General features: G+C 69.1%; 89 protein-coding genes and 30 pseudogenes (1 of these 119 running past the window's edge). 65 read left to right on the top strand and 54 right to left on the bottom strand.

What is annotated here, in order from left to right; all coding sequences use genetic code 11:
• A protein-coding gene (locus ACH5A8_RS25110; RefSeq protein ID WP_399005493.1) for a protein kinase crosses the window boundary here: on the bottom strand, window positions 1-897 show its 5' portion. The gene continues 480 nt to the left of window position 1, outside the view; the window shows 897 of its 1,377 coding nt (coding positions 1-897); it begins with the start codon at window positions 895-897; the stop codon falls past the left edge of the window.
• Between the two features lie 892 nt (window positions 898-1,789).
• Here ACH5A8_RS25110 and ACH5A8_RS25105 point away from each other — a divergent pair.
• The 3 genes and pseudogenes from ACH5A8_RS25105 to ACH5A8_RS25095 all read left to right on the top strand — a co-directional run.
• Entirely contained in the window at window positions 1,790-3,049 is a 1,260-nt protein-coding gene (locus ACH5A8_RS25105) for an MFS transporter (RefSeq protein WP_399005491.1), read from the top strand.
• A gap of 71 nt (window positions 3,050-3,120) precedes the next feature.
• Window positions 3,121-3,292: pseudogene (locus ACH5A8_RS25100) on the top strand (DinB family protein); the annotation flags it as partial.
• 111 nt (window positions 3,293-3,403) lie between these two features.
• A pseudogene (locus ACH5A8_RS25095) lies at window positions 3,404-3,698 on the top strand (transposase family protein); the annotation flags it as partial.
• Between the two features lie 35 nt (window positions 3,699-3,733).
• On the opposite strand, the gene ACH5A8_RS25090 reads toward ACH5A8_RS25095, so the two are convergent.
• Complete coding sequence (locus ACH5A8_RS25090) at window positions 3,734-4,057, bottom strand: hypothetical protein (protein ID WP_399005956.1); 324 nt, start codon at window positions 4,055-4,057, stop codon at window positions 3,734-3,736.
• A gap of 276 nt (window positions 4,058-4,333) precedes the next feature.
• Window positions 4,334-4,639, bottom strand: a complete 306-nt coding sequence (locus tag ACH5A8_RS25085) for a hypothetical protein (RefSeq protein WP_399005489.1) — start codon at window positions 4,637-4,639, stop codon at window positions 4,334-4,336.
• A 728-nt stretch (window positions 4,640-5,367) separates the two neighbouring features.
• Between ACH5A8_RS25085 and ACH5A8_RS25080 the strand changes: the two are divergent.
• Window positions 5,368-5,520: pseudogene (locus ACH5A8_RS25080) on the top strand (IS630 family transposase); the annotation flags it as partial.
• 36 nt (window positions 5,521-5,556) lie between these two features.
• On the opposite strand, the gene ACH5A8_RS25075 reads toward ACH5A8_RS25080, so the two are convergent.
• The 5 genes and pseudogenes from ACH5A8_RS25075 to ACH5A8_RS25055 form a co-directional block, all read right to left on the bottom strand.
• Entirely contained in the window at window positions 5,557-6,054 is a 498-nt protein-coding gene (locus ACH5A8_RS25075) for a GNAT family N-acetyltransferase (protein WP_399005487.1), read from the bottom strand.
• 178 nt (window positions 6,055-6,232) lie between these two features.
• Window positions 6,233-6,496, bottom strand: coding sequence for a hypothetical protein (locus ACH5A8_RS25070; RefSeq protein WP_399005485.1), 264 nt, complete (start codon window positions 6,494-6,496; stop codon window positions 6,233-6,235).
• 149 nt (window positions 6,497-6,645) lie between these two features.
• Window positions 6,646-7,610 (bottom strand): annotated as a pseudogene (locus tag ACH5A8_RS25065) (Gfo/Idh/MocA family oxidoreductase).
• Window positions 7,611-7,678: 68 nt separating this feature from the next.
• Window positions 7,679-8,662: an alpha/beta hydrolase gene (locus ACH5A8_RS25060; RefSeq protein ID WP_399005484.1), complete on the bottom strand. Its 984-nt coding sequence runs from the start codon at window positions 8,660-8,662 to the stop codon at window positions 7,679-7,681.
• A 126-nt stretch (window positions 8,663-8,788) separates the two neighbouring features.
• A complete protein-coding gene (locus ACH5A8_RS25055) occupies window positions 8,789-9,712 on the bottom strand; it encodes an SDR family oxidoreductase (protein ID WP_399005482.1) in 924 nt (307 codons plus the stop codon).
• 137 nt (window positions 9,713-9,849) lie between these two features.
• Between ACH5A8_RS25055 and ACH5A8_RS25050 the strand changes: the two genes are divergently transcribed.
• The 3 genes and pseudogenes from ACH5A8_RS25050 to ACH5A8_RS25040 all read left to right on the top strand — a co-directional run.
• Complete coding sequence (locus ACH5A8_RS25050) at window positions 9,850-10,437, top strand: TetR family transcriptional regulator (protein WP_399005480.1); 588 nt, start codon at window positions 9,850-9,852, stop codon at window positions 10,435-10,437.
• Window positions 10,438-10,579: 142 nt separating this feature from the next.
• Window positions 10,580-10,725, top strand: a pseudogene (locus ACH5A8_RS25045) (IS481 family transposase); the annotation flags it as partial.
• A gap of 127 nt (window positions 10,726-10,852) precedes the next feature.
• Window positions 10,853-11,665, top strand: a pseudogene (locus ACH5A8_RS25040) (IS630 family transposase); the annotation flags it as partial.
• Window positions 11,666-11,947: 282 nt separating this feature from the next.
• Here the strand turns inward: ACH5A8_RS25040 and ACH5A8_RS25035 are convergent.
• Window positions 11,948-12,679: an SDR family oxidoreductase gene (locus tag ACH5A8_RS25035; protein WP_399005478.1), complete on the bottom strand. Its 732-nt coding sequence runs from the start codon at window positions 12,677-12,679 to the stop codon at window positions 11,948-11,950.
• Window positions 12,680-12,749: 70 nt separating this feature from the next.
• Here ACH5A8_RS25035 and ACH5A8_RS25030 point away from each other — a divergent pair, with 70 nt between their 5' ends.
• The 3 genes and pseudogenes from ACH5A8_RS25030 to ACH5A8_RS25020 all read left to right on the top strand — a co-directional run bounded on the left by ACH5A8_RS25030 (window position 12,750) and on the right by ACH5A8_RS25020 (window position 14,970).
• A complete protein-coding gene (locus ACH5A8_RS25030) occupies window positions 12,750-13,607 on the top strand; it encodes a LysR family transcriptional regulator (protein ID WP_399005476.1) in 858 nt (285 codons plus the stop codon).
• Window positions 13,608-13,941: 334 nt separating this feature from the next.
• Window positions 13,942-14,358 (top strand): annotated as a pseudogene (locus tag ACH5A8_RS25025) (hypothetical protein); the annotation flags it as partial.
• Between the two features lie 114 nt (window positions 14,359-14,472).
• Window positions 14,473-14,970 (top strand): DUF4232 domain-containing protein, encoded by a 498-nt coding sequence (locus tag ACH5A8_RS25020; protein ID WP_399005926.1) that lies wholly within the window; start codon window positions 14,473-14,475, stop codon window positions 14,968-14,970.
• Window positions 14,971-15,459: 489 nt separating this feature from the next.
• On the opposite strand, the gene ACH5A8_RS25015 is transcribed toward ACH5A8_RS25020, so the two are convergent.
• The 5 genes and pseudogenes from ACH5A8_RS25015 to ACH5A8_RS24995 form a co-directional block, all read right to left on the bottom strand.
• Window positions 15,460-15,951 (bottom strand): STAS domain-containing protein, encoded by a 492-nt coding sequence (locus ACH5A8_RS25015; protein WP_399005474.1) that lies wholly within the window; start codon window positions 15,949-15,951, stop codon window positions 15,460-15,462.
• Window positions 15,951-17,432, bottom strand: coding sequence for a PP2C family protein-serine/threonine phosphatase (locus ACH5A8_RS25010; RefSeq protein ID WP_399005472.1), 1,482 nt, complete (start codon window positions 17,430-17,432; stop codon window positions 15,951-15,953). The genes ACH5A8_RS25015 and ACH5A8_RS25010 overlap by 1 nt, the downstream gene beginning before the upstream one ends.
• 345 nt (window positions 17,433-17,777) lie before the next feature.
• Entirely contained in the window at window positions 17,778-18,521 is a 744-nt protein-coding gene (locus ACH5A8_RS25005) for a CoA transferase subunit A (protein WP_399005470.1), read from the bottom strand.
• Complete coding sequence (locus tag ACH5A8_RS25000; RefSeq protein ID WP_399005468.1) at window positions 18,518-19,342, bottom strand: SDR family NAD(P)-dependent oxidoreductase; 825 nt, start codon at window positions 19,340-19,342, stop codon at window positions 18,518-18,520. Before ACH5A8_RS25000 ends, ACH5A8_RS25005 begins: the two co-directional genes overlap by 4 nt.
• Window positions 19,339-19,650 (bottom strand): annotated as a pseudogene (locus ACH5A8_RS24995) (SDR family NAD(P)-dependent oxidoreductase); the annotation flags it as partial. The pseudogene ACH5A8_RS24995 and the gene ACH5A8_RS25000, both read right to left, overlap by 4 nt.
• A 325-nt stretch (window positions 19,651-19,975) precedes the next feature.
• Here ACH5A8_RS24995 and ACH5A8_RS24990 point away from each other — a divergent pair.
• A complete protein-coding gene (locus ACH5A8_RS24990) occupies window positions 19,976-21,109 on the top strand; it encodes a sensor histidine kinase (RefSeq protein ID WP_399005466.1) in 1,134 nt (377 codons plus the stop codon).
• Window positions 21,106-21,783: a response regulator gene (locus tag ACH5A8_RS24985; protein WP_399005465.1), complete on the top strand. Its 678-nt coding sequence runs from the start codon at window positions 21,106-21,108 to the stop codon at window positions 21,781-21,783. The genes ACH5A8_RS24990 and ACH5A8_RS24985 overlap by 4 nt, the downstream gene beginning before the upstream one ends.
• A gap of 174 nt (window positions 21,784-21,957) precedes the next feature.
• On the opposite strand, the gene ACH5A8_RS24980 is transcribed toward ACH5A8_RS24985, so the two are convergent.
• The 10 genes from ACH5A8_RS24980 to ACH5A8_RS24935 form a co-directional block, all read right to left on the bottom strand.
• Entirely contained in the window at window positions 21,958-23,340 is a 1,383-nt protein-coding gene (locus ACH5A8_RS24980; RefSeq protein ID WP_399005463.1) for an alkaline phosphatase family protein, read from the bottom strand.
• Window positions 23,341-23,679: 339 nt separating this feature from the next.
• Window positions 23,680-24,657 (bottom strand): helix-turn-helix domain-containing protein, encoded by a 978-nt coding sequence (locus ACH5A8_RS24975; RefSeq protein ID WP_399005461.1) that lies wholly within the window; start codon window positions 24,655-24,657, stop codon window positions 23,680-23,682.
• Window positions 24,658-24,716: 59 nt separating this feature from the next.
• Window positions 24,717-25,121: a hypothetical protein gene (locus ACH5A8_RS24970; protein ID WP_399005459.1), complete on the bottom strand. Its 405-nt coding sequence runs from the start codon at window positions 25,119-25,121 to the stop codon at window positions 24,717-24,719.
• Window positions 25,122-26,047: 926 nt separating this feature from the next.
• Entirely contained in the window at window positions 26,048-26,587 is a 540-nt protein-coding gene (locus tag ACH5A8_RS24965) for a hypothetical protein (RefSeq protein WP_399005457.1), read from the bottom strand.
• 815 nt (window positions 26,588-27,402) lie between these two features.
• Window positions 27,403-27,957, bottom strand: coding sequence for an ATP-binding protein (locus tag ACH5A8_RS24960; RefSeq protein WP_399005455.1), 555 nt, complete (start codon window positions 27,955-27,957; stop codon window positions 27,403-27,405).
• Between the two features lie 278 nt (window positions 27,958-28,235).
• A complete protein-coding gene (locus ACH5A8_RS24955) occupies window positions 28,236-29,573 on the bottom strand; it encodes an L-serine ammonia-lyase (protein ID WP_399005453.1) in 1,338 nt (445 codons plus the stop codon).
• Window positions 29,570-30,580 (bottom strand): hypothetical protein, encoded by a 1,011-nt coding sequence (locus ACH5A8_RS24950; RefSeq protein WP_399005451.1) that lies wholly within the window; start codon window positions 30,578-30,580, stop codon window positions 29,570-29,572. Before ACH5A8_RS24950 ends, ACH5A8_RS24955 begins: the two co-directional genes overlap by 4 nt.
• Window positions 30,577-31,773 carry an MFS transporter gene (locus ACH5A8_RS24945; protein WP_399005449.1) on the bottom strand — a complete coding sequence of 399 codons (1,197 nt, stop codon included), beginning with the start codon at window positions 31,771-31,773 and terminating at the stop codon, window positions 30,577-30,579. Before ACH5A8_RS24945 ends, ACH5A8_RS24950 begins: the two co-directional genes overlap by 4 nt.
• Before the next feature lie 170 nt (window positions 31,774-31,943).
• Window positions 31,944-33,653 carry an alkaline phosphatase family protein gene (locus ACH5A8_RS24940; protein WP_399005447.1) on the bottom strand — a complete coding sequence of 570 codons (1,710 nt, stop codon included), beginning with the start codon at window positions 33,651-33,653 and terminating at the stop codon, window positions 31,944-31,946.
• A 98-nt stretch (window positions 33,654-33,751) separates the two neighbouring features.
• The gene (locus tag ACH5A8_RS24935; protein WP_399005445.1) at window positions 33,752-35,383 is read right to left on the bottom strand and encodes a S8 family serine peptidase; all 1,632 of its coding nucleotides are present in this window, start codon (window positions 35,381-35,383) and stop codon (window positions 33,752-33,754) included.
• A gap of 421 nt (window positions 35,384-35,804) precedes the next feature.
• Here ACH5A8_RS24935 and ACH5A8_RS24930 point away from each other — a divergent pair, with 421 nt between their 5' ends.
• Window positions 35,805-36,788: a helix-turn-helix domain-containing protein gene (locus ACH5A8_RS24930; protein WP_399005443.1), complete on the top strand. Its 984-nt coding sequence runs from the start codon at window positions 35,805-35,807 to the stop codon at window positions 36,786-36,788.
• A 14-nt stretch (window positions 36,789-36,802) separates the two neighbouring features.
• Here ACH5A8_RS24930 and ACH5A8_RS24925 read toward each other — a convergent pair.
• The 3 genes and pseudogenes from ACH5A8_RS24925 to ACH5A8_RS24915 all read right to left on the bottom strand — a co-directional run.
• A pseudogene (locus tag ACH5A8_RS24925) lies at window positions 36,803-37,159 on the bottom strand (transposase family protein); the annotation flags it as partial.
• Window positions 37,160-37,616: 457 nt separating this feature from the next.
• A complete protein-coding gene (locus ACH5A8_RS24920) occupies window positions 37,617-37,970 on the bottom strand; it encodes a hypothetical protein (RefSeq protein WP_399005441.1) in 354 nt (117 codons plus the stop codon).
• 287 nt (window positions 37,971-38,257) lie between these two features.
• Window positions 38,258-39,346: a helix-turn-helix domain-containing protein gene (locus ACH5A8_RS24915; protein ID WP_399005440.1), complete on the bottom strand. Its 1,089-nt coding sequence runs from the start codon at window positions 39,344-39,346 to the stop codon at window positions 38,258-38,260.
• 153 nt (window positions 39,347-39,499) lie between these two features.
• On the opposite strand from ACH5A8_RS24915, the gene ACH5A8_RS24910 reads away from it, so the two are divergent.
• Both ACH5A8_RS24910 and ACH5A8_RS24905 read left to right on the top strand, forming a co-directional pair.
• Window positions 39,500-39,763 carry a hypothetical protein gene (locus tag ACH5A8_RS24910; RefSeq protein WP_399005438.1) on the top strand — a complete coding sequence of 88 codons (264 nt, stop codon included), beginning with the start codon at window positions 39,500-39,502 and terminating at the stop codon, window positions 39,761-39,763.
• A 79-nt stretch (window positions 39,764-39,842) separates the two neighbouring features.
• Window positions 39,843-40,961, top strand: a complete 1,119-nt coding sequence (locus tag ACH5A8_RS24905; RefSeq protein WP_399005436.1) for an IS630 family transposase — start codon at window positions 39,843-39,845, stop codon at window positions 40,959-40,961.
• Between the two features lie 21 nt (window positions 40,962-40,982).
• Here the strand turns inward: ACH5A8_RS24905 and ACH5A8_RS24900 are convergent, their stop codons facing one another.
• On the bottom strand, window positions 40,983-41,315 hold the full coding sequence (locus tag ACH5A8_RS24900; RefSeq protein ID WP_399005434.1) for a type II toxin-antitoxin system PemK/MazF family toxin: 333 nt from the start codon (window positions 41,313-41,315) through the stop codon (window positions 40,983-40,985).
• Between the two features lie 144 nt (window positions 41,316-41,459).
• A pseudogene (locus ACH5A8_RS24895) lies at window positions 41,460-42,318 on the bottom strand (IS5 family transposase).
• Window positions 42,319-42,376: 58 nt separating this feature from the next.
• Between ACH5A8_RS24895 and ACH5A8_RS24890 the strand changes: the two are divergent.
• The gene (locus tag ACH5A8_RS24890; RefSeq protein WP_399005432.1) at window positions 42,377-42,547 is read left to right on the top strand and encodes a hypothetical protein; all 171 of its coding nucleotides are present in this window, start codon (window positions 42,377-42,379) and stop codon (window positions 42,545-42,547) included.
• A gap of 131 nt (window positions 42,548-42,678) precedes the next feature.
• On the opposite strand, the gene ACH5A8_RS24885 is transcribed toward ACH5A8_RS24890, so the two are convergent.
• Complete coding sequence (locus ACH5A8_RS24885; protein WP_399005430.1) at window positions 42,679-42,993, bottom strand: hypothetical protein; 315 nt, start codon at window positions 42,991-42,993, stop codon at window positions 42,679-42,681.
• A 210-nt stretch (window positions 42,994-43,203) separates the two neighbouring features.
• On the opposite strand from ACH5A8_RS24885, the gene ACH5A8_RS24880 reads away from it, so the two are divergent.
• The gene (locus ACH5A8_RS24880) at window positions 43,204-43,968 is read left to right on the top strand and encodes a GNAT family N-acetyltransferase (protein WP_399005924.1); all 765 of its coding nucleotides are present in this window, start codon (window positions 43,204-43,206) and stop codon (window positions 43,966-43,968) included.
• Between the two features lie 181 nt (window positions 43,969-44,149).
• Here ACH5A8_RS24880 and ACH5A8_RS24875 read toward each other — a convergent pair whose 3' ends face one another.
• Window positions 44,150-45,319, bottom strand: a complete 1,170-nt coding sequence (locus tag ACH5A8_RS24875) for an MFS transporter (RefSeq protein WP_399005428.1) — start codon at window positions 45,317-45,319, stop codon at window positions 44,150-44,152.
• Window positions 45,320-45,585: 266 nt separating this feature from the next.
• Here ACH5A8_RS24875 and ACH5A8_RS24870 point away from each other — a divergent pair, with 266 nt between their 5' ends.
• From ACH5A8_RS24870 to ACH5A8_RS24855, 4 genes are all read left to right on the top strand, one after another.
• Window positions 45,586-46,476 carry a LysR family transcriptional regulator gene (locus tag ACH5A8_RS24870; RefSeq protein WP_399005426.1) on the top strand — a complete coding sequence of 297 codons (891 nt, stop codon included), beginning with the start codon at window positions 45,586-45,588 and terminating at the stop codon, window positions 46,474-46,476.
• A 263-nt stretch (window positions 46,477-46,739) separates the two neighbouring features.
• Window positions 46,740-47,678, top strand: coding sequence for an SRPBCC family protein (locus tag ACH5A8_RS24865; protein WP_399005424.1), 939 nt, complete (start codon window positions 46,740-46,742; stop codon window positions 47,676-47,678).
• Window positions 47,675-48,850: a zinc-dependent alcohol dehydrogenase gene (locus ACH5A8_RS24860; RefSeq protein ID WP_399005423.1), complete on the top strand. Its 1,176-nt coding sequence runs from the start codon at window positions 47,675-47,677 to the stop codon at window positions 48,848-48,850. Before ACH5A8_RS24865 ends, ACH5A8_RS24860 begins: the two co-directional genes overlap by 4 nt.
• A 116-nt stretch (window positions 48,851-48,966) precedes the next feature.
• On the top strand, window positions 48,967-49,512 hold the full coding sequence (locus ACH5A8_RS24855) for a hypothetical protein (RefSeq protein ID WP_399005421.1): 546 nt from the start codon (window positions 48,967-48,969) through the stop codon (window positions 49,510-49,512).
• Window positions 49,513-49,643: 131 nt separating this feature from the next.
• Here ACH5A8_RS24855 and ACH5A8_RS24850 read toward each other — a convergent pair whose 3' ends face one another.
• The 4 genes and pseudogenes from ACH5A8_RS24850 to ACH5A8_RS24835 form a co-directional block, all read right to left on the bottom strand.
• Window positions 49,644-50,633 carry a cytochrome d ubiquinol oxidase subunit II gene (locus ACH5A8_RS24850; RefSeq protein ID WP_399005419.1) on the bottom strand — a complete coding sequence of 330 codons (990 nt, stop codon included), beginning with the start codon at window positions 50,631-50,633 and terminating at the stop codon, window positions 49,644-49,646.
• Window positions 50,630-52,045 carry a cytochrome ubiquinol oxidase subunit I gene (locus tag ACH5A8_RS24845; RefSeq protein WP_399005417.1) on the bottom strand — a complete coding sequence of 472 codons (1,416 nt, stop codon included), beginning with the start codon at window positions 52,043-52,045 and terminating at the stop codon, window positions 50,630-50,632. The genes ACH5A8_RS24850 and ACH5A8_RS24845 overlap by 4 nt, the downstream gene beginning before the upstream one ends.
• A gap of 244 nt (window positions 52,046-52,289) precedes the next feature.
• Window positions 52,290-53,219, bottom strand: a pseudogene (locus ACH5A8_RS24840) (PucR family transcriptional regulator); the annotation flags it as partial.
• Between the two features lie 403 nt (window positions 53,220-53,622).
• Window positions 53,623-53,887, bottom strand: a pseudogene (locus ACH5A8_RS24835) (ABC transporter); the annotation flags it as partial.
• Window positions 53,888-54,162: 275 nt separating this feature from the next.
• On the opposite strand from ACH5A8_RS24835, the gene ACH5A8_RS24830 reads away from it, so the two are divergent.
• The 4 genes and pseudogenes from ACH5A8_RS24830 (at window position 54,163) to ACH5A8_RS24815 (ending at window position 61,039) form a co-directional block, all read left to right on the top strand.
• Complete coding sequence (locus ACH5A8_RS24830) at window positions 54,163-55,284, top strand: hypothetical protein (RefSeq protein WP_399005416.1); 1,122 nt, start codon at window positions 54,163-54,165, stop codon at window positions 55,282-55,284.
• Between the two features lie 251 nt (window positions 55,285-55,535).
• Window positions 55,536-56,711: a glutathione-independent formaldehyde dehydrogenase gene (locus tag ACH5A8_RS24825; protein ID WP_399005414.1), complete on the top strand. Its 1,176-nt coding sequence runs from the start codon at window positions 55,536-55,538 to the stop codon at window positions 56,709-56,711.
• Between the two features lie 318 nt (window positions 56,712-57,029).
• Window positions 57,030-58,268 (top strand): annotated as a pseudogene (locus tag ACH5A8_RS24820) (FUSC family protein); the annotation flags it as partial.
• A gap of 770 nt (window positions 58,269-59,038) precedes the next feature.
• Window positions 59,039-61,039: a hypothetical protein gene (locus ACH5A8_RS24815; RefSeq protein WP_399005412.1), complete on the top strand. Its 2,001-nt coding sequence runs from the start codon at window positions 59,039-59,041 to the stop codon at window positions 61,037-61,039.
• An 18-nt stretch (window positions 61,040-61,057) separates the two neighbouring features.
• Here ACH5A8_RS24815 and ACH5A8_RS24810 read toward each other — a convergent pair whose 3' ends face one another.
• Window positions 61,058-61,717: an NADPH-dependent F420 reductase gene (locus tag ACH5A8_RS24810; RefSeq protein ID WP_399005410.1), complete on the bottom strand. Its 660-nt coding sequence runs from the start codon at window positions 61,715-61,717 to the stop codon at window positions 61,058-61,060.
• 74 nt (window positions 61,718-61,791) lie between these two features.
• Here ACH5A8_RS24810 and ACH5A8_RS24805 point away from each other — a divergent pair, with 74 nt between their 5' ends.
• Window positions 61,792-62,172: a winged helix-turn-helix transcriptional regulator gene (locus ACH5A8_RS24805; protein ID WP_399005408.1), complete on the top strand. Its 381-nt coding sequence runs from the start codon at window positions 61,792-61,794 to the stop codon at window positions 62,170-62,172.
• Between the two features lie 5 nt (window positions 62,173-62,177).
• Here the strand turns inward: ACH5A8_RS24805 and ACH5A8_RS24800 are convergent.
• A pseudogene (locus ACH5A8_RS24800) lies at window positions 62,178-62,414 on the bottom strand (IS5/IS1182 family transposase); the annotation flags it as partial.
• Between the two features lie 543 nt (window positions 62,415-62,957).
• Between ACH5A8_RS24800 and ACH5A8_RS24795 the strand changes: the two are divergent.
• The 7 genes and pseudogenes from ACH5A8_RS24795 (at window position 62,958) to ACH5A8_RS24765 (ending at window position 69,670) form a co-directional block, all read left to right on the top strand.
• A pseudogene (locus ACH5A8_RS24795) lies at window positions 62,958-63,582 on the top strand (PP2C family protein-serine/threonine phosphatase).
• Between the two features lie 165 nt (window positions 63,583-63,747).
• Window positions 63,748-64,413, top strand: a complete 666-nt coding sequence (locus tag ACH5A8_RS24790; protein ID WP_399005406.1) for an HAD family hydrolase — start codon at window positions 63,748-63,750, stop codon at window positions 64,411-64,413.
• A gap of 97 nt (window positions 64,414-64,510) precedes the next feature.
• Complete coding sequence (gene tkt / locus ACH5A8_RS24785; protein WP_399005404.1) at window positions 64,511-66,748, top strand: transketolase; 2,238 nt, start codon at window positions 64,511-64,513, stop codon at window positions 66,746-66,748.
• 61 nt (window positions 66,749-66,809) lie between these two features.
• Window positions 66,810-67,910: a transaldolase gene (tal, locus tag ACH5A8_RS24780; RefSeq protein WP_399005402.1), complete on the top strand. Its 1,101-nt coding sequence runs from the start codon at window positions 66,810-66,812 to the stop codon at window positions 67,908-67,910.
• 307 nt (window positions 67,911-68,217) lie between these two features.
• Window positions 68,218-68,415: a hypothetical protein gene (locus ACH5A8_RS24775; RefSeq protein WP_399005400.1), complete on the top strand. Its 198-nt coding sequence runs from the start codon at window positions 68,218-68,220 to the stop codon at window positions 68,413-68,415.
• Window positions 68,416-68,507: 92 nt separating this feature from the next.
• On the top strand, window positions 68,508-68,732 hold the full coding sequence (locus ACH5A8_RS24770) for a hypothetical protein (protein ID WP_399005399.1): 225 nt from the start codon (window positions 68,508-68,510) through the stop codon (window positions 68,730-68,732).
• 608 nt (window positions 68,733-69,340) lie between these two features.
• A complete protein-coding gene (locus ACH5A8_RS24765; protein ID WP_399005397.1) occupies window positions 69,341-69,670 on the top strand; it encodes a hypothetical protein in 330 nt (109 codons plus the stop codon).
• Window positions 69,671-69,739: 69 nt separating this feature from the next.
• Here ACH5A8_RS24765 and ACH5A8_RS24760 read toward each other — a convergent pair whose 3' ends face one another.
• On the bottom strand, window positions 69,740-70,390 hold the full coding sequence (locus ACH5A8_RS24760; protein WP_399005395.1) for a hypothetical protein: 651 nt from the start codon (window positions 70,388-70,390) through the stop codon (window positions 69,740-69,742).
• A 156-nt stretch (window positions 70,391-70,546) separates the two neighbouring features.
• On the opposite strand from ACH5A8_RS24760, the pseudogene ACH5A8_RS24755 reads away from it, so the two are divergent.
• Window positions 70,547-70,742: pseudogene (locus tag ACH5A8_RS24755) on the top strand (transposase); the annotation flags it as partial.
• Here the strand turns inward: ACH5A8_RS24755 and ACH5A8_RS24750 are convergent.
• Window positions 70,675-70,977: pseudogene (locus ACH5A8_RS24750) on the bottom strand (hypothetical protein); the annotation flags it as partial. The pseudogenes ACH5A8_RS24755 and ACH5A8_RS24750 sit on opposite strands and share 68 nt — an antisense overlap.
• A 275-nt stretch (window positions 70,978-71,252) precedes the next feature.
• Between ACH5A8_RS24750 and ACH5A8_RS24745 the strand changes: the two are divergent.
• The gene (locus ACH5A8_RS24745) at window positions 71,253-71,834 is read left to right on the top strand and encodes a GNAT family N-acetyltransferase (RefSeq protein ID WP_399005393.1); all 582 of its coding nucleotides are present in this window, start codon (window positions 71,253-71,255) and stop codon (window positions 71,832-71,834) included.
• Between the two features lie 137 nt (window positions 71,835-71,971).
• Here the strand turns inward: ACH5A8_RS24745 and ACH5A8_RS24740 are convergent.
• Window positions 71,972-72,886 (bottom strand): annotated as a pseudogene (locus tag ACH5A8_RS24740) (ISAs1 family transposase); the annotation flags it as partial.
• Between the two features lie 1,002 nt (window positions 72,887-73,888).
• Between ACH5A8_RS24740 and ACH5A8_RS24735 the strand changes: the two are divergent.
• Complete coding sequence (locus tag ACH5A8_RS24735) at window positions 73,889-75,373, top strand: hypothetical protein (RefSeq protein ID WP_399005391.1); 1,485 nt, start codon at window positions 73,889-73,891, stop codon at window positions 75,371-75,373.
• Window positions 75,374-75,547: 174 nt separating this feature from the next.
• Here ACH5A8_RS24735 and ACH5A8_RS24730 read toward each other — a convergent pair whose 3' ends face one another.
• From ACH5A8_RS24730 to ACH5A8_RS24705, 6 genes and pseudogenes are all read right to left on the bottom strand, one after another.
• Window positions 75,548-75,703, bottom strand: coding sequence for a hypothetical protein (locus tag ACH5A8_RS24730; protein ID WP_399005389.1), 156 nt, complete (start codon window positions 75,701-75,703; stop codon window positions 75,548-75,550).
• A gap of 12 nt (window positions 75,704-75,715) precedes the next feature.
• On the bottom strand, window positions 75,716-76,057 hold the full coding sequence (locus tag ACH5A8_RS24725) for a hypothetical protein (protein WP_399005387.1): 342 nt from the start codon (window positions 76,055-76,057) through the stop codon (window positions 75,716-75,718).
• Window positions 76,054-76,152: pseudogene (locus tag ACH5A8_RS24720) on the bottom strand (hypothetical protein); the annotation flags it as partial. The gene ACH5A8_RS24725 and the pseudogene ACH5A8_RS24720, both read right to left, overlap by 4 nt.
• A 74-nt stretch (window positions 76,153-76,226) precedes the next feature.
• Window positions 76,227-76,991, bottom strand: coding sequence for a triose-phosphate isomerase (locus ACH5A8_RS24715; RefSeq protein WP_399005385.1), 765 nt, complete (start codon window positions 76,989-76,991; stop codon window positions 76,227-76,229).
• A gap of 14 nt (window positions 76,992-77,005) precedes the next feature.
• A complete protein-coding gene (gene hxlB / locus ACH5A8_RS24710) occupies window positions 77,006-77,623 on the bottom strand; it encodes a 6-phospho-3-hexuloisomerase (protein WP_399005383.1) in 618 nt (205 codons plus the stop codon).
• Window positions 77,624-77,686: 63 nt separating this feature from the next.
• A complete protein-coding gene (locus ACH5A8_RS24705) occupies window positions 77,687-78,400 on the bottom strand; it encodes a nitroreductase family protein (RefSeq protein WP_399005381.1) in 714 nt (237 codons plus the stop codon).
• Between the two features lie 422 nt (window positions 78,401-78,822).
• Between ACH5A8_RS24705 and ACH5A8_RS24700 the strand changes: the two genes are divergently transcribed.
• The 10 genes and pseudogenes from ACH5A8_RS24700 (at window position 78,823) to ACH5A8_RS24655 (ending at window position 91,367) form a co-directional block, all read left to right on the top strand.
• A complete protein-coding gene (locus tag ACH5A8_RS24700; RefSeq protein WP_399005379.1) occupies window positions 78,823-80,187 on the top strand; it encodes a tol-pal system YbgF family protein in 1,365 nt (454 codons plus the stop codon).
• Window positions 80,188-80,981: 794 nt separating this feature from the next.
• Window positions 80,982-81,146, top strand: a complete 165-nt coding sequence (locus tag ACH5A8_RS24695) for a hypothetical protein (RefSeq protein ID WP_399005377.1) — start codon at window positions 80,982-80,984, stop codon at window positions 81,144-81,146.
• Between the two features lie 302 nt (window positions 81,147-81,448).
• Window positions 81,449-82,015, top strand: a complete 567-nt coding sequence (locus ACH5A8_RS24690) for a hypothetical protein (protein ID WP_399005375.1) — start codon at window positions 81,449-81,451, stop codon at window positions 82,013-82,015.
• Window positions 82,016-82,020: 5 nt separating this feature from the next.
• Window positions 82,021-82,297: pseudogene (locus tag ACH5A8_RS24685) on the top strand (MBL fold metallo-hydrolase); the annotation flags it as partial.
• 116 nt (window positions 82,298-82,413) lie between these two features.
• Window positions 82,414-83,211, top strand: coding sequence for a DUF6042 family protein (locus tag ACH5A8_RS24680; protein ID WP_399005373.1), 798 nt, complete (start codon window positions 82,414-82,416; stop codon window positions 83,209-83,211).
• Window positions 83,208-83,771, top strand: coding sequence for a kinase (locus tag ACH5A8_RS24675; protein ID WP_399005371.1), 564 nt, complete (start codon window positions 83,208-83,210; stop codon window positions 83,769-83,771). The genes ACH5A8_RS24680 and ACH5A8_RS24675 overlap by 4 nt, the downstream gene beginning before the upstream one ends.
• Window positions 83,772-84,143: 372 nt before the next feature.
• Window positions 84,144-85,508, top strand: a complete 1,365-nt coding sequence (locus ACH5A8_RS24670) for a PASTA domain-containing protein (protein WP_399005369.1) — start codon at window positions 84,144-84,146, stop codon at window positions 85,506-85,508.
• 1,640 nt (window positions 85,509-87,148) lie between these two features.
• Entirely contained in the window at window positions 87,149-87,673 is a 525-nt protein-coding gene (locus tag ACH5A8_RS24665; RefSeq protein WP_399005367.1) for a DUF2690 domain-containing protein, read from the top strand.
• 8 nt (window positions 87,674-87,681) lie between these two features.
• The gene (locus tag ACH5A8_RS24660; protein WP_399005366.1) at window positions 87,682-90,681 is read left to right on the top strand and encodes a hypothetical protein; all 3,000 of its coding nucleotides are present in this window, start codon (window positions 87,682-87,684) and stop codon (window positions 90,679-90,681) included.
• Window positions 90,681-91,367, top strand: a complete 687-nt coding sequence (locus ACH5A8_RS24655; RefSeq protein ID WP_399005364.1) for a hypothetical protein — start codon at window positions 90,681-90,683, stop codon at window positions 91,365-91,367. The genes ACH5A8_RS24660 and ACH5A8_RS24655 overlap by 1 nt, the downstream gene beginning before the upstream one ends.
• A 114-nt stretch (window positions 91,368-91,481) precedes the next feature.
• On the opposite strand, the gene ACH5A8_RS24650 is transcribed toward ACH5A8_RS24655, so the two are convergent.
• On the bottom strand, window positions 91,482-91,790 hold the full coding sequence (locus tag ACH5A8_RS24650; protein ID WP_399005362.1) for a hypothetical protein: 309 nt from the start codon (window positions 91,788-91,790) through the stop codon (window positions 91,482-91,484).
• 291 nt (window positions 91,791-92,081) lie between these two features.
• On the opposite strand from ACH5A8_RS24650, the pseudogene ACH5A8_RS24645 reads away from it, so the two are divergent.
• Window positions 92,082-92,276, top strand: a pseudogene (locus ACH5A8_RS24645) (transposase); the annotation flags it as partial.
• Between the two features lie 171 nt (window positions 92,277-92,447).
• On the opposite strand, the pseudogene ACH5A8_RS24640 reads toward ACH5A8_RS24645, so the two are convergent.
• Window positions 92,448-92,994, bottom strand: a pseudogene (locus ACH5A8_RS24640) (transposase); the annotation flags it as partial.
• Window positions 92,995-93,023: 29 nt separating this feature from the next.
• Here ACH5A8_RS24640 and ACH5A8_RS24635 point away from each other — a divergent pair.
• The gene (locus ACH5A8_RS24635) at window positions 93,024-93,248 is read left to right on the top strand and encodes a LysR family transcriptional regulator (protein WP_399005360.1); all 225 of its coding nucleotides are present in this window, start codon (window positions 93,024-93,026) and stop codon (window positions 93,246-93,248) included.
• A 7-nt stretch (window positions 93,249-93,255) separates the two neighbouring features.
• Here the strand turns inward: ACH5A8_RS24635 and ACH5A8_RS24630 are convergent, their stop codons facing one another.
• Window positions 93,256-93,627, bottom strand: coding sequence for a hypothetical protein (locus tag ACH5A8_RS24630; RefSeq protein ID WP_399005358.1), 372 nt, complete (start codon window positions 93,625-93,627; stop codon window positions 93,256-93,258).
• Between the two features lie 100 nt (window positions 93,628-93,727).
• Here ACH5A8_RS24630 and ACH5A8_RS24625 point away from each other — a divergent pair, with 100 nt between their 5' ends.
• The 3 genes and pseudogenes from ACH5A8_RS24625 to tpg all read left to right on the top strand — a co-directional run bounded on the left by ACH5A8_RS24625 (window position 93,728) and on the right by tpg (window position 95,273).
• Window positions 93,728-94,030: a hypothetical protein gene (locus ACH5A8_RS24625; protein WP_399005923.1), complete on the top strand. Its 303-nt coding sequence runs from the start codon at window positions 93,728-93,730 to the stop codon at window positions 94,028-94,030.
• Between the two features lie 39 nt (window positions 94,031-94,069).
• Window positions 94,070-94,465, top strand: a complete 396-nt coding sequence (locus ACH5A8_RS24620; RefSeq protein ID WP_399005357.1) for a hypothetical protein — start codon at window positions 94,070-94,072, stop codon at window positions 94,463-94,465.
• Between the two features lie 252 nt (window positions 94,466-94,717).
• Window positions 94,718-95,273, top strand: a pseudogene (tpg, locus tag ACH5A8_RS24615) (telomere-protecting terminal protein Tpg).
• A gap of 276 nt (window positions 95,274-95,549) precedes the next feature.
• Here the strand turns inward: tpg and ACH5A8_RS24610 are convergent.
• Window positions 95,550-96,367 (bottom strand): IS5 family transposase gene (locus ACH5A8_RS24610; RefSeq protein WP_399005355.1). Its coding sequence is split into 2 segments (ribosomal slippage): window positions 95,550-96,019 and window positions 96,019-96,367, totalling 819 coding nucleotides; the frame shifts between segments, so codons are not numbered across the junction.
• 38 nt (window positions 96,368-96,405) lie between these two features.
• Here ACH5A8_RS24610 and ACH5A8_RS24605 point away from each other — a divergent pair.
• The 6 genes and pseudogenes from ACH5A8_RS24605 to ACH5A8_RS24580 all read left to right on the top strand — a co-directional run.
• A pseudogene (locus tag ACH5A8_RS24605) lies at window positions 96,406-96,684 on the top strand (HNH endonuclease family protein); the annotation flags it as partial.
• A 62-nt stretch (window positions 96,685-96,746) separates the two neighbouring features.
• Window positions 96,747-98,780, top strand: coding sequence for a hypothetical protein (locus ACH5A8_RS24600; protein WP_399005353.1), 2,034 nt, complete (start codon window positions 96,747-96,749; stop codon window positions 98,778-98,780).
• Window positions 98,781-99,278: 498 nt separating this feature from the next.
• Window positions 99,279-101,399 carry a hypothetical protein gene (locus tag ACH5A8_RS24595; protein WP_399005351.1) on the top strand — a complete coding sequence of 707 codons (2,121 nt, stop codon included), beginning with the start codon at window positions 99,279-99,281 and terminating at the stop codon, window positions 101,397-101,399.
• A gap of 223 nt (window positions 101,400-101,622) precedes the next feature.
• A pseudogene (locus ACH5A8_RS24590) lies at window positions 101,623-102,845 on the top strand (IS701 family transposase).
• Window positions 102,846-103,071: 226 nt separating this feature from the next.
• Entirely contained in the window at window positions 103,072-103,470 is a 399-nt protein-coding gene (locus ACH5A8_RS24585; RefSeq protein ID WP_399005349.1) for a hypothetical protein, read from the top strand.
• 4 nt (window positions 103,471-103,474) lie between these two features.
• Window positions 103,475-103,627, top strand: a pseudogene (locus ACH5A8_RS24580) (transposase); the annotation flags it as partial.
• A 346-nt stretch (window positions 103,628-103,973) separates the two neighbouring features.
• Here ACH5A8_RS24580 and ACH5A8_RS24575 read toward each other — a convergent pair.
• Window positions 103,974-104,842: pseudogene (locus tag ACH5A8_RS24575) on the bottom strand (IS5 family transposase).
• A gap of 283 nt (window positions 104,843-105,125) precedes the next feature.
• On the opposite strand from ACH5A8_RS24575, the gene ACH5A8_RS24570 reads away from it, so the two are divergent.
• The 5 genes and pseudogenes from ACH5A8_RS24570 to ACH5A8_RS24550 all read left to right on the top strand — a co-directional run bounded on the left by ACH5A8_RS24570 (window position 105,126) and on the right by ACH5A8_RS24550 (window position 107,585).
• The gene (locus ACH5A8_RS24570; RefSeq protein ID WP_399005347.1) at window positions 105,126-105,332 is read left to right on the top strand and encodes a tyrosinase family protein; all 207 of its coding nucleotides are present in this window, start codon (window positions 105,126-105,128) and stop codon (window positions 105,330-105,332) included.
• 321 nt (window positions 105,333-105,653) lie between these two features.
• Window positions 105,654-105,839, top strand: a complete 186-nt coding sequence (locus tag ACH5A8_RS24565) for a hypothetical protein (protein WP_399005345.1) — start codon at window positions 105,654-105,656, stop codon at window positions 105,837-105,839.
• Window positions 105,840-105,958: 119 nt separating this feature from the next.
• Complete coding sequence (locus ACH5A8_RS24560; RefSeq protein ID WP_399005343.1) at window positions 105,959-107,011, top strand: hypothetical protein; 1,053 nt, start codon at window positions 105,959-105,961, stop codon at window positions 107,009-107,011.
• 21 nt (window positions 107,012-107,032) lie between these two features.
• Window positions 107,033-107,173, top strand: a pseudogene (locus ACH5A8_RS24555) (IS982 family transposase); the annotation flags it as partial.
• Between the two features lie 199 nt (window positions 107,174-107,372).
• Window positions 107,373-107,585 carry a cold-shock protein gene (locus ACH5A8_RS24550; protein ID WP_399005342.1) on the top strand — a complete coding sequence of 71 codons (213 nt, stop codon included), beginning with the start codon at window positions 107,373-107,375 and terminating at the stop codon, window positions 107,583-107,585.
• 311 nt (window positions 107,586-107,896) lie between these two features.
• Here the strand turns inward: ACH5A8_RS24550 and ACH5A8_RS24545 are convergent, their stop codons facing one another.
• The 3 genes and pseudogenes from ACH5A8_RS24545 to ACH5A8_RS24535 form a co-directional block, all read right to left on the bottom strand.
• Window positions 107,897-108,349 carry a hypothetical protein gene (locus ACH5A8_RS24545; RefSeq protein WP_399005340.1) on the bottom strand — a complete coding sequence of 151 codons (453 nt, stop codon included), beginning with the start codon at window positions 108,347-108,349 and terminating at the stop codon, window positions 107,897-107,899.
• A 41-nt stretch (window positions 108,350-108,390) separates the two neighbouring features.
• Window positions 108,391-109,602: pseudogene (locus ACH5A8_RS24540) on the bottom strand (IS3 family transposase).
• Between the two features lie 245 nt (window positions 109,603-109,847).
• On the bottom strand, window positions 109,848-110,303 hold the full coding sequence (locus ACH5A8_RS24535; protein WP_399005954.1) for a hypothetical protein: 456 nt from the start codon (window positions 110,301-110,303) through the stop codon (window positions 109,848-109,850).
• 62 nt (window positions 110,304-110,365) lie between these two features.
• Between ACH5A8_RS24535 and ACH5A8_RS24530 the strand changes: the two are divergent.
• From ACH5A8_RS24530 to ACH5A8_RS24520, 3 genes and pseudogenes are all read left to right on the top strand, one after another.
• Window positions 110,366-111,916 (top strand): annotated as a pseudogene (locus tag ACH5A8_RS24530) (RICIN domain-containing protein); the annotation flags it as partial.
• Entirely contained in the window at window positions 111,915-112,490 is a 576-nt protein-coding gene (locus ACH5A8_RS24525; protein ID WP_399005921.1) for a polymorphic toxin-type HINT domain-containing protein, read from the top strand. The pseudogene ACH5A8_RS24530 and the gene ACH5A8_RS24525, both read left to right, overlap by 2 nt.
• 45 nt (window positions 112,491-112,535) lie before the next feature.
• Window positions 112,536-112,802, top strand: a complete 267-nt coding sequence (locus tag ACH5A8_RS24520) for a hypothetical protein (protein ID WP_399005338.1) — start codon at window positions 112,536-112,538, stop codon at window positions 112,800-112,802.
• Window positions 112,803-113,105: the final 303 nt, after the last annotated feature.

Genomic DNA, 113,105 nt, shown 5'->3' with positions numbered 1-113,105 from the left:
AGTCCCCACGGTCCGGTGACGGCTGCGGCGGGGGCCGCCCGCAAGGTTTGGCCGGGTGACCGCCACCTCCTCCGTCCGTACGCGCTCGTCCGCGTCGGGGCGCGCGGCCCGGGGCGCCGGAAAGGAGGCGTCGGAGGAAGCCGAAAGCGGCAACGGATGCGTTGCGGCCCGGGCGTGCCGGGAGGCGAGGATGCCGGCGCAACTCTCGGCGTCCGGGCGGGCCTCGGGGTCCTGGGCCGTCATAGCCCGCAGCAGGGTCGCGAGGTCCGAGGGGAGCCAGGTCGGGACCTCGGGTGGGCGGTGCAGGCGGGCGATCGCCGCCTCCAACGGGCTCCCTTCGTACTCCAGTCGGCCTTTCAGACCCTCCAGCAGGACGAGGCCGAGCGCGTAGACGTCAACAGCTGGTCCGACCCGCTTGCCCGCGACCTGCTCCGGTGCCAGATACGCGGCGGTGCCTATCAGGACGTCGGTTGCCGTGTGGCGGGTCGCGTTGGTCAGGCGCGCGATGCCGAAATCGGCCAGGTGAGGATCACCGGCCGCATCAAGGAGGACGTTCGACGGTTTGACGTCGCGGTGCACGATGCCGGCCTGGTGGACATAGGCCAGCGCCCGCGCGAGAGCGGCGCCCACCTGTACCACACGCCGCTCAGGCAGTGCACCACCCGCCAGGCAGCTGCGCAGTGTCGGGCCCTTGATCAGTTGCATCACCAGGTAGCTGCGGTCGTCGTCGCGGCCGGCGTCGTAGACAGTGACCAGGCCGGGATGCTGCAGGCGGGCGAGTAGGACGGCTTCCGCAGTGAGACGGTCCTCGATCTGTGGGTCGGGGCCGGGCCGGAAGACTTTGACGGCCACGGACCGCCGAAGGCGCGTGTCGACGCCCTCGTAGACATCGGCCATGCCTCCCGATCCGATCCTCATGTCCAGCCGGTAGCGGTCGGACAGGACTCGGGCGGACTGCTCATCTGCTGGAACCGAGGCGGGCGCGGGCGGGACTGCTGATCGGCGGGCCTTCACGTGCTTCTCCGTTGCTGTCGCCGCGTACCGGACTCGACCATGGGCCGTGCTGTGAGGGCGGGTACCCCCGCCCGTCTCGGGTATCCAGAGAAGTCGGCGCTCGGGCTGGATCCGGGCCTGTCGGTTGCTCTGCGCAGTCACTTCAAACCGTGTGCGCGGGAGTGGACACGTCGCCGCCCGATGCCGCCGGTACAGCGCAGGAGCCGACGGAAGAGCGGTATGTGCGAGTCGGAGGGGCACAGCCGTGCAGGCGCAGCGGAAGGGATGCCTCGATCGGGGACGGTGCCGGTCAGACGGGTGAGTCGGCGCGCGGCAGCCAGACGGCTCACCGGGCCGATCGAGGGATGGCTGGTGGGCCCGGCTCCTCGCTTGGGCGAGAATGCCGGCATGAACCGGGGCATCCACGCCGAGCCCGGCGAGCGGGAGTTCGGCAGATTTGGCCGGGATGCGATCACATGTGAAGTAGAGGTTCCCGGTGCAGTGGTGATCTTGTGAAGGTGTGCTGCCACCCGTAACGTGCAGTACCTGGAATCCGCTGGACAGAGTGACTCCCGGCGGATCACGCCGCTTGCGTTCCAAGGGAGTTATGCGGGCGATGCCAAGACAGGTGCGGGCTCGTTCACGCCCCGCCGGTGGTGGGTCCGCCCGTGTTGTCCTCGCAGTGCACCGTTATGCCGTGCCCATGGTTTGGGAGACTGTGACGTTCTCCTCAGCGTGAGCAGCGGCCAACGCCCCAGCCGCCCGTCCACGCCCGCCCAGTGAAAGCCCCCACGTCTTGACCGTCCCCTTGCACGAGGCCCAATCGGCCGGCCGGCACGCTGCCATCCCCACAGGCAGCCTGTTCCGGCAGATCTACGCACCACGCGTCTGCGATGGCCTCGCCTACTCCATGTCGACCTACGCCATGCCACTCGTCGTGCTGGCCACCACCGGCTCCGCGTCCCTGACGGGCCTGGCCTTCGCACTGGAATGGATACCTCGGGTGGCCGCGTTCGGCTTCGCCGGCGCCCTGGTGGACCACAGCGGCGCGGCGATCGTGTCCTTCCTCGCCTCGCTCGCCCGCGCCCTGTTGGTGGCGGGTGCCGCTGCCGCGCTGATCGCACTGCCGCCGGGTACGGTCGAGACCGTCACCGTCATGGCACTGGCCGCCGTGACGGGGGCGCTGACGCAGTTCAGCTTCATCGCCAACGAGGCGGTCGGCGCCATCGTCAGCCGCCGCACCGACAGGCAGGCCCACAAGGTGCAGTCGGTGCTGATCGGCATCGATCAGACAGCCACCGTCATCGGCCCGGCTCTGGGCGGTGTTCTGCTGCTCACCGGCCCGACTCTCATGCTGGCGTGCCTGAGCGTGCTGTCCTTCCTGTCCGCCGCACTCGCACTGCAGACCCCGCCCACCCCTCTGCGTGCCGCACGCCATGGTGGACTGGCGCCGGGCGGCGGCCTGCGGGGAGGATGGCAGACCCTGCGCTCGCTGCCGTCCCTGCGGCGGCTGGTGGCCGGACTGGCCTGCTCCAACCTCATGCTCGGACTGCTGCAATCGGCCAGCCCCATCCTCGTGGAAGACCGCTTCGGCCACTCCCCGGCCGCCGCCGGCGTGCTCTGGTCCATCGCCGCTGCCCTCACCTTGGCCGCGGTCGCCTGCTGCCGGGCCGGCCTTGACCGGCTCGGCCTGTGGGGGATCGGCGTCATCAGCGCATCCGTCGCGGCTGCCGCCTGCCTCGCCGTGCCGCAGGCCCTCTCCTACCCCGGCTACGTGACCCTCGTGGCCCTCTTCATGGCTGCCGACGGAGGACTTACCGTCGTCCTGCGCACCCTCCGTTCGCAGGTCATCCCACCTGCGGCCTTCGGCACGACCCTGTCCCTGACGGTCCTGTTCCTGCTGCTGCCCTTCCCTGTCGCCGGCGTGCTGCTCGCCCTGACTCCGCCCCCCTACCTGGACGGGCTCATCGGGGCGTGCGCAGTCGTGCAGGCGCTCGCTCTCCTCGTCACCTTCCTACGCCTGCGCAACGACCCGATCCTTCGAGCCAGGACATAGCCGTCCCGCCACGAGGCCGCCTGCCCCGGTCCTCCTGAAGTCGCTTCTGCTGGCGCCTGTCGGCCGTCAAGGCGCCGCTGAGCGTCGACGAACCTGCACTCGACACTGTGGGGTGTTGCACCTACCCGCACGGCAGCGACCCGGAGGAGCCGTTCATCGACATCGTGTGGTGGGTCAAACAGGAAGTGCCGCACCGCGGGGCCGAGGTCGTTGCGTGACCTCTACCGCGCGCGGTCGCACTGAGCCCCGTCACCAGCGGCTCACGCAGCGCGGCGGCCAGCTTGTGTTTCGAGGAGCGGCCTTGCGTTCGGAGTGGGCCGTGACGCCACTCACGTACATGCGATGATCTTGCCCGTGGCTGGTGTGATCACGGCGTCGGAGTCCTCCTGGATAGCCTCGTTCACCGGGCTGAGCCCGCGGCAGTTCGGCAAGCAGGTGTCGGTTCTGCGGTGCCAGGGCACAGGCGCGGTGCGCAGGGGCCGGCCGTGGCGCCTGCCGCTGAAGGACCGGGCACTGCTGGTGGCGGCCTACTGGCGCACGGCACCTCACCGTGCGCCAACCGGCCCTGCTGTTCGGGGTTTCCAAGTCGGCGGCGGACCGGATCATCGACCGCCTCGGGCCGATGCTCACCCTTCCGCCCCGTAAGCGGTCGGTTCGCGGGTGGCCGTTGCGCGGTGGGCCGGGTCACGGGCAGGTGTGTTCCTGCGGCAGCCGGCCGTGGGAGAGGGAACTGGTGAAGTCAACGTTGCCGGTGCGGCAGAAGTTGACGCCGTCGCTGCCGTTTGGCGCCGTCACGCACTCGATTCCCACGTACTCGCCAGGGGGGTTGACGACGACTCCCAGAACGCCTGCCAGTGCCGGGACCGGTGAGGTGGAGTCCTGCCGGATCGTCTTGCAGGCCGTGGGCTCGGTCGCGGAGGCGCCGGCAGGGGTGGCCCAGGCGAGCGACGCCGCGAAGGCCAGCACAGCGGACGCGGTACCGGCGGTGAAGCGGGCGGTCTTTCTCACGTCTCTCCGTTCATCGAAGCAACGACACGGGGCAACGAGTGTCAATGTGCCGCCTTCATGCGCTATTGGATCGGAGACAGGGCGCAGCCTTCACCCATTGGACGGCAGGAGTGGGAAGCGGAGCGGACCTGACCCGTGAACGACGATGAGGTGGTCCGGTCACCACAGGTGACGGGCCACCTCATCTCGTCTGTTCCGCCCATGGCTACAGCAACTGCACAGGCGGCACCCGCCGCGCCAAGGCCATCCAGACGGCCTTCGATGCGAGGGCCGCCGTCATCTCCTCGCCGGTCGGGTGCCGCGCGTGCGGCAGCCAGAGAACGGCCACCTGTGCACGCTGCCGCGCGTGATCCCACCACAGCGTCGGGGACCGGCCAGTTCCATCACCACGTGCACTGCCTGCTTCTGGTCGGGCTCGTTGAGCGCCAGGACGACGCGGTCGGCGGTGTCCTGCCGGAAGTGCCACGGCCCGCCGTCGGCCTGCGCCTCCTCGTCCAGCGGCGTCAGTGAAGCGTACGCGGGAAAGCGGTCGATCTCCGCCTGACCGGCGCCGCCGTAGGGCGACAGAACGACCGCCGCCATCGGCCCCCGGCTGACGGAGAAGACTCCTCGTCCACGAGGACGATCCGCGGATCGGGCAGGGCTCCGTACTCGCCCACCCAGCCGGTGAACGCCGGCGCTGGAACGGGCGCGGTGCGGCCACTCGGGCGGCGGGACCGGGCGACGTCAACCTCGCCGCCGCCTGGTAGTTCTACGGACGCGAGGGGCACCTGTGGGCACCGCGCAAGGCGGTAGAGGTCCTGCCTGACGGGACTGAGACCAAGCTGGGCGCCGTCGTCGACAACACCCGCCGCCGCGCCACCGAAGCCGGCCAGGAACTCGACCGCTGGCCGCAAGAGCGCGCATGAGCGGCAAGCGTTCCGACGCGCGGTACTGCTCGCCGCGCTGCCGCACACGAGCCTGGCGGCGGCGTCGTTCGCGTTGGACAGCCGTCACACCGTGACGCGTGTGGGTGACGGCAACACCCGCAGCAGAGGGCCGGGGCGTCCTCCGGGTGATTCCTTCCGCCTGTCCTTGACCGTGTCGGCGCGGGCGGGGGTTGGCCGGGCATGAAGCGACTGATCCATGCGGCGGCCGCCGCCCTCGCGGCCGTGGTGTGCACCGCGCCGGCCGCGCCGGCCGACCCCCTGGCCCCCGCCCCGCAGCGTGCGACACGAAGGCGGCCGGCGTGCAGCCGCAGACCACGGAGGCCGTCCGGCTGCGTGCCAGCCGCGGCACGCGCGTGAGATGACGGCCCGTTCCACCTGTGACTCCGTGCCCGGGCGCTGCACGCCTACCTGCGCTGGCGCAATGCCAACGCCCGCCACCCCGACATACTCGCCGCACAACGCCGGGAACGCGATCGCGTCCGCAGCGAGAAGGGCGTTCGCTGGGGCGGACGCCCCCTCGCCGCCGCAGCCTGAGCACGTGAGGGATCCCGCCGTGCCCGGATGTGGAGATCAGGCAGCGGCCAGGCTCTTCGCCATGACCCGCTCCCTGCCCACGCCATCGGGCAGAACTTCGCCGGGCTCACCCGTGTCCGTGAAACCGTGCCGCTCATAGAGCGCGGTCGCCTTGCGGTTGTCCGGCCTGACGGACAACCGCAGCGTCGTGGCACCGCGCTCCGCCGCCCACCGCTCGACCGCCTGGATCAGGCAGTCACCCACGCCCTTGCCTCGAGCCGTGGGATTGACCCACATCGAGATCAACTCCACGTTCTCTGCTCCCTCGCCCGGCACTCCGCTGGCGATGCCCACTGGGAGGCCGTCGAGGAGCGCGACGAGATCGTGCGCGCCGGGAATCGACAGACGGGCACGCCAGCGTTCCTCTCGGTCGCCGGAGCCCTGCCACTGGGCCAGCGTCGATCCGAACGCGTAGGGCGCCTCAGCAAGCGCGGCCAGTCGCAACTCCCGCCAAAGGGGCCAGTCGTCTGCTTCCAAGGTGCGTAGTTCAAGCATGATCCAGACCCTGCCCGCCCGACGGGGCGGGCAGCAAGTTGATTTCAACCACGCGAACGAGGTCGTTCAGCCCTGCGACCAGTCGGAACCGGGGACCGGTGGTGCCTCACGCAACCGCAGACCACGAGACCTCGGTGAACAAAAGCGGTCACAGCACTAGCCAGTGGGTCGCCGTCGGCTAGCGAGCGTCGAAGCCTGGCTGGGACCGGGCCACCAGCCTCTCCCGCCTGCGGCGGCGCCGGAGCGCCACGAGATCGATCAGCCCCACCAGAACCAGCAGTCCGCAGATGCTGCACAGCCACCAGAGGGAACCGCCCGAGGGGGAGTCGTGCTCGCCCGAGTGCGCCGCCCACACCCCGAACCCCACGGACGCCGCCGCGAACAGCGGGAGGAAGAAGGCGACCATCAGCACCCGCATACCGCGCGCGGCGTGGGCCGCCACCGGGTCGAGTCCTGAGTCGGGCCCAGGTCGGTCGGATCCACCCGTTACGTTCTGGTGATCACTTCGGTCCACGAAGGGCCGGGTACCCCGGCCGCGCACGGCAAGTCCCCGCCCGGCGACAGTCCTCGGCCGCACCGCTCTGACCGCGCTCAGCCGGCCGTCCGCAGCTCGTCCGGGACCCCCGCCAGCGGCACAGGCCTGCGCTCCCGGCGGACAGTTCGCAGGCCTCCGCCACCCGCAGTGCCCGCAGCGCCTTGCGGCAGTCGCACGGGTTGGCCCGCTCGCCGGGCACCACCTCGACGAAGGCGTTCAGCTCCGCCTCGTACGCCGGTCCGAGCCGCTCCGGAAACCCCGTCCACGGCTTGTCCGCGGCCGGCGGGCTCGATGGAGGCCACCGGCGTCCGGTCGTGCAGGCCGACGACCACGGTGCCCGCCTTCCCGGCCAGCTCCAGACGGACGTCGTACCCCGCGACGTTGCCCCGCGCGGCCGTCGCTGTGGCCGGCGTGCCGTCGTCCAGGGTGAGCAGCACCGCCGCGGCGGCCACGCCGCCGGCCTCGCGGAACATCGCGGGCCCGGCGTCGGACCCGGCGGCGTACACGTCGGCGACCTCCCGGCCCGTCACCCAGCGCCGCGTCGAAGTCGTGGATCAGCGTGTCCCGGAACAGCCCGCCGGACAGCGGCAGCCGCTCCGGGAGCGGTGGGGTACGGTCGCCGATCGTCGTGCGCACGGTGTGCAGCCGCCCCGATCGCACCGCCTCCCGCGCTCCCGTGCAGCCCGCGTCGAACCGCCGCTGGAACCCCATCTGCGGCACCGTGCCCGCCCGGTCCACCTCCGCGAGCGCCTGCGGCGTGCCCGGCAGGTCCAGGGCGATCGGCTTCTCGCACGCAGAACACCGGCAGGCCCGAGCGTGCGGCCTGGCCGATCAGCTCGGCGTGCGCAGCCGTCGCCGAGGTGATCACCACCGCGGCCACGCCCCACTTGGAGATCTCGTCCACGTCCGGCGCCGCCGTCTCGTCCAGCTGCTGTGCCAGCTCCTGGGCGCGCGCGGGTTCGGCGTCGGTGAGGATCAGCGAGCCGACGTCGCGGTGGCGGCTGAGCGTCCTCGCGCGGATGGTTCCTCACAGCGGGTCCGTGTGGCGGCCTGCCGGCTGTCACCGCGCGGTCGGGACGCGACGGATGCTCAGGGCTGCCGGGCACTGAACTGGCGGCGCAGGTATCCGTACCAGGCGTGGATGTAGGCGGCGCTGACTGCGGCTTCGGGGGCGAAGAGGTCCCAGGCGTGGTGGGCGCCGGGGTACAGGTGCAGTTCGACGGGCACGCCGCTGGCCTGGAGCCGCGTGGCGTAGGTCAGGTCCTCGTCGCGGAAGACGTCGAGTTCGGCGGCTGCGATGAAGGTGGGCGGGAGGCCGGTGAGGTCCGTCGCGCGCGCGGGTGCGCTGTACGGCAGCACGTCGTCGGCGCCGGCGCGGTCCCCGAGGATCAGGTTCCAGGCCAGGATGTTGGTCGCGCGGTCCCAGATGCCGATGTCGGTGACCTCGTGGCTGGACGGGGTGGTGTTGCGGTCGTCGAGCATCGGGTAGCTCAGCGCCTGGAACAGCGGCGCCGGTTCGCCCTGGTCGCGGATCATGAGAGCGGTGGCTGCGGCGATACCGCCGCCGCCGCTTTGCCCGGCCAGGGCGACGCGGGCCGCGTCGAGGCCGAGCGCGGCTGCCTGGCTGCGAAGCCAGTGATAGGCGAGCAGGCCGTCCTCGGCGGCGGCCGGGGCGGGGGCCTCCGGCGCGAGCCGGTAGTCGACGGAGGCGACGATGCAGCCGACCGCCAGGACCAGGTGCTTGAGGGTGGGATCGTCCTGGGCCGCGTACCCGAGAACCTGCCCGCCGCCGTGGAACCAGACCAGCACCGGCAGCGGCCCGGCCGCCTCGGTGGGCCGCAGCAGCCGGATGGCGAGGGTGGATCCGTCCGGGCGGGGGGCCTGGAACTCTTCGACCGACACGGACGGCTCATCCGGTATCTGGGCCGCGATCGCCTCGGCGAAGGCGCGGACGCCGACGCGCGTGCCCTCCAGGTCACTGAGGTCGAACACCCCGGCCTCCGTCATCGGCACCGCCTTCAGGGCCTCGGCCAGTTCCGGGTCGAGCCGCTCGTGTGCGTTCTTGGTGTTCATGTTGTCCGTCTCCTTGCGGCTGCACAGCAGCCGGCCGTGCAGGGGGTGATGGGTCGTGTGGACCGGCTCCGCCCGAGCCGCCCGGAGGGGCACGGGGAGCGGACCGGGATGGAGAAGGGAGCGGGCTCAGCGCGCGGTGGTGGTGCCGGTGTCGAAGTAGTGGCCCCGGCCGAGGTCGTCGACGAGGCCGGGCTGGACGGGCGTCCAGCCCAGGAGGTCCCGGGTCAGCGTGCTCGAGGACGGGTTGTCGGCCTGGGCGTGGGCGCTCAGGAAGCCGAAATGGGCCTCGGCCTCGGTCGGCGGGACGCTGACCACGGGCAGGTTCAGCCCGCGGCCGATGCCCTCGGCGATCCGGCGGAAGGCGATCCCCTCGTCGCCGACGGCGTGCAGCCGTGACCCCGCCGGCGCGGATTCCAGCGCCAGCCGGTACAGGCGTGCCGCGTCGAGCGTGTGCACGGCGGGCCAGCGATTGGCCCCGTCGCCGACGTAGGCCGAGACGCCCTTGGAGCGGGCGATGGAGATGAAGGTCGGGATGAAGCCGTTGTGGTCGAGCGAGCTGTGCACGGTCGGAGTGAGCCGGACGACGGACGACCGGATACCGCGCTCGGCGAGTGCGACCACCGTGTTCTCGGCCTCGATCCGCGCTCCCGTGTCGAGCGTGTCGGCCTCGGTGAGGGCGTCCCGCAGCCCCGCGAAGGCGAACACCACTGTTCCTGAGGTGGTCACCAAAGGCTTGCCGGTGCCGGCGAGCGCGTCCCCGAGGGTGTCGATGGCGCGCAGATCGGCTGCGACCGCGCTGTCGAAGTCGCCGGCGAACATCTCGTCGTGCTTGAAGGCCAGGTGGATGACACCGTCGGCCGCAGCGGCGGCCGCGGCGAGGCCGTCGAGATCGTCGAGGTCGCCTCGGTGCACCTGGGCGCCGGCAGCCGTCAACGCGGCGGCGGACTTGTCCGAGCGGGCCAGGCCGACGACCTGGTGTCCCGCTTCGAGGAGTTCGGGGACGACGGCGGAGCCGAGATGTCCGGAGGCTCCGGTGACGAATACGCGCATGGTGTTGCCCTTTGCTGCGGGCTCCCCACCAGGGGTGGAGAGCCGTGATGTCAGTTCGTGACATCACCGTAGCACCCATGTCAGTCTCTGTCGTCACTCTGACGTCAGCTTCTGTCATCGGTGTGTAGGATCGGGGCATGAGCCGATGGAAACCCGACGCACGGGGCCGCCTGGAGAAAGCGGCGATGGAGCTCTACGACGACAAGGGCTTCGACGCCACCACCGTGGCCGAGATCGCCGCCCGGGCCGGGGTCACCGAACGCACCTTCTACCGGCACTTCGTCGACAAACGGGAGGTCCTCTTCCAGCCCAACGCCCTGGCCGACGTCCTCGCGCACGCCACGGTCACCGCCGCCGACCCTCTGGCGCCGCTGGAGGTGATCACCCACGCCCTGATCGAAGCCGCTCCCGTCTTCGAAGAACGCGCGGAGCTGGTACGGCAGCGCCAGGCCGTCATCGCCGCCAATCCCGAACTGCAGGAACGGGAACGGGCCAAACTGGCGTCACTCGTCTCCACCCTCGACCGCGCGCTTCAGGAACGCGGTCTGGATTCCGCAACCGCGGCACTCGCGGCCGAAATCGGGATCGCCGCCTTCAAGGTCGCCTTCGAGCGCTGGATCGACGACCCCGACCAGCACACCCTCGCCCGACACATTCGGGAAACCCTGGACGCCACCAGGCACCTCACCGCACGGCCGGTTCGCTCTCCAGCCCAAGCGCGGTGAGTGCCTTCGGCTCTGCGGCCGTCCACTTCTCCCCGGCCAGCGGGCCTCAAGCACGGCATGATGACCGTCCGCCACGATGACGTCCCCGTTCCCCAGGCCGCCGCCGTTGCCCTCGCTGGCGCGCCCCTCACCGGACTCCGGCCTTCGGGCCTACATCAGCAACGACGAGCGGACCGCAGCCCTGGCAGACTTCCTGCACACCTACAACTACCACCGCTGTCACACTGCACTCTCAGGCCAGCCACACCGATCAGCCGTGTGAACAACGCTGCGGGTCAATACACCTAGTGGCTTGGCTCGGATCCTTGGTCGGGTAATTGATCTTCCGTTCGTTGCGCGGCAGGCTGCTTCCACGTTGTGATGGTGGAGGTGGTCGTAGGACGTCGTCCGGGGGGTGTTCGTCCGGCCGGTAAGCATGGAGGAAGGGCGTCGGCTGCAGCGGACCAGCCGGACCGCGAAGGATGCGGTGCGGCTGCGGCGGGCGATCGTGGTGATGATGTCCGCGCAGGGGCAGTCGGTTCCGGACCTCGCCTCGTTGATGCGGGTCGGCGCCGACTATGTGCGAGACGTCATCCACGCCTTCGACGAGCAGGGGTTCGAGGCGCTGGACCCAAGATGGTGCGGGGGTCGCCCCAGGATGATCAGTAGCCAGGTGCGTGAGCACGTCTGCCTGATCGCCCGGACGGCCCCCGCCGACTGGAAGATGCCCGCGTTCTCCACCTGGAGCCTGACCAAGCTCGCCGAACACCTGGTCAAGCAGAACGTGGTCCCCGCCGTCAGCCGCGAGACACTGCGACGGATACTGCGCGAGGGCAGGGTCTCCTGGCAGACCAGCACGACCTGGAAGTCCTCCAACGACCCAGACTTCATCGCCAAGACGCACCGGATCCTGGCGCTCTACGACTCCCCGCCGACCGACGGCCGGGTGGTCTGTGTGGAGGAGTTCGGGCCGCTCAACCTCATGCCCCGCAAAGGCAAGGCACGGCGCCCGCACCGCTCACCACGTCGTCTGCGGGCCACCTACAGCCGCTACGACGGCGTGATGCACATGCTTGCCGTCCTCGACCTGGCCACCCGCACGATGTACTACCGCATCCGGCCCCGCAAACGGTGGTGCGAGTTCCTGTCCCTACTCAAGTCCCTGCGCATCCGCTGGCCCGGCGAGAAGCTCTACGTCGTCCTGGACAACTTCTCCCCTCACAAGCACCCGAACGTCCGCGCGTGGGCCGCGGCGAACGACATCGAGTTGGTCTTCCTGCCGACCTACGGATCGTGGCTGAACTGGATCGGGTGGGGGCCAGCCCGGACGGGATGGGCGAGCCGAAGACCGTGCCGGCGCCCGACGGGCCGCAGCGCCCGGGTCACCCGCCGGACCGCCCCGGCAACAGCCGACGGCGTGCCGAACCGAAGACCAGCTTTGCCCCCGACTCACCCATCCGCTTCTGGACCGAGTACCCGGCCAAGACTGCCTGACGGTCCGCTACCCTCCCTCGGTTCCCTGGCAGGCAGCTCACCAGGGAACCGGGCCGTGCTCGTCGAAGAAGCCGCCGGTCGGCCCGTCATCGGGCAGCGTGGCGAGCCGGACGACCACGGCCGCGCCGTCGGCCGCGGTGCGGGTGAGGCCGGGGAACGCGGTGGTGAAGTCGGTCGCACACGGCCCCGGATCGGCGGCGTTGACCAGGATGTTGCGGCTGCGCAGTTCCTTGGCGTACTGCACGGTCAGCGAGTTGAGTGCGGTCTTGGACGGGACGTACGCGGCCAACGCGGGCCGGGTTGTGAAGTAGTCCTCGGGATCGGTCATCCGGGCGATGGAGCCCAGTCCACTGCTGACGTTGACAATCCGGGCGGCGGGGGAGCGGGCGAGCAGCGGCAGCATCGTGGTGGTCACGCTGATCACGCCGAACACGTTGGTCTCGAACACCTCGCGTACAGCGGCAAGTTCGACACTGCCAGGGCTCTGGGCGGCGAGGTCGCCAGAGATGCCGGCGTTGTTGACCAGGATGTCCAGCCGGCCAAAGCGCTCCTCGATCCAGCGGGCGGCGGACAGGACGCTGGCGCGGTCGGTGACGTCCAGGGTGACCGGGTACACCCGCGGGCCCAGGTCGGCTGCGGCTGCCGCACCGCGGTGCGGGTCGCGCGAGGCCAGCAGGACGTTCGTGCCGAGCGAGGCGAGCCGGGCCGCGACCTCGCGCCCGATGCCCTTGTTGGCACCGGTGACCAGGGCAGTCGTGGTTTCTGTCATGCGTTCAGTCCACCACGGGGGCGGCCGGGAGCTCCAACACCGACCAGGTACGCAGCGATACCGTGCGGGTATGGAAAGACTGGAGGTCCGCGAGCTCGTCTACTTCACCGCTGTCGCCGAGGAACTGCACTTCGGTCGGGCGGCCGCCCGGCTGGGGATGACCCAACCGCCGCTCTCCCGCGCCATTCAGCAGCTCGAACGACGGCTGGGCGTGCCCCTGTTGGACCGTGGCAGTCGCCGGGTCGCACTGACCGAGGCGGGGGCCGTCCTGCTCCGCGAGAGCCGTACGGTGCTCGACGCGGCGTCGGCCGCGGCGCGCCGCACCCGGCGGGCCGGCCGCGCCGACCCGCGTCTGGTCCTGGTCATCAAGCCGGGCGGCGACGGTGGCCTGCTGCCCGCGATCCTCGACGCCTATCAGACTGAGCCGGGTGCGCTGCCGGTCGAGCTGGTGTGCAGCTTCGGCGAGCGCGAGATCCTCCTGCGGGAGGGCCGTGCAGACGCCGCCCTGCTTCACCGCCCCCACCACGACCTCACCGGCCTGGACTCGCAGGACCTCCTGACCGAGGCTCAACTTCTCGTGATACCGAGTTCGCATCGCCTCGCGGGCCGTACCCGGGTCTGCCTGAACGACCTCGCCGGGGAGCCCCTGCCACGCTGGCCGGGCGCACCTGAGGGTGGCTCACACGGACCCGAGATCCACGATCTTGGGCAGCTTCTCCACCTCATCGCCTTGCGCCGCATGGTCGCCGTCCTCCCCTCCTCCATCCGCGATCAGCTCCGCGACGACCTGGTCGCTGTCCCGGTCGATGATGCCGAGCCCACCACGCTCGTCCTCGCCTGGCCCGAGCACGCCACCTCCCCAGCCCTGGCCGCCTTCGTCCGCGCGGCCGCCGCCGTGGCGGGCAAGGCGACGGGCCACGGCGGGTAGAGCGGGGAGACACGCGGGGTGGGAGGCGCCCTCGCCCATGCTCGCAGGCATGCGAACACTCCAGGACGCCCTCACGGCCACCGTCGAGATCACACCTGGTGGCAGAATGACGGGCACCGGACGGCGAACCGATCACGTGGTCGACAAATCCGAGCCAAGCCACTAGCCCGTCAAGGCCTGCAGCCCGGCGGGCACGGGCAAAGCCCTGACCTAGCGGTCCGGGCCATCACGTGCACCCTTGTTATGGGGCGCAGACCGGAAAATGTGAGACGCAGCCTCGAAAAAGTTGTCGCCTGCCCGCTACCAGCGCATCCCCAACGCCGACCATGGGCTGGTGGGCCGGACGCCCACTGCCGTACCAGGTCTGACCAGGCTGCGGTCCCCCGACCCGGATCCGTCAGGGCCCCGGCAGGCCGCGACATCAGCGCGGGTGCCGACTCCACCGGCGGCGCGGGTCAGGACGCACTCCCAGTCTGGCCTGCACGCTGTGCCCAGCCGCGTACGTCAGCCCCGGGGGGCGTCAATCAGAACGCCGGCCAGTCCGGCCGGGGAGGGATCGCCCTGCCCCATTCACCGCAGCATCTCCGCCGGGCCCCCGGCCCCCGGACTGGGTGATCGAAGGCGACCTGAACCGCACCATGCCGCCCGTCGCCGCCCACACCGGGGACCGCCGGATGTCCGGGCGCAGGCGATCGACCGGGCGGCCGCCCGCCAGGCGCTCGCCGAGGGCGTGGCCGCCTGCACCCACTGCCGGCCCGACAGCGCGCGGGTTCCCGTAGTTCATTGTTCAAGAGGGGTCCCACGTCTCATCCGCGGTACCAGATACCTGCTAGGTCCACTTCCGTCACGCCCGCCGGAGGCACTCATGCAGCGCACCCGCAAGATCGCACTGGGGGTCGCCGTCAGCGCCCTGGTCTCGTCCGTGACCGCCGCCGTCCCTGCCGCGGCTGCCCCCAGCTCGCCTGCCTGCACGAACGTCACCCTGTCCTGGGTCGGCGGTACCGCCAAGCCCGGCGGTAGCGAGCGGCAGGAAACGGCCGGCGTCCAGGTGAAGAACACCGGAGACCACACATGCGCCCTGCTCGGCGCGCCCTCGGTCATGCTCACCACGGACGGCGCGCCGGAGACGCTGCGTCAACAGCCGGGGGGCAGCAGCGTGGATCTCGCCCCCGGCAAGACCGCAAAGTTCAACGTCACCTTCCTCAGCGACAACGGCAAGAACGGGAACGAGGTCATCCGTCCCGACCAGGCCGTCGTCACCCTGCCCGGGGGTACCGTGAAGACGCTCACATGGAAATGGGGCAGTGTCACCCGGCAGGAGGCAGCAAGCCACCCCGGGAACTTCGTCAGCCCGATCACCTGATCCCCCCACCTCGTCACGCTGGTGACCAGCGTCCACGACGATCCAGCCCATGGATCGGTGCGTCTGGCGCGGTGCCGAATCCATGCCGGGCGGACCTGAGGGCTGGCGATCGCGGCCGTCGGGCTCCCATCCCGGCCGATGACTGCCCGAAGGGAGGCGAAGGCCTCTGTGCGGTCATCTCCGTGCGGTCATCGCTCGCCGGGGACTGCAGCCATCGACCGGGCCCAACGCCGAAGACCCAGTGTCAGCCTCCCGTTCGTCAAGCGCACATTTCGCGTACCAAACGTGCACAAAGACCGCCCCCGCCTGGCAGGAGGCATTCGTCCTGGACGGCGCCGGACATCCGACCCGACGAGACCGTGCCGTCCTTTGCCGTCGTCCTCGCCGCCGCTGCACACGGGGAACGGGACAGCCAGCGCGGGGGTACCGCGGTAGGAGCGCCGGGCTCGATCGCTGGTACAGACGCCCCGTCGTGACGCGTCCGCGCGATCAGTTCAGGTTCGCGGAGGGGTTACGAGCGCTGTCGCAGGCCGTGTGTTCCCCTTCGGTCGGCGCACCAGCCCCGCCGGCGGTGGTCACACGGTCGACGGAGCCCTGCGGCCCTGCGCTGGTCTGCTTGTCGGCGATCATGGTGGTGACTGCTTCGCTCGTGGTGGCGTGGACCGGCAGGATCGTGTCGACGCCGGTGAGGGTGAGCATCCGCATCAGGCGGTCGGGGACGTTGGCGAGTCCGAGTTCACCGCCCTGCGCCTGGGCGGTGTGCCAGAGGCCGATGAGCGCGCTCAGACCGGCGGAGTCGCAGAAACCGACCTGGGACAGGTCCAGAACCAGGTGCGGGCACCCTTGCTCGATGATCATCGAGGCGTCGCGGCGCAGGGTGTCCGCGGTGTGCATGTCCACGTCCCCGGCGACTGTGGCGATAGCGAGGCCGGGATGGGGTTGCTGGACGGTCAGCTGCAGCGTGTCGGTCACGTCGGTCATCACTCCTGGCCGAAGTGTTCGGGCGCGGCGGCGGTGTGTGCGGTGGCGGCGACACTGCCGTCGGGCATGGTGTGGGGGTGGGGGACGGACAGGGCCAGCAGGGCCACGTCGTCGCCGGCTCCGTCGGGCAGCGAGGCCAGCAGGGTGATGCTGTCCTCGACCAGGGAGGTGGCGGTGACCGGCCCGGTGCGCTGGTGGAGGAAGCCGGTCAGGCCGTCGTCACCGAGCATGGCGCCCTCGGTGGTGCGGGCTTCGGTCAGCCCGTCGGTGTAGAGGAACAGGCTCTCGCCGGCCGTCAGGGAGAACGTGGTCTGGGCGAAGGGCGCCTGCGGGAAGGCGCCGACGAGCATGCCGCCCTTGGGGCGTACGGCCCGCACCCAGACGGCGCCGCTGTCGTCGGGGCGCACGTGGTAGGCCGGCGGGTGGCCGCCGGTGGCGACGGTGACGGTGAAGCCGTCGTCCCCCCGGGGCTCGAGGAGGCCGAAGACGACGGTGCAGAAGCGGCGGCCGGCGGTGACGTCGGTGAGCAGCATGGTGTTGAGCGCGCTCAGCACGGTGACGGGGTCGGCGTCGATCTGGGCCGTGGCGCGCAGGGTGTGGCGGGCCAGGGCGGTGACGGTCGCCGCCTCGGGGCCTTTGCCGCACACGTCACCGAGGACGAACGCCCACCGGCCGCCGTCGACGGGGAAGACGTCGTAGAAGTCGCCGCCCACGTCGTGGGCTGAGGCGGTGCGGTAATGGCAGGCCAGCTCCAGACCCGGCACCACGGGAAGGGCCGGGGGCAGCAGAGTGCGCTGGAGGGTGGAGGCGAACGCGGCGATGGCGGCCCTATCCTGCTCCGCCTTCTCCCGCGCCGCCCGTTCCGCCTCGGCCCGCGCCCGCTCCGCCTCGGCGTGCCGCCTCTCCGCCTCCCGGCGGGCCTGCTCGTCGCGCAGGGCGCGCAGCGCCGACAGCCGCAGCTCCATCTCGTCCAGCACGATCGCGGCGAGATCGGCAAGGGTGGCGGTGTCCTCCTCGGTGATCGAGCGCGGCCGGGTGTCGAGGACGTTGACCGTGCCCAGCTTGTGCCCGTCGGGGGTGATGATCGGTGCGGCGGCGTAGAAGCGCACCCCCATCTCTCCGGCGACCAGCGGATTGTCCGCCGCGACGGGGTCTTCGAGGGTGTCGGGGATGACCATCGTGTCATCGCGCAGGATCGCCGAGCCGCACAGGCCCGGATCGCGGCCGATCTCCGCGACGCCCTCCAGGCCGTGGGCGGCCTTGAACCAGATGCGGTCGGTGTCCACGATCGTGACCGTCGCCACCGGCACGTCGAAGAGGCGGGCGGCCATCGCCGCCACCCGGTCGAACGCCCCGTCGGGCGGGGTGTCGAGGATGTCGTAGCGGCGCACCGCCGCGATCCGGGCCGCTTCCGCATCCGGGTCGGGGACCAGCTCGGGGCGGCGCCCGGGAGCCGGGTCGGTGGCCGATGCCTGCTGCATTGTCGGCTTTCCTCTCCGTCGATGGGCTGCCGCCGTGAACGGCACGAACCGACGCAGCCTAAATCGCCCACACGCCCGAACGCCAATGCCGCCGTCATCCGGGCACCGGACACGGCCGTCCTGCCCGGTGAGGCGGTCACTCTCGGCAGGTGATGACGCCCGTCACGACCACCGCAGTTCACGTCGGCGCCTGCACGATCCGGCAAGGCAGGCGGAAACCCTCGGCGATCAGTGCGGAGCAGGTCCCCGCCACTCTCCGGAACACCGTTCCCACCGCCAACGGGTTCGGGCTCTAGAAGAGCGGGAGCCAGGAGGTTCTCTCCTCGCCCGGCAGCGAGCAGTACGTCAAGTCCGCCCGATGGGGCTACATGCGGTTGGCGGCTGACCTGGGGTGGGACATCGAACAGGCCGCCAACGCAGGTGCACCTGGTCCGGGGCGAGTTTGCCGGGCTCGACGAGTTCCTCGACCTCGGCGATCGTGAGGTGCCCGGCCATGGCGGCGAGGGGATTGAAGTCGGCGGCGGCGTGCCGGAAGACGAGGTTGCCGTGGCGGTCGCCGCGCCAGGCGCGTACGAGGGCGAAGTCGGTGGTGATGCCGTGTTCCAGGAGGTACGGGCGTCCCCCGAACTCCCGGGTCTCCTTGGGCGGGGAGGCGACGGCTACTTCGCCTCCGCCGGGCGCGTACCGCCAGGGCAGGCCGCCCTGGGCCACTTGTGTGCCGACGCCGGCCGGGGTGTAGAAGGCGGGGATGCCGGCTCCGCCGGCGCGCAGCCGTTCGGCGAGCGTGCCCTGCGGAGTCAGTTCCACCTCCAGCTCGCCGCCCAGGTACTGGCGGGCGAACTCCTTGTACTCGCCGACGTAGGAGCCGGTGACGCGGGCGATGCGGCCCGCGGCGAGCAGGACGCCCAGGCCGCGGCCGTCCACGCCGCAGTTGTTGGACACGACCTCCAGAGAGGTCGTGCCTCGTGCGTGCACAGCGTCGATGAGGGCGGCGGGGACGCCGGAGAGGCCGAAGCCGCCGACGGCGAGCGACGCACCGTCGGGGATGTCGGCCACCGCCTCGGCGGCGCTGCCGCAGACCTTGTTCACGTCCTGGGTTCCTTCCGGGAGACGGACGGGTCGTAGGGGCTCGAGGCCGTGGCGCCGGGCGGGACGGCGGACCATCCGCCGTCGACGACGAGGTTGGCGCCGGTGATGTAGGCGGCCTCGTCGGAGGTCAGGAAGACGGCGGCGTTCACCACGTCGTCCGGGACGCCCACCCGGCCCTGCGGGACGTGACGGGCGATGTGGCGCATCGGGTGATCGTCGGCAAGCAGATTGGCGCGGAAGCCCTCGGTATCGATCATTCCGGGGCTGACGCAGTTGACCCGGACACCGTGCGGGGCGCCTTCCGCGGCGAGCTGCCGGGTCAGCGCGATCACCGCGCCCTTGGAGGCCGAGTGTCCGGTGCGCGGGTTGGTGAGGGAGCCGGTCAGACCTGTGGTCGAACCCACCGTCAGCACGCAGCCGCGGCTTCGCAGCAGGTGCGGCCAGGCCGCCCGTACCGTCAAGCACACCGAGCCCAGCTCGGCGAGCACGGTGAACGCGAAATCCTTATAGGACTGCGAGCCGATCGCCCCGAAACGGACGGCACCGGCGTCGGCGCAGACGATGTCGACACCGCCGAAGGCGTCCACGGCCTCCTCGGTCCAAGACCGCACGGAATCCTCGTCCGTGACGTCCAGCGGGCCTGGCGTGAGAATCGTGCCGCCCTCGCGGGCCACGAGCCGCTGGGTCTGAAGGGCCTCTTCGTGCAGCAGGTCACCGCCGACGACCAGCGCGCCCTCGGCGGCGAAGCGCAGGGCCGCCGCCCGGCCCTGTCCCCGGGCCGTGCCGGAGATGAGAGCCACCTTGCCGTCGAGCCGCTTCATCCGCCGGCCTCCGCTGCGAGCAGGGCGTCGGAGACGGACTTGGCCCCGCCGTGCGCAGTCAGGCCGCCGTCCACGGCAATCTCCGCACCGGTGATGAACGACGACTCGTCCGACAGCAGGAACACAACCAGCGGCGCCACCTCAGCCACGGTGCCGGTGCGCCCGAGGGGAGTCTCCCGAAGATTGGCCTCGCGGAACGCGGGCGCGGCGGAGGCCGTCATCTCGGTCTCGATGTAGCCGGGGTGAACGGTGTTGACGCGGATGCCGCGGGGCCCGAGTTCGAGCGCGGCGGTCTTCGACAGGCCCCGGCCCGGATGTGTCGCAACGTGGGAATCGCCCTGTTCGGTGGCCAGGCTCAGGTGCCCGCACTATCGACGAGGTGAATGAGGCACTCTCTGAACTTGCAGCGCGCCCTGGGACACTTCGACCAGTCACGTCTGCGGACGACAGCTGATCGGGGTTGGAGGGCCGGATCCGGGCTGGATTGTTGCAGATACCGAAGGGCATCTCCTCGTCGGGTCCGCCTGGAGGGAACCAGTCGTAAGGGGCTGGCGGCCAGAGCACCAGCCGCCTCCGGGCCCGGCTGGACGCATGGAAGAGTGCTGTCCCGCAGTGCGGCATATCGTGAATAACGTGCACGAACGGCAGATAGTATGGCTGGTCCCGTTGGTCGTGTTCGCCCTGGTGGTCGTACTGCCCGCGATGGAGGGACACCATGAGGAGACCTGGGCGCAACTCGTCGTCGGCGCCGCAGGATGTGCGGCCCTGCTTCTGAGGGCTCGCTGGCCGCCGCCGGTACTTGTCGTGACACTCGCATGCGCACTGGTGTCCATGGCCCTGACCACGCTCGTCTTCCCCGCAGCGCTGATGGTCCTGGTGGCCCTGGTCCGGGTGGGCATGAGCCTCCCGGTCCGGGTCGTGGCCGCGTCCACTGCCGTCACCGTGTGTGCGGTCTACTTCACGGTCGACCTTGCACGGAACATCAAGTCCTTCGATCTGAGCAGCGCCGACCAGCTGGGCTGGTTCGTGGCGGCCTCGGCTGCCGGCGTGGCCGTGGCCAACCAGCGACGCTTCACAGCTGAGGCCGAGGAGCGGGCGCTGCGGGCCGAGCAGTCCCGCGAAGCCGAGGCGCACCGACGAGTCAGCGAGGAGCGGCTGCGCATTGCTCAGGAACTGCATGATGTCATCGGCCACAGCATTGCCGTGATCAATGTCCAGGCGGGTACGGCAGCGCATGTGATCGATACCAGCCCCAGGCAGGTGCGGCAGTCGCTGGAGCTAATCCGCCAGGCCAGCAGCTCTGCCATGGAGGAGATCCGCACCACCCTGGGACTCCTGCGCACCACGGACTCGCAGCATCTGCCAGTGGCGCCTGCCCCCGGCCTGGACGACGTGTCTGCCCTGGTGGACGGCGCCCGCGCCGGCGGCCTGCGGGTCGGCTACATCGTGGGCGGCCCGGTCAGAGAGGTTCCGCATGTGGTGGGCACCACGGTGTACCGGCTGGTGCAGGAAGCACTGACCAACGCGGTGAAGTACGCCGGAGCCGGGGCGAACGTGGAGGTCCGCCTCGACTACGAGGAGCACGGCCTGCACCTGTCCGTCGAGGACGACGGAGCGGGTACCGCAGCGGCAGGTCCACAGGGGTCGGGGCTCGGCCTGCGCGGCATGCGCGAGCGGGTCGAAGCCGTCGGCGGGACCCTGGAGGTGGGGCACCGACGGCCCGGCGGATTCCGGGTGGCGGCGCGGATACCTACGGAGGCTCCATGACAGTGCGTGTGCTGCTGGTCGACGACCAGGCCCTCGTCAGGGCCGGCTTTCGAGTGCTGATCGACTCCGAGCCGGACCTGGAAGTGGTCGGCGAGGCCTCCGACGGAGCCGAGGCCCTCAGCCTCATCAGGGCGCGCCTCCCGCAGGTCACGCTCATGGACATCCGGATGCCGGTCATGGACGGGATCGCCGCCACCCGCGCGATCTCCGCCGACCCTGAGCTGTCCGGGGTTAAGGTCGTCGTGCTGACCACCTTCGGGCATGACGAGTACGTGTTCGCCGCCTTGCAGGCCGGAGCGAGCGGCTTCCTCATGAAGGACACCGCCCCGGCCGAGCTGCTCGCCGCGGTCAGAACAGTGGCCATCGGCGACAGCCTGCTCCTGCCGCGCCGCACCCGGCGTCTGATCGAGGAGTATTCCGGCCGCCAACAGTCCTCGGACCGGCCCACACCCGGTCTGGACGCCCTCACCGACCGGGAGAGGGAGGTGCTGGTGCTGGTGGGACGAGGGTTGTCCAACGACGAGATCGCTGCGGAGCTGACCCTGTCGCGCCTCACGGTGAAGACTCACGTCAGCCGCACCCTGGCCAAGCTCTCCGCCCGGGACCGCGCGCAGCTGGTCATGATCGCCTACGAGAGCAGGCTGCTGGTCCCCGCGGCCGGAGACGGGACGTGAGAAGGCGTCCCTGCCACCTGGACAGGAACCCGAGGTGTCCCCACGGGCACCGACCGCTGCGATCGACACCCGGGAAACGCACCCGGCGCGTGACCGGATGTGGTGGGCGGGGGCTGCGTTCGCCGCAGCCCCCGCCCTTCCCGCCGGATCGACAGCCACGCAGACCGGTCTCGCTCAGCTGCTGGTGACGGCGAGGTCGTCGATCTGCGCCTCCACGACGCTGCTGGCTCCCATGTCTGCAGTGGTGATGCGCAGCCGCACGGTCTTGCCGGCGAACGCCGACAGGTCGGCGTTCGCCGCACGCCACGCCCCCGCCAGGCGGGTGTCAGCCGTTCCGTTCTGCTGGAACACGGTAGTGGAAGTGGTGCCGCTGACGACCTCGACGCGCAGGTAGTCGTCCGGTCCGGAGTTGCTGTTGTAGGCGAAGTTGTACCACCAGCTCATCTGGGGAGTGGTGCCGGCGGGCAGGGTGATGGCAGGCGAGGTCACGCTCGTGGTGCCGTCGTCCACGTCGTTGGACGCGTACGAGGCGCCCGCCAGGAGGCCGGTGGTCAGGGCGTTGACGCCGGAGTGGGTCGTACCCAGCTGCTTGATGTCGCCGCTGGATCCGGAGACGGTCTGCTCCGGGTTGCCCCGCTCCCACAGACCCGAGGTCGCGGTGTCGGTGCCAGCGGTGTTCACGCGCCAACCCTTGTCCGCTTCGAAGTCGTCGGAGAAGAGAACCGGTCCGCTGGGGACGCTCCACACATCGGTGACGGCGGTCTTTTTGGCGGCGTTGCCCAGAGGAGCCAGCCCGTACATGTCCTCGAGGGTGCGCAGCACGCGGTAGTGGTTGATGGGTGTGGTGGTCTGGTAGCCGGTCTTGACGTGTGCTCCGACGAATGCGGTGTAGATCTGATTGACCGAGCTGGTGCGGGAGTCCTCGTCGAAGGTGACGATGAGCAGACTGTTGTGGGTCTTGGCCCATTGCGCGTAGCCGTCGAGGTTGGTCTTCAGCCAGCTGTCGCCGGTGCTGACAGGGCAGTTGTGCATGTCACTGCACAGGTCCGGCACGACGAAGGAGACCGTGGGGAGCTTGGTGTAGTCGGTGGGGAAGCTGGAGAACGGCAGGTGGTGGGAGGAGTCCCCGACGGTGGGGAAGTCCGCCCAGGGCGCGTGCTTACGGGCGTAGTCGCCGCTGCTGCAGCCGGTGTATCCGGCGCTCGGCAGGTCTTCGGAGTACGCCTTGAACGTGTGACCTGCGTCGATCAGCTGCTGACCGAGATTGCCGCCGGTGAAGCTGTGGGGGCAGCTGTCGTCGGTGACGCCCTGCGGTGAGCCGGAGAAGAGACTGATGTAGTTGGGCTGGCTGGGGTGGGTGACGCCGAAGGACTGGGTGAACAGGGCCCCTTGGGCGGCCAGCGACTTGAAGTACGGCGCGGTGTCCAGAATGTCCCCGTAGTCGTGGTTCTCGAAGGGGACAACCACGACATGGTCGTAGCGGGGAATGACCGTGGCTGCGGCAGCGTGGTCGCCCGGGCCGGCGAGTACCGGACCGAGGAATGCGCTGGCAGCCATCATGGCCAGTGCCGATCTTCGGAGTGTGGTGACCAGGCGCGGAAAGGGCACAGTAAACCTCCTTGGGACACGAAGTTCGCCGGTGAGCGCAGCGAGGGCCCGCGCCCATGCGCCGAGGTGCGTCTTCGGTGCAGGTACGCATGGCTGCCTTGCTGAGGTTGCGCCCAGCCGGAATGCGAGGGTCCGCCTGGTCTACTCCCTCACCGGACAATTGTGTGACACAGACATGCCAATGGCGCCTATGCGTCAGGCGTTCGGAAAGCCGGATCCGTCTGGGTGCTCTGCCCCCGCCTCGGGCACCCTTCCGGCGCACTGGTGAAAGGGCCCGGAAGAGGGCTGTCACAGCCAGCCGCGGCGCGATGCTGCGAGCGCCAGCTGGAAGCGCGTCGTGGTACCCGTTCTGCGTGCAAGCCGCTCCACGTACCTGCTCAACGTCCGCCGACTGACGTCGAGACGTCGGGCGATGTGCTCGTCGGTCACCCCGGTCGACATCAGCTCCAGGATGCGCCGTTCCATGGGGGTCAGCTGCGGTGGGCACGGCCCTGCGGCGTGCATGGGGAAAGCACTGTGCCAGGCGAGCTCGAACAGCTCCTGAAGGGCCGAGAGGAGACCGGACCCGCGCACCATGAGCATCTGCCGCTGTCGCCGCGTACCGGCGGTGCTCAGAGCAAGCAGGGCGCAGCGGCCGTCGTAGATGCTCAGCTCCGTCGGCAAGGTGGAGATGACCCTTGCCTGCATTCCCAGCGCGACACTGGGCCGCACGGCCTCACGGTAGTAGGCGATGTCCTCCACGGCCGCCTTGGCATACACGACGCGGTGCGGCACGCCCTGGGTGAGGAGTGCGGTGGCGGATTGGGAGGGCGGCTCGTGATCCACGGGGTGCGGTACGAAGCGCAGGACCTCGTGCCGCGCCGAACGTTCGGCCTGCTGGATGCGCTCGCTGATCTGGACGTCCGTGATGACTTCGAAGGCATCCCCATGCTCGGCGGCCGGCATATGCCGCCGATAGTGCCGGTAGGCGTTCTCGGCTGCCACCTGGGCCTGCAGGACGTCCACCGTCCTTTCGTGCGCCAGGCACTGGAGCGCAGAGCTGGGCTCGACCGGCTCCACGTCCTGGCCGTGCTGCCCGCCGCACGCCAGTCCTCGTTGTGTGAGCCGATGTACCGCACTGCGGGCCTCGCTCACCCCGACGGGCAGTGCATCGGCGATCGCGGTGACGGGTGCGGGCCCACACTCAAGCAGGTGCAGGTAGGCCCTGGCCTCCACCCCCTTCAGCCCCAGGACACGCAGGTGCCGCTCCGACAGCCGCGCTGGCACCGGGGAGCCTTCGCCGTGAGAGGGGCGGGACCACAGGCCGGGGGCAGGGTCCTGGCGCATCAGCCCGTACCCTCCCAGCCCGCAGTCTGCGCCCGGTCCCAGCTGCGCCAGTCCTGCGCCACCGCGGATGCGGGATCGATCGCGGCCCCGCGCCGGTGTGCAACGGCAGCCGGTGTCTGCAGCCGGGCGCGGGCCTCGGCCAGTGCCTCGTGGGATGTGGGAGCGTCGACGACGAAGGTCTGCGTGCCCGCACGTCCGGCGGTCGTCGTGGTCGCCATGGTCACGATCCAGCGCAGGCTGCGGGTAGGGGGCGGTCCCGGCGCGGGGAAGGGCTGCCCGGGGGCATAAGCCAACCGGTGGGAGAAGCCGCCACCTCTCGAGTGCTGCGGAACTTGGTAGGCGGTCGGGTCCTCCCACGCCGGTTCGCGGTGCGGCATCTGACGGGTGAGTTCGAAGCACAGCATGCCGGGGTCTCCTCAGGCTTGACGGGATGCGGACGCCTGCCGCTGTGGAAGCGGTCGCGGGCGGTGCGGTAGTGCCAGCGTCTGCTGCACGCGGGGCCCTGCGCGTCCGGCGCGGGAAGTCACATCAGGTCGTTCCCGAGGAGGTCCGCCACGTCCTGTACCTCTGGAGGAGTACATCCCAAACGCGTTCGGGTGCCATGCGTTACCGGCTGGTCGCATGAGGTGACGGGGCAATGCCATGGGCACCTGTCGGGAGCACGAGCGCAAGGGGTAGTGCCGCCCCCAAGGGCGTCCAGGGAGCCACTGTCAGGGGCGTGATCGTGCCCTTGCGCTACGCAGACGGCGGTGCTCGGCTGCCGTGTGGCAGGCAGTGAGAGGACGTCGTGCTGCCTCATGGGCGACTACGGGTGCCGGATTGCGTCTTTTGGCGTGCAGGGAAACCTCCGTCGGGCCGGCGTGGGCAGGTGAGGGCACGCCGAGGCCGAGGAGGGCGATCGGTTCGACGGCAGTGCCGGCGGCTTCTGCCGACTCGCGGTCGGTGGTGCCGTAGGGGGGCACGGGACACATGTCTGTGGCACAGCAGCCCGCGTCACGTTCTCACGCACGTCGGTGGACAGCGAACAGACCCCGTCCGGTCCACGGGCCGCACGGATGCGCCGCCGCAGCGGTCCCGCACAGGGCGTGCCGGTCGGCATCAAGGCGCAGGAAGCTCGGTGAGCGACCGGATGGAGTCCTGCCGACGGCGACGAAAGTGACGGTTTGACGGATCCATCCTTGCTGTCGCGTGGCACAAGTGCGCCATGCGTTCAATCTCGCCACGGTCAACTCCTCCCCAAGCTTGCGAGGTTGAGCCAAGCTGATCGGCCGTCCGCCTTCCATTTTCCGGACAGATGCGATCGATTGCGGTCGCACCTCACCTGGTTCCTTCAGCGACAAGGGCTGTCAACGACCTCCGACCTCCAAAGCCCGTGGCCCATGGGCGCGAGACGCCTGGCCCGCATAGCCGTGGCCGTGGGCATAATGGCCGCCCTGTCCGCGGCCGGGCCGATACCCCTGGCTCTCGCCGCGGTGTGTCGGTTGAGCTGGGCCATGAGCTCGCGGTTGGCGGCGAGATCGTCGTCGCGGTCCTGGATCTCGAGTTCCAGGTCGATCACCTGTTGTTCGAGGGTGGTGATCCGGGCCTTGAGCTGCTCGGTGTCCTCGGGGCCGCCGATGCCGGACTCATGCCGGACCTGCTCGCCCAGGGCCCCGCTGAGGCAGGCTTCGAGGCGCCGGACGTGGGCTGCGAGGCGGGCGGTGCGGGCGTCAGCGGCCAGCAGGTCGGCTTGCAGGGAGGCTCGGCTGACGGCGGGGCCGGGGATGGCGGGCGGCTGGGCGTGGACCTGGGCGAGGAGATCGCGGTGTCGGTAGAGGAAGGTGCGGTCGACGCCGGAGCGGCGGGCGATCGCTGCGACGCTGATCTCCAACGTAGAGCGCCGAGTGAAGTGCGGCGGCAAGTTCGCGGGCTCTGTCCTCGCCCTCCAGGTCGTACAGGACGATGTAGACCGGTCCGGCGGAAGAGTCGGGCCGAATCTCACGCGAACGGATCAGCTGGATCACCGCGGTGCGCACGGCATAGTAGGCCCGTGGGGTCGATGACGTGCTGCGGAGCCGTGAGCACGTCCGCCTTGACCGTCCAGCGGTCGCCCTGGCGTTCGATGGCGATCCGAACGGCGCCTCGCTCCCTGGCTGCCCTGGTCGCGGCGTTGCAGACATCCATGCCCGTGACCTCGGGGATCAGGTCAGCGGGACAGGGCGTCGGCAACGGCTCTATGAGAGCATCGTGCCAGGCCGAAGGGGCTGCCGCCGGTTTGACAGCGATCGTGCTGGCCGACGATGCCGACGAGGACCTCGCCGGCCGCCGACTGTGACGACGCGAGACCGGTCAACGCGGGTCTATGCCCATCTCGGCACCGACGCCTTGGCCGTGGGCGCCGCCACCCGCGCCCGCCTGGGGACGACGCCAGGTGTGGGCGCCCTGTCGGCGCTTGAAGTCCGTCGAGGGCGTAGCGGCCCCGAGAGACCCCACCGTGTCGGCATCCGTTGGTGATCGCTTGATGCCAAGTCCGTGAGGGTCGTGGGCGCGGTCCTCCTTCGAGCACGACCAGTGCGCCCGTCCGGGCAGGGCTGTCCTGACGGACCCCTGCGTCGGTTCGGCCCTCGTACGAGCCACCGCCTGTGAAGGATTGCCGGACGGCCCGTCGCACCGTGATGACCGCCAGACCTGTTCCGGTGCCTGGGCTCAGCCGACCACGTCGGCTTCACCCTGCTGAGCGCATGTGGGTGACGTGGTGTCCTCCACGGGTGCGAGCAACCAGGCGAGCAGTTGTGCTCCGGCGGGGGTGACGGTCCAGCGGGCTGAGTCCCACCGGGCGTCGCTGCCAGGCATGACGTCGATGTTGTCGGCGCATGACCGCAGTGGCAGGACCGCCCAGCAGCGCTTGCCGGAGGCTGTGAGTTCGCTGCCATGGATCAAGCAGAGGGCTGCGACGAGTGCGAGTCCGCGTCCGGTTTCGTCGCAGGGGCCCGCCGCGCGCGGCTGCGGAGCAGTGGTGCTGCCGTCGTGGACCTCGATGAGGAGAAGGTCGTGTTCCAGAACGATCGAGGCGGTCAGTCGGCCGCCCGCGTGCAGCACGGCGTTGGTGACAAGTTCCGACACGACCAGTTCCAGGCGCCAGCGCAGTTCCTCGTCGAGCGATACGCTCCAGCCCCGCACCTCCCTTGAGATCCATTGGCGCGCTGCGGGGACTGCGGCCGGGGTCGCCTCGAGGGTGAATCGGGTCTGAGCAGGGTGCATGGGACGGTATCTCCTTGCAGCGTGGGGCGGTGCCCCACTCCTATCGGCTCGAAGGCTGCGTCGGTGGCCATCTGCCGCAGCTGGCGTCAGGTGGCCAGGAGCGGTGGGAAGTGCCGTCCATGCGCGCCCCGGGCAGGGCGTTCTCGGCAAGCGGCGAGTGACCGAAGGGCGCAGTGACAGGCCCCGCAACAGCGCGTCGTCGGGGGCCGTTCACCGGCACCGGGTCGGTGCGGGCAAGCCGCTTGCGATCGTGGGAAGTTGGCGGGAAGGTGCGGCCGTCAGCACTGGATGACGTGGAGGGCGAGGCCGGCGCGGGAGGTTTCCTTGTAGTTGGTGCTCATGTCGGCGCCGGTCTCCCGCATGGTGGTGATCGCTGCGTCCAGTGAGACGATGTGGTGCCCGTTGCCTTTGATGGCCATGCGGGCGGCGGTGACTGCCTTGACGGCCGCGACGGCGTTGCGTTCGATGCAAGGGATCTGCACCAGGCCGCCTACCGGGTCGCAGGTCATGCCGAGGTGGTGTTCCAGGGCGATTTCCGCGGCGTTCTCCACCTGCCCGGCCGTGCCTCCCAGCCTTTCCGCCAGTCCTGCGGCCGCCATGGCGCAGGCCGAGCCCACCTCGCCCTGGCAGCCGACCTCCGCGCCGGAGATGGAGGCGTTCTCCTTGATGAGACTGCCGATGGCGGCCGCGGTGAGCAGGAACCGGACGATGCCCTCCTCGTCGGCTCCGGGGACCTCATCGCAGTAGTAGTGCAGGACGGCGGGTATGACACCGGCGGCTCCGTTGGTGGGGGCCGTGACGACCCGGCCACCGGCGGCGTTCTCCTCGTTGACGGCCAGGGCGTGCAGCGCGACGCGGTCCATGATCCGCAGCGGGTCCTCACCGGAGCCTCCCTGTTCCAGCGATCGGCGCAGTCCTGGGGCTCGGCGCGGGACGTTCAGGCCGCCGGGCAGGATGCCTTCGCTCTCGCAGCCTCGGCGTACGCAGTCCCGCATGATGTCCCAGATGGCCAGCAGGCCGGAGCGGACTTCCCCCTCGGGGCGCCATGCGACCTCGTTGGCGAGCATCACATCGCTGATCCGGCGGTCTCCTGTCTGTGCGAGGAGTTCCTCAGCGGATCCGAAGGGGTGGGGCACGCTCAGCCCGTCGGCGGCGGGCGCGGGTTGCTCGCCGTGCAGGAACCCCCCGCCCACCGAGTAGTAGGTCTTCGTGTGCAGGAGATGCCCGTCGTTGTCACAGGCGGTGAAGGTGAGGGCGTTGGGGTGCCGGGGCAGGGCGTGTGCGTGCAGCACGAGGTCGTAGCAGGCCGGCCGGACACCCAGCAGAGGGACGCGCCGGTCCTGGGCCAGTCGGCGGACTCGTTCGTCGGCCGTCTGCACGTCGACGGTCGCCGGTTCTTCGCCCATGAGTCCGAGGAGGACCGCCTTGTCGGTGCCGTGGCCCGGTCCGGTTGCGCTGAGCGATCCGTACAGTTCGATACGCACGGACTCGACACGGTTCAAGAGTGCCGCCCCGGCCAGGGCGGTGGCGAAGAGGCGGGCAGCGCGCATCGGTGCCACGGTGTGGGAACTGGAAGGCCCGATACCGATGGTGAAGAGATCGAAAGCGCTGATCACTGGGCCTCCTGGGCGGTGGTGCCGAGGGCGGCGGGGGACTCCGCGTCGGGGATGAGTATGCGGGGGGTGCCTGTGCCGTCGGCCGGGACCTTCCACACATCGGAGTGGCCCCGGCCTCGGCGGATGGCGTAGGCGACGGTCCGTGTGTCGATCCAGGCGGCCTGGTCGTCCACGCTGCGGGTCTCGGCGAGTGCGGTGACGTGGCGGGTGGCCAGGTCCAGGACCGACAGGCGCCAGCCGTGGGCGGGGTCTCCGCCGCGGGCGGACTTGAAGGCGATGCGGGTGCCGTCGGGAGACAGTGAGGGACACTCAACGTTGTCCATGAGCGCTGTCAGGTGGTGGGTGGCCATGTCGCCGAGGACCAGGTAGCGGTGGCCGGCGGTGGACATGGTTGCGTAGAAGTGACGGTCGTCGGCGGTGAAGGTGACACCCCAGAAGTTGAGGTCCCGGGCCCGGTAGGGCTTGCCGTCCATGGTGACCGACCAGTCCTCCAGGGTGGGGATCAGCTCCTGGGTGCGGGTGTCGAGGATGCCGGCGCGGGTGGAGAAGCGTCCGCCGTTGTAGGAGTCGCCGGTGACGAAGACGGTCCAGGCAACCATCCGGCCGCTGGGCGAGACCCTGGCCCGGTTGGGCACACCGACCAGGGGGATCTCCCGGACTGTCTTCAGGTGCGCGTCGAGAACGGCGAGCTGGTAGGTCGTCAGCCCGGGATCCAGGCGTAGGCACAGTCCGGTGCCGCCGGCCGCGTACACCCGTGCGCAGGACAGGGGCGAGACGGTGCGCTTTCCGGCGGGGTCGCCCGCCGACACGGAGACCAGGCGGCCTGTGCTGTCCGAGGCGGTGCTGCGCGCCACCAGGCGGGGTCCCGGAGCGAGAGAGACTCGGCCGGTCGCCGCCTGGGCGGATGATCCGGTCCCTTTGGCGATCACGATGGCCAGGACCGCTACGACGGCCAGCGCGGTGACGGCGGCGATCTGGATCGTGATGCGGGTGGTGCGGCTGGTCACGCGGCGGCCTCCTGCTGGGTGCGGCCTGCCAGGACGGCGGCCGTGACGGTGACGGCCAGGACCGTAGTGACCGCGGCGGCCGCGGTCGCCGCGGTGGTTCCCCATGTCGTCCATGCGAGCCCGAAGGCGGCGGAGGAGACGAAGTAGGCAAGAGCTTGGACGGTCTGCACACAGGCCAGGCCGGTGGTGCGCAGGCCGGCCGGCAGCAGGGGGCCGGCCAGGGCCATCAGGACTCCGTCGGTGGCGGCGTAGAACGCGCCGTAGCAGCAGAGCACGGCCACGACCACGGCGGTACCTGGCAGCGGGCTGCACAGCAGCAGATAGACCGCCACGAGTGCGCCGTAGCCGGCGAGCAGCATGGTGCTGCGGCCGTGCCGGTCCGCGAAGGCCCCGAGAGGAGCGGCGAGGAGCAGGTAGACGAGGTTGGTGCCCACCGCCATGAGCGGGAACCAGCCGGTTGACACGGACTCGCGCCGCATCAGCAGCAGGTAGACGAAGCCGTCACCGACGGTGGCCAGCCCCAGCAGCCCGGCAGCGTAGAGCAGCCGGCGAACGGGGGCGGCGTGCAGCAGCCGGGCGGCGGCCCTCAGACTGACGGGGGTGGCAGCGGGCTGCTCGTCGCGCCGGTCGCGGGCGAACACGGCCAGGGCCAGCAGCCCGACGGCTGCGACGCAGAAGCTGGTGACGAACAGCGCGTTGAAGGCCGCCGGGCTGGTCGTCCCGACGGCCGCCAGGACACCGAGCGCGGCCAGCGGCCCCGCGAAGGCACCCATGCTGTCCATGGCCCGGTGGACACCGAACGCCTGGCCGAGCACTGGTTCGGGAACCGACAGGGTGATGAGCGCATCGCGTGGTGCGCTGCGCAGTCCCTTTCCGGCCCGGTCGGCGACTATGACCGCGCCGAGTACGGGAAGGGAGGATCCGGCGGCCACCAGACCCAGCTTGGCCAGGGCGGAGATGCCGTAGCCGGTTGCGGCGACCGTCTTGCGCCTGCGAAAGCGGTCGGCCACATACCCTCCGACCAACCGCAGCAAGGCGGTCGCGCCGGTGTAGAGGCCATCCATCAGACCATAGGCGGCCGGGCTGAGCTGCAACGTGAGGACGAAGTACAAAGGCAGGACGGCGGTGACCATTTCCGCGGAGACGTCGGTGAGCAGACTCACCGTCCCGAGCGCCAGAACGTTGGTACCCACGGCGGCGGCTGTTGCGCGCGGGCCCCGGCGCGTGCCGTCTCCTTGGGATCGGTCGATGGTGGACAGATACACGGCCGGGTTCGCCTCCTCAGCGGCGGTCGGAAAAAGGGGTGCTGGAGGCCGGACCGAGGGGAGCGGTTCCGGCCTCCAGCTGATCAGGGGGCTGCCTTTCAGCCTTGGGTGATGGTGAGGTCGTCGAGTTGGGCTTCGAAGAGGCTGGCGGTGCCGGCGTCGGCGGCTTCGAGGTAGACGCGGATGGTCTTGCCTGCGAAGGCGGACAGGTCGGCTGTGGCGGTCTGCCACTGCCCGGCGACTTCGCTGGCTGATCCGGTCTTCTCGAACAGCGTGGTGGGCGTGGTGCCGTCCAGGACGCGGATGCGCAGGTAGTCGTCGGTGCCGGAGTTGTCGCCGTTGGCGACGTTGTAGGTGAAGTGCAGGGTCAGCGGGCCGCTGGCGGGCAGGGTGATCTGGGGGGAGAAGACGGTGGTCTTGCCGCCGTCCAGGTCGTTGTCCCCGTAGGCCGCGCCGGCCGCCGCGCCGGTGGTCAGCGCGTTGGAGCCGGAGGCCGCGGTCAGCTGCTTGACCTGGTTGCTGTGGGTGGAGGTGGTCTGCTGCGGGATGCCCCGCTCGAACACACCCGACGTCGCGGTGTCGGTTCCCGCGCCGTCGACCCGCCAGCCCTTGTCCGACTCGAAGTCGTCCGAGAACACCGCGCTGGTGCCACCGGAGGCGGTCACGGACCAGGAGAAGGAGGCGAACGCGGTGGCGCCGGTGGCGTCCTTGACGGTCGCCTTGACCGTGGAGGTACCGGCGGTGGTCGGAGTGCCGGTGACCCGTCCGGTCGCGGAGTCGAGCGACAGCCCGGCGGGCAGCCCGGTGGCCGACCAGGAGTACGGGCTGCTGCCCCCGGAAGCGGACAACTGCAGCGAGGCCGCCTGGCCGACGGTGCCGCTCTGGCCGCCGGGATCGGTGACGGCCAGTGCGGAGGTGGAGGACGTCCAGGCGTCGGTGATGGGCGACTTGCCGGACGCGCTGCCCAGGGCGGGTAGCCCGTACATGTCCTCGATGGTGCGCAGGACGTTGAAGTGGTTGATTTGCGTGTTCGACTCGTAGCCGGCCTTGACGTGCGCGCCCGCGAAGACGGTGAAGATCTGGTTGACGGAGGTGAAGTTGTCCTCGTCGAAGTCTGCGATCAGCAGGCTGTTGTGCGTCTTGGCCCACTGGACGTAGCCGTCGAGATTGTTCTTGATCCAGGTGTCACCGGTGCCCACCGGGCAGTCGTGCATGTCATTGCACATGTTCGGGATGACGAACGACACCGTGGGCAGCTTGCTGTAGTCGCTGGGGAACGACGAGTACGGCACGTTGTACGCGGACCCGCTGACCGTGGGGAAGTCCACCCAGGGTGCGTGCTTGCGCCGGTAGTTGCCGCTGCTGCAGCCGGTGTACCCGGCGCTGGGGAGCCCCTCGGAGTAGCCCTTGAAGGTGCGGTGGGCGTCGAGGAGTTGCTGTCCGAGGTTGCCGGTGGAGAAGGTCTTGCTGATGCAGTCGTCGTTGGTGATGCCCTGCTGGGAGCCGGAGAACAGGGAGATGTAGTTCGGCTGGCTGGGGTGGGTGACGCCGAAGGCGTTGGTGAACAGCGTGCCTTGGGAGGCGAGGGAGTTGAGGTAGGGGGCGCTGGAGCCGCCCTTGATGGTCGAGTAATTCTTGTTCTCGAACATCACGACGACCACGTGGTCGAACTGAGGGACGGCCGAGGCGATGGGATCCGCCGGGAGGCTTGTGGGGGCGGGTTGCGGGGATGACGAGAGCAGGCTTGCTCCGGTCAGGAGGGCGAGGGCCGAAGCCCCGGCCAGGGCTGCGATGCGCAAGCGGCGCATGAGTGCTGACCTCCTCATGAGGGTGGGAAGGGGAGACGGGTGGTGCCGCACCGCCGCTGGTGCGCTCAGCGTCGCAGCGGCGGAGTCCGGTGGGCCTTTCAGCCTTGGGTGATGGTGAGGTCGTCGAGTTGGGCTTCGAAGAGGCTGGCGGTGCCGGCGTCGGCGGCTTCGAGGTAGACGCGGATGGTCTTGCCTGCGAAGGCGGACAGGTCGGCTGTGGCGGTCTGCCACTGCCCGGCGACTTCGCTGGCTGATCCGGTCTTCTCGAACACCGTGGTGGGCGTGGTGCCGTCCAGGACGCGGATGCGCAGGTAGTCGTCGGTGCCGGAGTTGTCGCCGTTGGCGACGTTGTAGGTGAAGTGCAGGGTCAGCGGGCCGCTGGCGGGCAGGGTGATCTGGGGGGAGAAGACGGTGGTCTTGCCGCCGTCCAGGTCGTTGTCCCCGTAGGCCGCGCCGGCCGCCGCGCCGGTGGTCAGCGCGTTGGAGCCGGAGGCCGCGGTCAGCTGCTTGACCTGGTTGCTGTGGGTGGAGGTGGTCTGCTGCGGGATGCCCCGCTCGAACACACCCGACGTCGCGGTGTCGCTGCCGGCAGCGTTGACCTGCCAGCCCTTGTCCGACTCGAAGTCATCCGAGAACACCGCGCTGCCAGAAGTAGTGGCGCCGGTGTAGAGCAGCCGGTTCGGGGTGTTGGTACCCGCGCTCTGTATCTTGCCGGTCGTGGCGCTGTTGATCAATGCGGCCTGGACGTCGGCGGGGGTGGCGGTGGGGTGGGCGGAGAGCCACAGGGCGGCGGCGCCGGTGACGTGCGGGGCCGCCATGGAGGTGCCTGAGATGGTGTTGGTGGCCGTGTCGCTGCTGTTCCAGGCGGAGGTGATGGACGTGCCGGGCGCGAAGAGGTCCGTGCACGGCCCGTAGTTGGAGCTGGAGCGCCGGGTGTCGCTGGAGTCGGAGTTGTTCACCACGATCGCGGTGTCGATGTCACCCGGGGAGTTCTTGCAGGCGTCCGTGCCGCCGTTGCCGGAGGAGACGACCCAGGTGACGCCGGAGGCGATGGACTTCTTGATCGCCGCGTCCTCGCTGCTGCTCGCCGGTCCGTTGATGCTCATGTTGACCACGGCGGGTTTGGCCGCGTGCGCGGTGATCCAGTCCGCGGCGGCGATGATCGCCGAGGTGTTCGCGCTGTCGTTGCAGTCGGTCACGCGGACCGCGACGAGTTTTACGCCCTTGGCCACGCCGTAGTCCTTGCCGCCCACCGTCCCCGCCACATGGGTGCCATGGCCCAGGCAGTCCTGCCCGTTTCGGCCGTCACCGACCTCGTCCACACCGATGCTCGCCCGGCCCTGGAACTGGGTGTGGGTGGTGCGCAGTCCGCTGTCCACGAGGTACACGGTGACGTTGCTCGCCATGGTCGCGTAGGTGTAGCCGTGGTCGAGGGGCAGGCTGCGCTGGTCGATGCGGTCCAGGCCCCAGGACGGCGGGTCGGTCTGGGTGGTGGAGCTGTGCTGTACCGCGTCCCGCTCCACGTAGGCCACGGCCGGGTCGGCGGCGGTCAGGCGCGCCTGCTCGGCGGTCATCTCGGCCGCATACCCGTGCAGCACCGTGGTGTAGGTATGCCGGATCTTCCCGCCGTGTGCTCGGGTGAGCCGGGTGGCCTCCTCCCGTGCCGAGGCCGCAGGCCCGACCGTGTCTTTGAGGACCACGATGTACCGGCCGGCGAGGGCTCCGGCCACGGGCCGGACCCCGCCTCCGGCAGCGGATGCCGGCGCTGCGTGGGAGGGCTGCACGGCCAGAGTGGTGAGGGCGGCTGCCGCGAGAGCGGCCAGGACGGGTCTGCGGGCACGTGGGCGCACGTCGGCTCCAGAAAAAGAGGGGGAGGCTGGGCCCCGGCGATGGTCCGGGCTCGCCCTGGTGTACCCCCCGGCGCGACGTCGTGGTGGCGACTTGTTGCCAGCGGCTGAAAGGAGACAGGCGAGGTAAGCGGAATCCGGAAAGCTTCACCGCGCGGAGGCCGGTGCGGATCTCCCCGTTCCGAACCTGTTCCGAAGCGGCCCGTCCGTGCCACCATCTCGGCCAGAACCCTCGCGTCCGGAACGACGGAATTCCACCCCGCCTCCAGGCAGCCACGTCCGCCCTCGGTGTAAAGGGACCCTCATGAGCGACGACGACCTGCTGGCGCATCTGCACTGTCTCGGGCTGGCAGTCCGAGAGGCCGGACTCTACCTGGCGATGCTGCGCACCGGCCGTACTGCCGCAGCGGAGTTGGCTGAACACCTCGGCTGGAAACCCGATGAGGCCGAGCAGGTCCTGGGGCGCCTCGTCGAACTCGGCCTGGCCGCAGCCTGCGCACCGGACCGGTCCGAAGCCGTTCCGGTGGATCCCACCATCGCCCTCGACCACCTGTCCCACACCCGGGCGGCGGAACTGCGCAAAGCCCAGACTTCCGCGGCCAACGCCTACCGCGACTACCGGCGCTCGGTATGCCCGCAGGCCACCGACGACCTCGTCGAGGTAATCACCGGCGCCCAGATCATCGACCGGATCCGGCACGCCGAGAAGACGGTGGAATCACAGGTCCTCCGCTTCGATTCCCCGCCCTATCACATCCCCGCCGGCGCCAACCCTACCGAGATGGAAAACCTGCAACGCGGCGTCGAGTACCGAGTCGTCTACTCCAAGTCCGCCGTACAGAACCACGCCTACTACGCCGCCAACATCCAAGCCTGTATCGCCGCAGGCGAACAGGCCCGCGTACTGCCCACCGTCCCTGTCAAGCTCACCATCTTCGACCGGCGGCTGGCGATCGTCTCGATGTCCTTCGTCGAGGCCGAGGTCAACAACTCCCTGCTCCTGGTGCGACCGTCAAGTCTGCTGTCCGCGCTCACCGGACTCTTCGAGACCTCCTGGCGCTCGGCGTTCCCCATGCACTTCAGCGACCGCGTCCCGCCCGCGCTGCGACCCATCCACGTCAGGATGCTGGAACTGCTCGGCGCCGGCGTCACCGACGAAACCATCGCGGAGCTGCTCGGCATCAGCCGCCGCACCCTGTCCCGCAACCTCGAACAGCTCAACCAGCGAGCCGGCACCGACACCCGGTTCCAACTCGCCCTGTACGCCGCCCGCAACGGATGGATATGACTCACTGAGGTCTTTCAGCGCTGCCGCTCCCGAGTGAGGACGGCCGCGGAGATTGACGACATTCGATTCGGGCTGCACCGGGATCGGCGGAAGACGCGTCAGGACTTCGAGCGTGCGACGCCGCGCTCGACCGGTGCCCGTGCCGCGGACAGCGCGCTGTTGATGGTTTGCTGGGTCGGCGTGAGATCGCGGCCCGGCGGGCGTCTGAGGGGTGTCGTCACCCAGGGGCCAGCTCCCATGCAGGCGCGGTCGGCGAGGATGGGGACGCCCTGGCGTTCGCAGATCCGGATGGTCCGATGGGTGCGGGCCGCAGTGAGATCGTGGGCGCGGCCGGGCATCGTCGGCGAGATCCACAGCAGCCGCCCGGCCGGGCTCTGCTGACGGACGGACATCGCTGAGGCGGTGGAGGCGGGTACACCGGCTCCACCGCTGATCAGCCGATCAGCCTGTGCAGCACCGGAACGCTGCCGCCAGCCGCCAGCGGCCAGCGCGCCCGCCGCGACGGCGGCGGACACGGACTTGTCGTGGAGGAACACGAGCCCGCCCATGACGGTGCCGACCATGCACGCTGCCAGGAACACCACGGCCGCATGCAGTGATGGAAGAGGAACCTCCAACGGCCGCCCGGTGCGGCTCTCCGCCGGCCGCCGGCCGGCTGTCATGGGCACTGGTGCGTTCCGAGCCGCTGGTGGTTCTGGACGCGTTCTGGGGGCGCCCCGTCGAACGGCGTCGGCGGTCCTTGGTCACCTCACCCTGCGTTCCCAGGACAGCCGACCAGGCTGGAGTCCTGCCGGTCCCCGGCCTGGTCCGGCATCCGCCGACCGGTTGTTACGCGTAGTCGGGCGACGGCGTGCTGCTGCAGTAGAACGCGACGCTGCCGTCCCAGTTACAGACCTTGTAGGTCACCGCAGAGCCCTCGGCGAAAGAGAAGTCGCACGTCACGGGCGGTGCGTCGTAGCCGCTGGTGTTCAGGCAGTAGCCCTTGTAGGTGCCGTTGTTCCAGATGTACGCGACCGCGCCGTAGCCGTCGGACTCGTAGTCGTGGACCACGAGTTTCTCACCGAGCGACTTGAAGTCGGCCGCAGCCGAGCAGTCCGGATTGCACAGGCTGCTGTCGGCGGATGCGGCGGGTGCGACCGAGACGGAGGCCGCCACGGCCAGCGCGCCTGCTGCTCCGAGCACGCCAAGGGACCGGCCCAGGGTGGAATGCTTCTTTCTGTCATGTATCCACATATGTGACTACCTTCCCTGATTGTCCTTCTCGCGGGCCCTCGCATGCGCTGAAGCAGCCGAGGTTCAGCCGTCGGCATGGGAACGGCCCCGGACGGAAACGGAATCGTCTGTGGCAGCGCGAACACCGGACGTCGTACGCCCTCTTCCGTTGCCCTGCGCCACCGGTGCCCATCGTCGGCGAAATCCGCGCCGGGCACCTTAGCAGGGCGTGCCAACTGCTCAGCTTTGCGCGCCGGTTACGGCTTCGGAGGATGTGCCTGGCCGCGGTAGTCGCTGGGTGTCACGCCGTACCGCCCGCGGAAGGCGCGCGTGAAGTCGGCGGGCCGGTGGAAGCCCCAGCGGGCCGCTATGGCGTGGGCGGGCCGTGTGGCCAGGCGTGGGTCGGCGAGGTCGCGTCGGGTACGGGCGAGGCGCTGGTGGCGGATGTAGGAGGCGACCGTGATCCCGTGGGCGTGCTGGTGAAAGAGGCGATGCAGGGTGCGCAAGGAGATGTGGTGAGCGGCGGCGACGGTGACAGGGGAGAGTTGGGCGTCACCCAGGTGTTGCCGGATGAAGTTCTGGATCTCTAAAAACTGTACGTACTGGCGCGTTTCGACCGGTGTTCGGTCGTCGGCGTCGATGTGGTGGGCCAGCCAGGCGGTGATCAGGTCGGTCAGGACGCCGCTGAGCCGTTGGCCGTCGGCGAGCCGGTAGGGGCCGGTGTCGGCGGCCAGATTGGTCAGGAAGCCGGCGAGAAGGAGACCGACGCCTTCCTGGCCCGGGACCCGGGCGGCCATCATGCGCTCCACCCGGTTCGACGGCAGCGGCACCATGACCCGGGGGATCTGTACGACCACGGAAGCTGCTGTGCCTCGCCGGACATCCACATCGGCTCGGTAGGGGTGGGACGTGGAGTACACCACCAGATCGCCCGCTTCGAGTGCCGCTTCGCGACGATTCCGGGCGATGATCTGCCGTCCCCGGAGGATGAGACCGACAGCGTACATTTCGGGGTCGGACTGCCGGATCAGCCGCAGTGTCCGTCGTGACCTCATGGAGGCGTAGGTCAGGGCGGTCACTTGCACCCCGCTCATGTCCGCCGCTCTCAGTGAAGCCTGGAACTCGAGCGAACGGTCGATGCTGAACTCGTTGGGTATGAGTGCGCTGGCCGTGATGTCGCGCCAGGCGTCCACCCGGTCCGCCGCCGGCAGGTCCTGACTGTCGAACACGTCCTTAAGCATCGTGCTCATCCCTTTTCGCCGGGTCCACGCGGTCGTGCCCTCGAACCGCTGCCGCAGACGCTCGAGGCACGGGCCATACTGGCCGATCGAGCGGGTACGGCTCAACGAACTACCGTTCGTTATCAGTCAGTTGCCCTCGTATCGCGCAAAATGATTCATCTGACCGGGCCGTCGGAGCCAGGGCGGGGCCGAGAGTTCTGGGACGCAGTGAAGTAGCCGCAGACAGTGGTTCTACTGAATCGATGGCGTCCAGGGACGGTGAGTGATCCTGACTGGCAGCCAGAGCGGCGTCGACGCCTGCAAGACGTCGCGATCGAGACGGCCGCCGGGACCCGCCGGCACCCGGACTTCCGCGTGGCGGTCGCCGGTACGGACGTGCACCCGCAGTTCGATCGGGCGGTGATCGTCGCGTGGCTGCTCGCCCACGACAAGAGCGAAGTCCCGGTGGCCATGCCTTCGGCCTCGCTGCTCGTGACCGGCGGGGCCGGCCCGCGTCGTTCCGGCTCGACGGCCCGCATCTAGTGCTGTGACCGGGAACGTTTGCCGGGTTGCTCGTTGTGCTGGTCGGATCTGATGACTTCGACTGGCATGGGGAGGCGGGATGGCGTTACCGGTCAGGGTCCGTGGGCTGACCGAGCAGGAGGGCCAGAAGCTGCAGCAGATCGTTCGGAGGGGCAGCACCAGCTCGGTGCGGTTTCGGCGGGCGATGATGGTGCTGGCCTCGGCCGGCGGCAGCACGGTCCCGGTGATCGCGCGGTTGGTCCAGGCGGATGAGGACACCGTCCGCGACGTGATCCACCGCTTCAACGAGATCGGGCTCGCATGCCTGAACCCTCGGTGGGCGGGAGGCCGTCCCCGCCTGCTGAATCGTGACGACGAGGACTTCGTCATCCAGACGGCCACCACCCGCCCGACCGTGCTGGGCAAGCCCTTCACCCGCTGGTCGGTCCGAAAGCTCGCCGACCACCTGCGGCGCAACATCTCCCGGCCAGTGCTGATCGGCCGGGAAGCCCTGCGCTGTCTGCTGGCCCGCCGGGGGATCTCCTTCCAGCGCACGAAGACCTGGAAGGAGTCCCCGGACCAGGCCTTCGACGTCAAGCTCGCCAGGATCGAGTACGCGATCAACGAAAGACCAGACCGCACGTTCGCGTTCGACGAGTTCGGCCCCCTCGGCATCCGTCCCGTCGCCGGATCCTGCTGGGCCGAGCAGGGCAAACCGAACCGGCTGCCGGCCACCTTCCGCCGCACCCACGGGATCACCTACTTCCACGGATGCTACTCGGTCGGCGACGACAAACTGTGGGGCGTCAACCGCAGACGCAAAGGCATCGACCACACCTGGGCAGCCCTGCGATCGATCCGGGCCACCCGCCCGGACGGCGGCCCCATCTACGTGATCCTCGACAACCTCTCCGCCCACCTGAACTGGAGAATCCGCAAGTGGGCGGCAAAGAACAAGGTCGAACTGTGCTTCACCCCGACCTACGCATCCTGGGCGAACCCCATCGAGGCCCACTTCGGGCCGCTGCGGCAGTTCACCCTGGCCAACTCGCATCATCTGAACCACACGATCCAGACCCGGGCCCTGCACGCCTACCTGCGCTGGCGGAACAAGAATGCCCGCCACCCTGACGTCCTGGCCGCCCAGCGCAAGGAACGCGCCCGCATCCGCAGCGAGAAGGGCCTTCGCTGGGGAGGCCGACCCCTGCTCGTTGCCTGATCAAGCAGCCTGGTGCGCCGCCTACTCGAGTCCACCGGCACGAAGGGCATCCTCGATCTCGCCGAGCTTCGCTGACGACAAGACTCCCACCTGCTCGGTCAGATCTTCCTGGGCCAGCGTGACCAGCCAAGTGCACGGGACAAGACCGGGACGTGGCAGCGCCACTCGAAGGACGCCCTCAAGAGGCAGCCCCTCGGGCGCCCCCACTGCCACCTCGACGGCCACACCGCTGATCTCGGTCCCCGCAGGAGCGACGACCTGCATCGCTCGGAACCCGGACGCTTCGTCTCCTGACAGGAGCACTACCGGCCGCCGCTCGTCAAAGTCCGCCAACCAGACCTCGCCGCGCTGCATGTGCCCTCCCGACGCAGGGTCGCGGGGGAACCTTGCACGCCCCGGACCGAACACCTCATTGTCAGCCGTAATCCAACCAGTCCAGCGGTCGCAGCAGCCAGCAAACCCGGTGAACCTTCGCGGTCGCAGCACTAGGGTCCGTCTTCAAACGGATCTTGCCCAGAGCAGGAACGAGGCAAGACTGACCGCTGCCTCGTAGGAGGTGGCGGTCTTGTCGTATCTGGTCGCGATCCCGCGGAAGCCTTTGAGCCGGTTGAAGCAGCGCTCGACGGTGTTGCGCCGGCGGTAGGCCTCCCGGTCGAACCCGGGTGGTCTGCCGCCGCGGCGGCCCCGGCTGAGCCGGTGGCGCTGCTGGTCGGCCTTCTCGGGGATGGTGTGTGCGATGCCGCGTTTGCGCGGGTAGGCGCGGAGGCCGGGAGAGCTGTAGGCCTTGTCGGCGATGATCTGGTCGGGTCTGCAGCGGGGTCGGCCAGGACCGGTGCGCGGAACGTGGATGCGTTCGATGAGGGGACGGGCGCAGATGCTGTCGTGGCGTTGGCCTGGCGTTAGCAGGATGGCGAGGGGGCGGCCGCGGCCGTCGCAGGCAAGGTGGATTTTGGTGGTCAGTCCGCCTCGGGATCGGCCGAGGGCGTGATCGTCCGGTTCGTCCGGCTGCTGGATCCCCCTTTTCGGCCGGTTGTGGCGGCGTGCTGGTGGGCGCGGACGATGGTGGAGTCGATCTGGACCAGCCAGTCGATGTCTCCGGCGGCGTCCGTCCGGGCCTGAATCTGCCGCAGGGCCCGGGTGAACACGCCGTCGAGGGCGTAGCGGCGGAAGCGGGTGTAGACCGTCTGCCACGACCCGTAGCGTTCGGGCAGGTCGCGCCAGGAGATCCCGGTCCGGATCTTATAGACTATCCCATTGACGACCTGTCGGTCCGACACCGCGGCCGGCCCGTCGCGGCCCGCGGTATCAGCGGAGCGAGCAACTCCCACTCCTGATCGGTGAGTTCATGACGGCGTATCACCCCACCATGATCCACCACCCGATGATCTTTGAAGGCGGACCCTAGTACGGTCGCCTTGACCCGGCCCGACGTCGTGGACCTCGTGGCGATGACACCGAGCGCCCGCCACGTGAGCCGCGCCCGCCTCGCCGAGCGGGAGCGCCTGCCCGACCGGGCCACCGTCTCCGTCCTGGCCACCGCCTACCGGCCCAGGCGGTGTTCGCCTTCCGGCCAGGACTGGTGTTGACGTGCCGTTCGCTGACCGTCCGCTGCGGTGGAGGCCGCGCCTTGAGGTTGATCCCCGGGTGTGGGCACCGGGCTTTACGGGACGAGCGACAGCGTACGTGGCGCTGGCACGTAGTTCAGACCTTCGAGCGGTTACTGGTTCTCCGGGGGCAACCCGGCGTTCTGCCGGTCGAATGCCCGTTGGCGATCGGCGTACGACCGCTCTGTGTTGGCAGGTCCCGCCGTCCGGGTGAGTTCGGTCACCTGATCTGTGCCGCAGACGTAGTTCGTGGACTCACTGCCGTACGTCGTGCTGTACAGCTTGACGGCATACAGGTTCTGGTCGGCGTTCACGCACGTGATCTCACGCACAATCCTGTCGTAGTACACGCCGTTTTCGCTTTCGCGATAGCTGACGATGCGCACGGCCCGATTCGGGTCGGGCTGGAGTTCCGCAACCGTGGCCACGCCAAACCTCCTTCATTTCGTGTGGAAAAGGGAGGAGATTCCCCTTTTCGCCGCCCTGACATGCTGGTCTTTGGTCCGCTAGGGCGTGTATCGAAAGTGCTGGTCGTCGGCATGGCGCCGCCAAAAATGACATGCGGTCTTCGCCCGGTCGTGCTGGTATCGATCCCTATGAATGATTACTTTCTCGATGAAGCCGACTTGACGGACAGGATGGAGCGGAACCTGGCGGAACATGCCTGCCATCTGCACCGGACCATGCCCGGTGCGACCGTCACGGAGACCGGTGACCTCCTGGTCGCAGACAGCGGCCTGGACGATGACACGTTCAACATCGTCGCCGCGGCCCGCTTCACCGCCGGCGACGCCGCGGCCCGCATCTCCGAGACCGTCGGTACGCTGGCCGGCACCGGCCGCGGTTTCTCCTGGTGGGTGGGACCTGCATCGACACCGACAGACCTCACCACCCGCCTGACAGCAGCCGGCCTGCCGGTGTCCGAGCGTGAGACGGCCATGTGGGCTGAGCTGGACGACACCCTGCCGATTCCCTCTGTCCTGGGTCTCGACATTCGAACGGTGACCACGCCCGAGCAGCTCGCCGACTACGCCACGGTCCTCGCCGCGAACTGGAATCCACCCGCCGAAACCGTCCGTGACTTCTTCGCCCGGGCTGCTTCCCAGGCGCTGGCCGTGACCTGCCCGGCCCGGTATCTGGTGGGCTACGTGGAGAACCGTCCGGTCTGCTCCGCCGAGGTGTTCCACCACGCGGGAGTCGCCGGCGTCTACAACATCTCCACCCTGGCCGCCCACCGCCGGCGCGGCTACGGCGGAGCCATCACGCTCGCGGCCCTTCACGCTGCGCGCGAGCACGACCATGGCATCGCGGTCCTGCAGGCATCGGCCGACGGCGAGCCTGTGTACCGCCGCCTGGGGTTCCGCGCCTGCGGCCAGTTCGTCGAACACGCCATCAACACCTGAACCTCCACGACTTCACGGACAAGGCCACTTGTTCGTGCAGGAGGCCGATGCCGCAGACATCCCCGGGCCTCCCGTCCGCCGCGAATCCGTGTCACGCGCACCCGCACCGGGTGCCGAGGTCCGCGCCTCCCAGACAACCGGTGTCGCACGCGCCCCGCAACGGTCAGGAGGGGCGGGCGGACTATGCCGGGAGCGCGCCGGGACCGGGCGCGCGGTCGCTCAACGCGACGGCTACCGACACCACGGCGCCGCAGGAGAGGACCGCCGCGAAGCCGATCATCGCGGTCTGCACGGCGAAGTGCCGCAGGGCGATGCTGAACAGGACGGAGGGCAGGCCCATTCCCAGGTACGCGACGACGAAGAACACGGCGAGGACCCCCGCGCGTGAGGCGGGCTCGGCCACTGAACCGGCACGTTCGACTCCTCCCTTGAAGAGGAGCCCGGAGCCAGCTCCTGACAGGGACACGGCGACGAGGTAGAGCCAGAGCGCCGGGTGGTAGAGGGCGACGGCGCACAGGACGAGGCCGACCGGAAAAACCACTGCCCCCACGGTCAGGAGCCGGGGCAGCGGGAGGCGTCCCAGCACCAGCTGGGCGGCCGCCGCGGAACCGAACATGAGGAAGGCCGCCAGGCCGATCACGAGGTGCGAGTCGGTGTGCAGGGTGCCGTGGAGCACGCTCGCCCCCAGAGAGGAGATCAGGCCGAGGATCGCGAAGGCGAAGGCGCCCAGCGCGCCGGCCGCGCCGAACGCCCGCCGACCGCCTGGGCGCAGGACGAACCTGCTGGGCGGTTGAGCCGCGGGCAACTCCAGGTCCACGGTCTCCGGGGTGCACAGCACGAGCGCCAGGCACACTGCCATGGCGAGCGTGAAGATCGCCTGGACCGTGATCAGGGGCGCGGGAAGCCATTCGGCGGCGGCTCCGGCGACCAGGGGCCCTGCGGCCAGGCCACCGAGGTTGGCGGCGGTGGCGACGATGCCGGGCAGCGCCGAACCCGTCCGTTGCGGACTGACCTCGTGGTGGAGGTCGTACAGGTACGTCGTCGCGGTCGAGGCCATCAGCCCCAGTCCGACACCATTCAGGACCCTGCCCGCGATCAACCCCGGCAGGTCCCGCCACACGATCAGCACGACCGAAGCGACGATGCCGACCAGCAGCGCCGGCACGATGATGCGCCGCCGGCCGAGCCGGTCCGACAGGTGTCCCAGCCCCAGGAAGGCGGCCGCCGCGCCCACGACCATCGAGGCATACGCCACCGTGACCGTGGTCGCGCCGAAGTGGTCCCGGGCCTCGTACAGCGGCCACAGCGGAGTCGGCGCGGTGCCGAAGGCCATCAGCACGGTGAAGGCCACCGCCACGAACCAGAAACCGGTCGTGTGCGTGGCACGGCGCCGGGCGGGGACGCGGGCCGACAGGTCGTTGGGAACGGGCGCGGGGATGCGGTACGCCGGGTTGTCGGGAGCGTCGGCTGTGCGACGGCTCAGCGGCGTCGGTACGGCAGGCAGGAGAACCCCTCCTCGGACGGAAGTGGATGGCGCTCTCCATCCTCCTCACCAGCCAGGATCATCGCCAACGAATGTTTTTGCTTGGCTCCAGCAATGCGAGAGATACTTACGGTGTGGAGCTACGTCAGCTGGAGCAATTCATCGCGGTCGCCGAGGAGCTGAGTTTCACGCGTGCCGCCCGTCGGCTGCACGTGGTGCAGTCGGGGGTGTCCGCGGCGATCCGCTCCCTGGAGCGCGAGCTCGGCTGCGCGCTGTTCGAGCGCACGTCGCAGCAGGTCCGGCTCACCGGGGCGGGCGCGGCGCTGCTGCCGGAAGCCCGGGCCACCCTGCACGCCGCCCAGGCGGCCCAGGACGCCGTGCGCGCCGCACAGGACACGCTGCGCGGGACGGTGAACGTGGGCGCCATGGCCTCGGTCGAGGTGGTGGACCTTCCCGCCCTCCTTGGGCAGTTGCACGCGCGGCATCCGGCGATCGACGTCCGGCTGCGGCTGGCGACGACCGGCTCGGCGGGACTGGCGCACGCGCTGCTCAGCGGGGACCTGGACGTCGCCTTCCTGTCGCTGCCCGAACGCAGGCCCGCCGGGATCGACGCGCGGGAGCTGACCACTGTGCCGCTCGTCCTGGTGGTCAGCGCCGGCCACCCGCTCGCGCGGCGGGGAAAAGTGGCACTCGCCGACCTCGCAGGGGAGCCCTTCGTGGACTTCCCGCCGGGCTACGGCAACCGAGAGGTGGTCGACCGGGCGTTCGCGACGGCGGGCGTCGTGCGCCGGGTGGCACTGGAAGTGCCCGACATCGACATGGGGGCGGCACTGGTCCGGCACGGTCTGGGCATCGCCTTCCTGCCCGCGTTCGCCGTTGCCCGCACCCCCGGTCTGCACGTCCTGGACGTTCTGGACACCAAGCTCCGCTGGAGCATGCATCTCGGCATCTCGTCGACCCGGCGGCCCACCTCGGCCCTCCGGGCGCTGCTCGACCTGGTGGACCTCCACGTCATCGCCCTGTGACGTCCGGACCGCGGCCCGGACGCCACCCGCCGGTGGTGCCCGGCCCCCTGCATCCGCCTCGCTCCGACCGCGACATCTGCCGCGGTACCCGCCGGGCATCGTGGAGTTCGGGGCCGCGACCGGACGGCTGCACCGGTTCCATGGGCAATCCGAGGATTGGGTGCGGGTCACGCGGATACTCCGGCGTTGCCCGCTATGCGCTTTTCACCTTCTCCGTCAAGTGGCACGCCTTCCGTTCACGTCACCGCACGTGAGGAGCACTCATGACGACAGACACCCGTTCCGTCTCCCGCCTACGGCATGATCCGCTCGTCCGGGGCCTGGGCTGGGCCAGTGCGCTCCTGGGCGTGCCGCAGGTCGTCGCCCCGGCGGGCTTCGCCCGGGCCCTGGGGGTCGACGACGCCTTCCGGCACCGTTCGGCCACGACCGCCGTCGGTGTACGCGAGCTGGCCGCGGCGACCGGGCTGCTGGGACGACCGCACCCCGCCTGGCTCTGGGGCCGGGTCGGCGGCGACCTCATGGACCTGACGATGCTGACCCGGGCCTTGAAGAACCACAACGGCCGGGGCCTGGGCCGCACCGTTGCCGCGACCGCCGCGGTCACCGCCCTGACGGCCACGGACGTCTACGCGGCAGTGACCCGAACCGGTAGGAGCACCTCCATGGAACTGACCGCGACGACCACCGTCACCCACCCCCCGGACAAGGTCTACGCCCTCTGGAAGGACCTGGAGCGACTGCCGGACTTCATGGCGCACCTGGACGAGGTACGCGTCACCGGCCCGCGCACCAGTCACTGGCGGGCCAGCGCACCGTTCGGCAAGGCGGTCGAATGGGACGCCGAGACGATTCAGGACGACCCCGGCCGACTGATCGCCTGGCGGTCGGTGGACGGGGCCGACATCGACAACTCCGGCGAGGTCCGCTTCGTGTCCGCCCCTGGCGGCCGGGGCACGGAGCTCCGGGTGACCCTGCGCTACGACCTGCCCGGCGGCGCGCTGGGCAAGGCGGCGATGCGCTACTTCGGCGAGGAACCGCACCAGCAGCTGGATGACGACCTGCGCCGCTTCAAGCAGATCGCGGAGACCGGCGAGGTCGTCCGCTCCGAGGGCGCACCCGGTGGGAAGCGGGCCCGCGGCGAGTTTCCGCAGCACCCGGCCCGACCGCTGACCGAGGACGAACTGAAGGAGGCCCTGGCATGAAGGCCAACTGCTGGACGGGACGCAACTCGGTCGAGGTGCAGGACGTCCCCGAACCGTCGATCCTCAACAGACGCGACGCCATCGTGAAGATCACCTCGACGGCGATCTGCGGCTCCGACCTCCACCTGCTCGACGGCTACGTCCCCACCATGGAAAAGGGCGACATCATGGGCCACGAGTTCATGGGAGAGATCGTCGAGGTCGGCCCCGGCATCAGCGACGGCAAACTGCGCGTCGGCGACCGGGTCGTCGTCCCCTTCCCCATCGCGTGCGGCGCCTGCGCGTCCTGCCGCGCGGAGCTGTACTCGTGCTGCGAGAACACCAACCCCAACGCCGGCCTCTCGGAGAAGTTCTTCGGCCATCCCACCGCCGGCATCTACGGCTACTCCCATCTCACCGGCGGCTTCGCCGGCGGCCAGGCCGAGTACGCCCGCGTGGTGCTCGCCGACGCCAACGCACTCAAGATCGAGTCGGACCTCACCGACGAGCAGGTGCTGTTCCTGTCCGACATCCTGCCGACCGGGTACATGGGCGCCGACATGTGCGGCATCCAGGAAGGTGACGTCGTCGCCGTCTGGGGCGCCGGCCCGGTCGGCCAGTTCGCCATGGACAGCGCCCAGGTCCTGGGCGCGGAGAAGGTCATCGCGATCGACAAGGAGACCTACCGGCTCGACATGGCCGCCGCCCAGGGCTACACCACCATCAACTTCGAGGACACCGACGTACGCTCGGCCCTGCTCGAGCTCACCGGCGGCCGGGGCCCGGACAAGTGCATCGACGCGGTCGGCCTGGAGGCCACCCACGGTGCGTCCCACATCCACCTCTACGACCGCGCCAAGCAGGCGGTCCGCTCAGAGACCGACCGGCCACACGCCCTGCGCCAGGCCATCATGTCCTGCCGCAGCGGCGGCGTGGTCTCGGTCATCGGCGTCTACGGCGGACTGATCGACAAGTTCCCGGCGGGTGCCTGGATGAACAGGTCCCTGACCCTGCGCACCGGGCAGTGCCACGTGCACAAGTACATGAAGCCGCTGCTGGGACTCATCGAGCAGGGCAAGATCGATCCGACCCGGATCATCACCCACCGGCTGCCCCTGGCCGAGGCACCGACCGGCTACGACCTGTTCAAGAACAAGAAGGACCACTGCGAGAAAGTCGTCCTTACGCCGTGAGGGACACGCCGACGGACTGCGGCGTCGCCCGTGGACACCGACCGTCGCCGTAAGACAGGGCGCTGTCTGTCCCTCGCTCGCGCGAGCCCATCCCTGGGAGCCGAAGGAGGCCGCAGATGAACACGCTTTCGCATCCCGCCGCGCCCCCGAGGCGCCCGACGAGACCAGGTGTCGACATGAGGCTGCTCGGCATCTATCTCAACGACCACCTCGCCGGCGCCACCGCCGGGACCGAACGCGCCACCCGCCTTGCGCGCGTCGCCCGCGGGTCCGCGCTCGGCCGCGCGATCGGGCCCGTAGCAGCCGAGATCGCCCAGGACCGGGCAGCGCTGCTGGACATCATGGGGGACCTCGGCGTTTTCGTGCGCCGCTACAAGGTGTGCGCGGGCTGGACGGGCGAGAAGCTGGGACGGCTGAAGCCCAACGGCCACCTGCTACACCCGTCGCCACTCGGCACCATGCTGGATCTGGAGGCCCTACGGCTGGGGGTCGAGGGAAAGGCGGCCGGTTGGCAGGTCCTCCGCCGCCTCAGCGCCGCCGACGGGCGCCTGGACCCTGCCCGGCTCGACACGCTGCTCGAACGAGCCCGGCGGCAGCAGGAAAGAATCGAGGAGTGGCGCGTCCGTCAAGCCGAGAAGGCACTGGCCACCACAGTCGGCTGAGCCGCTGCGCCAGGGAAGCCACGGCGCGTCCGGCGGGATCGTCAGGGGCTGTTCGGCCTTGACGGCGAGGCCCGTCACACCGCTGACCGCGCCGAGGACGACCGGCGGCAGTGCCTGGCGGCAGTTCCTTGTCAGCCGAGCTTGCGTCGCAGTTGCAGGCTGTACAGCAGAAGGAGCGAGGGCACGATCAGAACAACCGCGACGAAGGACACCGCGATCAGCACCCACAAGGTAGCGGTCGGAGCCGCCGCCTGATGGATCGTCAGGTGGGTGCCCAGGAGGTACGGGTACTGAGCCACTCCCCATCCCCCGACGACGGCGGTGATCGCGATGGCCGCCAGGGTGCGCACGACAGGGGGGCTGCCCTTGCGCAGCAGAAGTAGTGCGGCCAGGCCGCACAGGCCCGAGACGACCAGGAGCGGTGCACCCACCGTGCTCAGCCGGTGGAACAGGCGCGGGGAGTCCGCACGCAGTACGAACACGCCCACGAGCGCCGCCAGTCCCGCCACGATCCCCGCCCCGAAGGCCCGGTGCCTGAACGCGATCCCCAGGGGGGTGTCCGCTCGGCGCTGGGCCTGTCCGGTGAGGAACACGGCGGCGAGGTAGGCGCAGACGGTGACCGCGAGGACGCCGCCGAGAACGGAGGTCGGATTGAGCCAGCTGGACAGCGGGTCGCCGTGCCCGGTTGAGGGGACGCGACCGGAGGCGATCCCGCCCGCGACGGTGCCGAAGAAGAAAGGGGTCAGCACCGACGAACAGGCGAAGGCGACACCACTGACCAGCTCTCCCCGTCCTTGAGCCAGCGCGTGCCGGAAGGCAAAGCCTGAGCCCCTGGCCACGATCCCCAGCGCCGCCAGGCCCAGGGGGATGTACAGAGTGGTGGTCATGGCGGTGAACGCCTGGGGGAAGGCTGTCCAGATCGTGACGAAGCAGAAGATCAGCCATGTGTGGTTGGCCTCCCACACCGGGCTGACGGAAACGTTGATCAGCTCCCGTACGGGACGTCCCCGCGCGACGCCGCCGGCTGTCAGATCCCAGAAGCCGGCCCCGTAGTCGGCGCCGCCGAAGAGGGCGTAGGCGATGACCCCGATGAACAGGACCACGGCGATGAGATCGCTCATGTGTCGTCTCCTCCGAAGCGGTGCCCGTTCGTCGCCGGCGCCGCCTGGGGGCCGTACGGGACCACGGCGGCCTCCGCGCCCTCCTTGGACCAGCGGCGGCGCAGGGTGCGCAGGACGTACAAGGCGCCGACGGCGACGCACGCGTAGATCACCAGAACCGTGGCGAACAGGGGCCACAGGTTCCCCTGCGTGGCGACGGCGTTCTCCGTCAGCAGCAGTCCCACGACCGTCCAGGGCTGGCGGCCGACCTCGGTCACCACCCAGCCGCTCTCCAGGGAGACGAGCGCGACCAGCCCGGAGACCGCGGAGCTTCGCAGGAACCAGCGGTTGGTCGGCACCCCGCGCCGCCGCCACCACAGCCAGGCGAACCAGAGTGCCAGCAGGAGCAGCAGCGACGCGGTGGCCACCATGGCGTCGAAGGCGAGATGCACGATGCTGACGACCGAGTCCGTGGGGCGTGCCGCTGCGGGGATCGCGTCGAAGCCCTTGATCGTGGTGGACGGGGTGAAACCGGCGAGGATCGAGGCCACGTCGGGAAGCTGGATGCCGTAGCGCACCTTGCCGTCGACAAAGATGCCCCCGAGGGTCTCCGCGACGTGATCACCAGTGGTCGGTAGGAGTTCGATGGCGGAGAACTTCGCCGGCTCCCTGTCGTACACCTGGCGGGCGATCGTGTCCCCGACGAGGAACTGCAGCGGCATGGCGATCGCGGCGATCGTGAACGGCACGGCGAACCCCAGCCGGTGGTAGTGGTCCCGGCGCCCCTTGAGCAGGCCCCACGCGTACACGCCCGCGACCATGAACCCCGCGACGATGTACGCCGCGAGGAGCATGTGCACCATCTCCCACCAGAACGCGCCGTTGAAGAATACCTGGGAGGGGATCACGCCCACCACACGCCCGTTCCGCACCGCGATCCCGGCGGGCTGGTTCATCCAGCTGTTGGCCGCGATGACGGAGGCCGTTCCGCCGACGCCCGCCAGGGTGACCACGACACCGGTGAAGAAGTGCGGCCACGGGGGCAGCCTGTTCCAGCCGTAGATGTAGATGGCCACGAAGATCGCTTCGAGGAAGAAGAAGAGACCCTCGACGGCGAACGGAAACCCGAAGGCCGGCCCGTACTTTCCCATGAGCCCGGGCCAGAGCAACCCCAGCTCGAACGTCAGCACGGTGCCGGACACGGCCCCCACCGCGAACAGCACGGCGGCCACCTTGGACCATCGCTGCGCCAGGACCAGCGCCTGCTGATCGCCGCGGCGCAGTGCCCGGTAGTGGCAGACCAACATCATGAAGGTGAATGCGAGGCCGAAGGGCACCAGGATGATGTGGAAGCCGAGGGTGAACGCCATCTGTTCGCGCGCGGGGAGGAGTTGTGGCGGGTCGGCGGCTGTGAGCAGGGCAGACAGCACCATGGATTCTCTTTCTGGCTCGGGGGCGGCGACGAGGTCGCCGCGGGCGGCCTCCCACTCGGCCGCGGCAGGCCGCTAGGCGCTTCGACCGGCCTGAAGAAGAATCCTCGCGAGCGGTCAGGTCGATCGACGACGGGGGACGATGACGGGGGGATTCCGAGCATGCTTTTCCTGCCGCGCTCGATGGTAAACGCGCATTCCGGCACGCCCGCCTCTGACACCACCCCACAGGGGTTCCAGCGAGGCGTCAGCCGGGCCCGCCCAGCATGATCTTCCACACTCGGGTCGCCACCTGGAGGTTCAGCCGATCCTCGACGTTCGCGAGGTCATGGCCGCTGATGTCGCGGATGCGCTGGAGCCGATAGCGCAGCGTGCTGCGGTGGATCGTGAGGTAGTCGGCGGTCTCGTCGTAGTTGCCGCCGCGGTCGAAGTACCGGGACAGGGTCTCCACCATGGTCGCGTGGTGCCGGGAGTCGTAGTCGATGAGCTGCCCGAGCCACTCCTGGACGAACGCCTCCAGTTCCCGGTGACCGCTGCCGGGTCCCAGAATGCGGTAGAGACCGAGCTCGTCGAAGAACGACGTGCCGTAGCGCTCGCGGGAGTGGCGGCGCACGTCCAGGGCGCGCTGCGCCTCCTCGTAGTGATGCGGGATGTCGTCCACGGAGTCACAAGGGGTGCTCACCCCGATCGTCCCGGACCGCGTTCCGGTCTCCCTGGCGAGCGCCTCGTACAACGCGCGGGCGTGCAGCCTGTCGCCAGTGATGAGGACGACGTGGTCGGAGCGGCGGGTCAGCAGCGAGCGCATGCCCACGGGCGAGGCCGCCCGACCCACGCTCCGTGCGAAGGAATCGTCCGCAGCGCGGTTCGACCACTGCACCACAACGATGTAGTGGCTGCGGTGCAGGTCGTGTCCGACCGCCTCGGACCGGGCGTAGGCGCTCGGCTCGTCCGTCCCTGCCAGGAGGTCGTCGGCCAGCTCGCGGTGCAGCCTCAGCTCCACTTCGGCCAGATTGCGCAGGTGCGTCAGCTCCAGGGCGAGCGACGTGGCGGCGTGTCCAAGCGCGAACACGGTGTGCTCGTCGGCCTCGTCCCGGGTATCGACCAGCGCCAGCACGCCCAGGATCTCGCCGTGCGGGCGGACGAGGGTGATGAGCCGGTCCCTTCTCCGCCTGTTTCCCGTACTCGTAGGGCGACCGAACCTGTGCATTCCTGACTCACCGGACAGCAGAAATACGCGGACATCGAGAACGCCGCCGCGCACCTGCACGGACTGTAGACGGCAGGCGGGCCGATCAGCTCGAGAATGCGCCCGGCGGTCCCGGGCTCGTGGAGCAGGGCGGCGAGCACCGCGGTCACGTCATCACGCGGCACTTGGCTGCGGTCAGTGTGCTCGTCGAGCGTGACGCGATCTGGAGCGCGCCTCGGTCGACGAGGTGGCCGGCCACCTCGGCGGCGCCGACGCGGCACCAGGTCATCGGCTTGGTCCGGGTTGCGGATCAACCCCGTGACGTTCTCGCTGCGCGCCGAGAGCAGCCGGGTCCGCCGGCGCGCGATCTTTCCGTGGCCACCCGCGATCCCCGTCAGGAGCGCGCGAGCAGGGCCGCGAGACAGGGCGCGGTCGTGCTGCGGCGGGCCTTCGCCACCTTGGCCCGGCGCGCCCGCCGTGACCACCCGCCCACCCGCGTCGCCGCCGCCCGGACCGAGGTCGATGACCCAGTCGGCGGTGGCGATCGTGTCCAGGTCGTGCTCGACGAGGACGACCGTGTTGCCGGCACCGACGAGCCGGTGCGGCTGTCGCAGCAGCAGCGCGATGTCCGAGGGATGGAGCCGCGCCGTCGGCTCGTCCCGGTGAAGGCGACCATCGCGTCCTGCGGAACGTCGACATCGATACTGCGCAGGTTGTTCTCACTGGCGCCCCGGACATGTACGAAGGGGTCGGTCGCGTTCTCGTTCACCGTTCCTGATCACCTGATCACGCCGCGAACCGCGCGACAGGCGCCGTCACCGCGCCCCGCCGCCTGCACCTGCCGGCAGGGGCCAGCGTGTCACGCCGCATCGGCGTCGCGTCGGGGGCATCCTGTGGGCACTCGCGAGCGCGGGGCAGCCGACGAGGGGGAGTCATGCGGGTGCCGTCTCAGGACGTTACGGTCGTGGCTCTCCTGGCGGATCCCGATGCGCCGACGGAGATCGCGCAGCGCATGGCCCGGATGCTTCCCGGTCGGCTCGCCGACAGGTCAGGCCAGGGACGACGGTTCGACGTCGAGGTGGTCAGTGAGCCCTTCACCGCGGGGACCGAGGACCTGTCCACCCTGACGCGCCGGGTCATGGAACGCGGACGTGAGGGGAACTGGGACATCGTCGTGGCCCTCACCGACCTTCCGCTGCACTCACATGGGCGCAAGGTCGTGGTGGATCTGAGTCACGAGCACGGCCTGGCGCTGCTGTCTCTTCCCACGCTGGGGGGCTTCCGGCTGCAGACCAGGGCCCGGCAGGCCGTGGAAGAAGCCGTGCTCAGCCTGGCGGGCCCGAAGACCATTGGGCCCGAGGGGTCTGCGGGAAGTCAGCCGCTGCGGGGGCCCTTCGTCAGTCGTCTCGCGCCCATCCGTCCGGGCCAGGTCGGCGAGGAGGAGATCGCCGATCTGCGGTACGTCATCAGTGGGCCGCGCGGTTACCTGAGGGTGCTCCTCGGTATGGTCCGCGCCAACCGGCCGTGGCGGTTGGTGCCGGGTCTGTCCAAGGCATTGGCGGCCGCGCTCGCCACGGGAGCGGTCGCCACCGTGAACTCCACCATCTGGAACCTGGCCACGTACTTGAGCACGCCACGCCTGGTGATCGCCATGGTCGGGTCTGTCGCGCTCATGATCGGCTGGCTGATCGTGGACGCGAACCTGTGGCATCGAACGGATGAGGTCTCGCCGGAGGCGAGGAAGAGGGCTGCTCTCTACAACACCTCGACGGTCGTGACCGTGGGTATCGGGGTGCTCGTCTGCTACGCGGGTCTGGTGGTCATCAACCTGGTGTGGGCACTGTTCATCCTCAATGAACGGCTGTTCGCCTCCACGACACGAACCCCGCTGCACGCCGCGGAGTACTGGACGCTGTCCTGGTTCGTCGCTTCGGTCGCCACGGTGGGCGGGGCGCTGGGATCGGGCCTGGAGAGCGACGAGGCGATCCGGGCAGCCGCCTACTCCAAGCGCGAACAGGAGCGTCGCACCATGCTGCGGGACGACCGCGGTGACTAGCGGGCTGATCGGTCGGGGCGTGGTTGTTTCGCCTCGGGGCCGTCGGGGGACCCGCACAGCACGCCGCCGGAGCGCCGAAGCTCCGCCGAGCAGGACGCCGGCGGAAGCGCCATCCTCTTGATCCGGGTGAACGGCCCGCTGAAGCGTGCCGAAGCCCCGGGCCGGTCATCGCACTTCCGAGAGTCAGGCTCGTTGCGCCGTCTCATCGATCGCCGTGCCGCGGTCATGCCGTGGCACCGGGAGAAGTCATTATGAAAGCAGCGGTATATGAAGGCCCGCGAACGGTCACGGTGAAGGACGTACCGGACGCGAAGATCGAACACCCCTGCGACATCATCGTCAAGATCACCACCACCAACATCTGCGGTTCGGACCTGCACATGTACGAGGGCCGCACCTCGTTCGAGTCCGGCCGCACTCTGGGACACGAGAACCTGGGCCAGGTGGTGGAGGTCGGCTCGGCCGTCCGCAAGGTCCAGGTCGGCGAGTACGTGGTCCTGCCCTTCAACATCGCCTGCGGCTTCTGCAAGCAGTGCGAGCAGGGCCTGACCAACTACTGCCTGACCATGCAGCCGGAACCCGCCCTTGCCGGTGCCGCCTACGGATTCGCCGACATGGGCCCCTACCAGGGCGGCCAGGCGGAACTGCTGCGCGTGCCCTACGGCGACTTCAACGCGCTGCGTCTGGGCGAGGACGCCGCCGAGCGGCAGACCGACTACGTGATGCTCGCCGACATCTTCCCGACCGGCTATCACGCCACCGAGATGGCCAACGTCAAGCCGGGCGACCAGACCATCGTCTTCGGGGCCGGTCCCGTCGGGCTGATGGCTACCTACTCGGCCCTCCTCAAGGGCGCCGGCCGCGTCTGGACAGCCGACCACCAGCCCGACCGGCTGCGCAAGGCGGAGGAGATCGGGGCCATCCCGATCAACACCGCCGAGCAGAACCCGGCGGAGGTCGTCAAGGAGGCCACCCTTGGTCTGGGCGCCGACAACGGCTGCGAGTGCGTCGGCTACCAGGCGCACGACCCCCAGGGACACGAGGACGCCAGCCTCACGCTCAACGGACTGATCGACTCGGTCAGGTTCACGGGCGACATCGGTGTGGTGGGCGTTTTCCTGCCCCAGGACCCAGGCGGCGCTGAGGCCCAGGGCGAGCTGGAGGCTCAGGGCAAGGTCCCGATCGACTTCGGCATGATGTGGTTCAAGGGCCAGCACATGGGGACCGGGCAGGCACCGGTGAAGAGGTACAACCGGGCGCTGCGGGATCTGATCGCCGGCGGGAAGGCGAAGCCGAGCTTCGTCGTCTCCCACGAACTCAGCCTGGACGAGGCCCCCACCGCCTACGAGCACTTCGACTCCCGTGACGACGGCTGGACCAAGGTCGTCCTGCACCCCAACGGCCACGGCAACGGCCACAAGCGGTAGCCGACTCAGGGCCGTTCGTGCCCTCCGTTTCCCCTGGCCCGGTCCGGGCGACGGGTGGCGATCCGCCCGTCCGCCGGGCGGGGCCGGGGCGATCGCCGCACTCCGGCCGTAGCTGAACCGACAAACGATGGCCCGCGCTCCGGCCCGGAGGACGAACGGCGGACGTTCAGTGGTGTCCGCAGTGGCAGCACCCCTCCAGCTGCTGCGGCCGTCGGCCGGTCAGCGGGCCTTGTGGGAGGCTGCCTTGCCCGACGGTTGCCGCACCCCGACCAGGCCGACGCGACCCGGCAGGGCGTCGGCCTGGTGAGGCGGACACCCATGACATGGCTGCGGACCCTCGGGGAGGTCGTACGATCCGGGCTCACGATCGAGGAGACGCGGCTGGAGCCCCTGCTCGCGCTGCGCACGGCCGCCGGGGTGGCGATCGTCATCGGGCCGACGCTGTGGCTGGTCTCCCCCGCCTATGCCGCGTCCGCCGCCCTCGGCGCCTACTCCGCGGGTGGGGCGACCTTCCAGCGCAGCTGGCGTCCGCGCAAGGTGGTCGCGCTCGGCGCGGGCGCGGGTCTGGCGCTCAGCACCTTCGTGGGCTACCTGGCGGCGGGGCGACTCGTGACGTTCCTGCCGTTGCTGGCCGTGTGGGCCTTCGCCGCGGGAATGGCCTGGGCCGTCGGATCGACCGCTGGGATCGTCGCGGCGACGACCGTGGGCAGCATGCTGGTGACCATCACCTTGCCCACGAGCATCGGGCGAGCACTGGAGCACGCCGGGGTCATCGCACTCGGGGGCGTGACGCAGGCCGTACTGATCCTGCTGTTCCCGATCCGGCGTTGGGGAGCGCATCGTGACGCACTCGCCGACGCCCTGGCCGCCGTGGCGGACTACGCCCGCCGGCTGCGGCACGACCCGACCGCCCCGTTCGATCCGGAGCCGTTGATGACGGCCCGGGACGCGGCCGCCGTGACGCCATCACAGGCCCGCACCCGTCCTGCCGTCCTGCACGGCCCCCGGGGACTCGCTGAGCGCATTCGGCCGGTGGTCGCGGCGCTCGCCGACCCGGACGTGGGCGCCCCGGCGGAGGGACCCGGGCGGGACCGAGCGCAGGAATTGCTCGACGCGGCCGCCGACGTCCTGGACGCGGCCGCCCGTTCGATCCGACGCGGCACTCCCGCCGAAGTGCGGCCCGAGCTCACGGACATCCTGCGCGTCGACGAGGAGCACGAGGTGCTGGAGGGCCCCGCGCGGCAAGCCGCCGAGCGGCTCGTGGAACTGCTCGGCGAGGCGTTGGAGATCGCCGGGAGCGGCTGCGCGCGCGGGAGGACGCCCACGCCGACCGGCCCCGCCGGCGCCCGGTTCCTGGTGCGCCCGACCATGCTCCGGCTGGTCCCGGTCGTCGTCCGGGCGGTCCGCAGTGAGCTCCGCCGGGACTCGCCCGTGTTCCGGCACGCCGTCCGCCTGGCGGCGGTGGCCACGCTCGGTTATCTGGTCGCCGCCCGGCTGCCCCTGGGCCACGGCTACTGGGCGCCCATCGCCTCGGTGATGGTGATGCGCCCCGACTTCCAAGGATCGCGTCGGCTGTTTTCTGGGCGGGGGCGACGCATCGGCGACGGGCGTGGTGACGGGAGGCGTCGAACCCCCGTGGCCCGAGGTGCCTGGTCCTGCTCCTCCGCCCTCGTCGATGAACACTCGGGTGCCGCCGCAACCAGCCAGGACAACCAGGATCATGACGACAACGGCGAGCACGGCGGGGAGCCATCGGCCCTGCCGGTTGCTGTTGATGGTCAGTGGCCCCAGTGAAATCTGGTTGCGGCTGACCTTGGCGCCGCCATCGATCACTACACTGCCCGTAATCGTTCGAGGCGGCCGCTCGGCGGCCGCCTCGGCAAGGGCTTTCAGATGCTGGCCGAAGCCGGGGTCGGCGGCCACCTCCCGCTCCAGGATCGCCCGCACCGCCGCCGCGCCCGCCGCATCGCCCGGGTTTCCCAGAAACGTATCCAGCGCGGCAAGGCCGTCCTCTGTGCCTCTCAGCCGTTCCCGGAGCGCTGCGATCACTGTCTCCGCTTGTGACTCTCGCCGGTCGAGCCCGGTGACTTCGCGTCGGAGCCGGCCGCCCGCCGCGCCCCGGGCGCGGGAGCACGGTGGGGGACCGCGGCATTGGAGGCCGACCTGCCGCATCAAGCGTGCCCGGCGCCAGCTCAGCAGGGCTAAGGGGACGGACGACACCCTGGCGCGTTCCGGGACCGGGAGCGCGGGGGTATGGCGTGACCGGGTCCGGTGCGGCGAAGATGCCCCCAGGCAGCGTATGAGCCGGACCGGGGGAGACATCCAGGATGCGGACCAAAGAGTTACCGGCGGGCGAGCCCCCGCCGGAGGCAGCCGGTTCCGAGGTCACACGGCTGCTCTGCGCGGCGCTCTACGCGCGCCCGGCCCGGATCGGCGAATCCGGGCCGTGGAGCCGGGCGCGGCTGCTCCAACTGGTCAGAGAGGTGCTGCGGGACCCGGCGCGCGCGGTCCCGTCGTACGGTTTCGACCTGGTCCCGGTGCTCCTGCACGGGGTACGCGCCCGCCGGCGGAAGCTGCTCCGCCAGGCCGCGGTGTGGGTGGTGCTCGCCGCCGCCGTGGCCTGGGCGCCGTTCTCGGCCCTGGGGTGGCTGGCCGCGCTGGGTCTGGCGTGGGTGGTCGGCTCGTCCGGTCCCATCTGGGCGATGCTCCCGCTGATGGGTTTCTGGCTGTTCACGGTGGGCTCGCTGGAGAAGAACGACGACTTGCACGAGGTATGGGTACGCAGCGCCCAGCTCCCCTTCCTGGTGGCGATCACCATGACCTTGGTGTACGTCGTCGATGGGGCGGTCGCCCGTTCATCGCGCAGACGGGTGACGGAAGACGGCGGCACCGCGCCGCCGCTCCCTCCGGCTGGCTCACGGGACCGTGTACACGTGGAGTGGCTGGGCGAACGGCAGCACGCCACGGCCCTGCCGTACGACGCCGAGGGCCGGTTCATCGGCGCGGGCCGGGTGGCCCGGGGTGCGGCGGAGATGCGCGTGCCGCTGCGGACCGCGCACGCGGCACGGAGCGTCGTCGCGCTGCGCGAGACGGAGGTGCTGGACAGCATCGCCGCCGCGCTGACCGCCGCCGGCCACGGCGAGGACGGCGGCCCCGGCAGCACCGAGGAGACGGCCCCCCTGCCCGGCTTCTCGGTGACCCGGGTGCTGGCCCTGCCCGCCGGTCTGTGGCTGGAACACAGCCGGAGCGGGGCCGGCGAACCGGAGACCGTGTCCAGCCTCGGGCGGCCCGAGCGGCCGTACCTGCGGGCCCAGTGCATCAGTTGGCAGGGCCAGCTCGTGGTGACCCTGTTCGTGCACGTGGCCCTGCAAGCCGGTGAACTGCGGCTCACCCTGCGGCCCCAGGTGCTGGCCCCCCTGCTGCCGCTGCCCGAACCGGCGGGTCCGGGAGCCCTGGAGGGCCTGCGCGGTGCCGCGGAGCTGGCCATCGCGGTGTGGCGGAACCTGCGGAAGACAACGGTGCGCGAGGACGAACCCATCGCGCCCGAAGGCCCGTTGAGCCTGCGCGACCTCCTGTCCCTGCCCGAGGTTCCCGACCTGCACCAGAAGGGCGACGCCGCCCGCCACCTCGAACTGATGCAGGCCGCCGTCCTGCGCGCAGTGGAGGCCCTGCTCGAACGCCACGGGTTCGCGACGGAGGCGCTCTCCGACCGGCGTACGGTGATCAACAGCATCCAGGTGCTCGGCGACAACAACGCGGGGATCCAGCTCGCCGGGGGCGTGACCCTGACCCAGGTGGCGCAGACGGCGCCCCTGACCCCCACCCAGGCCCCCGCCCCGCTCCCCTCCACCCCCGTTCCCGCTTCCGCCCCCGCCTCCGCATCCGCCTCCACCGAAGGAGTGAACATGACCCCGGGACTTCCCCGCATGAACCCGTCCCCCGAGCCCACGCCAGCCCCGGGATCCGGCCTCAGCATCGGCGGCGACAACAACGGCTCAGCGCAGAACGCCACCGGCCAGAGCCTGTCCGGCATCACCCAGGTCGGCGTCGGCCAAGGCAGCGTTCCGCTCGACTCGCTCCAGACCCTCGCCGCTCAACTGACCGCTTTCCGCGCGGACATCGAACGCAACGCGTCCGGGCTGACGGACCCGGACGCCCTGCGTGACCACACGGCGGTGCTGGCGAGCGTCCTGCCCGAGCCCGAGAGCGAAGGCTTCATGCCCGCTCTGCGCAACGCGTTCCGGACCCTGCCCGGTCTGGTCGCGGGAACGGCCGTCGAGCGGACGGGCGACGCCGTGGTGTCGGCGATCCGGCAACTGCTGGGCTGAGCCCGGACTCCACCGACCTCAGTCTTCCCGTCGTTCAACGCGACCTGCAAACAGCGGAGGTGCGATTGCTTGGGCATCCGCTCCCTCGCCGACCCACAGGGCAATGAACAGCGCGGCGGTCGCTTCCAGGAGTCCCGCCCGCTCGAGACCGCCGCCAGCCACGGGTTCACAGCCCACGTCCTGCACCAACTCGCGTACACGCGCGAGGGCCGTCTCGTCGTCCCCGCAGACCGGCACGGCCAATGGGCGCCCGTCGAAGACGGGCGGTCGCATGCGCCACACGTCCTCGTGGCAGAGGTTGAAAGCCTTGACCACGTGGGCTCCCGGTGCCGCGGCAGCCAGTTGCTGCGCGGCTGAGGGGCCCCCTTCCGTCAGCAGCCGGAAGCCCGGCCCGACCGGGTTGGAGCAGTCGAGCAGGACCTTGCCCTCCAGGGGCGCGCGCAGTTCCCATGCCACATCTACTCCCGCCCCGAAGGGCAGCGCGGCCAACACCACCTCCTGACCGGACTCGGCCGCCGCGCGCAGACTGGCAGGCTTCGCGCTGCCTCCGATGCGCGTCGCGAGCCGCTCCGCCTTGTATGCGTCCCGTCCACCGATGGTCACCTCGTGCCCGGCCCGCACCCAGTGGGTGGCGAGCGCGTCGGCCATGTTGCCCGTGCCCAGTACGCCGATTCTCATCACGCGTTTCCTCTCCGTGCCTGCTTCGACCGTTCACACCGACGCTAGAAGGCGGTTCGGGCACCATTTGGTACGTGACGACCGATGCCTTTCTCGCCGACTGCCGCGCCCGCCTCGCCTTCGACCTGCTCTCCAACACCTGGAACGCCGTGGTGCTCTGGGCGCTGCGCGACGGTCCCAGGCGCCCGGTCGAACTACGGGAGCGGATCGGGGGCATCAGTTCCAAGGTCCTCACCGAGACTCTGCGGCGGCTCCAGTACAACGGACTGGTCGACCGGCAGGCACACCCCGACGCACCATCACGGGTCGAGTACCGACTCACCGCTTTGGGGCGCAGCTTGTTGGCACCCATCGACGCCGTCGGCGCATGGGCCTTCGAGTACGGCGATGAGGTGATGGCAGCCCAGGAAGCAGCATGCACTCCAGCCCCGCAGTCCCCGCCTCCTACTCGCTAGACCGGTCAACAGCGGGAGCGCAGACGTCGCCAGCAGATCAGGGCACAGCCCAGGGTGAGGGAGGCTTCGTGGATGTCGTCGCGTATCTCCCAGCGGATCCGCAGGCGGCGGAACCAGTGCAGGTGGGCGAACGCGCGCTCCGCGACCCAGCGTTGGGTGCCCAGGCCGGAGCCGTGCTCGGTGCCCCGGCGGGCGATTAGCGGCTTTACGCCGAGATCCCAGACCAGGCGGCGGTACTTGTCGTGGTTGGCTGCCCCCGGCGGCCGGTTACCGCTGCCAGTACGTCGCCGACTGGATCGCCGACAAGACCCGCTGGGGCCTGACCGTCGATGCCACCGAGCACGATGTGCTGGCCGACCAGCTCAGCCGGTGCCCCGATGCCCCCATCACCGTGACCCTCGCCCGCTGACAGCACCTCCGGCCGACGGCGTCCGTCTGGCCTGGAGGACGGCGCTCTGACGCCCGCCGGACGACGTCGGCGACGCCCCTGCCCGGCCCCGGTTCCCTGCCCAGTCCCGGTTCCGCACGCCAGATCCGACCTGGCCGGCCGCCGCCCCATCCGCGGGCCGCGGGGCGCCGACCTGGCAGACGGCCCACAGCCGGATGCCGTGGTGGGGCGGGTCTCGTAGCCTGAGAGTGCTCGGGGCCCGGCGGCGGTGTCGGCGGCGACCAGGTTCGCCAGATCCTCGCGACGGCAGACGTCCGCGAACTGGCCGGGGTGGTGCAGCGTCCCGTCCGGGTTCGCGCGCGGGGCGGGCATCGCGGCCCGGATGGCGTAGGCGTCCATCGCCTCCACAGCGGAGGCTGCCGCGCCGGTGCATTCCCTCGATGCCGTGGCGCACAATCTGCGTGAGCGGTTCGGGGCGCGTCATGTGTCGTTCCTGTTCGTCGACGTCGTCGGCCGGCGTCTGCAGCGTGTCCACGAGGAGCGGGCGGCACCGCAGGAACAGGGCGCTGACCAGGTTCCGCTGGCGGGGAGCGTGTATGACGAGGTCCTGCGCACCCAGAAGCCGGTGGTGGCACCGGAGGACGGACCGGGGGCTCGTCAACGCCGGCCACCTCTGGCCCCTGCGGCCGCGCGACGGCACCGTTGAGGAGATCAAGCTGCACGTGGATCTCCCCTTCGGTGTTTCCTGGCAGGGTGCCTACCGGGTGCAGGACCTCTGCCTGCGCCCCGGTGACCGCCTGGTGTTCTACAGCGACGGCACGCAGGATCGCCAAGCGGAAGCCGTCGACCTGTCCGCGCTCCTTCGTGACACAGCCGCCGAGCACACCCGTGAGGCCGTGCGCGCCATGGTCAGCGCGGTCACCGACGCGTGCGACGGCCAAGTCCAAGATGACGCCACCGTCCTGTGCCTGGACCGGTACGGCTCCCACTGCGAAAGACGCACCGCGAACGCCGGTGCCTGACCTGGCCAGCTACGGCCGGTGGGCGGGGCGCGGGCGTGTCCGAGACGAGAATGAAATGGTCACACCTGCTGAGCAGCAGTGCCGGGGAGCCGTAGCCGTACCGACGATCGCCCTGTTGTTCCGCGGTCTCCGTGTGGGTACCGGGCCGGCGGGTAGCCGGTGAGCGTGACCGCATCCGCCATCGCCGTCCTCGACATCGACGGGACACTCATCGACTCCAACTACCACCACGCCCTCGCCTGGTACCGGGCACTGCGCTCGGTGGGCGAGATTTATCCGGTGTGGCGGCTGCACCGGTTGATCGGGATGGGCGGGGATCAGGTGGTCACCGCTGTCGGTGGCGAGGAACTGGAGCGCCGGGTGGGCGACCGGGCCAGGGAGCAGCAGGGCAGGGAGGTCGACGCTCTGCTGGAGGAGATGGCGCCGTTGCCCGGTGCCCGCGATCTCCTCGCGACGCTCAAAGAGCGCGGTCACCGGCTGGTGCTGGCCAGCTCTGCTCAGCAGCGTCACGTGGAGGTCTTCTTGGACATGCTGGACGCCCGTGACATCGTCGACGACTGGACCACCAGCGCCGATGTGGAGTCCTCCAAGCCGGCACCGGATCTGCTGCAGGTGGCGCTGAAGAAGTTGGGAGCGCCGCCCGACGCGTCGAGCGTGATGGTAGGCGACTCGGTGTGGGACGTTGAGGCGGCGGAGAGAGCGGGGATGCCGGCGATCGTCGTCCGCTCCGGCGGCTTCGGGGACGACGAGCTGCGGAAGGCCGGCGCCGTCGCCCTCTATGACACCCCCGGCGACCTCGCGAAGGCCCTGAACGACACCCCGCTCGCCTGACGTCCCCACCGTCGCCGGGCCCACCCGGTTGTGGAGCCCATACCGGCCACGCGTTGAAAGCATCTACCGTCCCACCCCCAAGGGAGTACCGCCACCGATGACCGCCAATGAGGCAGACCCCGCCACCGAGGCGAAGAGCACCCGCCCCCAGGCTCCCGCCGAGGCCGCGAGCGACGCACCCACCGGCAACCCCTTCCAGCCGCACCCCACCCTCCCCGAGGGGATGGGCAATCTCGACCGCCGCGCGATCGACACCGTGCGCGTGCTGGCGATGGACGCCGTACAGAAGACCGGCAACGGTCACCCCGGCACCGCGATGAGCATCGCCCCCACCGCCTACCTGCTGTTCCAGAAGTGGCTGCGCCACGACCCGGGCGATCCGAACTGGGTCGGCCGTGACCGCTTCGTGCTGTCGATGGGGCACTCGAGCCTCACCTTGTACATCCAGCTCTTCCTATCCGGCTACGGCTTGGACCTGGCCGACCTTCAGGCACTGCGCACCTGGGGCTCTGCGACCCCGGGCCACCCCGAGGTCAACCACACACCGGGGGTGGAGACGACGACCGGCCCGCTCGGCCAGGGCGTCGGCAACGCCGTCGGCATGGCGATGGCCGCCCGCCGCGAGCGCGGTCTGCTGGACCCCGACGCCCCCGAGGGCGAGAGCGTCTTCGACCACACGATCTGGGCGTTCGCCTCCGACGGCGACCTGGAGGAGGGCGTCAGCGGCGAGGCGTCATCGCTGGCCGGCACTCAGGAGCTGGGCAATCTGGTCCTGGTCTACGACGCCAACCGGATCTCGATCGAGGACGACACCGACATCGCGTTCACCGAGGACGTCGGCAAGCGGTACGAGGCTTACGGCTGGCACGTGCAGCACGTCGACGACGGCGAGGACCTGGCCGCGGTCGACCGCGCGCTGGCCGCTGCCCGGGCCGAGACCGGCCGCCCGTCGCTGATCGTGCTGCACACGATCATCGGCTGGCCCGCGCCGAACAAGCAGAACACCGGCGCGGCCCACGGATCCGCGCTGGGCGAGGACGAGGTCCGGGCGACCAAGGAGATCCTCGGCTTCGACCCCGACAAGACTTTCGAGGTCGACCCGGAGGTGCTCAAGCACGCCCGCCGGGTCGCCGAGCGCGGCGCGCAGGCGCACGCGACGTGGCAGCAGCGCTTCGACGCGTGGCAGGCCGGCAACCCCGACGGTGCCACGCTGCTTGAGAGGCTGTCCACCCGTCGGCTGCCGCAGGGGTGGGCGGACGACCTGCCGGTCTGGGACGCCGATCCGAAGGGCGTGGCGACCCGGAAGGCTTCCGGCGAGGTCCTCGCCGCCCTGTACCCGGTCCTGCCGGAGCTGTGGGGCGGTTCGGCCGACCTGGCGGAGAGCAACAACACCGCGGTCAAGGGGGAGGCCTCGTTCCTGCCCGAGAGCCGGCAGACCAAGATGTGGTCGGGCGGCCCGTACGGGCGCACGCTGCACTTCGGCGTCCGCGAGCACGCCATGGGCGCGATCATGAACGGCATCGCGCTGCACGGCGGGACCCGCGTGTACGGCGGCACGTTCCTCACCTTCTCCGATTACATGCGCGGTGCGGTGCGGCTGGCCGCGCTCATGCAGCTCCCGGTCACCTACGTGTGGACGCACGACTCCATCGGGCTGGGCGAGGACGGCCCCACCCACCAGCCCATCGAGCACTACGCGGCGCTGCGGGCCATCCCCGGCCTGGACTTCGTCCGCCCGGCCGACGCCAACGAGACCGCAGTGGCCTGGCGCACCATCCTCGAGCACAACGACCGCCCGGCCGGACTCGCCCTGTCCCGGCAGAACCTTCCCGTCTTCGACCGCACACAGTTCGCGTCGGCCGAGGGCGTCGCCCGGGGCGGCTACGTGCTGGCCGAAGCCTCCAGCGGCAGTCCTGAGGTCATTCTGATGGGCACCGGAAGCGAGGTTCAGATCGCCGTCGCCGCCCGGGAGACGCTGGAGGCCGACGGCATCCCGACTAGAGTCGTGTCACTGCCGTGCTGGGAGTGGTTCGCGGCCCAGGATCGGGCCTACCGCGAGCAGGTGCTGCCGCCTGCGGTGCGCGCCCGGGTGAGCGTCGAGGCTGGCGTGCCCATGGGCTGGCGGGAGTTCGTCGGCGACGCCGGCCGCATCGTCGGCCTCAACCACTACGGCGCCAGCGCGGCCTACACCGTGCTGTACGAGCAGTTCGGGCTCACCGCGGACGCGGTCGTCGCCGCGGCCCGGGAAAGCCTTGCCGCCGCCGAGGCACCGCCGCTGGCCCCCGCCGGCCCGGACAGCGCGGGCGTCCTGCACACCCCCACCGGCGATCGCTGACCGCCGACTCGCCTCCTCCCCTCGCGCTTCGCCCCGTCCTCTGAGCCAGGAAGGCACTGTCATGACACAGAACGAGAAGCTGGCCGAGCTGTCGGCAGCTGGGGTTGCCGTCTGGCTCGACGACCTCTCGCGCGACCGCATCCGCAGCGGCAATCTGCAGTCGCTGGTCGATGACTACTCCGTCGTGGGCGTCACCACGAACCCGACCATCTTCGCCGCCGCGATCAGCGGGTCGGACTCCTACGACGACCAGGTGCACGCGATGGCCGTCCGCAAGGTCAGCGTCGATGAGGCGCTGCGGACCATCACCGCCGCTGACGTCCGCGACGCCTGCGACCTGCTCGCCCCGGTGGCTCAGCGCACCGGCCGTGACGGCCGGGTGTCGCTTGAGGTGTCCCCCGGGGTGGCGCACGACACCGACGCCACGGCTGCGGAGGCGGCTCATCTGTGGTGGCTGGTCGACCGGCCCAACCTGTACATCAAGATCCCGGCGACGCAGGAAGGCCTGGCTGCGATCACCACGTCCATCGCACGCGGCATCAGCGTCAACGTCACCCTCATCTTCAGCCCCGAGCGCTACCGGGCGGTCATGGACGCCTACCTGTCCGGACTCGAGCAGCGTCTGCAGGCTGGCGGATCGCTGGATGGGATCGAGTCGGTGGCGTCCTTCTTCGTCTCCCGGGTGGACACCGAGATCGACAAGCGACTGGACGAGGCCGGCGCGGACCCCTCCCTCAAGGGGAAAGCCGCGGTGGCGAACGCACAGCTCGCCTACCAGGCCTACCAAGAGGTCTTCTCCTCTGACCGCTGGCGCGCACTGGAGGCGCAGGGCGCCAAGCCGCAGCGCCCGCTGTGGGCATCGACCGGCGTGAAGAACCAGGACTATCCCGACACCCTCTACATCAGCGACCTCATCGCGCCGGACACCGTGAACACCATGCCGGAAAAGACCCTGAAGGCCTACGCCGACCACGGCCGCCCCGGCACGCTCATCCAGCAGACCTACGACGAGGCCGCGCAGGTCATGAAGGCCGTGTCCGATGCCGGTGTCGTCCTCGACGACGTCTTCGAAGTCCTCGAGGACGAGGGCATCAGAAAGTTCGCCGACTCCTGGGACGAACTCACCCAGTCAGTCCGCTCACAGCTCGAAGACAAGAAGTGAGCCAGTTCAACCAGTGCAGGCTCGCCTGCCCGGCTGAACGGCCCGGTCACGGCTCCGCTATACCTTGAGTGGTGGCGGCATCGTAGGCGGGCAGGTCCTGCACTCGGCGAGGTAGGCGAAAGCCGTTCCGAGGAAACCGCAACCGTGATCGTGTCGTAGGTGCAAGCGTTGACACCATCCACGCCAGACGATCTATCAGAAGGGCGGTCATATAGGGAAAACGCGTAGCGCGCACATTGATCACGCCTCGATACATGCCCTGAGGGGTGAGGCGCGAGAAGAGACCCGCCGGATTGGAGACAGACCCATGCGCTTCGCTGGTGGCCCCCGGCCGGCCTGGTGCTGCCCATGGCGCCGGGCGACCGGGCGGACGGCTGATTCCAGAACGAAGGCGCCGGCGACTGGACGCGGCTCCCGCACCATCTGCTCCCGCACCGTGAGCGCCGGCACCCCCGCCGACGACCTGGACGCCCTGGTCGGCTCCTGGCTGTCCGACCGGCCGTGACCCGCCGCGCCAGAACACCCGCCGCGCCTCAGCTCCAGCCGTGCCCGGTGGGCGACTCGCCCCGCCGGGCCGCCGGGCGCAGGCTGGGAGGCATGACCAGCGCGCCGATCGTCGTACACGTGCTCGCCGGCACCGGCGGCCGCCGGATCACCGTGCACACCCACGGACATGACGAGATCCTGGGCACCGCCTGCAGCGACCACGACCTGGTCGTGTTCCTGGAGGCCGCCGGGCTCACCGACCCGGAGGAGATCCTGGACGATCCCCGGTGGATCGAGTGGCGCGACGGCCGCACGCACCAATGGACCGCCGCCTAACCCGCACGGCGCCGCAGACCGCGGTAGCGGCCGGAGCACGTTACGGAGCGGGCGTTGCCGAAGAGACAGCGGAGGGTTGACTGACTGGCGGAGAGTCCCGCTCAGTTGGCGCGCTCTGACCGCCGCCTGCCTCAGCCCCCGTGATGATCAGTACCAACGTGGCCACCACGGCGGCGCCCGCCATGATTGCCTCAGAGACGTTGCCGGGCGTCGACTGCGTCCGTGAACGGCGGTATACGCCATACCCCACAAGACAGGCGATCACGAGGATCGCGAGGTGTATGCCCTCGATGTGTACCGTCATGACGGGCCTCTTCGGCTCGGGGGGCCCGCCGCCTCGACCCGCCAAGATCCCGGCGGACGGGCCCCAACCAGGGCCCTGCGGATGCGGAGCCCGCCACCCCCTGAGAGACGCGGGCCTCAAACAGCAAAGAGGACCCGCCCCGTCTCCGGGCATGGGTCCTCTCTCCAAGAGGGCATAGCCGAGCGCCGGATTTCCCAAACAGTGAATTGCGTCACGTCAACTCCCCTGCCCACATGGCGAATCGGCGCCGATCGACGCACGCGAACGCGAGGTCGTCGGCGATGCAGCGCAGATCCGTGCGTAGATGGACGAACTCACCGTGCGCCTGCGTGAACTCGAGGAGGAGATCGAGAGCCTGGCGGTGACCCGCGAGACGCTCCTCGCCCTCCCGCCGGCGACCCCGGAGCCAGCCGAGGAGCCGCCCGTCCTGCCAGCCCACCCGGCCTACCAGCAGGTCCTCGACGTCTTCGCCGACGCTGCTGGACCGATGCGTGCCCGCGATCTGTGCCGGGCCCTGGACCTCCCGCTCAAGCCAAAAAACATCGAAAGCACCCGGCACAAGCTCAAGCGCCTGGTCAGTCTGGGCATCCTCGCCGAGACCGAACCGGGTCTGTCCATCCAGCGCCGCCCGTAGCAGACCTCCGTTCCAGGCCACCCGTCCGTCACGGCTGCCGCACTTGCCATCCCACTCACGATGCGATCGCTAGTGACCCGTCATGCGGAGCCACTGGATCGTTGTGGCGAGCTCTTCGCCGAAGTCCTCGCAGAGCGCGAGCAACTCGCGCCCCGTGGACGAGTCGAGCAGCCCTGCTGAATCGGGGAGAACTCCGAGAGCACCGTGGCAGGCGGTCTCGACAGCGAAGTGGCGCGACAGGAAATAGCCCTCGCTCGCCCGGTCCGCCAGGTCGGCGAGGTACTGGCGGTGAGCTTCTTCCGAGGGGTGAGAGTAGAAGGAGCCCTCGACGAGACCGTCGAGGTAGTTCGCCAGGCCGGCCGAGGCTTCGACCACTCGCTCGACTTCGTCCACGCCAGGCTTGTCCAGCAGTTCGCCGAAGGTCAGCAGGTTGCTGATGGTCTCCAACTGGAAGAGCTGGACCGTGTCCGGGTCGACTTCTGACGTGAAGAGCGGGGCCGTGCACAGCTCGGCGATTGCTCGCCGGTATGCGCGATCCGACTCGTCACCAGGGGGTGATGCTGCCAGGCGAAACAGCGACTCCAGCACAGACTGGTCGACGCCCCACTCTGCATCCAGTTCGAACGCGAGTATCGGCGCGCGCCACTGCCACAGGGCCAGGACGGCAGCCTGACGCTGGTGGACGGGCTTCAGGTCCGCCAATCGCTCGATCCGCACCATGTTCTCGAGTCGGCCCTTCTGATCTACCGTCCCAGCCCGCCCCCGTTACCTCGGGACACTGTAGAGGCCGCCGAAAAGGCCACGTGATCGCCAGGACGATGCCTGACCCAAGCCAACTTCGGGGATCGGGCGTACCGGTTCAGAATGCCCTCTGAGGTCCTACCCCGCCGCTGGGTCGTGGAGAGATCTTTCGCCTGGTGCCTGCGCAGCCGGCGCCTGGTCCGTGACTACCGAGCGGCGCACCGACACCAGCGAAGCGGTCATCCTGTGGTCGATGACCATGCTCATGAGCCGCCGCCTGGCCGCCCGGCACCAGCAGCGTCTTGCTCCGGCAGCGACGGAGGCAGCGTGAACCTGCCCGGCTTCGCCTCGACCAGCCAGCCCTGTTCCACCAGCCGCTTCAGCCGTGCCCTGGCACCTTCGACGCGGGAGGCGGATGCGCTGTCCCAGCCCAGCACCACCGCCGCCCGCCGGGCACCGAGCCCGGCGGCTCCCGCATCGGCCGCGGCGGCCATCAGCGCCTGATAGTCCGGCGACAACTCCTTCACCTCGCTCGCGTGTCGCCGGTGAGGCACCGCCCGGCGTGGTGTCGGTTCATACCCCCTGGGAGCAGTGCAGGCATGGGTCTGGTGAACATGTGGTTGTCGAATTCGCTGGGCACCAAGTGAGGCTGGCCCTGCCAGTGATTCAGCCCCCGAGGTCACTGCGCTGAGCCTGGCCCCGCTTATCGACGACTACCTCCCGATGCCAGTGGGTGTTGATCATCAGTAGTCTTGTGCGGCAGTTGGTGTCGGCCACGGGAGGCGTGTTCGACGCTTGATCTGGGTTTACGCATGAACGCCAGCACGCCGATTGGAGACTGATGCTCAGCTATCCCCTCGCTGAAGGAGCAGAGCTCCGGGGCCTCGAACCGTGGCAGGCGCAGGAGTTCTACGAGTTCATCGAGCGCGCGCGAACGCATCTCGCGCCCTGGTTGCCCTGGGCGACACAGATGGATGACCCGGCGAAGGTCGAACGTTGGCTTCGGCGCTGTGCCGAAGATCAAGCTCGCGATGGTGGGCGTATCTACGGCATATGGCTCGATGGACTGCTTGTGGGCGGAGTGGAGTTCGCTGCGTTCCGTGGCCGCGCCGGGATCTGTGAGTTGGGGGCATGGCTGGCTCCCGAAGCGGAAGGGCGTGGCCTGGTGACGCTTGCCGCTCGCCGCATGATCGAGTGGGCCGTGGGGGCCCGGGGTATCACTCGGGTGGAGTGGCGTGCGGCAACCGACAACGCCCGCAGCCTCGCGGTGGCGAAACGACTCGGTATGGAGCGTGAGGGGGTGCTCCGCTCGGCGTTCGCTGTGAACGGCGTCCGGCAGGACCTGGAGATATGGTCCTTCGTCGCCGATCTGGGGGCATCACGTGATCGGGATCCGGTTTCGTCAGGTGAGGCCGAGCGCTGACAGGGGGGCCGGCGGCAGTCGCGGGCGGTTCGGCGGAGGGCGGCGGCGATGTTGGCCTGGCCGTCCTGCCTGAAGGTGCTGATGGCGAGGTTGCGCAGGGTGGCCACGGTCCGGGGCAGCTGTCCGGTGCGGATCTTGGAGTCGTCCTCGCGGTAGGTGCGGTCCCGGACGTGGTGCAGGCGGTTCTCGATGCCCCAGTGGCCTCTAATCCAGGCTGCGAGTTGGTCACCGGTGGCCTGGCCGGGCTTCAGGCTGGTGATCAGGTGGACGCGTTCGATGGTGAGCTTGCCGGTGGACAGGTCACGTCGCCAGCGGACGACCTGGAGCGCCTGGCGGGCGTCGGGGTAGTCGAGGTGGGCGAACGCGGCGGCCTTCAGCCGCCGGATCTCCGTGGGGTGGTGGGCCCGGGTGCGGTCGTAGTGCTCCAGTGGGATGTCCCGCCAGGGAAGTTGTCGCACTCGGTCGTGCAGGCCGGGGTGGTTCCGCTTCACGATCGCCAGGTAGTGGGCTCCGCGTCGTCGCAGGTAGGCGCCGTGTTCGTGCTGAGTGTGCAGTGCGTCGGCGGTGACCACCGTGTCGGCCAGGCTGACGGAGTCCAGCAGTGGGTCGAAGGAGGGGATCTCGTTGCTGCGGTCGGCGATCTGCCGCTGGGCGAGCACGGTGCCAGTGTGGTCCATCAAGGCGAGCAGGACCACGGCTGCTCGGGTCGGCGTTCGGGAGCCGCACACCGTCTGGCCGTCCACCGCGACTGCTCGGCGCGGACCGCGTCCGGGCCGGCCGACGGGATCAGGTGCTGAGGCGGTCTGGCGGTAGTGGAGGAAGGCTCCGACGGCCTGGTCCAGCGCGTCACCGTCCACTCGTTCCAGGATCCTGCGGACCGTGGCCGGGTGCGGCACGAGCAGCCGGCCGGTGAACGGGTCCGGGGCGAAACCAAGGGCGCGCAGGGCCCAGGCGGGGGCATCCGCGATCCACTCACCGATTGCGGCCAGTGACCGTGCTCCGGCCAGCACGCCCGCGGCGGCCGCACACAGTAGTGCCCCGAGCGGGTGAATCCGGCCTCTGCGGTCGCGGGGATCGGGTACCTCGTGCAGGAAGGCCGCAGGTCGACGGCGTCGGTCGGCAGGGCTGCGGCCGGAGCGGAGGCCAGATGCTCCAGCGCGGAAGGTATGAGGGTTGATGCAGGGGCAGGCACGGTCTCACTCGGTGTACATGGGCTTCGACAACCACATGATCACCAGATGACTCGGCAGGCCGTGGACTTCGAGACGCCGAATAGCGGAGCGAGCTGGGATCCGTCCGGCCGTCTGCCACCCCGTCCCCCAGAAGGAGACTCCCATGCCCCCTACGACCTCACCGGCCGAGCCGCCTGGCCACCGGCGCCAGCTCCGGCATGGCCTTGCCGCCGACCGCGCCTTCGCCACCGTTGGCGCCGCCGTTGCCCTTGCCGACGCCGACAAGGCCGCGGACGGCTGATCGCCAAAGGCGGCACAGGCCCCGACCCGGACCACCGTTCGGGGGCACTCGTACGCGAGCCCCGAGAAGTTCGCGGCAGTCCGTGACAACACGGTGGCCCAGGACAACGGGCAATCGCAGCCCGCGCTTCGCCGCGGTGATGCAGCCGGCCCTGGACGCGGGCTTGGCCGCGCTGACGATCGCGGCGCTGCGTTGGGCCTGAGCCAGCGCGAGGCCGGGACGGGGCGTCCGGCAAGGGTGGCTGATGCACTACGGCGGCACTGATACCGGGGTTTGGAGCGGCCAGAACAAGGCGATGGCAACGAACCGGTGTACAGAACCAATACGCAGAACGAACTCCAGACGGGAAACACCTTCCATGAGCGTCATGGGGCACTCGATACTGTGGGGCGAGCAAGGCCCCACCGGATGCCCCGACTTGCCACGCACCCGGTGTCAGCATGAGCGCGGAAAGGACACCGGTGGGTAGTAACACTGCTTTCGTCAACCGTACGGGGCAGCCGGCCGTTCCAGAGTCCCGGCCCCTCATACGCGGCCCGGTGCATCTGGCGGGGGCGCCGGACCGCCGCAGCATCGGACCGATGATGGGCTCCATACAGGCGCTCGCCGGCAACAAGGCGGCGTCCGCCGTCGTCCAGCGACTCGGGGGGAGCGACGCGACGGCGAAGCCCGCCGACGCGCAGGCCAAGCCGGAAGTGGCGAGGAAGTCCCGTACCGGGCTGAACGTCCGGGAGCGAATCGCCAGCGCGCTGGAGCGGGCCAACAAGCACCTCGACGTCCTCGACACCTTCGTCCTGCGCGGCATGGTCCCGGCCAACGCGGAGATGAACTGGAAGTCGTCCCAGAACGCCGACACGCACTTCTCGGAGCAGGCCAGCGCGTCCACCGCCGCGGCCGGTGCCGAGATGGGGCTCACCGACGGGGTCACGGTGGTCAACAACGTCATCGACGCCACCAAGGCGTACAAGGAGTCCAAGGACAACCCGACGGGTCCCTCCTCCCACGCCCCACGCAAGAAGTACCCCTCCAAGATGCTCGACGCGATCCAGAACACGGCGACCGACGCCTCCGACTTCATCGGCGTCGCCAAGAATGCTCTGCACGCGGAGGGCCTCGTGACGGCGGCGAGTGTCGCCGAGGCCGGGAGCGGGATGGTCGGCGCCGTAGCGGGCGTCAAGAGCGTTCGTGCGGCGCGCCGGTTCGGACTGACGACGCGCAAGTACCAGAACCTCAAGAAGATCGACGTGCCCGCGCCGCCGGTGCTGGAGCCTGAAGTCAACCGGCTCCGTGAGGCGGAGGTGGAAAGCCACTGGGCGCTCGCGCGGGCGTATGCCGCGCTGGAGCGTGCCCATGACGGCGACGGCGAGGGCCTCGCGGACCGGCTGGGCGCCGCCCTGGACCAGACCAGCGCGGCCTTCACGAGCATCGAAAAGGCCGCCGGTGACGTCAAGAAGGCGCAGGACACCATCGCCCTGAACACCGCCCGGGACTACGCGCTGTCGAAGCAGCGCAACAAGCTCTGGAAACAGGGTGTCGGCGCGGTCGGGGACGGCGTGAGGTCGGCCGGCGGCGCGGTGGCGGTCGCAGCGGCAGCCACGGGGACGCTGGCGAGCAACCCGGTCGGCTGGGCGCTGGCCGCGACAGCGGCGGGGCTCCTACTCTCGGTCACCGCGTACAAGGCCGGACGCGCCGGCAAGAAGCGTTACGAAGGCGCCCGCCACCCCGAGCGCTGGGCCCCGCCCACGGAGGAGGGCGAGCAGAGAACCGAGCCCGCCTCCCGCCAGGACGCCCTCAAGGAAGCGCTGAAGTTCTGGAAGAAGGCCGAACACAGCAAGCGCGACGCCATGGCGCGCACCCTCTACGGCCTCGCCGCGGGCCCCGAGGTCCCGGCCGGCAAGGGCACCTCTCCCGAACTGCGTGCCTCGGCCCGGGAACTGCTCATCGCACTGAAGTCGGGCCCCGGGAACCTGCACATGACGGAGGAGACGTGGGCGGCGTCCCTGAACAACCCCGCCGACGCCGAGAAGTGGCACAAGGAGATCGCCAACCAACTCGCTTCTAGCTGAGGTTGGCCGGATGCCCGGCCGTTTGGGCGTCCACTCGTCCTGGGCAGCGCTGACGGGCGGAGCTGTCGCCCCGGGCTCGAGCGGGGCTCGTGCGCAGGGCCGTGGCGTAGCAGACGCCAGCCTGCCGATCGCCGCCCCTACGGCTTCGTTCACCAGGCCGACGGCGACAGAACGTCAGCCGTGCAACGCCACAAGGTTGACGGCGCAGGTCAACACCGCGGTCCGGCAGGTGACCAGTACGGCACCGCTGCCGGGGTGCTGACCGGCGCGAACGTCGGTCAGATACCCTTTTCCGAACGCCTGGTAGCGATGCACCTGGCTGTTCGTCACGGATCCGTCCACCTACGACTCGATCTGTAGGGCGCCGTGCCAGTTCTCCGCGGTGATCCGCATCCTCATCAGAGCCAGGGCAGGGTCGTCCAAGCTCAGCAGGATGTGCTGTTCCACATGAGTCCGCCGCCCTTGCCGATCCTGATAGCGAATCAGACGGGTGAGGACACTTCTGCGCAGGTCGAGCCTCTGGCGGTGGTGCAGGAGCTCGGTGCTGTCGACGGACAACCAGTGTTCGTCGGGGCAGCCTTGACGGAACGGGCGCAGACGCGTCCACAACCAGTCGGGGAGGTTGGCCATGGCCTCGCAGCGTACGGCCGGTCCGCGACTCGCACGAAGGTGTGGCTGTAGCACCCGGCTGCGTAGGTGCCCCGATGGTGATGAGCGCCGGACTCCTCTCCGGGGATGGCTGCGCGGACGCCGAAGACTCCGTTGCCCAGGGCACACACGGTCTCGCGCGAGCTTGCTCACCGGGCCGGTATCCCTCGTACTCCCACAACCATTAGCTGTCCGTGCCCAAGTGTCACCCGCCGTTTCCCGGTCCCCGGCGTGCCGGTTCGAGGAGTTCGCAGAGCGTCTCGTCGAGCAGCGCGCTGTCCTGTGCGGCCCTGCCCAGGGCGACGCCGTCCCAGGGGGCGAGGTGGCGCAGGGAGGAGTACGTGCCCGGGACGACGGCCCCACCGTAGATCATGCCGACGGGGCGGCGACCGCTCGCCGCCCCGTGCAAGGCGTCGAGCACCGCGGCGGCCTGGTGGGGATCGGCGCCCCGCGCGGCGCCGATGGCCCAGACAGGCTCGTAGAGAACGATGACCGGGGCGTCGCGCGGAAGGGCGTCCAGAACCGCTGACGCCTGCCGGCGGACGTGCTGCACGGTCGCCGCGGGACCGAGGCGTTCGGGTTCTCCGACACATATCACCGGGATGAGGCCGGCGTGTGCGGCGGCCCGGGCCTTGCGGCTGACGAGCCGGTCGTCCTCCGCGAACAGGCGACGCCGCTCGGCGTGTCCGACCATGACGTGCGTGCAGCCGATCTCGGCCAGCAGGCCGGCGGAGACCTCTCCGGTGAACGCCCCCGCCTCGTACCAGACGTTCTGCGCGCCGGCGCTCATGCCGCTGTCCCCCAGGAGACGGGCTCCCAGAGGCAGGAGCGGGTGAGGCAGGCAGACGCAGAAGCGCAGCCGGGCGAGGGCATCGGCCCGGGGGAGGAGGACGTCGTTGATCCATCTCTCGGTCTGTCGCAGACCGAGGTTCATCTTGGTGCTGGTCAGTGAGACCGGTGTCGTCGTCATGCGTCAGTCCGCGTCTATTCCAGGTTGGTGTGCTGGGCGAGCATGTCCCGCGGCTCGGTCCCGTACAACTGCTCGTAGGCGAGGACCAGGGAGTCGAAGAACAGCAGGGCTCCTTGCTCGAAGAGGGTCCCGACGAACTGGGCGGACCGGCCGGGTTCGTGGTCTTGGCTGTATTCGGCGAGATGGACCAGCAGGTCGGCTCGCCGTGCCAGGTCCGAGTCGGCATTCGCCGTCACCACGGCGATCCGGGCGCCCGCGCGCGCGGCGTTCTCCGCCATCACCAGCGTAGTGGGGGTCTCACCCGACCCGCTGCAGGCCAGCAGCAGGTCGCCCGTCCCCGCGGCGGGAGTCGTGGAGTCCCCCGCGACGTGCACCGTCAGTCCCAAGTGCATCAGACGCATCGCGAAACCCTCGGCGGACAGTTTGGAGCGGCCGGCTCCGGCCACGAAGATCCTGTCGGCGTCGCGGATCGCCGTGACCAAATCGGTGCAGACACCCTCCTCGACGTGGGAGAGCGCGGCGTCCAGCTCCCGCACGACGACGCGGCGGGCAGAGGCGTAGGGGCCGTCGACCCCCACCGGTGTGTCGGGCGAAACGACCTGCTCCTCATGGGTTTTGTTCTGGTCGACCACTGGCGTATCACTCCTGTACACGTAAGCGGGAGCCGCCGCGACGCCGGGGAGAGGGCGGCGAACTCACCAGAAGTCCCGGTGCAGGACTTCGTCGATGTCCTTACGAGGTGCGGGCCGGAAGGAACCACCCGTGGGGTGCGCCACGGCCAGAAGACCTGCCTGGGTGACGTGATCCGGCAACTGCAGCACTTCCGCGGCTTCTTGGGCGTGGGCCAGGTGCAGGGCCGTCACGGCGGAGGCCAGCCCACACAGACGCAGAGCGAGCATCAGGCTCCACATGGCGGGCCAGACCGAGCCGTAGTAGACGGAGTGCGCGACATGACCCACCGGAGGAGGGAATCCCAGATCCGCGAACCGCCTCTCGAAATCAGCGGGTTTCGTACTCAGGCAGGGTATGACCAGGACCGGAACGCGGTGCAGGTGCTCCGCCAGATGCACGGACGCCTGCCAGACACCACGGCGTTCCGGATCCTCGGCCACCTGCGCCGCCATGGCCTCCAGGTAAGGACCGGCCGCCCGCCGGTAACACTCGGCCAGACGGCGCCTCCGGGCGGGATCCGTCACCACGATCCACTGCCACGGCTGATCGTTGGACCCGTTGGGCGCCTGCAACGCCATCGTCAACGCCTCACGCACCAGACGAACGTCCACGGGCCGCTCCAGGTCCAGACGCCTTCGAACGGACCGGGTCGTCGTCAACAACTCCTCAGCACTCAACGGCCCTGTCGCCGGTGCGGCACCGTGGCCTTCGTGCGCCGACTCCTTCTTCTCCTGCATGTCGCTCACGCTCCTTCTCGGGTGAAGCGACCGATTGCGTGCCTTCGGTGAGGACCGGTGCTCGGCTCACCCCGGGGATTCGGGACTCGGCTCCCCTGACACGCACACCGAACACCTCGACGCACACAGGGATGCGTGAACGTGTTGAACGACGACGTCCTGAACGGCGGTCGTACGATTCATGGCTCGCGTCGAGACGGTGCTCCGACGACTGGGCCGGCCAAGTGGAGTTTCGAAGTGGGGCTCCGAGCGTTCCGCAAGGCGGGCAATCTCGCTGCGAACGGCCGGAAATCGCCGTTGCGGTGAGGTGCCAGTCGAGTAAAACAGACAACAACGCTGTTCGTGGACAGATGTGTCTCCATGCGGACACCCTGATACCCCTGCACATCGGACGTCGGAAGACGACGTCGCTGGAGGAGCCCGTGCCACGCCGTCGCGGCCGTAACGCCTTGCTCGCGGAGTTGCTGGCGGAGGCGAACATCAGCGCCGCGGAACTGGCCCGAGACGTCAACCGCTTGGCGGCGGCCGAGGGTGTGTCACTGCGGTACGACCGCACCACGGTGGCCCACTGGCTCACCGGTTCCCGCCCCAGGGGCCTGGTTCCCCAGCTCGTGGCCGAAGCCCTGACGCGCAGGACCGGCCGTCCGGTCAGCGCGCAGGAGACGGGGCTGACCGACGTTGCGGACAAGACCGCCGAAGGAGAACAGGGGAACGTCCTCCAGGACCTGGTCGTCCTGGCCAGGACGGACGTCGACCCTGCACGTCGAGTGACACTGCTGCAGTCCGTCTTCCGCCAAAGAAGCGTCCCGAGCGCCGAGGCCGTCCATGCAGAACAGTCTGTCGGCCCGGTCCGGCATCGGGCCGCGGTCACCGGCGCCGACGTGGAGCGGGTTCGGTTCATGGTGTCCCAGTTCGCCGCAGGCTGGTACCGGTACGGGGGTGGGCACGCCCGTACCGCACTGGCCTCCTGTCTCGGTGACGACGTCGGACGGTTGCTGGTGCGTCCGGCAACACCACCCGTGCGGACGGAGCTCATGTCAGCGACAGCGCAACTGGCTCACCTTATGGGCGAGATGGTGGCAGACGCGGGTCACCAGGGACTCGCGCAACGCTACTACCTCCTCGCGCTGGACACCGCCACCGAAGCCGGCGACCACCACACGCGCGCGATCATCCTGCGGGGGATGAGCGTCCAGGCGGCACGGATGAACGTCCTTCGGTATGCGGCCGACCTCGCCGACGCCGCGGTCACAGCCGCCGCGTCGGACAGCGGTGACCTGCGGGCCTTCGTCCTCGTGCAACGCGCCTACGTCCGGTCGTTGAGGGGGGAGCACGAGAGCGCGTACCGGGACCTCGGCATGGCCGAGCAATCACTGGACCGGGCCGTCGACTGTCGAAACGCCTTCTTCCATTACCCGAGAGCCGGGTTCGCCTACCGGCAAGGACAGACGCTTTACCGGCTCAGAGACGTAGGTCCAGCGCTGGACGCCCTCCGGTACGCGGCGGCGGAACGTTCCGCCCACGACCACCGGTTGAGGGCCCTCAGCCAGGCGCGCGCAGCACTGGTGCTGCTCGCGCAAGGACGGGCCGACGAAGCGTGCGTCCACGGCCGGCTCTTCGTCGAGGAGTACCCCTTTCTGCGCTCCCGCCGGTCTGTGCTCGCGCTACGAGAGCTGCGTGCACGGCTCATGCCGTTCCGACGGGTCCCTGAGGCGGCTTCCTTGCTGGCCAGGCTTTCGTCGCTCACCCCGCCGACTGAGCCGGCGTGGCGCTATCCCGGTGCCTGATGTCCTCCTCCGCCGCGGTCCGCCCAGGCCCCCACCTGTCTGTCGCAGGCGGTCGGCGGTCGCTACGATGATGTCCCGCCGGCACCTCGGACGCGCGACGAACGAGGGCGGCGACATGGTCGAACAACGGGTCGTTCATAAGCCCATCGTCCGGGCCGCCGTCGTGAAGAGCACGGCATGGCCTGCCGTCCGGGGGAACGGGTCACGCGACGGTGGCTCCCGGACGTGCAGTCCGTGATCGCGCACTTAACCGGAGGTCAGCGCATTCGACAACGGCACCGGTTCTCGTACGGAGCCGAGCGTGCCCGTCTGCCGTACGGTCTCGCCGGGCATCCTCGAGATCCGCGACAGAGTCGCGCTCATGTCGAGGGACGCACCCCGCGCGCGACGCACACGTGGGGCGGCGGCCCAGACAACGAGCACGCGGATGTGCGTCCCGCGGGGGACGGGGCGGAGTGCTGGGTGTTACGGCCGAGGACGCATGGTGGGCCCATGGAGTGCCGTACTGCTGTTCGGCGCGGGTTGCGAGACCATGAATAACCTGCTCAGCAACGGCCTGCGTACCCTGCTGGACCATCCCGCCCGACTCGCCGCGCTGCAGGAGTCACCGCATCTGGCCCCTACCGTGGTCGAGGAGATGCTCCGGTACGACAGCCCTGTGCGGATCGCGGCACGCACAGCACTGGAGCCGGCGGTCGTCGCGGGGGAGCAGTTGCCTCTCGGAGGCATGGTGATGCGCCCTGCTCGGAGCAGCCGACCGCGACCCGAGCCGCTTCAGGCGTCCTCATGGTCTCGTGATCGATCGGGTGGACGACGGTCATCTGGTCCTCGCCGCCGGGATCCGCCTCTGTCTGGGAGCGCACCTGGCAGGGCTCGAGGGCCAGATCGTCTGCTCCCGGTTGGTACGACGCTTCGCGTACATCCAGGCGGCGGGCCCCCGGTCCGCCGTCCGACCCTGACGGCGAGGGGACACGCGTACCTGCCCCGTCACACTTCAGCAGGCGAACTCCCGGTGACTTCTGGCGCACGAAGACAGTGCGGAACCGCGCATACGCCACCGCATCAAGGCCGGGGTGTCGGGCCGCGTCGGTGTGGAGGGCTTGTCCCCGACGATCCTTCGAAGTGGCTATGGTCACCGGGGTGGGGGAGTGGCATGGTGGGACGGTACACGGCAGCTCGTGCTCCGCCTTGCTGAGGTCTCGTAACCGCCGTGGCATCAGCGGGCTCCTGTTTCCCCGGTCCCGACGGCCCAGGAGTTTCCATGTCCTCTCGCCTTCCGTTGTTAGGCTCGGCACTGGCCCTGTCACTGCTGGGTCTGTTCGCACAGCCGGCGTCCGCGGCGTCGGCGCCGCAGCCGGCAGCCCGGGAGACCGTACGCCAGGCGCAAGCCCTCCTGACGTGCCCCGGTTACGAAACCAGCACCTACCAGCCCGGCCTGACCCTCCTTCCGCGCCAGACCGCCCTGTCCGCGTCGGGCGCGGTGGGCCCCTGCGTGGGACTCCCGCTCGACCACACGTCAGGCACCATCAGCTTCACCGGCCAGGGCCTTCTCTCCTGTGTCCTGGAGGACGCGCAGGGCAGCGGCCGCATCGACTGGACGAACCCCCAGAACAGTTCCAGCACCTTCGCCTTCACCACCGCGATCAGTGTGCGACCCGGCGGGGTGTCCGTCATCGTGATGACCGGCCAGGTCGTATCAGGTGACTTCTCGGGTTCCACGGTCGCGGTCGAGTTCGTCCTGGCTCCCGGTCCGACACAGCCCCTCGAGTGCCTCACCGAACAGGGGATCACGACCTCTTCGGGCGCCCTCACTCTCGAGATCCTCTGACGTTCTTGTACACGCACAGCCACGTCGACCACTTCGGCGGCGTCAGAGGCGTGATCACCGAGGAGGAAGCCGCCGCGGAGTGTCCGTCATCGTCCCGAGGACTCCCCGCGGCACGCGGTCAGCGAGAACGTCTACGCCGGCACGGCCATGGGCCGCCGCTCCGCCTACATGTACGGTGCCGCCCTGCCCGCCGGCCCACGCGGACGGATCGGCGCCGGACTCGGACAGATCACGTCCACCGGAACCGTCGGTCTCATCCCGCCCACTCTGGACGTGACACGCCCGCTCAGTCCCGCTGCCTGACCCGGACGGCGCCCCACGGGCGCGGCCCCGGCATCGCAACTGCAGGTGCCCGGGCCCCTGTACGACTGTGCGCTCCAGTGGCGAGTGAGCGGTGTGTGCACATCCCGTCCGCCCGGGACCTGGCGATGCACAACGACTGGTGGGCTGCGGGCTGGGACCACGTCTTGCCCCGCCAGGGCTTCCCGCTGACGATGCTGATCGGAACCGCGAGTCGGCCTGACTTCACCGGCTCCCTGGACGAACTCCTGCAGGAGCTCTTCGAAGGCCACTGGGGCATGATCGGCGGCGATCTCGGCGGCGTGCTCACGTTCTCGTGGCCCGATGAGGAATGGGACTACGAGGCGGCGCCGGAGGGGCGCGAAGCGAACGAGGCACACCGCTGGGAGACGTTCGGTGCCATGCTCACGGCCGCCGGCTACCCGGTGCCCAAGACCGTGCGGGACCTGTCCGAGCTCAACCTGACGTGGGGCCTGGCGCGTCGCGAGGAGACACCGGACGACGCCCGATGGTCGATGCCCGCGGCGCTGCCGTTGCCCGGTGACCTGCTGCCCGGGGACGCCGAACTCGCCAAGCGGCTCGACCGGATCCGCTGGACATTGCGCACCGGCCCCCTCGTCGACGCTCTCATCAACCACTTGGTCGACGACCTGGGCGAACCGCGGGAGATCCTCACCTCCCTGGACCGACTGGCGGCCGCCGCCAGCCAGGATGCCGACGACGTCCGCATCGCCCTCGCGGAGCTCGTGCAGTCCGGGGACGCCCAGGTGCAGCGCGACCAGGAGCCGGCCGACGCGGAACGCCTGGAGGCACACCAGCGCTTCCGCCTGGTCATGAACTGGGACCACTTCCACGAGAACCGGGTGCAACTGACCATCAAGGGCGACGACACATGACGGACAGCGTGCCGGGCACGGTAGGAACGGAAGACACGCGCCTGATCGTGATCCGGGGCAACAGCGCCTCGGGGAAGTCGTCCGTCGCAGCCGGCCTGCGCGAGAAGTTCGGCCGCAACCTCGCGATCGTCGGCCAGGACAACCTGCGCCGTGTCGTGCTGCGTGAACGCGACCGGCCCGGCGGCGCCAACATCGGCCTGATCGACCTGACCACCCGCCACGCCCTGAACAACGGCTTCCATGTCGTCGTGGAAGGCATCCTGTACGCCGACCGCTACGGCACGATGCTCCAGGACTTGGTGCGCGCCCACCGTGGCGTCTCACGCTGCTACTACCTGCATGTGCCCTACACGGAGACGGTGCTCCGGCATGCGACGAAACCCGATGCCGAGTACCTCAAGCACGTCACCGAAGACCGCCTGCGCGACTGGTACCGAGAGAAGGACCTGCTGCCCGACGGACTGGAGACCGTTGTCGACGCGGCAAGCACCCTGGACGACACCATCCAGCAGATCCTGCACGAGAGCGGCCTGGACCAGGTGCTCCCGATCGATCGTTGACGAGGTGAGCCGTACACGCTGCTCCTGGACCAGGACGACGCGGTGTCCTCTCCACGCGAGCGGAGGTGAGCCGAACTGGGCCAGCGAGTAGACCTCGGAGAGGACGTCCTCTCCGTGCGAGCGGTGAAGGCTCCGGCCGGGAAACGGAGAACTGTCCAGGCCGGTACTCAGAGCGGACGGATGGACGGCCTAGGGGCCGACGACCCGTTGTCTGAAAACAGTTGCCATGTGGCGTGGGCGGGAGTGCGAGTCGATAGAGGCTGTATTCCCGTCGTCGGCAAAAATGCCTGGTAAGACGAGTCGAAGGTGCGGAACCGGGCCAGGTCGAGTACTGGTGTTCGGTAGCGGAGCAGCGGCCGCTAACATCCCCGCATGTCCGAAACCGCCGTGCAGCGTCTCCTGAAGAACGATCACCGTACCGCCAGGGCCGCCGCCGGCGAGAGCATCTCCCTTCCCGAAGACTTCGCGAAGGCGCTCCTGGGCGAGCTGACGTCTGGCGAGGTGGTCAGGGCCTTGTACCACGACGGCTGGGGCTACGCCGCACTCACTACCCGCGGCCTCGTCCTCCTCCGGAACCTGTTGGCGCCGAAGGCGGTCCGCGTCCCCGCGCCCCTGCTGATCCTGCGCCGCGCGTACGGCATGTTCGGCTCCGTCGACGTCCTGGTCGACGGCAAGCCGCGCAAGCTGCACGGCTCGAAACTGGATCCGAAGGGGGAGCTCCTCGGCACGGCCGGGCGGCTCCTGCCCCTCGATTCGCCGTTGCGCCCCGGCCGTGGCAGGCGGCTATCCACATGGGTGTGCAGGCACCCCGTCTCGGTGGCCGCCGCCGCGGCCGTGGTCGCTTTCGCCGGGCTGAACCCGGGCTCGGGCGAGGAGAAGGCCGTGGCGCAGGACCGGACGTACCGCACCGTGGACGTGCCCGACTTCAACAAGACGTCCCTCGCCTCGGCGGTGGCGAAGGCGCGCCTGGATGGGTGGCGGAAGGTGTCGGCCGCCGACGCATCTTCCGCCAGCCGGTCGGTGAAGCTCACGGCGCCGGGTTGGCGGGTGTGCTTCCAGAGTCCGTCCGCCGAGGTGCCGGCCTGGCCGTCCCTCACCACGCTGACGCTCTACGCGGTGCCGGAACGGGAGGTGTGTCCGGCATGGCTGTACGGCTCCCGCCGAATCCGGATGCCCGGGCTGGTCGGTGAGCGGTTCGACGACGCCTCGCGCGCCCTGGGTGACCTGGGGCTCGACCATGTCGACGTCTTCCACGCCCACACCGGCCAGCGCCTGGACGAAGGCGGGTCGCGGGGTCTGGCCGACTGGCAGGTGTGCCGGCAAAACCCGCAACCGGGCAGCGAGGTCTCGACCACGACACGGTCCGACCTGTGGCTGATCGATCCCGGCGTCTCCTGCACCGAACCCAGCCCGAGCCCGACGCCGAAGCCCAAACCGAAGCCCAAGCCCAAGCCGCGTCCTCAGTCGTCCTACGGCACTCCGGCCGGCGGCAGCAGGGAAGGCGGAACCGGTGGGGGCTCGTCCAGCCGCACGGGTTCCGGCAGCGGCGGTTCCTCCGGCGGTTCGGGCGGCACCGGTGGTTCGAGCGGCGGCAGCGGCACCGGCGGCCGGGCGGGTGTCCAGTTCGGACAGTACTGTGCTCCCGTCGGCGCCACCGCGACGACCGGCGACGGGCGGCCGGCGAAGTGCTTCATGGGCAGGGACGGCCAGGCTCGGTGGGGCTACAACTCCGGGTGACGCCGCACGTCCCTGTGGTGACGAGCGTCGGCAGCAGCCACGGGGGGAATGGATGCGGTCTGCTCCAGGGTGGGCACGGTGACGAGGATCCGTCCGCCCGGGAAACTTTCCAGCGCGCACGCGGCGGCCGTCCTGGCCGGCCACCCCCGGCATCGGCCAGGCTCTCGAGACGGATGAGGTGACGGCTCATCGCGCGGCGATGGGACTTACCGTAGGTCGGCGACGGCTTGGACCGTGTCGCTCGCCCTTGCCGCCTGGCAGGTGATGAGCGAGCCCCTCCTGCCCGAGTACGCGTCAGCAAGCCGACGGACGTGTCGCACGCCCTGTGGGAGCTGCTCGGCTCTCAGGGCATTCGGAACCGGTATGACCGATTCCCGCAGTTGGCTTGTGCCGGGCACCGTCCTGGAGCGCCATGGCAGGCGGTCTCGACGGCGATGTGGCGCGAGGGGAAAAGGCCCTCGCTCGACCGGTCCGCCGGGTCGGCGAGGTACTGGCGGTGCGTTTCCTCCGAGGGTGGGAGTAAAGGGAGTGAGTGGGACAGGGCTGTTGACAGTCCCTCGGCAGGTTCTGCTGCCACTCCGGAATTCTGCGGTGTCGAGCAGGGTGTAACCGAGGAGGGAGGCACCGTTTGGGTGCTCGACCTGTGTGGGGTGAAACCGCTGTGCATCGAGAGCAGTGACGTCAAATCGCCAGGGAGCGGATGATCGACCGATCTTTTCGCCAGTCCGGATATCTCCGCACTCGACGCGCCCGGACACAGAGCATGTGGTGGTTCTCGGGGTTTTGTGTAGGGGCCATGTAGGGGTCACCCGCGAAATATCCGTCAGATCCCCGCGAAGGGGGAGCCTTCTTCAGGCGGGTGATTCATGCGGGCCTCTCGGCTGCTCCCGTAGAAGGCGTGTGCCGTCGTTGCACCAGCTCATGCGCCCGGGCGGGGTGAACAAGATCACATTCGTGGGACGGCTACTCTCTGCTCATGCCGCGGACGAAACATCGCTCCGCTCCGTGGCGCGGTTCGGCTGGAATTCGTGCGTCTGCTGCACTGACGGTTTGTACCCTTGGTGCCCCAAATGCTCCAGCGGTTGTGGCGGTTCATTGGCCTCCGATCCGCCGACGGGGGAGATGTGAACCTGTCTGCCGGTTCGAGGGTGTGGCCGAGAGTCGCCTGCACGATTACGGAATCGCGCGTGGAAAACAGAAGTTGGAGAAGTACCCCGCGAGCGGGTCGAAAAGGGGCATCCCCCGGGACCCTCGGTGACGGTGTATTTCCCGCGCGCCGGTACCGCTCTTGAAATCCTTTTTGCAAGCCGTTGGCTTCCTCTATGCTCCTGGCGACGCGATGCGTAAGGGCGTGAATGGAGGGTGTCTCAGCCATGGTGAAGGGCATATGAATCGGCGGGGCTCCTCGCCCGACGTCCGGAATACCGCCTGAGGCGGGACGTCGGTGTGCGACCCGCCCCAGCTCCACACATATCTGCCACCGGCCGACCATCAGTGTGTCCATCTGTCCACGGTGGACAGGCGGATGTCCCGCGCCTGGCGTCGGCAGCTGTGACCAAGGGCCTCCCGGCCACCCTTTGGCCCACGGACGACGGCCGACATCGGCCGCGAGCAAACACGAAAGATCAGAGGTGATGTGTGTGCACGGCATACGGAGATGGGGGCCGGCGGCGGCCGCCCTGGCGCTGCTGGCCGGAGCCTTCCAAGGTATCCAGGCGACTCCGGCGGCCGCGGCGGACTGCTGGCGGGCCACCTGTTCGGGCAAGGACCCCATCGCGATGGGGTGTGACGACGACGCCGAGATCCTGCAGCAGGTGACCGAGGGGGACGAGTCGGTCGCAGTGCGGCTGATGTGGTCACCGAAGTGCCAGAGCGTGTGGGCGAAGATCTCCCGCGATCTCGACACCTCCCCCGACTACGTGTACGGGACTCTGTGGACGACACGGGCCCCCGACGGCGGCGTCGAGCAGTACGACACGACCGGCCTGTTGCTCGACGGGGTGGCAGGCGCGTACACCGAGATGCAGAACTGGAAGAAGACGAGCGCGAAGGCGTGCTGGAACGACGTTGACGCCCAGTACGACCCGGTGCCGCTGAAGTACGTCAAGGACAACAACGACGCCAGCCTGCCTCCCGTGCACGGCCTGTGCACGGACTGGCTGTGAGGAAGACGATGCGCACAAGACGCCTCCGCAGACACCTCTTCGCGAACCCGCTGATAACCCTGAGCGTGGTCGCGGCATCCCTCGCCCTGCTCCCGTCGGCCTCCCCCGACAGGACCGCGCAGACCGCCCCCGCTGCCGCCGACGCCACACCGCCCCGCCTGTTCTCCGCACCTGGCAAGGACCTGGGCGCAGATTACGCCTCGTCGTCGGACGAGATCGTGCAGGCCACCGGCGACGCCGAGGGACTGCACATCCTCACCGCCCGAGAGAGCGACGGGTTCGCCTTCTACGAGATCGCCCGTCTGAACCGCAAGGAACTGTCCGAGGTCGGCCCGTGGACGGGGTATGTCTGCGCCACGGGGACGGGGAACTATGCGGCGGCGGTCTACGCCCCGTCCGCCTGGTCCAACGAGCCCGGCGCCTACGAGAGCGGCGCGTTCGCCGCAGTGATCCGGCTCTCCGACGGCAAGGTCACCGAGATACCCGACCGGGTGCAGCTGGCGTACTTCACACCCGGCTGCGGAACCGGTGACGAGGTGGCGTTCACCTCCAGCTCGGCCACCGACCGGTCGGCCGGCGCGACGACGGTGATATCGGTCGACGCGGCCACCGGAAAGGTGTCCTCCCGCCGCACGGTCGACGGCTACCTCACCCACGTCACGCCCACGCAGAAGAGCACCGTGGGTGTGCTCGACGGCAACCTCGTCGACCTGAAGGGCAACGGCAAGGAGCTCTCCGCCCGCAAGCTCGCCGCGGTGCCCGGGCCGATGTTCGCGCTGACCGCCTCGAAGAACGGCGCGGTGGACGTCGGCACGGTCGAGGGCGACAAGAGTGTCATTTCCCGCTTCGACGGCCGCTCCTTCACCGAACTGGGCCGCGCCCCGAAGGGCAAGGTCAAGCTCCTGCCCGTGGCCGGCGGTGACGCGGTCGTCGGTGACGTGCAGGGAATCGACACCGGCAAGGCGCCGGGTCTGACCAAGCACGCGCTGGACGGGCGGGTGGCCGGGATCTCCCGCCACGGCCATCTGGTCACCAACTCGGTGTTCTCCGAGCAGATGAAGGGCATCACCGCCGCGATCGGCTCGCCCTCGAAGAAGGGCGCCGGGTCCCTGACCGTCAAGGCGACCGCGCTCAGGACCGGCGCGCAGGCCACGACGCTCGTGGACGCCGACCGCAAGCGGCCCGTGCCGGACTCTTCCCTGTCGCTGGACCCGGCCGCGTACGCCACCGCCGCGGACGACGACAACGACCCCTCCACCTGTGGTGAGGGCATGCCGGAATCCCAGTGCCTGACCGGATCCGGCGCGGCCGTCTGGGGCAAGGTCGGGACGATGGAGACTCCCTGCATCGTCAAGCGGAACGACCCCAAGCGCCAAGCGCTGCAGCCCAGCGCGAACATGGTCGAATGGGCCGTCGACCAGGCCGTCCACGGCTCGCTGATGATCACCCGCCCGTCGAACTGGCACGACACCGGGCTGGCCGCCTACACCCCGCAAGGCCTGTTCCCCAAGCCGCAACTGGCCGACGGTGGCGACATCCCCGCCCAGGTCATGCTGGGCATCCTCGCCCAGGAGTCCAACTTCAAGCAGGCCTCATGGCACTCCATGAACGGTGACTCCGGCAACGTCACCAAGTCCGACTGGTTCGGCAACGGCAACGGCCTCCACGGCTACCCCGACCGGGAGAAGGCCGACTGCGGATACGGCATCTCCCAGGTGACGACGGGCATGTCGGACAAGCAGCCCGAGCAGCTCGACACGCTGCACGCCGGCGCCGTCACCACGGACTACGCGGCGAACATCGCCGCCGGCCTGCGCCTTCTGGGTGAGAAGTGGAACCAGCTCAAGGCGCTGGGAATGAACGTCAACAGCGGCAGCTCGGCCTACATCGAGAACTGGTACACGGCGCTGTGGGGCTACAACTCCGGCGTCTACACCTCCGGCGCCGTCGGCCTGGGCTTCTTCAACAACCCGATCAACCCGCGCTACCCCGCCGACAGGCAGCCGTTCCTGCGCTACAGCTACAACGATGCCTCCCACCCCGGTGACTGGAACTACCCGGAAAAGATCTTCGGCTGGGCGGAAGTACCGCAGATGACCTGGAACGGGGAGCAGTCCTACACCAGCCCGAGCATGCCCTCCGGCGGTATCAAGGTCCCCTCGCGGACCCTGTTCTGCGACCCGTCCCTCAACGCGTGCGACCCGAACGCGGCCGACCCGTGCCCGAGCTGGGACGAGAGCTGCTACTGGGACGGCAGTGTGGACTGGATCGGCACGCAGAACACCGACAACTCCAGTACCGAGAAGCTCAACTACTCGCTCGGCTCGGCAGAGCCCGAACTGAAGAGCAAGTACGACCACGGCCCGTGCATCGACCACCCGAGCGTCTACACCGACGCGATCATCGTCGACGACCTCGGCGAGCACGAGGACACCTACGGGTGCGGGGACTTCGAGGGGGCCGACGACGGCAAGTTCACCCTCCAGGCCGGTGACAACATCGCGACCCTGAGGGACGACGGCACCTTCCGCGCGACGCCCTACCTGGCACCGATCGACCTGCACCAGCTCGGCGCGGGCTACGACCACCACGTCTACTTCACGCACAACTACCCGGACACCGACTACTACCACAAGATCACCGGACGCTGGCAGGTCAACCCGGCCAAGCTTCCCTCCGGAGACCAGCCCGGACAGCGCTACAAGGTCTTCCTCCACCTGCCCAGCCACGGCGCGGAAGCGGTCGTCCGCTACAACTTCATCCCGGGCGACAACACGATCGGCGCCAAGGCCGACTACTGCCGGGTCAACCAGGCGACCCGCAGCGCGGGCAAGGAGACCTGGTTCGAGATGGGCACCTTCTCCTTCTGGAAGGGCGGCCGGATCGAGGCGGACAACCTCCACGACGCCGGCACCGGAGACAACAACGTGGTGTTCGACGCGATCGCCTTCGTTCCGTTCAACTACGCCGACCCCGGCGCGTGCGCTCTCAACGACGGCGGAGTGTGATGCGCGCCGCCCTCCGTGTTCCCGCCGTGCTGATGACGGTCGTCATCGGCACGGCGGGAGCCGCCTCCTGCAGCCACGACAGCCCCAAAGCGTCGGCGTCCGGCCGTCCGAAGACCGCCATGCCCCACGCCGCCCCGTCTGAAAGGGCCGCGCCGCGTGCCGCCGATCTGCCGCAACACGCGGTGACCGCCGACAAGCGGCCCAGCTTCGGCGCGGCGGACACGATGGCCGCCGGGTACACCGGGAAGGGTTTCCTGACCGGGCTGTCGAAGAAATGGAAGCTGAAGCTGGACAAGCCCGTCGAGCAGGAGATGCCCGACGGGAAAATGCGGACATATATAAATGGCCGCGGCGAAAACGGCGTGACAGTCTCGGCCGGGTACGCCGACCACCGGGACCTGTCGTCCCTGCTGTGCAGAACCCGCACCGACCGGTCCCGCGGATTCGGCTTCCTCGCGGCCTGCACCGGCCTGGACGTGTCGGGAGTCGACCACGGCAAGGCGTCCTCATGGCTCGAACAGGCGAAGAAGGAAACCGACTCCCTGTACGCGAAGAAAGTCGCCGAATCAGGAAGCAAAAAGGAGTACGTGGTCAGCGGGGCATTCACCTCGGGGCCGGTGACGATGATCCTCCACCGCGCCTATGACAAGTACTCGCTGAGAATCCTGGGAGGCGCGGTTACCTGACGGCCATCGGCCCCATCCGCACGTGAAGGTCCCTGCTCTCACCGGCAGGGACCTTCACGCGCGAGCGTGCGCCCTGCCCTCGAACGCCCCGCCCACGGGTCTGCTTGATCCGCTCTACAGGTGTGAGCAGATCAGTTCCTCGGTCTTCTCCTTGTACTCCTGCATCTCCTCGGCCGTGTAGCCCGCCTCCTTCAGGCTCCGCAGCAGCTCCGCCGTGTCGCCGCACAGACGGGGACGCTGCCGGTGAAGGTAGGACTTGACGCCCTCCGCGGACAGTTCTTCCCAGTTCCGTTTGATCTGGTCATTCTTCTCGTGCGCATAGGAGAAATCGACCCACTGCTTCTCCTGGTCCGTCAGACGGGAGGTGTCGACAGCGGAGTCGCTGCCACTGCACGAGGCGGCCATGAGGGTACATGTCGCCACCGCGAGAAATATCCGGGCCTTGTTCACAATGCTCTCTTCTGTGAGGCTCGACAGAGAATACATTGTATCGAGGTCCGGCCCCGACGCGCGCGTACCCTCAGGGCCGGGCGAAGACGCCGTTCATAAGCAACTCGCAGGACTGCGGCAGCTGTTTCTCCAACCTGCCGGCGGGCTCGCCCTCCGCTCCGCACAACCATCGGGTGCGAGGCTTTCAGATAGATGTTCCGAAGAGCATTCTACGTGCCGCGGATAAGACGGTGTCCTATGTGGTGATCGCTCGTTGGACTGGTCGTGGGGCGGGGTACGTGGAATCGGATTGTTCCGGACGGCTTGTGGGAGATCGCCGATCCGCTGATCCCACCGCCGAAGGTGCGGCCGCAGGGCGGGGGAACGCAGGACACACCTGATGAGACGCTGTTCGCGGCGATCGTCTACGCGTTGGTCAGCGGTTGTGCCTGGCGAGCCCTACCGCCGTGTTTCGGGATATCGAAGTCGACTGCCCACCGCCGGTTCCTGATCTGGTCGCGGGCCGGGGGGTGGGGACGGCCGCACGAAGCGGTGCTGCACCGACTCGATGACGTCGGCCTCATCGACGTCTCGCGCGTGGTCCTCGACTCTGCTCACGTGCGGGCTAAAAAAGTGCCCCTATGGTCTTCGTCAAGCCGCGGTGGGGGTCTGGACCTCGAAGAAGGTGCCGTCTCGGAGCATGGCGAAAAGTACGTCGATGCGTCGTCGGGCGAGGGCGGTCAGAGCTGCCACATGATGCTTCCCCTCGCGGCGTTTCCTGTCGTAGTAGGCCCGTGACTCCGGTTGCGAGAGCGAGGCGAACGCGGCGAGGTAAAAGGCACGTTTGAGCTGTTTGTTACCTCGCTGGGCAGGGTGTTCGCCGCGAATGGAGGAGCCGGAGGCGCGGGTGACTGGCGCGAGGCCGGCGTAGGCGGCCATGTGTCCGGCCGTGGCGAAGGCACTGCCGTCGCCGACGTCAATGAGGATCCGGGCGGCGGTCCTGACTCCGATGCCGGGCATGGAAGTCAGGACCGCGGAAAGAGGGTGGGCCTCCAGCAGTTCCTCGATCCGGGCCGCGAGGAGTCTGCGCTGGTCCAGCACGGAGCCGAGGCTGGAAGACGAGACCGGGGATGATCAGTGCGGCGGCATCGGTGCCGGGAACGACCACGGTCGGCTCGTCGAGCGCGGTGAAAACGTCCTCTAAGCGGTCAGGGTGCCAGTGAACGCTTGAGGCGGTTCGCAGCTGCATCCGCCTTTCCCAGCCTCGGCGCGGCGGCGAGCGGCCTCGGTCTCAACACGTTCACCCTCGTCGCGCAGATCAACCGGGTCGAGCGAGAGCTCGGTGGACCGCTGCTGATCAGAGCCGAACGCGGTCGGCCCATGACGTTGACCCCCTTGGGGAGGAGGGTGCTCGGAGCTATTCGCACGTCTCAAGATGGTGCAGCGTCATGAAATCCGATCACTCCGGGTCGGAAAGGCGATGAAAGGCTCCGTCGAACTCTCCCGACGCAAGCAGCTTGGCGATCACACCCACCATGCCTTGGAGGCCAGGGTCTCGAACGATCAGCCCGTCCGAGCACCAGAAGCACCGGCCCCCTGCCGCTTCTCCGGTCTCCTCCCACCTCCTCATCAGCCGGTCCACCTCGGCGAGGGTGAAAATCGTCGCACTCCAGCGAGAGCCATCGGGGAGGTGAACCTCAACATCCACATTGCAGACCTCGTCGAGCACCTCGCCCGGGAGGAACAGTGCCTCGAACCCTTCGGCGAGGACACGGTAATGGGGGCCGTCCCACCTGGCGTCGGTCTGTGGATTGCTCGTCGTGGTGTTCACAGCAGGAGCATCCCAATACTCCAAGTGACTATCCACAGGAATTGGACACCGCAGCGGCTGGCGCGCAGACCGCCGCCATCATGGGCTCGTGAAGACATGGATGCGCTGCTACTGGGACGAGGAAGATGTCTGGTTCTACTTTGAGGTCGACGCCGAAGGTTGGGTGATCCGGCAGGTCGAACTCGAAGGGCCTGAGCTGACCGTGATCGCAGCTGCCTCCCTCGCCGAGTGGCAGCGGGCCTACGATGCAGGCCGCCTCGATGAGTACGACAGCAGGTTCGGAATCACAGCCGAGCTGCCCGTCTCGGAATGGGAAGGCCACGACCCCGAACAACTCACCTCCGAGGAGTTCGAGGAAGTCTGGGGGTCTGCCCGTCGCCAGATCGCAGCCCGGCCCAGATGACCTCTCGGCCCCACGGAGGCTTCTTGGGATCATCGCGACATGACCTCGACCCTTCCCCGCACCGTCCGAGCCGTCGACACCGCTCAGCTTCTGGACCTGGCCCAGGAAGCCGCCATGCACAGCTTCAGCCAGCGGCTCCCGGTCGACTGGCTCCGAGAACACCTCGCCGCAGATGCGACGCACTACCTGTTCCCGACACTCGTGCAGCGGCTCACGCACCGCCCCGAGACGCCGCTGCAGTGGAGGTGCCAGCAACTGCTGACCGTCAACACCGGCGAACAGATCTGGGGTCTGCTCGACGTCCTTCCCGACACCTTCGACAAGATCCCGGAGACCTTGGACACGGTGTCCAAGAAGGACATCGTCAGCCGCATCGAGCGAGCAGTGAAGGTGCGTGAGTGGATGGAACGGATGGCTGCTGATGCAGGTTCGTGATGCCCCTGGGCAGCGGTGCAGCCTGCTGGACAGTCTGAGGAAATGACACCGATCTGAGACAGCCGGCGGCCGACACGTCGTGAGTTCTGAAGGGGAACGTCCAGGTCACAGCGTCGGCACATGACACCGAAAGCGAGAACCTACAAACGCCCCTCTGATCGCCGATCACCCGGCCCGGGGGGTAAGTCCCCCGCCCGACCTGATGATCGGTCGCGAGAGATCCGTACAGCTGATCCTGAAAGAAGGTCCCCAATGGGTCTGGTCTCCGACGGCCTGGACCGCGCCACACAGAGGGCGTTCACCCGCCCGATCCCGAAGTCCGCCGGGTCGCAGATGCGTTACCTGGTCAAGCAGCTCAAGGGCACCCGCGCCGCAGCCGAGTTGCTGGACATCTCCCAGCGGACCGTGGAGCGCTACGTCAAAGACCAGATCCGCTGGCCCCGCCCGGACCTCGCCGAACGCCTGGCCCACGCCGTGCGCACCCGCTGGCAGCCGCGCGTGCGCGCACAGGCCCGCCACCAGGCAGCCACCAGCACGGGCGTCGTCATCGACGTCAGGGCACGGTTCGGGTTCACCGCAGCCCCCGGCAGCACCGATGACGCCCGCGGTCCGCCACCTCACCCTCGCCCTGCCACCCGCCTACGCCGCCCGTCTCTTCAACGCCCAGGCCGCCGGAGCCACCGAGAACGAACTGCGCGCGATCACTGCCGAAGGCCTCGGGGAGACCTACTTCCGCGACGGCGGCTGCCGCGCTCAAGGCCTGATGCTGGAGTTCACCGACGTCGAGCAGCTCAACCTCGACCTGTAGATGTCATCGAGTGCCTTCTATGACCGTTTTGTGTGGTGTGGTCTGGTGGCGAAACAAGAAGGGCCGGACGGTTTCCGCGCCCGCCACAGCTTCGGCGGAACACCCCCGCGCTGGGGAGGACGGTCGGGTAGGGGAAGGCGGGCACGGTGGCGTCGGAACACTCCCGCGTCGGCGGGGAGGACTCGCGGTGCGGCGAGCCCTCTGCGGTGGCTGACGAAGCACCCCCCCTCGCGTCGGCGGGGAGGACACTTCCTGACCTGGTACTTAGACCGTGTCCTACGTGGTGAGGCGGATCAGTCGCTTGTAGCAGCACAGGGTGGCGGCGAGGCCGAGAAGGGCCAGGTAGTTGCGGGGATCGCGTTCGTAGCGGGGGCTGAGCCGCCGATAGCCGGACAGCCACGACATGGTGCGCTCGATGACCCAGCGGCGTCGCCCTAATCGCTCGCTGGACTCGATGCCCTTGCGGGCGATGCGCACTCCGATGCGCTTACCGCGCAGCCATCTACGCAGATCAGCGCGGTCATAGGCTTTGTCCGCGTGTAGGCGCTGGGGCTTGAAGTACCGGCCGCGGTGAGGGTCGTGTCTCGTTTGGTGACCCTCCACCATCGGCTTCAGTCCTTCGCTGTCGTGGGTGTTGCCGGCGGAGACGCCGACGAGGAGGGGCAGGCCGTTCGCGTCCGACAGGACGTGCATCTTGGAGCCCGGCTTGCCCCGGTCCACGGGGCTCGGACCTGTGTGTTCGCCCCTTTTTTAGCGCGCACGTGGGCGGTGTCGAGGACGATCCGGGTGACGTCGACCAGGCCGGCGTCGTCGAGCCGGTGCAGCACGGCTTCGTGGAGACGGCCCCAGACACCGGCTCTGGACCAGATCAAGAACCGGCGGTGGGCGGTTGACTTCGAGATGCCAAAGCACGGCGGCAACGCTCGCCAGGCACACCCGGATACCAGGACGTAGATGATGGCGGCGAAGAGCGTCTCATCAGGCGTGTCGTGCGTTCCGCCGCCCTGCGGCCGCACCTTCGACGGCGGGATCAGCGGCTTCGCGATCTCCCACAGCCCGTCCGGAACAATCCAACTCCACGTACCCCGCCCCATGCCGAGTTCAACGACGCCTCACCACGTAGGACACGGTCTTAATCCCGCTCGCCGAGGCCTGGGACTCCGGCGCCTACGCCTGGAGTGCGAAGGAGCGGGAGGCCTACGCCAACGACCTCGGCGACGCGCGGGCGCTGATCGCGGTGTCGGCGGCCTCCAACCGGTCGAAGGCCGACCAGGACCCCGCCACGTGGCTGCCTCCGATCGCAGGCTACCGCTGCCAGTACGTCACCGACTGGGTGGCGGACAAGACCCGCTGGGGCCTGACTATCGATGCCACCGAGCACGAGGCCCTGTGCGAGCAGCTCAGCCGGTGTCTACGGGAGGACTGCGGAAGGTGGTACAAACGGAGGGGAAAACAGGCATGGAGGGGGGCTCCGTGGTCCAGCAGTACGCGGATGTGCTGGCCGAGGTACGGCGAAAGTTTGACAAACGGGTCCCGCCCGAAGGGAACGCCGGTATTGAATCGGCATTCCTCGATCCCACCGAGTTTCAGGCTGCCGCGTTGGTCTATCTGGAGCGGTGCCTGTCCGGGCGGGTCTCGATGGCTCAACTAAGGCCCGGTTCGCAAAGTGTTCAGCCGGCGCAGCTGCGGTCAGACCGTGCTCACGTCTCGGCAGAGTTGAAAAGCCTGATGAACCATGTGTTCGCACAACGGAAGAAGGCACTGCGCGCCGCCGCTCCGTCTCAGGACCGGGAAGCCACGGTGGTGTATGTGGTACGGGCTGTGCGCCCTCATCCCTTCCACGGTGCGCTGGCTGAGCTCATGGCGGCTGAAGGCCGCAAGCCCGTCGCCCTCACGCCCGATGAGGCGGACCCGTGGGCCTGGGCCACGCAGAACGGTTGGCGGTTCTGGCAGGCGTCTTCTCCGAAGGCCGACCAGTTGATCCGGCTGCGCCCATCGGCGTTCATCAATGCTCTGGTCCGAGACGCGGCCGCAAAGGTGCCCGATCCGTACTTCTTCCACGATGCGGTCCTCAAGAAGCATGCCTGGCTAGGCGGTCAGGCTGTGAGCAAGATGGACAAGAATATTCGGCAGCTAGCGCAGCAGGGCGCATCCCTGGAAGCGCTTGTGGAGGCGCATGAGCAGGCCGCCTTGCTGACGGCTGGCACGTGGTTGGCCAGAGCCGCGCTGGCCTGCCTGCATCGGCGCAATATTGTCCTGACCGGCGAGGAGGAATTCCGTGCCGTGCAGAAGCACTTCATGGGCAAGGCCGCCACGCAGGTCTTCGGACGCGAGCCTGGCCTGGAGCTCCCAGTGCGGCGGTCCGTTGAGGAGCACTGGCTTCAATCGATATGCCAGCCCGGTCACAGCGGCCATGGAAGTCCGGCCTGCCTGGAGGGCATCGTCCGGCACTTCCGGGCGCAGAATGGCAAGGACTCCAGCGCGGCGACGGTGTCTCGACCAGTGATACCCGCTCAACCGGTGGCACCTCCCGCCGTGATGCAGCCCGCCCCGTTGACGAGGGACCGCTACGCGTGGCAGACAGTGCTGGAACAAGTGCACGTGGAGACCGAGCGTTTGCCGCTTCCGCCTGTCCTCACCGCAGCCATGGCCGACATGACCCAGCACCTCACACGGATAGCGGTCACTATCAGTCACGCCGGGCAGGAGCTGCCGCGAGAGTACGAGCGCCACAGGCCCCGCTTCGTACTCAAACCCGGCGACGCCACCGCTAGTCTGGACGGCGTCGAGTGGCCCGTGAAGTTCTTCCCCGGTCTTCGGCTGTACTGCAGCTGGAGCCGGGCCGACAACTCCATCAGCATCGGTTCGCTTCAGCTCGCCAAGCCAGTCGAGATCGACGGCATCACAGTCAGGCATGAGTACGACCCGAAGACCTACACCCGCCAAGCCGGACTGGCCGAACCAAGCCGGAGCGAGCACCAGCCCACGGCGCTAAGACGCCTTGTCCTGCGCACCGTGCGCCAACTCGGGTTTCTCGACGAACGCGGCTGCGCTCGCCTGCAGCGGAACGACCTCGTCCGCGACATCGTGGAAGTGGCCGAGGAACTGGGCATGGCGCAGTGGCTCTTCCCGCATCTTGCCAGCCTTTCCGCGACAGTGGACAAGATGATCAAGCGAGGCGAACTCAGCCGCGACACCGGCAGCGTGCACCCGAGCGGAGACCTGCACTACCCGGCCCGCCCCGGTGAGCGGCGCGTCGACCTTTTGTGCTACATCCCCAAGGTCAACCGCGTCTTCGAGCGGCCCGCCACACACCACCCCACTGGGTGGCAGGCACAACGGCTCGTCGGCGGACACCTCCGCCGGATCGACGGAGACGCCCGTCCCGCGGCAGAGGAAGAACTGCAAGAGGAGCAGCGCAGCAAGGGCATGCCAGTGACTCCCCTGCCGCCAGGACACACCTTCGTCCGCTCCTATCACACCCACGGAGACCGCAGACGTCATTGATCGGAGCGACGTCCTATCCGAAATCGCTCTGCCCGGGCCGGCATCCAGCGCTGGTCCTCGCCCCACCCGTGCGCCGCCGGGCCCGGCTCCCGCAGCGCGGCTGGCTCCGGGCACCACTGCGGCCTGAACCGGCTCGGTCGACCGCTGGGCCCCTTCGAGCGCAGCTCCTCGACTTCGCATGTCTGCGCCCTCGTTGAGGTGCCGTAACTGGCTGTTCTCTATCCGCTCGGGTGGTCAGTGGGGTTCGAACAGGGTTCTGGTCCGGGTGAGTCTGTAGGTGCGGATGCATGGGAGAAGGGCCTCTTGGTAGCTCGCGGATGTCGAGTCCAGCGAGAAGCCGCATTGATCGACATGACCGGTGAAGTGGTCGAGGCCGCGCTGATCGGACCACGGTCGTTTTGAAACGCCGGGGAGCCCCACACACGACGTGCCCCGCATACTCTGCGAGGCCAGGCGCGGGACCGCTTTTGCCGTGTGGGTCTCGAAAGGGACCGGCTGGTGCACGACGGACACCTGCCGACTGTCCGCACCGCCTCCGGCACCTTCCGTTCAAGCAGGACCCTCCTCGCCGCCGGCGCGCGACTGGCGGCCGAGACGAACACACCGCTGACGATCGTAGAAGCCCGCGGCCTCCATTCCGACGTCCGCGCCTTCGTCCGCGAGGTGCAACCGGAGGCGCACAGCGCGGTCATCTCCGCCGAAGAGGCGGCCCTGCAGTCGGCCGGCAGCATCAACGGCGTCCTGGCCGTGCACGCCGACGTCCTGCGCGACGCCGACGTGCGCAAGCCGCTGCTCGCGATGGCCCACACCGCCGACCACCTCCTCGTGGCACGCCACGACTACAGCGACACCACCCTCGACGCCCTTGCCACCCCCGGCCTCGTCCTTCGGCTCCGGGACCCGATGCCTTCAGCCCCCCGCCCGGCGCCGATCACCCTGACGCCTCCGCCGATGGAGATGAGCGTGGCCCTGCGCCTGGTCCGGCCGACCGGCCTGCCCGACCAGGACCTCGCGGCTTTCGACGACATGGCCGAGGCGCAGATGAGGGTGGATCCCGCCGAGGTCAGACAGCGCATCGGCGAACTCCGCAGCAAGTACGAGGCGACCATCGAGCTGGCTCGCCAGCGCCGAGCCGCGACCGCGCCCACCGATCCGTCACGAACGCCCCGCGACCACGGCTGTCCTTCGACAGGCGATCTCGACCGATTGACAAGTGAGTTTGACCGCTGGGCGCAAAGAGAGAGCTCGTCTGCGGGATCGGTGTCAGCGGTCCCTGCGAGCATATGGATCATGAAACGATCCGACGATCTCCTGGCAGGACTGGACGACATCGACTGGGCAGCCCTGGGGCATGCCTACGGCAGCGCCGAAGACGTGCCCGGCCAGCTCCGGGCGGTGTGCGGGCTGGACGAGAAGGCCCGGGAGAGCGCCTTGCGCAGCCTGTTCGGCAACATCTTCCACCAGGGCACCCGGTACTCGGCCTCTCCGTACGCCGTGCCGTTCCTCACCCGAATCGCCGTCGCGGGCCCGGTCGGTGCCCGGGCCGACGCGCTGCTGCTGCTGACCCGTCTGGCCGTTGATTGGCACGACGAGTACGACCTCCCGCTCGGCATCGACACCGTCGCGTGGCGCGCCGCAGCCATCAGCCCCGAAGAGAATCTGCGCTGGTACGACGAGCAGATCGCCGCCGAGACCGACGGGGAGCGGCTGAAAAACCTGTGTGAGGGACGGGCGTACTGTGCGGCGGGGCACCCCGTAGACGCCCGCGAGGGCGCACTGCGCTCCTATGACGCGGTCCGCGCCCAGCTTCCCGTCCTGCTCGAACTGCTCGATGACCAGGACCCGGAGATCCGCACCAAGACCGCGTACCTCCTCGGCTGGTTCCCCGAGGAGGCCGACGCCACTCTGCTCCCCTTGTTGGCCTGCCTCGACGGCGAGCGGGCCCCAGTCTGCGTCGCCACGGTCCTCGTCTCGGTCGGGCTGATCGCCGACCACGACCCGGACAGCCGACTCCGGAACCACCTCGACCACGAGCACCCCTTGCCGCGCTGGGCCGCCGCCACCGCCCTGACCCGCTTGCTGGTCGCACACCCGGCCACCGCGCCCGGCCTGCCGCCGGCGGAGCGCATCGCCGCCGAGCTGGCGGCCTTCGGCGCCGGGCCGGCCTCCGAGACCGCCACTGCCCACCACGCGGGCGACCTGCACAGCTACACCGTCCGCAGCCTGCTGCACCTGATGGGCGCCGCCGAGGACCCTGACGGGGTCCTCCTGGAGATCGTCCGCGCCCTGCCTCGTATCGAGGAAACCGGGGTCGTGCCCGGCCCGCTGGCGGTCTGCGCCGAGAACCTGCTGGAATCCCTGTTCGACCCCGCCAACACCGCACCGGTGTTGGCGGAGCTTTCCCCTGGGCGCCGGGAGTTGCTGAGGGTCCTGGCCCAGCTGCTGACCGCCGCGGACTTCCAGCCCGTGCCGTTCGGCTCTGACCTCCACGAGCGGTTCACCCGGTACGGCCTCCCCGGTACCCGCCCCGCCCTACGTGCCTACGTGGGGCTGTCCACCGAGGGTGAGGACCCGAGCGCTGCCCTCCCTGACCCCTGGGCACAGTTCCGCAACCACTGATCTCACCGCCCCTCACCGAGCGCCGGCCGCTGGCCGAGATCGGGTGACAGGAACCCAGCAGCGGTCAAACTCACCTGGCAAACGGTCAAGATCATCTGTCTGAGGGCAACGGCCAAGAGCAGTTCACCGCACACCAGCAGCACCGGTCCCCAGGGACCGGCCGCACCTAGTAGGGCTTCGTTACGTCGAGTGATCTCGCCTGGTGGTGGGCATCTTCTCTGGTATGAGGCTGGGGGAGGTGGAACGGCTCCGGGGTGCGTTATCGGAGTTCGTTGCCGATGTGTTCGCCTCGCTGCCGCGGCGGGATCAGCGGCGGTGGGGCGCGTGTTATCTGCGGGGCCTGATGCTGGACGGCCGGCGCAAGTCGATCCAGCCGATGGCCGAGCGGCTGCCGGACGGGAACATGCAGGCTCTGCAGCAGTTCGTGAACCAGTCGCCGTGGGATCCGTTGCCGGTCAGGCGGCGGATCGCCGAGCGGCTGTCCGAAGTTGTCAGGCCCGAGGTGTGGGTGATCGAGGACGTGTCGTTCCCCAAGTGCGGGACGGCTTCGGTCGGGGTGGCCCGCCAGTACTGCGGAGTCTTGGGGAAACGGGCGAACTGCCAGGTCGCGGTCAGTGTCCATGCCGCCACCGACACCGCCTCGTGCCCGTTGGAGTGGCAGTTGTATCTGCCGCGTGAGTGGGCGGACGAGCCGGACCGGTGCCGCAGGGCAAAAGTGCCCGACGACGTGGTGCACCGGGAGAAGTGGCGTCTCGCGTCGGCCTCCTGGACACGCTCGCCGAGTGGCAGCTGAAGGCGCCGGTCGTGGTCGCCGACGCCGGCTACGGAGTCAGCACCCCGTTCCGGCTCGGCCTCCAGGAGCGAGGCCTGTCCTACGTCCTGGCCCTGAACGGCAAGGAAGTCGCCCACCGGGAGGATGCCGAGCCGCACCAGCCTGCTTACGGCGGGCTCGGACCACCCACCCTTCCCCGCTGCCGCACCCCACCGCGAGCCGTGTGCGTCCTCGCCGCGCAGGCGGGTTGGGAGCGATTCACCGAGGTGACCTGGAGGCAAGGCAGCAAAGGCGCGATGACCTCACGATTCGCGGTGCTGACAGTGCGGCCCGCGGGCAAGCAGTCCCTGACCGCAGCCCAGGAGGCCGGCGGCGGCCGCAACCGGTGGGACGGCGTCCTGCCCGTCCAGACGCTCCTCGTCGAATGGCCGGACGGCCAGGACACTCCGACGGACTACTGGATATCCAACCTGCCCGCCACCACACCGGTCGCTGACCTGGTGCGGTGGGCGAAGATGCGCTGGCGGATCGAGCACGACTACCGCGAACTCAAGCACGGCCTGGGCCTGGACCACTTCGAGGGCCGCACCTGGCGCGGCTGGCATCACCACGTCACCCTCGTCACCGCCGCCCAGGCCTTCCTCACCCTCCGGCGCCTCGACCCAAAAGACTGAATGCCGGCCTGACTCTCTACCAGGTCCTCGATGCTCTTCAGGACCTGCTGAGGTGCTGGACCGGCACCTGCACCACATGCGGACACCCCCTGGCCACACGCAGAACCAGACCCAGAACCTAACGAAGCCCTACTAGGCCGTTTCTGACGAGTAATCACGACGGGGGTGACCGCGTCGTGTGAAGAAAAGATGCCTTTCGTCCAGGCCAACGATCTACGCTGGCTCGATGGGGAATGATCGACGCGTCCGCCGCCTTGTGGTCGACGAGGCCTTCTGGTGTTGGACTGTCCGGCAGCGGGTGAGACCGGACTACGCTGACTGTCGGCTGACGCTTTCTCTCTTCCCAGAGGTGCCAGCGCAAGGCGTTCGACGCCGATTGGCCTTGGTCTTTGCCCCGGGCCCGGACAGGATCGTCTCGAACTCGTACTTCGAGGCGGGCGCGGTCATGCGCCTCCCGGACCGTGCCTGGCTCAACCTCTACGAGCCGGGAACGGTTCGACGCCTGCTCGACGCCGCGGCGCCTGCTCTGGACACCCGGCCATCGGTGCAGAACCTCGAAGTAGACGGCTGGCCCTACTTCGCTGAAGTCGTGGACCACGCCGATACCGCTGAGTCTCAAGCTTGATCTTGTGGCTGGTCGTGGTGAGTTGACAGATGCGGCGTGGGCGCGGATAGCTCCGTTGTTGCCGGTCCTGGATGGTCGGGGGCGGCCCTGGCGGGATCAACGGCAGGTGATCGATGGGGTGCTGTGGCGTTTGCGGACGGGGGCTCCGTGGCGGGACACTTTCCGGCCGACTCGGCACCTCCGAAAGGCCGGAAGTAGCTCCTGATTTCGCAATCGGCGTTCAGGGTGCGACGAGTTCCGCTGCGTCGCCGCCGTTGGCGGCCCCCGGCATACGCATTGGCTGTGAATCCATCGGTCCGGCCGCATGCTCTCCCACCGCCTTTGTGGGCGGGGCTTCGGTGGGTCCAGGCCGTCCCGTCTGTGGGCTTCGGCCTGGGCAGTCAGCGGTGGGTTGTGCAGCGTGCATGTGCGCACCTGCATTGGTTCCGCCGCCTGCACATTCGCTGGGAGGTCCGCGACCACATCCACGAAGCATTCCTCAGAGGTCGTTTGCTCCCGATGTTTTATCCCGGAATAGGTGTTTGATCCTGGTGTGTCGGGACGCGCCAGGAGATCGTGTTCTCGCCGGTGAGGCGGCGGGCCATCAGGTCGGTCATGGCCGGCTGGATCATGGCTTCGGAGCGGGTGGGCAGGGTCTCGTAGTCGCGGGCCGGGCGACGGTGGAGCATCAGCCATCCGTAGGTCCGCTCCACGGTCCAGCGTTTGGGCAGTGGGGTGAAGCCTCTGGTTCCGGGTGTGCGTTGGACGATTTCCATGTCGATGCCGAGGGTGGCGGCATGTTCGACGAGGTGCTGGCGGTAGCCGCCGTGCACCCAGACCTTGCGGACGGTGGGGTGGGCGGCGGCCACCTGGTCGATCAGGCCGGTGCCGGCGACGGAGTCCTGCACGCTCGCCGCGGTGACCACGACGGTCAGCAGGAGTCCGATCGTGTCGGTGACGATGCTCCGCTTGCGGCCGACGATCTTCTTTCCGGCGTCGATGCCCTGACTGGAGGCATGAACGCTGGTGGAGGTCTTGATGCTCTGGGCATCGATCACACAGGCCGTCGGTTCGCTGTCGCGGCCCTCTTTCTGCCGCAGCAGTTGCCTGAGCAGGCCGTTTAGCTGGGCGAACACGCCTTCCCGCTGCCACTTGGTGAAGTAGCCGTAGACCGTGTTCCAGTGGGGGAAGTCGTGTGGGAGGTAGCGCCGCTGCACGCCGGTGCGGTCCACGTACAGGATCGCGTCCATGATGCGCGCAGGTCGTGCTCGGGCGGACGGCCGAAGTCCAGGGCGCTGCCGCGACGTTCGAAGCGCCAGGCTGACAGCACCGGTTCGATCAACTCCCAGCGGGCATCGGGCAGATCACTCGGATACGGGCGTCGCGTCGGCATGCTTCCGGCGTACCCCTCCGGACCGAGTGCGCCCAGGCGCACAGCAACGACGACGGAAGCACGCTGGCCGACCGCGAAGACCGGGCTTTCTGGGATGAGACAGGAACAAGTCTTATCTCGCCTCATCTGCCACCCCGCCAGACCCACAGACACCGAAGCGCACCTGACACCTCACGATCACCACGACCTCATGCTCCGGTAATCGGTTCATTCCAGTGCAGTACAGATGAAAACGACCTCTCGGACGTAGTTACCGAACGTCCTGGGCAGCGTTGGTCACATCATGAAGAAGCTGATCACAGTCGCGGCGTTCGCCGTCGTCTCTCTCATGGGCACCGTCGCTCCCGCTCAGGCAGCCGATGGCCCTCCAGCAGGACCCGTCCGGGAGCAGGGTTCCATCAGTCCGAACGACCCACTGTTTTTCCTTCACCACGTCTTCACTGACCTCCTCTGGAGCGAGTGGCAGCACCGCAATCCGGGCGTCTCGTAGATGGGTCGACAGACTTGATGGAGGACGCGTCTGGCGCCCGTCACTGGACCCAGACGCGGCGCAACCCCGTCCAAGTTCGGTGACAAACGGTCCAGGTTCCCTGTCACAGGACACCTGTCCCGAGGACCACTGACCCCGACCGCAACCGCCCGGGACCTGTGTCACGCTGACGTAGCGTGAGCGTGACACAGTGTCACGCTACCTTCGAATCTTGTCCGTTGTGTCCGTTTCCCGGGGTCGAAAGCCGTTGCGACCCACCTCCAGGTCCCCAGGAAGCACGTCGAGCGGATCGTCGGCGAGGGCCAGGAGGAGCGGGAACACATGCTGGGGGTCGGGATCGGGAATCAGCGCAGCCGGGCGGCGACCCTGACTTCGGAGCGGTTGGAGCTGCTGTCCTACGATCGGGATGCGATGGTCGTGATGGGCGTCGTCGTCACCGCGGGCCGCCGCACTCGCGGCTGGCTGTCTGCTCAGCAGCAGTGGCGTAACTGTGTGCGAATTCCTTGATGGTGTATGCCCCCGCAGTGGTGATCTTCCATAGTGATCAGGCAGGACGCGTTACTTATTCCTGTTGCGTCGGATTGACAGATACGTCATCCCTCGACGTAAAGGAGCCCGCTGTGGGCATGAAGCAGTCCGTCCCCAAGTGCCTGGGTGCGAACGCGCTGGTGGCGGCTTGCGCCGCCACGGTCCTGGCCGGGTCAACGGTTCCGGCCACGGCTCTGTCCCGTGCGGATGGCTGGCATGGGATTGGAACAAAAACCACGACGTTCGATACACCTGGCGACGCCTCCTACGAGGTACCCGAAGGCACCAAGAAGCTGGTGATCGAGGTGTGGGGAGCTGGCGGCACGGGTGGCGCCGGCGGAGCTGGCGGCACGGGCCGAAGGGAGGCCGGAGGAGGCGGCGGCGGGGGCGGTGGCGCCGGCGGCGGTGCTGGCGCATACATCAAGTGCGAGCTCAACGGCCTGGAGTCGCACGAACGGCTCCTGGTGATTGTCGGCAAGAGCGGCGGCCCCCTCGACGTGAGCACTGTGCGGGGGCAGCAGTTCCACAGCGGGATCGAAGTCAGTGCGTGGCCCGGGGAAGAAGGCCAGCCAGGCAAGAACGGCGCAGCCGGGCTGGACAAGATCCGTGAGGACGGCACGGGCGGTTCGGGTGGCCTGCCGGGAGCGGAGGGGTCGGGCGGCAGCCAGACGACGTGTACCACCGAGTCCGAGGAGCCAGTCGTGACCCTGGCGTCCATGATTGCCAAGGCGCAAGCGAAAATTGACCAGTTCTCTGCGGTGTGGTTTGGGCCCTCAGGCAGCCCGGAGTCTGTTCTGCTGCCTGGTGGCGGTGCCGTTCCGGAACTGTCCCGTGGCCCCATGAGTACCTCTGAGGTGACTTCTGCACAGCTCGAGAGCCGGCCGGGTAACGGTGGCGCCGCAGGGCAACAGGGGGCCGCTGGAGGCGACGGGACGAGCGGGTGGACGAACGCTCCAGGGGGTGCTGGCGGAAACGGCGGAAATGGCGGAGCAGGCTACCGAGGATTCGGCGGCGGCGGCGACGGCGCTGGTGGCCAGGGAGGCTGGGCCGGGCAGGCTAACGCCCCGGGCAGTTCCCAGGCGGCCAACGGCAAGGGAGGTGACCACACCGGCCCGGGCGGCAATGGCCGAGTAGTCATCACTGCCTACTGAGCTTGTTCCTTTTCTTCCGGCCTCGAACGACATCGCGGCCGCACCCCCGGCGGCGTGGCCGTCCGCGTCCTGCAGTGCATCCTCGCTCTCACCGCCGCCATCTGGCACAACGACCACACCGGCCAAACGGCCAGACGCGCACTCACCGCCTATGACCACTGAACACCTTGGAATCGATCATCTAGCCGCCCGCCACGCTCATCCGACCGGGTGCCTGTTAGCGCTGAAAGCTGTCCCGTTGATCTCCGAGGCCGGTTTCCGCAGGCAGCCCTCTTCGGAGTGGCGGCCTGCTGGACCGGGAAGGGTGCCGACCGGGATCACCGTTGACGAACAGCATTCCATGACCAACCGAGGAGACCTTGTGAGCTCGCGCCAGATCGGGACCGTGAAGTGGTTCAACGACGAGAAGGGGTTCGGGTTCATCACTCCTCAGGACGGGGGCGAGGACCTGTTCGTCCACTTCAGGGCCATCGAGGGCGCCGGTTTCAAGGCTCTGAAGGAAGGGCAGACCGTGTCCTTCGTGGCCGTGCGGGGGCAGAAGGGCATGCAGGCCGATGAGGTCCGCGCCGAGTAGCCCCTTTCGCCGGCCGCCTGTGCCACGCCCACGGGGCCCGGGTCAACATTGCGCAGGTCGAGCCGGAGACTGCAGTCCCTGCCTGATGTGCATAACGACGGGGTAGCCCGTTCCCACGGGTTCTCGGGGATCGGGCCACCCCGTCGCCGTCCCTGGGGAACCGACGGAATGTGGTGCCCTGCTGAACCACGACTCGTGCGGTGTGGGCTTCCCGTGACGAAGCGTCCAGACTCCCGCTTGTCCGGCAGTCGTCCGAATGAGGTGTTCGGCTGCCCCACAAGGAGAGGGGCTCTTATGCGTGCGGCGGCGGGTTACGCGTGATCGAAGCGCCAGGCTCCGAAGCCGTTGGCCCGGTTGGAGTAATGGCTGACCAGGGCCGTGTGCAGGCCGTTCCCGCCGGGGGCGCCGCCACCGCTGGTATCCAGCCAGCCGCCGCTGGTGTTGTTCCAGTTGCTCAGGATGTGCACCACGTCGCCGACTCGGATGGCGCCGTCGACGGGGGAGGAGGTCTCGGCGAAGAGGAACCACTCGCCGCTGTTGCCGTTGCGGTTCGGTGTCGCGGCCGTGTGAACGCGGTAGCGCTCGCCGGTGGATGAGGGGTCCGGCACTCCGTTCACGTCGAGGTAGGACGTGCTGCCGAGCTGGTTCACCAGGTAGACGAGGTCTCCCGACATCACTGTGGTGCCGTCGGCCTTGCCCCTCGCCGAGGCGATCTTCCAGGTGCCGCTTTCGCGGTCGCGCTTGGGGGTCGAGGCCGTCTGCACCGCGAAGACTGAGGTTGATCCTCGGGAGTGGGCACCGGGTTTCATGCGACGAGTGACAGCGTACGTGACGTGATCAGTTGCTGTTCGAACTCGGCTGGTGTGAGGTATCCGAGCGCGGAGTGCCGACGGCGCCGGTTGTAGTACGACAGCCAGCGGAACAACTCCAGCCGAGTCTGTGCCTTCGAGGTCCAGCGGCGGCCATGGAGCGATTCGCGCTTGAGGTCCTGGAAGAACGACTCGGCGAGGGCATTGTCATAGCTTGAGCCGACCCGGCCCATGCTGCGGCGGATGCCGTGCCGGCCGCAGACCTCGGCGAAGGCGGCCGCGCTGTATTGGGCGCCCCTGTCGGTGTGGAAAACGACGCCGTGGACCCGGCCGCCGCGGGTGGCCACAGCCATTTCGATCGCGTCGGTGACCAGGGAGGTGCGCATGTGGTCGGCGATCGACCAGCCCACCACCTTTCTCGAGCAGATGTCGATCACCGTGGCGAGGTAGAGCCACGTCGTACCGACGGCTATGTACGTGATGTCGCCGCACCACCTGGTGTTCAGCGTGTCCGCGGTGAAGTCGCGCATCACCAGGTCGGGCGCGGGTGGCGCGGTCCTGTCCGCGATCGTCGTCCGCTTCTTCTTGCGTAGGTGCCGGCCGACGATGTGGTTGATCCGCATCAGCCGGGTGACGCGCTTGCGGTTGATCCTGCGTCCTCTCGCACGCAGTTCAGCATGGACGCGCGGGGCGCCTCAGGCACCCTGGTGTTCGGCGTGGATGGCGCGGATCTCGCTCACGGTCCGCTTCTCCTCGGCCTGGCGTTCGGTGCGGGCCTGCTCAGTGGCCAGGTGCTGGTAGTAGCCAGCGCGGGACGCTCCAAGCACCCGGCAGATCCGCTTGACGCCGAAGTCGGCGCGGTTGTCGGAGATGAAGTCCCAGCGGCGGGGTCTCACTTCACCTCCCGGGCGAAATAGGCCGCTGCCCGGCGCAGGATCTCGCGCTCCAGCTGCCACTCCTTCTCCGCCTTCAGTAGCCGGGCGTTCTCCGCTCGCAACCGGGCCAGCTCCTCGGCCGCGCTCACGCTGCCGTCGCGGCCCCCGGGCACGGCCTGGGCCTCGTCCTTGCGCACCCACGTCCGAAGCGACTCCGCTGATGATGCCGAGATCCGCGGCCACCGCCGCGTACGTCCGCTTGCCGGCCGCGGCGCGGTAGAGCGCGACAGCGTCCTTCCTGAACTCCTCCGGATACGGAGACTTGCGTCCCACCATGACATCCCTCTCTGGATCATCAAGATCCATTGTCAGGGTGTCCACTCCATAGGATCAGCCTCAGCCTGGAACGAGACCTTGCCGAGGTCACTGCCGGGCTGACCCTGCCCTGGAGTTCGGGCGTCGTCGAGGGCCACGTCAGCCGGATCAAGATGCTGAAGCGACAGATGTATGGACGCGCCGGCTTTGAGCTCCTGAGGAAGCGAGTTCTCCTCGCTTCCTGAGCCTGAACCGGCTGGCAACTACTCCACGAGTCCGAAGCCGTCCGGGAAAGCTTCCAGGAATTCACGACGGCCGGGATCGGTCTCGGCATCGGTCATTGCTTCGATCACCTGCTGGAACTCTGCACGCTGGGAGTCCGACAGGCGATCCACCACCGCGGCGACGCCCTCCAGCGCCTTCACCGCATCGTCCTGATCCATGTGCTCATCGTCCGCGCTCTCGACGAACCAGGCGAGGTCCACGAGGGCCTCCGCCAGGGCGCGGGTCAGCGACGGGTACTGCGACATGAACGATCCCCCAAATGCGATGGCTGCAGAACTCTCCGCGCACCCAATCACATGCGGCCGACGACACTCACTGTCACCGCGCCACAGAAGTTGGACCAGAACCTGACTCAGGAAAGCGGCCCGGAGCCGCAGCTCGACGCCGGCGCGCTGCTCCCGGGCCAGGCACGTCGCGGACTCGAAGGTCTGCACGGGCACGAGAATCTGCCCGCCGGCGAGGCGAGGCAGGCGCCGTCGTCGAACTGACCGGTCCTCTCGTAAGGGGCGGGGCCTTGGTGGACGCGTCGGAGCCGGGCAGCGTCGAGTACCGCATCGCGGTGGAGGACCTGAAGTCCCGCTTCGCGAGCTGTGCCTGGCACACCCCGCTCGACCCGCGCAAGGTGCTGGGCAAGGAGGTCGCTGACGCCTCTGCGGAGTGGCAGCAGGAGATCGCCTCCCAGGCGACCCAACGCAACCAGATCCTGGATGCCAACAGCAACGCTGTCAAAGCCCTGGAGACCGGCGCCTCGCTGCTGGGCGACATGCTCGGCCAGTCATGGACGGCCGACCACCTGACCCGTTGGCAGGACTACTGGTCTCCCGGCGGCGTCGGCTGGATCGACAACTCCCCCTTGGTCATCCAGGTCGAGGCAGCCGAGGGTATGTGTCTCGACGTCGAGGGCGGCGGTACGGGCGACGGCGTACCGGTGCAGATCCATACCTGCAACGACTCCGACGCCCAGAAGTGGGAGATCATCGAGCAAGGCGACGACGGTTATTCCTTGCAGAACGTCAAATCGATGAAGTGCCTCGACGTCAACAACGGCGACGCCACCAACGGCACGAAGATCCAGATATGGACATGCAAGAACAATCCGCCACAGGAGTGGAAGTTCAATGTCCGCGCCGCCAGCGAGCTGCGCAACGTCGCCACGGACAAGTGCCTGGACCTGCACAAGTTCGACAACGGCTACGACTCCTGGCTGTGGGGCTGCAACGACTCCGATGCACAGAAGTTCCGTGCCATCCCCCAGGGCCACCATGGCACTGACAAGCCGGGCTACCCGACGCCGGATCAGTTCACCCAGGCCAGCAGCGGCATCGCCGGCGCCAAGTCGCGTGCGGCACTGGAACGCATCGAACTGGCGAAGCAGCTCATCAGGGCACGGGATGCTTCCGCCAACTCGGACGCCGCTCTGAAGGCCGCCTACGCCATCGCCGACGCCAACGGCGCGCCGCGTGGGCGGGGCCTCCTGGTGGGCCAGCAGAAGGATCAAGTCACCCAGGGCGCAGTGGCCGCGCTGGAAGCGCTGAGCAAGGCCGCGGATACGGCTGTGGCCGCCACCCGCGCCTCGGCCGGCGACAGTCAGACCATCGCGCAGCGAGCCATCGCTCAGGCCGCTCAGTCGAAGGCGGAGTTCCGCAAGAAGGCCGCCGCAACAGCCGAGTTGCAGGCCAAGGCCGCCGCGGACGCGGCGAAGATCCACCGGGACAACGCGAAGAAGGACAAGGAGACCGCGGAGGCGGACCTCGCTGACGCTTTGAAGGCCGAGGCCGACGCGAAGGCGGCCGCCGCCGACGCGCACGCCAAGCGGCTCGCCGCCGAGGCCGAGGAGAAGACCGCGAAGGCGGAGAAGGAGACCGCCGCGGCCAAACAGACGGAGGCGGAACAGCACAAGAAGGACGCCGAGACCCAGGCCGGCGTCGCGAAGGACGCCAAGGGCAAGGCCGAGGCCGCCGAAGCGATTGCCGAGAACAAACGCGACGCGGCGACCACGGCCCGCGACAACGCCAAGGCCAAACGGGACGACGCGTGGGACGCCGATGTACGTCCCGGGCCGTGGCTGGATACAGGCATCCAGCCTGCGCGCAACGGACTCGCTTCGGGCTCCGACCGGTGCTATGGACAAGGTTATCGACATCCGTCTGGCACCCGCCTCGCAGCGGGTGTGGGACCTGAGTGTCGCCGACCTTCACACCTTCTACGTGCTCGCGGGCCGGACTCCTGTACTGGTCCACAACGTCGACTGCCCCGTCTACACAGACGTCTATCCGAGCGGGAGCGGGATCGTGGCCGACCTGGACCAGGACGGGCTCTTCGGCTTCGCTATCGAGACGGGCAAAGACACGCCCAGAGGCGGAGAGATGGTAAACGCCGCGCTTGCTTATTTTGGTGACCAGGTGAAGGGCATCAAGGGATACTGGCAGGATGGTGGTTCACTCAGCGATAATTTGGACTCCTTCAACGCAGCCGTTCGAGGTGGCGCGCAGCTTGAGGAGGCGGCACTAGGAACGTTCACAGGGAAGATGGCCTTGCGGGCAGGGTTCTCCAGAGTGGAGATAACGGAGCTCAGAGGGTTGCCGGGGCAGTACACGAACGTTGGCGTAACCTTCCGCTAGCCGCCCCAACACTGTGAGACCTCTCACCGGAAAGTCGAGCACGAAATGAACGAGTTGGACATTGTCGTCGACGAGCTGAAGGCGGCTCACGTCGACGGAAAGGGTGCTGTAGAAATCGCCCTGCTCGCCAAGGAGAAATTGGGTTCGGGGTTCGGCGCCATCTCTTTCATCACCTGCTTCCGTCTCGCCTTCGGCATACCACTGCCGGTCCTACAGCGCGCGCAGGCATGGGAGAGGTTCGGTTGGGGAAACGTCCACATCTCCGATGAGGAGTTCGACGGTCTCATCACTCCATGGCTCACCCCTGCGTGAAGCGTTTCTTCACGGCTGAGCTCGCGGCGGACGCCGGAACATCTCCAGAGAGATGCGACGACCGGGCCGACTGATGTCGCGCAGCAGGTGGCAGACGGCGACGAAACCGCCTGCCGGGGGAAGACACAGGTGTAAGGCGTGCCCGGCGCTCCAAACAGACCCCGCCTCCGGTACATCAGAGGCGGGGTCGTCGCGTGCCCGAGGCCGTTGTGAGTGGGCGTGTTGGTGGCATTGGGTGGGTGTCAGCGGGGTTGGGTGCTGGGTGCCTGGTCCGGGGTTTTGTGTGGGGATGGGTTCGCTGTC

This window comes from Streptomyces sp. NPDC018610, assembly GCF_044391765.1.
Taxonomy (GTDB): domain Bacteria; phylum Actinomycetota; class Actinomycetes; order Streptomycetales; family Streptomycetaceae; genus Streptomyces.
This window is presented reverse-complemented; position numbering and strand designations above follow the sequence as displayed.

What these genes read in the sequence shown, in the direction of transcription:
- ACH5A8_RS25085 (WP_399005489.1), bottom strand. Translation starts at nt 4,639, where the DNA reads ATGGCGGCGGTCGTTCTGTCGCCCTACGGCGGCGCCGGTCAGGCGGAG.
- ACH5A8_RS25075 (WP_399005487.1), bottom strand. Translation starts at nt 6,054, where the DNA reads ATGCTTGAACTACGCACCTTGGAAGCAGACGACTGGCCCCTTTGGCGG.
- ACH5A8_RS25060 (WP_399005484.1), bottom strand. Translation starts at nt 8,662, where the DNA reads ATGAACACCAAGAACGCACACGAGCGGCTCGACCCGGAACTGGCCGAG.
- ACH5A8_RS25055 (WP_399005482.1), bottom strand. Translation starts at nt 9,712, where the DNA reads ATGCGCGTATTCGTCACCGGAGCCTCCGGACATCTCGGCTCCGCCGTC.
- ACH5A8_RS25050 (WP_399005480.1), top strand. Translation starts at nt 9,850, where the DNA reads ATGAGCCGATGGAAACCCGACGCACGGGGCCGCCTGGAGAAAGCGGCG.
- ACH5A8_RS25035 (WP_399005478.1), bottom strand. Translation starts at nt 12,679, where the DNA reads ATGACAGAAACCACGACTGCCCTGGTCACCGGTGCCAACAAGGGCATC.
- ACH5A8_RS25030 (WP_399005476.1), top strand. Translation starts at nt 12,750, where the DNA reads ATGGAAAGACTGGAGGTCCGCGAGCTCGTCTACTTCACCGCTGTCGCC.
- ACH5A8_RS25020 (WP_399005926.1), top strand. Translation starts at nt 14,473, where the DNA reads ATGCAGCGCACCCGCAAGATCGCACTGGGGGTCGCCGTCAGCGCCCTG.
- ACH5A8_RS25015 (WP_399005474.1), bottom strand. Translation starts at nt 15,951, where the DNA reads ATGACCGACGTGACCGACACGCTGCAGCTGACCGTCCAGCAACCCCAT.
- ACH5A8_RS25010 (WP_399005472.1), bottom strand. Translation starts at nt 17,432, where the DNA reads ATGCAGCAGGCATCGGCCACCGACCCGGCTCCCGGGCGCCGCCCCGAG.
- ACH5A8_RS25000 (WP_399005468.1), bottom strand. Translation starts at nt 19,342, where the DNA reads ATGAAGCGGCTCGACGGCAAGGTGGCTCTCATCTCCGGCACGGCCCGG.
- ACH5A8_RS24985 (WP_399005465.1), top strand. Translation starts at nt 21,106, where the DNA reads ATGACAGTGCGTGTGCTGCTGGTCGACGACCAGGCCCTCGTCAGGGCC.
- ACH5A8_RS24980 (WP_399005463.1), bottom strand. Translation starts at nt 23,340, where the DNA reads ATGGCTGCCAGCGCATTCCTCGGTCCGGTACTCGCCGGCCCGGGCGAC.
- ACH5A8_RS24970 (WP_399005459.1), bottom strand. Translation starts at nt 25,121, where the DNA reads ATGCTGTGCTTCGAACTCACCCGTCAGATGCCGCACCGCGAACCGGCG.
- ACH5A8_RS24960 (WP_399005455.1), bottom strand. Translation starts at nt 27,957, where the DNA reads ATGCACCCTGCTCAGACCCGATTCACCCTCGAGGCGACCCCGGCCGCA.
- ACH5A8_RS24940 (WP_399005447.1), bottom strand. Translation starts at nt 33,653, where the DNA reads ATGCGCCGCTTGCGCATCGCAGCCCTGGCCGGGGCTTCGGCCCTCGCC.
- ACH5A8_RS24930 (WP_399005443.1), top strand. Translation starts at nt 35,805, where the DNA reads ATGAGCGACGACGACCTGCTGGCGCATCTGCACTGTCTCGGGCTGGCA.
- ACH5A8_RS24905 (WP_399005436.1), top strand. Translation starts at nt 39,843, where the DNA reads ATGGCGTTACCGGTCAGGGTCCGTGGGCTGACCGAGCAGGAGGGCCAG.
- ACH5A8_RS24900 (WP_399005434.1), bottom strand. Translation starts at nt 41,315, where the DNA reads ATGCAGCGCGGCGAGGTCTGGTTGGCGGACTTTGACGAGCGGCGGCCG.
- ACH5A8_RS24880 (WP_399005924.1), top strand. Translation starts at nt 43,204, where the DNA reads ATGGAGCGGAACCTGGCGGAACATGCCTGCCATCTGCACCGGACCATG.
- ACH5A8_RS24865 (WP_399005424.1), top strand. Translation starts at nt 46,740, where the DNA reads ATGACGACAGACACCCGTTCCGTCTCCCGCCTACGGCATGATCCGCTC.
- ACH5A8_RS24860 (WP_399005423.1), top strand. Translation starts at nt 47,675, where the DNA reads ATGAAGGCCAACTGCTGGACGGGACGCAACTCGGTCGAGGTGCAGGAC.
- ACH5A8_RS24855 (WP_399005421.1), top strand. Translation starts at nt 48,967, where the DNA reads ATGAACACGCTTTCGCATCCCGCCGCGCCCCCGAGGCGCCCGACGAGA.
- ACH5A8_RS24850 (WP_399005419.1), bottom strand. Translation starts at nt 50,633, where the DNA reads ATGAGCGATCTCATCGCCGTGGTCCTGTTCATCGGGGTCATCGCCTAC.
- ACH5A8_RS24845 (WP_399005417.1), bottom strand. Translation starts at nt 52,045, where the DNA reads ATGGTGCTGTCTGCCCTGCTCACAGCCGCCGACCCGCCACAACTCCTC.
- ACH5A8_RS24830 (WP_399005416.1), top strand. Translation starts at nt 54,163, where the DNA reads ATGCGGGTGCCGTCTCAGGACGTTACGGTCGTGGCTCTCCTGGCGGAT.
- ACH5A8_RS24825 (WP_399005414.1), top strand. Translation starts at nt 55,536, where the DNA reads ATGAAAGCAGCGGTATATGAAGGCCCGCGAACGGTCACGGTGAAGGAC.
- ACH5A8_RS24815 (WP_399005412.1), top strand. Translation starts at nt 59,039, where the DNA reads ATGCGGACCAAAGAGTTACCGGCGGGCGAGCCCCCGCCGGAGGCAGCC.
- ACH5A8_RS24810 (WP_399005410.1), bottom strand. Translation starts at nt 61,717, where the DNA reads ATGAGAATCGGCGTACTGGGCACGGGCAACATGGCCGACGCGCTCGCC.
- tkt (WP_399005404.1), top strand. Translation starts at nt 64,511, where the DNA reads ATGACCGCCAATGAGGCAGACCCCGCCACCGAGGCGAAGAGCACCCGC.
- tal (WP_399005402.1), top strand. Translation starts at nt 66,810, where the DNA reads ATGACACAGAACGAGAAGCTGGCCGAGCTGTCGGCAGCTGGGGTTGCC.
- ACH5A8_RS24775 (WP_399005400.1), top strand. Translation starts at nt 68,218, where the DNA reads ATGCGCTTCGCTGGTGGCCCCCGGCCGGCCTGGTGCTGCCCATGGCGC.
- ACH5A8_RS24770 (WP_399005399.1), top strand. Translation starts at nt 68,508, where the DNA reads ATGACCAGCGCGCCGATCGTCGTACACGTGCTCGCCGGCACCGGCGGC.
- ACH5A8_RS24765 (WP_399005397.1), top strand. Translation starts at nt 69,341, where the DNA reads ATGGACGAACTCACCGTGCGCCTGCGTGAACTCGAGGAGGAGATCGAG.
- ACH5A8_RS24760 (WP_399005395.1), bottom strand. Translation starts at nt 70,390, where the DNA reads ATGGTGCGGATCGAGCGATTGGCGGACCTGAAGCCCGTCCACCAGCGT.
- ACH5A8_RS24745 (WP_399005393.1), top strand. Translation starts at nt 71,253, where the DNA reads ATGCTCAGCTATCCCCTCGCTGAAGGAGCAGAGCTCCGGGGCCTCGAA.
- ACH5A8_RS24735 (WP_399005391.1), top strand. Translation starts at nt 73,889, where the DNA reads ATGATGGGCTCCATACAGGCGCTCGCCGGCAACAAGGCGGCGTCCGCC.
- ACH5A8_RS24715 (WP_399005385.1), bottom strand. Translation starts at nt 76,991, where the DNA reads ATGACGACGACACCGGTCTCACTGACCAGCACCAAGATGAACCTCGGT.
- ACH5A8_RS24705 (WP_399005381.1), bottom strand. Translation starts at nt 78,400, where the DNA reads ATGCAGGAGAAGAAGGAGTCGGCGCACGAAGGCCACGGTGCCGCACCG.
- ACH5A8_RS24690 (WP_399005375.1), top strand. Translation starts at nt 81,449, where the DNA reads ATGTCCTCTCGCCTTCCGTTGTTAGGCTCGGCACTGGCCCTGTCACTG.
- ACH5A8_RS24675 (WP_399005371.1), top strand. Translation starts at nt 83,208, where the DNA reads ATGACGGACAGCGTGCCGGGCACGGTAGGAACGGAAGACACGCGCCTG.
- ACH5A8_RS24670 (WP_399005369.1), top strand. Translation starts at nt 84,144, where the DNA reads ATGTCCGAAACCGCCGTGCAGCGTCTCCTGAAGAACGATCACCGTACC.
- ACH5A8_RS24660 (WP_399005366.1), top strand. Translation starts at nt 87,682, where the DNA reads ATGCGCACAAGACGCCTCCGCAGACACCTCTTCGCGAACCCGCTGATA.
- ACH5A8_RS24655 (WP_399005364.1), top strand. Translation starts at nt 90,681, where the DNA reads ATGCGCGCCGCCCTCCGTGTTCCCGCCGTGCTGATGACGGTCGTCATC.
- ACH5A8_RS24625 (WP_399005923.1), top strand. Translation starts at nt 93,728, where the DNA reads ATGCGCTGCTACTGGGACGAGGAAGATGTCTGGTTCTACTTTGAGGTC.
- ACH5A8_RS24620 (WP_399005357.1), top strand. Translation starts at nt 94,070, where the DNA reads ATGACCTCGACCCTTCCCCGCACCGTCCGAGCCGTCGACACCGCTCAG.
- ACH5A8_RS24585 (WP_399005349.1), top strand. Translation starts at nt 103,072, where the DNA reads ATGGGGAATGATCGACGCGTCCGCCGCCTTGTGGTCGACGAGGCCTTC.
- ACH5A8_RS24570 (WP_399005347.1), top strand. Translation starts at nt 105,126, where the DNA reads ATGAAGAAGCTGATCACAGTCGCGGCGTTCGCCGTCGTCTCTCTCATG.
- ACH5A8_RS24565 (WP_399005345.1), top strand. Translation starts at nt 105,654, where the DNA reads ATGCTGGGGGTCGGGATCGGGAATCAGCGCAGCCGGGCGGCGACCCTG.
- ACH5A8_RS24560 (WP_399005343.1), top strand. Translation starts at nt 105,959, where the DNA reads ATGAAGCAGTCCGTCCCCAAGTGCCTGGGTGCGAACGCGCTGGTGGCG.
- ACH5A8_RS24525 (WP_399005921.1), top strand. Translation starts at nt 111,915, where the DNA reads ATGTACGTCCCGGGCCGTGGCTGGATACAGGCATCCAGCCTGCGCGCA.
- ACH5A8_RS24520 (WP_399005338.1), top strand. Translation starts at nt 112,536, where the DNA reads ATGAACGAGTTGGACATTGTCGTCGACGAGCTGAAGGCGGCTCACGTC.